Below are 91,889 nucleotides of genomic sequence, written 5' to 3'. Positions count from 1 at the left end.
TGTTTGCGCCTCAAAAGCCTGCATTTTTGCAGGTATTTTGATAAATCGGCAGGCATGCGCTCAAAAAACTGTATTTTTGCAGGTATTACGAAAAGGTGACTGACCGGTAGGTTACATGAAATCCGCTACAAAATTTTGACTGTCCGGCACCAAGCGGACGGATTTACCACACATATCGCAGAACTTGCCTACAAACGCTATTCCTGAACCTATCTCTTCAGGACAAAATAACGTAACAAATATTATGTAAACTAAATTCGTTTGGAGGCCTAATCATGAGCAATAAAATCGAAGCGATCCGTGCGGATCATCAAAATTTTCTAGATAAGACCGAGGATGAAGTGAAGGAAGTCCCCGCCACAACGAATGTCAACGAGGCGGTGGAGGCCATTACGGCGCATATTAATAAATATGACGAGCCCGAGGAGAAGGAACGGAAAAAGTAATAGCTGGTAAAGCCGATAAAGCCGGTAAAGCCATGGTAAAGCCAACGAAAGCCCCGTTAATACGGGGCTTTCGCATGATTACATATTTAACGCATTGTTGGCCATCTTTACATCGTTTGCAAGCAGCTGCTCCAAATTGTAAGACGGATAGAAGCCATGCTGGTACATAAAGTTGAACACCTTGGCATGTAACGAAATCGCGCCGAGCAGCTGTTTCTGGAACGTATCGCGAAGCTGAGGCGTAGCTGTTTCCGTGATGGCGATGGCGTAGTTTCGTACGGCAGTTTTCAGAAAACCGAGCAGAGTGGCCGCTTCCACTGCCGTCATGTCCGGCGACGTGTTGCGAGCCATGGTCGGAGCCATCGGATAAAATTTCAGCAATTCGCGTAAATTTTGCTCCAGTGCTTTGATCGTTTCGGCGTAAAGCGCTTTGAGGGCCGGTTGTTGAATGGTGGGCAGTTTCTTCTTAAAAACAGCCAGATGCGTAGATTGAAAAGCGACTAGCTCGTGAAGTTCCATCGTTTCATGCCAGGCTAAGTGTTCATGGTTCCGTGAATTATCCACAATTTCACACTCCAGGGTTAGAATTGGTTCATTATATTCGCCTGGATGAAAATGGGTAATTGTCCCTGTAGAATTTGGCGTCCTTATTTTGTGAGAGTTGGGAATGATCCACCGACGCGGAAACTGCATAGGAAACATTGGACAGTACACGCTAAAGGTGGTTTGATCACTCATATCCAAGGAGGGCATTTTGACATGCAATTGGCCGCACATGAAGCGCAAGATTTAAACGAGCTGACTTTAAGCTGTGTCAATTCCATTACGAACATGGCCTGTTTCATGAATCAGGTCCAAGATCCGGAGCTCAAGTCGATCCTGCAGCGGCATTTTCCTCTGCACATTCAAGACTATAATATGAAGGTCGAGTTTTTGAGCAAAATGGAGGGAGCTGCCGGACGACTACCGATCCCTGATTTGACGCCGGTACTGCAATCCTTTACGAGCGCGCCGACGGCCCCTGTTCCGGTGATGCCGAGAACGGAGGTTCAGCAATTTAATGACCGCGAAATCGCTACCGCCTATTTGCTGACATTGAAACGGGCAGGCCGCGAATATGCATGGGCAGCGATGGAGATGAGCCATCCGGAGATCCGCAGCTTCCTGGAGCATGCTTTTTGCATGAGTTCCCACCACGCTTACGATGTGTGGCAATGGATGGCGAAGAAGGGGTATTATCCGCTTGAGCCGGCGCCGGCTTCAACAATGGCCACTTTAAGCACGATGTATCAAAAAGTACAGGAACCTGTAGGCGCCCTTTAACTGGAAAAGCCAATACGGCGAAAGCGCAGCGGCTCGTTGATCTTCAGAAGTCGCTGCGCTCTTTTATAGTGAATGGTAACTTGTATTGTCCCTACGCTTTAACTGCTTGGATGACGGCGGATACGAGATATTCCTCCAGCTTGATGCCGGGGATCCATTCTTTGATGAAGGTTTTCGATTCGTCCTTCGGCAGGATACTAATGTTGGTGAAGCCGCTCTGGGCCAGCATTTTTTCCAATTCTGGGATGGAGGAAGCGCCGGATATGCACCCGGCATACAGGTCCTCCAGATCATTTTTGATTTCGGGAGGCAATTCCGCAGTCGTAACAACATCCGAGATGGCGAGGCGTCCGCCCGGGAGCAATACGCGGTAAGCTTCTCGAAAAACCTGTTCTTTGTCGGGCGAAAGGTTGACGACGCAGTTAGAGATGATCACATCCACGGATTGATCGGCAACCGGCAAGTGTTCAATTTCGCCTAATCGGAAATCCACATTCGCAAACCCGCCCTTAAGCGCGTTTTGGCGGGCACGGCTAACCATTTCCGGCGTCATGTCAACCCCGATGACCTTCCCCGATTCTCCGACCTGTCGCGAGGCTAGAAAACAATCAAAACCGCCGCCGCTTCCCAAATCAACGACAACTTCCCCGGGAGCCAGTTGCGCGATCGCCTGCGGATTCCCGCAACCAAGACCTAAATTGGCGCCATCGGGCACGGCATTTAATTCTTCACCGGAATAGCCCAAGCCTGCCGAGATCTCCTTGAAATCGGTGGGCGTACTGCAGCAAGCGACGGCGTTCGGTGAGCAGCAGCTTGACTCGGCAGCGTTGGGCTCGGAAGCACTTTGAACCGCGATTTGCCGATAACGTTGGCGGACATTTTGACGGATTTCGTCATGGGTTAATTCATTCATGTTTTTTCCTCCTTTAGGATGAAGTAAACTAACAGCACGCGGTACAGCAAGAATCGGTTGTTACCGGACGAAGGCGAAACCATCCGCTGATTCGGGTTTGTAAACGGCTCTTCGGGGGTTTAGGTACGATCCACTTCCAGGCTTCGCGATTAATTCTTTGAAGCTCTGACGCTTGGAGCCTCATCAACATTTCAGCGGTGTACGCTTCATTTAACACGGTCATCCCTCATTTCTTAAATTTGATGTTTGCAAATAAAAATCCCCGTGCGACAATCCGGGACTAGAGAAGTGAGTGGAACAGACCAAACGAAATGAAAGCCTTGAATAACGACTTCGCTTTGGTGTTCCCAAATCCTCCCTTGCTTAATGTTATACTTTATAAATTTGCAAAATGCAAATAAAATTTAGTCAGATTGCATAAATACATATTAGTAATTGATTATATAATTATATCCGACTAGAATTGAATGAGGAGGGGCGACTTGAAATAGAGGGGGGATATGGAGTGGATACGAATCAAACGATCGATGGGATGGCAGAAACGTTTAAATTGCTTGGCGATAAAACCAGGTTGACGATTTTGGCGTTGCTTAAGGAACGTGAGCTTTGCGTCTGCAATATTGTAGATTTGCTTCAAATGTCGCAGCCCAGCGTCAGCCAACATTTGCGAAAAATGAAGGCAGGGGGATTGGTTACGGAGGTTCGTCGCGGCAAGTGGACCTACTACTCCTTGAAACTAACGGAAATGCCGTATGTTGATGATTTGCTTGAATACCTGCCCTCGCAATCATTGAGAGTAAAACAGTTATTGGAATGCGAATCGGCATCTTCTTGTGACGATTAAATTTCAAATTACAAGGATGGTGATGAACTTGCCGGAAACACGAAGATTATCCTTTCTTGACCGGTACCTGACGGTTTGGATATTTGCCTCGATGGCCATTGGGCTTCTCCTCGGAAAGTTGATACCGAGTTTCTCGGAGTTCCTTTCTCGCATGCAGGTAGGAACCACTTCCATTCCAATCGCAATCGGTCTGATCGTCATGATGTATCCGCCGCTGGCTAAGGTGAAGTACGAAAAATTGGGCCGCGTATTCAAGGACTGGAAGGTGCTGCTGCTCTCCTTGCTGCAGAACTGGGTGATCGGACCGATTCTGATGTTCCTCCTGGCGATCTTGCTGCTTAGCGACATGCCGGAGTACATGGTGGGTTTGATCATGATCGGCCTGGCACGATGCATCGCGATGGTGCTGGTTTGGAGCGATTTGGCCAAGGGCGATCCGGAATATACCGCTGGATTGGTCGCGTTCAACTCGATTTTTCAGATATTGTTTTATTCAGTGTTTTCTTACGTGTTCATCACGATTCTCCCCGAATGGTTCGGAGTACAAGGAGCCGAAGTGAATGTATCGATGGGTGAGATCGCTCGCAGCGTATTGATTTACCTGGGAATTCCGTTTGCGGCCGGCCTGCTGTCCCGGGTGATCGGGATTCGCTGGAAAGGCAAAGAGAAATATGAACAAGGGTTTGTGCCTAAAATCGGTCCGCTAGCCCTGATCGCCTTATTGTTTACGATTGTATTGATGTTTTCCTTAAAAGCCGATCTGATCATGGCCCTGCCGTTGGATGTAGTTCGCATCGCCATTCCGATGATCATCTATTTTGTGATCATGTTCCTGTTGTCGTTCTTTCTGTCCAAAAAAGCGGGCACGACTTACCCGGTAGCCACTTCGTTGTCTTTCACGGCGGCAAGCAACAATTTCGAACTGGCCATCGCCGTGGCCATCGGCGTGTTTGGTCTTGATTCCGGCGTGGCGTTTGCGGCGGTCATCGGGCCGCTCGTGGAGGTGCCTGTTTTGATTGCGCTGGTGAATGTCGCGCTGCGTTTCAAACGGAGACATTTCGACTCTGCATCCGCTAAACCTAACTAACAAACTAAAGGAGATGTTTTAAACCTATGGATAAAAAAACGATTTATTTCTTGTGCACCGGCAATTCCTGCCGCAGTCAAATGGCCGAAGGCTGGGCGAAAACCTTTTTGACGGACGGGTGGGAGGTCTATAGCGCCGGGATTGAAGCGCATGGTTTGAATCCGAATGCGGTTAAGGCCATGGCTGAGGTGGGCATCGACATCTCGGGGCAAACCTCGGATCTCATCGATATGGAGCGACTGAACCGTGCGGATATGGTCGTCACGTTGTGCGGCGATGCCGCGGACCGCTGCCCGATGACGCCGCCTCACGTTCGCCGCGAGCACTGGGGATTTGACGATCCGGCAAAAGCGTCGGGAACGGATGAAGAGAAGTGGGCGGTGTTCCAGCGCGTCCGCGACCAAATCGGCGAGCGCATCCGGCGTTTTGCCGATGAGGAAGGGAATGAATAAGGTTTTTCATTATAATCCGGACCGGCCGTTTCGCGAGCCGCCGGATTTGTATTTGTGCTATTGGGGAAAAGAACGGTGCGCTCCGCTACATTCTTTTGGTCCGGGCATCCGCGATATTTATAAAATCCACTTTGTTCACTCGGGGCAAGGGCGTGTCAAAGTAGAGGGGAAAACCTTCGAGCTGACCGGCGGACAGGCGTTTCTCGCTTATCCCGAACGGGTGATCTTCTATCAGGCGGATCAAAACGACCCCTGGACGTATTCCTGGATCGGCTTCTGCGGGGATCAGGCAGAGGAGATTCTAGGCCGTACCCGGTTAACCCCGTCATCCCCCGTGTTTCCAATGGATACGCATATGATGCCGCAGTTCTACGAGATGCTGAACGAAGCGGAGGAAGCGGCCGCGACCCGCGATCTGCGCCTGCAAGCGTTGCTGCACGAATTTCTGACGCTGCTGGTGGAGCTGGTTCCTGCATCGGGGCTTCCGAGCCCGGCAAAGGCTCAAGTGAAAGATGCGTATATTCATCGCTGTCTTGATTTTCTGCATAGCCATTATGGCGAGGAAATTACCGTCGGCCAATTGGCCGCGATCGTCGGATTGGACCGGAAATATTTATCTTCATTGTTTAAACGAGCCACGGGGATGCCGCCGCAGCAATATTTGTTGAATTACCGAATGGAGAAAGCGTGCGGGTTGCTGCGTAAAGGCCATTACTCTATCGCCGAAGTGGCGCGTTCGGTCGGTTATCAGGATGCCCTGTTGTTCTCTAAAATGTTCAAGAAAACAGAAGGCGTCTCGCCTACCGAGTATCGTGACCGAGCCCAAAAATCAGACATCATGCCATAGGAATCATCCATGCTGATATAGGTAAGCTGTTCCTTGTGCGTTATATTGAACACATACGGACTAAAGGAGGAACAAGCATTTATGTATCAAGCAGCTGACAACAGATACGAAATGATGACATATCACCGTTCGGGACGGAGCGGGTTGAAGCTTCCGGCCATCTCGCTTGGCCTATGGCATAATTTTGGCGGGATCGATGTGCTTGAAAATGGGCGCGCCATGCTGCGCAGAGCGTTAGACTTAGGAATCACGCATTTCGACCTGGCCAACAACTATGGACCGCCGCCAGGCTCGGCGGAGGAAACGTTCGGCCGGGTGCTGCGCGAGGATCTGCGTCCCTATCGAGACGAGATGATCATCTCCACCAAAGCGGGATATTACATGTGGCCAGGGCCGTATGGGGAATGGGGTTCGAAAAAATATCTGGTGTCGAGCCTGGACCAAAGCTTGAAGCGGATGGGGCTGGAGTATGTGGATATTTTCTATCACCATCGCCCTGACCCGGACACCCCGCTGGAAGAAACGATGGCGGCGCTGGATCTGATCGTTCGCCAAGGGAAAGCTTTATATGTCGGGTTGTCCAACTATCGTCCGGAAGAGACTCGCGAGGCATCCCGGATATTGAAGCAGCTTGGCACGCCGGCGGTCATCCATCAGCCGAACTATTCCATGATGAACCGCTGGATCGAAGAGGGGCTGCAGGAGGTGTTGGAGGAAGAAGGCATCGGTTCGATCGTATTCTCTCCGTTAGAGAAAGGCATTCTGACCGATCGCTACCTGAACGGAATCGCTCCGGATTCCCGGGCTGCCGGCCCTAGCGTGTTCCTTCGTCCGGAAGACTTGAACGAAGAACGGATTGCGAAGGTCAAGCAGTTAAACGAGCTGGCGTCCGCTCGAGGACAGAAGCTTTCGCAAATGGCATTGGCCTGGGTGCTCCGAGGCGGTAGAGTGACTTCCGCGCTGATCGGCGCCAGCAAGGTGAGCCAAATCGAGGATGCGGTTGGCGCATTGGACAATCGATCGTTCACTCCGGAGGAGTTGCACAAGATCGACGAGATTTTAGGTTTTTAAGATATCCAGGCAGGCGCCGCCCGAGAGAGCCTCGGGGCGGCGCCTTTTTTTTCTACTAAATTTCCCCGCCGTATTGAGCTTTGACCTGGTTAACCAGTATAATATGTCGAGTGTACCCTTATTCGCTTATCCGGGTGTTACCAACCATATTTCCTATAGAAAAGGTGTTAAAATTCCATGAGTATTTTAAGCGTAGAACGGCTGAGTCACGGTTTTGGGGACCGGGCGATCTTTAACGACGTGTCCTTTCGTTTGCTGAAAGGCGAACATATCGGACTGGTCGGAGCCAACGGTGAAGGTAAATCAACGTTCATGAACATTATCACGGGCAAGCTGCAGCCAGATGAAGGCAAGATCGAATGGGCCAGACGCACGCGCGTCGGCTACCTCGATCAGCATGCCGTGTTGGAGAAAGGAATGACCATCCGCGACGTGCTGCGCGGGGCCTTTCAATACCTGTTCGACTTAGAACAGGAAATGAACGACATGTACGGCAAAATGGGAGACGTGTCCCCTGAAGAGCTGGAGCAGCTGCTGGAGGACGTGGGTACGATTCAGGATACGCTCACGAACCAGGATTTCTACCTGATCGACGCCAAAATTGAAGAAACGGCGCGCGGCTTGGGCTTGACGGATATCGGACTCGAAAAGGACGTTAACGACCTCAGCGGAGGGCAGCGGACGAAGGTACTGCTGGCCAAGCTCCTGCTGGAGAAGCCGGATATTCTTCTGTTGGACGAACCGACAAACTATTTGGATGAGCAGCATATCGAATGGCTGAAGCGGTATTTGCTGGAATACGAGAACGCGTTTATCCTGATTTCGCACGATATCCCGTTTCTGAACAGCGTCATTAACTTGATTTACCACATGGAAAATCAAGAACTGAACCGTTACGTCGGCGATTACGATAACTTCATGCAGGTGTACGAGGCGAAGAAGCAACAGCTGGAGTCGGCTTACAAGCGCCAGCAGCAGGAAATCGCCGATCTCAAGGACTTCGTGGCACGCAATAAGGCGAGCGTGGCGACGCGCAACATGGCGATGTCCCGCCAGAAGAAGCTCGACAAGATGGAAATCATCGAGCTGGCCAAGGAGAAGCCGAAACCGCAATTTAATTTCAAAGATGCACGAACATCCGGCAAATTGATCTTTGAGACGACGGACTTGGTGATTGGCTACGATTCGCCGTTATCCAAGCCGCTCAATCTGCGGATGGAACGCGGGCAAAAAATCGCTCTCGTCGGCGCAAACGGCATCGGGAAAACGACGCTTCTGCGCAGCATCCTGGGACAAATCCCGGCGATCTCCGGCTCGGCGCATCTCGGCGACTTACTGGAAATCGGCTATTTTGAGCAGGAAATGAAGGACGCCAACTACAATACATGCATCGAGGAAATCTGGAACGAATTCCCGTCGTTCACACAGTTTGAGGTGCGTGCCGCCTTAGCCAAATGCGGGCTGACGACCAAGCATATCGAAAGCAAGATCGCCGTGCTGAGCGGGGGCGAGAAAGCGAAAGTACGCCTGTGCAAACTGATAAACCGGGAAACGAACTTGCTCGTGCTTGACGAACCGACGAACCATTTGGACGTTGATGCCAAGGAAGAGCTGAAACGCGCACTGCAAGCCTACAAAGGCAGCATTCTGTTGATTTCCCACGAACCGGAGTTTTACCGCGACGTCGTTACGGAGACATGGAACTGCGAATCTTGGACGACGAAGATGCTCTAGACGTAATCTAGCAATCTTTGGTTGCGTCAGGTATAATTGTTTTAAATTTGAAATAGGGGTGATCCGATGGCAGTGACTTTGGGCAATATTTTTGTGAACCTTCCCGTCAAAGATTTGCAGAGAACCATGAAGTTCTTTCAAGGAGTCGGATTTGAATTTAACCCGCAATTTACCGATGAGAAAGCAGCTTGTCTGGTGATCGGAGAGAATATCTTCGCCATGCTGCTGACAGAGGAATTCTTTAAGTCGTTTACCAAGAAGGAAATCCCGGATACAGCGGGTTATTCCGAGGTCATCGTTGCCTTGTCGGCCGATAGCCGGGGCCAAGTGGACGAAATCGTGAACAAAGCGCTCGCCTCCGGCGGGAAGCCCTACAGCGATCCGGTCGACCATGGATTTATGTACACCTGGAGCTTTCAAGACCCTGACGGCCATCTGTGGGAAGTCATGTTCATGGATCCTAGCGCTGTGCCATCGGAATAATGACGTGTACTCAAGGGATCCCCAATGTCCTATGTGAATAACATAGGGCATTTTTGCATTCCTCCCTCTTCGCGAAAAGCTCCGGGGAGATCCTGTGTAACAGAGGCACGGGCGTTGGGAGATTGGGATGGGAAATCCTTGGACAAGGTGTCGATGTTCAAGACTAGGGCATTCATTGCCGCCAAATCAGTTGTTGGTTATAATAGTTGGGTAGATTATTAAGAAAGTGGGAAGAGTATGGGCCGCAAATGGAATAATATTAAAGAGAAGAAGGCTTCAAAAGACGCCAACACCAGTCGAATTTACGCGAAGTTCGGCGTCGAAATTTATGTTGCCGCCAAGAAAGGCGAGCCGGATCCGGAATCGAACCGCGCTTTGAAGGTCGTTCTGGAACGGGCAAAAACGTACAATGTACCCAAAGCGATCATTGACCGGGCCCTCGACAAGGCGAAGGGCAGTTCGGATGAAGTCTATCAAGAACTGCGTTATGAAGGCTTCGGCCCTAACGGCTCCATGGTGATTGTAGATACATTGACGAATAACGTAAACCGTACCGCACCGGAAGTACGCTCCGCGTTTAACAAGAACGGCGGGAATATGGGCGTAAGCGGATCGGTTTCTTATATGTTTGACGCAACCGCGGTCATCGGGATGGAAGGCAAAACGATCGATGAAGTGTTTGAAATCCTGATGGAAGCCGATCTTGAAGTACGTGATATCGTCGAAGAGGACGAGTCGGTCATCGTCTACGCCGAACCGGATCAATTTCATGCGGTGCAGGAAGCGCTCAAGAATGCAGGGATCACCGAGTTTACGGTTGCCGAACTGACGATGCTGGCACAAAACTATGTAACTTTACCTAATAAGGAAGCTGAAGCGCAATTCGAGAAGTTGATCGATGCGCTGGAAGACCTGGAAGACGTGCAGCAGGTGTATCACAACGTGGAATTCGCCGAGTAACCTTTTGGGGTGAGGCGATTTTAAAACGGGCTGATAAGAAGAACTCTTCTTTCAGTCCGTTTTTTGCGTCAGAGCTATCCTTGACACTGAAATCGCCCACCGACATAATATACATTATTGTTTAGGAAGCGGGTAGGAAGGGGCTTTATATGACAAGCTGGAATTTGGGAGGACTTCGAACGGAGCAGGCATTATCCCGGTTTTCGACTTATGAAATCGGGGGAGAGGCCCGGTTTGTGGGAACGCCACAATCGCAAGACCAACTGCAGGAGCTGCTGGAGATGGCGTATCGACGCGGGATAACGCCGATTTTTTTTGGCGGGGGATCCAATATGCTATTTCCCGATCGGCCCGACCCGGACGCCTTGTTTCTCACGACCCGGGAGATGGTCGATGTGAAGCTCGAGGGAGATCGTCTGTACGTTTCGGCGGGGATGCCGATGTCGATGTTGGCCGTGATCGGACATGGCCTGGGGATTGCTGATTTTGATTTTACCTTTTTGCTGCCGGGAACGGTCGGCGGAGGAATTTATATGAATGCCAAGTATTTTGACCGCCATATTAGCGATACGTTGATCCACGTTCATTATATCGATTTGCATCAGCCCGGAGGGATTCAAACCGTAACCCGCGAAGCTTGCGAATTCGGGTATAAACAGTCGGTGTTTCAACGCAATCGAAGCAACTGGCTGATTGTCGGTGCCGAATTCAAGCTAAGCTCGTCCGAAGGGGCAGTCGCTTTGCCGATGTTGCCGGAACTGGCTGACTTTCAGGAGGGGAAGCTGCCGCCTATCCGATTACCGGAGTTTGCCTCGTATTTTATCGGTTGGCTAGACAATAAGAATGGGACCGGGGCGAGGGACTCCGCGTTGGCCCCGATGCGAAGGATCGTTCAGGATCGCGTGGGTAAAATGCATTTCACCTACCCTTCCTGCGGATCGGTGTTCAAAAACAATTATTCCGTCGGCGAGCCGATCGGTAAATTGGCGGACCACCTTAATTTGAGAGGGGTCCAGCGCGGCAATGCCAGAATTTCGCCCGTTCACGGCAATGTGATTCAAAATGTAGGCGGGGCGACGGCGGCCGATGTGATCGAGTTGATCCATCATGTCCAGGAGGCTTTTGATCGACATTACGGTTTCGTTCCCGAACCGGAGGTCGTGATCATCGAAGGGAAGGCCTCTTCGCTTCGACGTTAATCGCGAAAATAACTTCAAAGCCCGTCTCCGGCAGTCGCCGGGACGGGCTTGTTTTATTCACAGACGGTTTATAATGTTACCGCAACCGGTACTGGCCGGGTACAACCCAATCTTCGGGAGATCTCGTTGGCGGCCTGCTGCACGTCCTTCACGAGTTCGACGATGCGCCCTTCCTCGAACTGGACTTCCAATCCGGCAGCGCTGAGTGCGGCGATGATTTGGCCCGTATGATCGAATATCGGAGCGCTTAGCTCCGCGGTGTAGTTCTCCAATTCAGACCGGCTGAAGCTGTAGCCGTCCTGACGGGAGCGATCCAGAATCTGACGCAGCTGCGTTTTGTCGGTGACCGTGCCGGAGGCGATCGGCTGAAGTTCGGTTGCTGCCAAGTATTCCTCACGCTCCGTCTCGGGCATAAAAGCTAAAATAATGCGAGACGACGCGCCGGCATACAAGGGGGCTTTTCGCCCGATCTTTGTGAATAGCCGTACGGGGTGATCCGTGTCCAGTTTCTCAATGTATATGCACTCGTTCCCGTCGCGCAGCACGAGATGGATGGCCTCCTGGATCTCGTCGCGCAGCTGCTGCATGACCGGCAGGGCGATATGGCGGATGTCTAACCGTTCTGCTACCAGATTTCCGTATTGAAGAAACAGCAATCCTAGCGAATAGGAACCTTCCGCATCCTTTTTTAAGAAACCCATTTCTTCCAAGGATCCGATCATACGGAGGACCGAAGTTTTGGGAATCCCCGATAGTTTGGCCATCTCGCTGATGTTCAGTTTGGGATGGTTCAGAAATAATTGAAGTAGATCCATGGACCTGACTACGGTTTTGTTCTTGTGTTTGTTGGTGTTTTGCACGTTATGCCTCCTGCATGGCCTCTAGTTCATTCTGTATTAGTATACAACGAATGGAAGAATGTTGAAAACCGACAAAACGGCCCGGAAATTAAAGCTTGATTTTTATCTAATTCCTACTATAATGATCGTATATATTGGCATTCGATTTTCGGAAATAACGATCCGAAATACGGAACAACCTCAACATTTTGAAAATTTCAAAGGAAAATTTCTTGATTTTTATGGAATTCTAACTAACAATGATTTTATGTAAAAGATTCGTAATTCGGTATTGATAGTCCGAAATTCGGATGGGAGGATGAACATGACTTACTCGCCGTCTACCGCAGAGATTCCCATCACTCCACTCGGAGATTCGGCGCTGATTGTGAAGTTTGGTGATTCGATTCAAAAGGATACCCACCTCAAAGTCAGGCAGTTGGCAGAACATCTGGATCAACACCCGTTTCCTTGGATGATCGAGGCGGTTCCGGCTTTTACGTCGGTGACCATTTACTATGACGTAGCGAAGCTGCTTACGGAAGAAGTGAAGCAGGAAGGACATGTTCTTACGGAAAGCCCGTTCCAGTTGGCTGCGGCGCTGGTGTCCGAGTTGCTTCTCACACTGCGTGACGTTAATGCATCACCAGCCAGAATCGTAGAAATTCCTGTCTGTTACGGTGGGGACTTCGGACCGGATTTAGAAACGGTAGCCTCCCGCAATGGACTCACGCCTCAAGAAGTGATCCAGATTCATACTTCAGCGGATTATCTGGTGTATATGCTTGGATTTGCCCCTGGTTTTGCTTACTTGGGAGGGATGTCCGAACGCATTGCCACACCTCGCCGGGAAACACCGCGCTTGTCTATTCCGGCTGGAACCGTCGGAATTGCCGGAGATCAGACCGGTGTCTATCCGATTGATACCCCAGGGGGCTGGCAGTTGATCGGCAAAACCCCAATCGAAATGTTCAAGCCGGAGCAAATGCCGCCGACCTTGCTGCAAGCTGGAGATATCGTTCGTTTTTACTCGATCACCCGTGAACAATTTGAAGCATGGGAGGAGTTGGAGCGATGAGCTTGCTGATCGAAAAACCCGGTTTGTTGACCACGGTTCAGGATTTGGGAAGGTTCGGCGTTCAGAAGTATGGCGTGATTGTTGGCGGAGCGATGGATGCTTTTGCCCTTCGAATTGCGAATCTGCTGGTCGGTAATGCGGAGGAAGAAGCCGGGCTTGAAATCACGCTGCTCGGCCCGGTAATCCGCTTCGAGCAAACGGCTCTGATCTCGCTCTGCGGCGGCGACTTATCGCCCAAGCTGAACGGGGTGCCCATTCCGTTGTGGAGAACGGTGTTAGCGCCTAAGGGCAGCATGTTGACGTTTGGTCCGATCCAGCTCGGCTGCCGCGCTTACCTGGCGGTAGGAGGCGGCATTGATGTTCCGGTCCGAATGAACAGCCGCTCGACCTATTTAAGGGCAGGCATCGGCGGTTATGAGGGGCGGGCACTCGTTGCGGGCGATCGGCTGACTTTAGGCGATATGACGCAACGCGGCTCCCATTTGCTTGGTTTGCTCGCCAGGGAAGCGAGCAAGGAGTACGGCGCCGTCAGCCGGTGGGCGGTATTTCCGGAAATGCTTCCGAAATATGCGGCAAACCCCATCGTTCAGCTGATCCCGGGGGAAGAATACGATTTGTTTCAAGTACAAAGCCAACAGATTTTATGGCAAGAGGAATTTGCGGTTTTACCGCAGTCCGACCGGATGGGTTACCGTTTCAAAGGCCGGGAATTGCAGATGAATCCGTCGAAAGAGATGATTTCCTCGGCCGTGACGATGGGAACCGTACAGGTACCGCCTGACGGGAACCCGATTATTTTGATGGCGGATCGCCAAACAACCGGAGGATATCCGAAGATTGCGCAAGTCGCAAGCGTGGATTTGCCGCTTCTAGCTCAAACCAACTTAGGTGCACGGGTTCGATTCCAGGAGGTGACCCTGCAAGAGGCGCAACGGCAATGGATCGAGCGGGAAAATGCGATCCAAACGTTGCGGAAGGGCTTGGATCTGTTGGAGACTTCCGAACGCAAATTCTGATCGGGCGGCTTGGACCGGCATGCATAAACAGACAGCAGGATTGGAAAATTCAGTATGGAGGAAATGAACTATGGAGAACAAGAGCCATCCAAAACTCGAAATTCGGGATTTGCGCGTGGAATACGAGTCCAAGGGCCAACGCACCGTCGCTTTGCAGGACGTACAGCTCAAGGTGGAAGACGGCGAGTTCGTATCCGTTGTCGGTCCAAGCGGCTGCGGCAAGTCGACCTTGCTGAAGGTGGTGTCCGGACTGCTTAAACCGGCAAGCGGCAGCGCCTATCTGGATGGTCAGGAAATCCAAGGCGTGCCAAGCCAGGTCGGAATGGTATTTCAAAACGATGCCTTGCTCCCCTGGAAAAGTGTCATCGACAACGTGCGTCTCCCGCTGGAGATCAAAGGGCGATCCAAAAACGAACAGTTGGACGAAGCCAACCGATTACTAAAGATGGTTGGGCTTGAAGGATTCGGCGGTTACCATCCGAAAGAATTGTCCGGCGGGATGCGCAAGCGGGTCGCCTTGGCGCGAACCTTCGCGTACGATCCCGAGATTTATCTGATGGACGAGCCGTTCGGACCGCTGGATGCCCAGACCCGGGTGAAGATCGGGGAAGAGTTCTTGCAGTTGTGGGAAAATGTCGGCAAAAGCGTGCTGTTCATCACCCATGATATCGAAGAGGCGATTGCGCTTTCCGACCGGGTGATCGTGATGACCTCCCGGCCGGGACGGATCAAAGCGGAGTTTAAAGTGAATCTGGAGCGGCCGCGCCCTTTTTACGACATCCGTTTCGATCCCCAGTTCAAGGAGCTGCAGAAAGAAATTTGGGCCCAAATGTCAGACGGGGAATAGAGAGAGGAGGAAATCATCATGGCATCAAAAACAACGACAGCCTCGGCCAGTTCTCCTTCCCCTAAGGCGGGGCGAGGGAATCGCAGCGCGGCCGTGTGGATCGGCAGATTGGTCGTATTTATCGTTCTCATCGGATTATGGGAACTGCTCTCGGGCACGGCGTTTAATTCTTTTTGGCTGAGCAAGCCGTCTTTAATCCTGAAGCGAATTATCGACATGACCGCAAATGGGGATCTATGGTTCCATATGAGCATCACGCTGCAGGAGTCCATCGTCGGCCTCGTTATCGGGATGCTTGGAGGTACGCTGCTGGGGATTTTGCTCGCGTTCAGCGGGATTTTTCAAAAGTGGGTTTATCCTTACATCATGGCATTGTACAGCTTGCCTCGGGTATCGCTGGCCCCGCTGTTCATCGTCTGGTTCGGGATCGGCATGACCTCGAAGATTCTGATGGTCGTGGCGATGGTCATTTTCGTCGCTTTTTACAATGCTTACGAAGGCGTACGCAACATCGACAAAGACCTGATGGATATGATGAGCACATTTAAAGCCAAATGGACGCACAAGCTCCGCTGGGTAGTGCTTCCATCGATTACCGTATGGATTTTGACGAGCTTGCGGCTGAATATCGGCATGGCCTTGATCGGGTCCGTCATCGCCGAACTGGTGGGCTCCAACCGGGGGCTCGGGTATTACATCACCTACTCGTCCAACATGCTGGATACAACGGGGATTTTTACAGGCCTTGTCCTCATTATGATTATCGCCGTCGTGTTAGAACAGATCATCGTGCAGGTCGAACGGCGTTTGCTGAAATACCGGTAAGGGAAGAACTCCAACTTATTTAACAAGATGAAATAAATTGGAGAAACCATAAAATTTAGAAAGAAAGTTACCATTCAAGGAGGGGAATCCCATGAAAAAAACAAAAATGCTTATGGCTACATTGCTGGTGCTGACGATCGCTTTGCTCAGCGCTTGCGGAAACAACAACACGGCCGCACCTGCGGACAATAAAGGCGCCGGCAACGCAGCGACAGGAACCAACGGCGGAGAAAACAACGCGAACCAGCCGGAAAACGTCAAGATCCGCGTGGGTCTGGTCGGCGGCGGCATGACGCCGATCATCGCGCAAATCGGCATTAACGACGGCTCCTATGAGAAAGCCGGAATTACGATCGAAAAACAAAGCTTCACGTCTGGCGCCGATATGGTGCAAGCCCTGGTAGGCGGCAGCCTGGACATTGTGTTGGGCTCTTACGAGCATGTGTTGAGACAGCAAAAGAACGGCCTAGGCGTTAAAGCTTACGGCGAAATTTACAATGGCGTCGGCTATTCGCTGGTCGTGAAGAAGGATGCTCCGTTCCAGTCGCTTGAAGATTTGAAGGGAGCGACGCTGGCCGTAACCAAGGTGGGCAGCTTGTCCGACACCGGGCTGCGCGAAGGCTTGAAAACCGCCAATATCGACGCGGACAAAGACGTGCAGATTATCAACGGCGGCAGCGGCGCTACGATGCTGGCCGCGATCGAAAGCGGCAAAGCCGCCGGCGGCATGGTTTCCGAACCGACGATTTCGCAAATGGTGGCAACAGGCAATTACCGGGTACTGTACGATCCGCCGTATGATTTTGCCGGGATTACCGTCATGGCTAAGACGGATTGGGTCGACAAAAACCAGGATGCCATGAAACGGTTCCTTCAAGTCAGCAATGAAGTGAACGAACGCGTGCAGAAGGATCCAGCAGCCGCAGTAGAAGCGATGCTGAAAGAGTTTGACCAAATTCCGGCCGACGTCATGGAGACCGCAGTGAAAAACCAGCTGGCCAAAGTACCGGCAGGACTCAAGGTGTCCGAGGAAGGCGCGAAAAACGTCTCGAAAACCCAAATCGAGGCGGGCGTGATCGAAAAAGAAATTCCGTTTGCCGATACGGTAGACCTCTCGCTGCTTCCTTAAGCCATATGAAAATCGGGTGAAATCGCGGATTGCCGTGCATTTTGCCCGATTTGTTTCACGACCGACGATCTTACAGAAAGAAGGCGATCCGCACATGGCCAAAGATTTAAGAACTTATCTCGGGCAATTAACTCAATTTGATGCAAACAGCGTGAAGCTTGTGGACACGGAGGTTGATCCGCGTTTTGGCATTACCGCGTATGCGGCGGCGCTGGCGGAAAAAGGCGATTACCCGGCCCTGTTGTTCAACAGGGTAAAAGGGGCGCAGATGGCGTGCATTTCCAACTTGTTGACCTCTTACGAACGCGTGGCACTCTACTTGGGATGTGAGGTTCAAGACATTCCGCGGGTATACGGCGAAAAGCTGCAGCAGCCGATCGAACCGGTAGTCGTAGACCGCTCTGCTGCCAAAGTTAAAGAGAACGTGATCGAAGAAGCGGACGTCGATTTGTCCAAGCTGCCGATTCCCGTGCACAACGAGATGGACGGCGGGCCGTACTTGTCGGCGGGCGTGATGATCATCCGCGATCCGGAATCCGGGCTGATCAATGCCGGGATCTATCGCCACCAAATCTTCAACGAACGCGATATGGGCGTGTGGTTCCTTGGCGCGCATCATGGCGGCTTGATCTATAAAAAGTACAAAAAGCAAGGGAAGCCGGCTCCGATCGCGATTGCGCTTGGGCATCATCCCGGATTCATCATGGGAGCCGTATCCCGGGTTCAAGGCATCGGCGGCGAATATGAAGCGGCCGGTGCGTTAATGGGCGAACCACTGGAACTGGTGCAGGCGGATACCTCCGATTTGCTCGTGCCGGCGCATGCCGAAGTCATTCTGGAAGGCGAAATTTTGCCGGATAACGATCACAGCGAAGGGCCTTTCGGCGAATGGCCGGGTCACTATCTCGGTGGAGGCTCCGTACCGACGATCCGCATCAAACGCATTACATACCGGAATCATGCGATTTTCCAGGATATCGTCGCCTCCGGACGGGAGCATTTGGTTGTGGGCGGAGTGCCGCGCTCCGGCAGCATTTATCATACGGTGAAGAAAATCGTGCCGGGCCTCAAAACGGTGAACGTTCCTTTTTATAGCCGGATGAACTGCTATTTATCGATCCAGAAGGAAAAGGACGCGGACGTGAAAAAAGCGGCATTTGCGGCGCTCAACACCGAGCCGGAGAATTTGCGCCATATCGTTGTCGTGGACGAGGACATCGACGTGTTTAACGGCGAAGAGGTCGCTTGGGCGATCGGCACGCGGTTCGATGCGGAGCGCGATCTGCTCATCATCCCGCGTTGGAACGGACCGGGCGGATTGCTGCCGACGAACTGGGAGTATAATGCCGAAGGCAAGAATACGCCGCGCATGTCCAGCGCCGTGATCGTCGATGCCACCAAACCAGCGCCGCCGGTCGTCTTCCCGAAGCGGGCCGTCGTTCCGAAGGACAAAGTGGAACTGGCCGATCTGGCTTTGCTCCGCGAGCTGAATTCGGAAGAGAAAAACAACTGGCAAATCTAAAACGCCTAAGCCTCAAACGGTCGGTAGGGATCAGGACCCTTCCATGGATCTCGAATCCCGCTGGCCGCTTGGGGCTGGCTTGTTTCATAATTAATGTGATGAATTATGCTGTGAACGAATTGCGAGAGGAGCATCAACATGAACAACGTAGTCGATTTGAACTGTGATATGGGTGAGAGCTTTGGGGCTTATAAACTTGGCAGGGACAGCGAGGTTCTGAAATTCGTGACCTCGGCCAATATCGCATGCGGGTTTCATGCCGGCGATCCGGCGACGATGCGCCAGACCGTCAAGCTGGCATTGGATCACGGGGTTGCCCTAGGGGCACATCCCGGCCTGCAGGATCTGGTCGGGTTTGGCCGCCGCGACATGGACTTGTCCCCGCAGGAGGCTTATGACATCGTCGTTTATCAGATCGGCGCGTTGTGGGGGTTCGTACGCGCGCAAGGGGCGAAGCTGCAGCATGTGAAAGCGCATGGTTCCCTCTATAACATGGCGGCACGAAATGCCGGTTTGGCTGAGGCGATCGCCGAAGCGGTCTATAAGGTAGATCCGGAGCTGATTTTGTTCGGGCTTGCCGGCAGCGAACTGATCCAAGCCGGTAAGAAAGCCGGATTGCGCACGGCCAGCGAAGTGTTCTCCGACCGGACTTACCAATCCGACGGTTCGCTGACTTCCCGCCGTTTGCCGGATGCCTTGATTACGGATGAGGATCAATCAGTGAAACAAGTCATTCGCATGGTCGCGGAAGGCAAGGTAATGTCGCAGCAAAACGTCGATGTGGCCATTCAGGCCGATACGATTTGCATCCACGGCGACGGCATTCATGCCGTAGAGTTTGCCGGCAAGATTCGCAGCTCTTTAACCGCTGCAGGAATTACGGTTCAGCCGGCAGGGATTACGCTGGAGCAACAAGCCTAAGCGCAAAGGAGGAGACAGCAGGATGGAACCAATGCATTTGCAGACCGATGTGCTGGTTGTCGGATCCGGTGCCGCCGGGTTGATGGCAGCGAGAGCGGCAGCCGATGAGGGCGCCCGCGTGATTTTGACCGACAAAAGCTTGATTAGCCGGGGCGGGGCTACGATTTTGGCCCAGATGACCGTGGCCGTCGCTTTAGGCGAAGCGGAAGAGGACAATCCGCAAATCCATTTTGAGGACACGATGAAGGGAAGCCGCGGATTGGCGGATCCGAATATTGTCCGCACCGTCGTGGAACGGGGACCCGAAGTGATCCTCGAAGCGGAAGGTTACGGCGTCAAGTGGGCCCGTACGCCGGACGGCAAACGTTCGCAGGCTTTTGCCCCGGGGCATTCCAAGGCACGTTGCGTGTACGTGGACATCTTGAATACGGGCGGCGCGACGGCGGCCGGGTTGAAGAAGGCGATCTGGAAGGACGATAACATCCAGCGCCTCAAAAACGTGATGATCACGAAAGTGGTGGTCGAAAAGGGCCGTGCGGTTGGCGCGATCGGTTTTGAGATGGAGGAGTACCGTCCGATCAGCATCGCCGCTTCGTCGGTTATTTTGGCTACGGGCGGGTTGACGGAAGTTTATGAGCGCAACAGCGCGTCCGCGAACATGACCGGCGACGGATTCGTGTTGGCAGCCGAGGCGGGAGCCGAGGTGCGCGACATGGAGATGGTGCAGTTCTTCCCGATCGCCCATCTGTTTCCGCCGCTCGTCGGCATCGATCCGATCATGTGGGATCCGTTCCGCTATAAGCTGGGCGGCCGCCTGCTGAACGGATTGAAGGAAGAATTCATGGACAAATACAACGGGGAAGTCGCCGGAAAATACACGGCCGCGCGCGACCAAACGACGCTGGCGATTTTCCGCGAGGTGGAAGCCGGCCGCGGCACGCCGCACGGCGGGGCTTATCTCGACTTCACGATGGTGCCGGAGGACAAGCTGAAGGAAGCGTTTGGCCCGGTGATCGATATTTTGCGGAATCAGGGCGTCGATTTGACCAAGGACATGGTGGAAGTGGCGCCGATGGCGCATTTCATGCTTGGCGGCGTCCGCGTGGACGAGGCGATGCGCACGCGGGTGCCAGGGCTGCTGGCCTCGGGCGAGCTGATCTATGGCATGCATGGGGCCAACCGCTTATCGGGCAATGCCATTACCGAAGCGCTAGTCACCGGCCGCATCGCGGGCGAAACCGCGGCGCGGGAGAAGCAAGGCGAACTGGACGAAGCCGCCGTGCGCCAGGCGTTCGACCGGGAGATGGAGCGCCTGACGCAATTTTGGCACCCCGTTCCGGTAGATCGGGATAACGCGTCGCTCCAAGCGTTTAAGCGCAAGCTGCAGCAGATCATGTGGAAAGGGGCAGGTCCGCTTCGCACGGAAAGCGGCTTGAAGGAGGCGTTGACGGAACTCCGGGCGCTGCGTAGCGAGCTCGACGGGATTTCGCTGGCAAAGCCGGGCAAATTTGCTTTGTCCCTATTCGAGAAACTGGAAGCCGCCAATATGCTGAAGGTCAGCGAGGCGATTGTGCTGGGGGCCTTGGAGCGCAAAGAAACGCGCGGTGCGCATGTACGGCTAGACTACGACGATACGCTGACCCAGCCGTCCAGCTACAGTTATGTCCTGAAAGAGGATGGGGAATGGGGCGTATCCGAGGTTCAACTGCCGGCCGGCGTGTAACGAAGAACGTACGAGATCAAGCGAGCCGGCATGTCGGTTACGAAAGAAGGGAGACACAAACAATGGCAACAGTTACTTTAAACGTGGTTCGCGGCGATGCCGAAAGCGGCGCTTCCCTGGAGACATTCGAGGTCCCGTTCCGGGACGGCATGAGCTTGCTGGATGCGATTTTTTGGATTCGGGAGCATAAGGATCCGTCCTTTTCGGTGCGGTATTCCTGCCGTTCCGCCAATGCCTGCAAAGAATGCTCGGCTTTCGTTGACGGCAAACCCGGTTACCTATGCAGCATTCGCGCCGTTCCGGGCAGCGAGGTCAAGATCGAGCCGTTGACCGGCCGTCCTTGGATCAAGGATTTGGCGACGGCGCTAGAGTAGGGAACGGGCAGCAAACCCCAAAGCTGGCAAGGAGTCTTGCGGCTTCATGACATAACCAATATTCACATGAAGGAGGGGCAATTATGGCCTGGCTACAGCCCCGCAGTTTAGACGAAGCGCTAGAGCTGCTTCGGGAGCGTAATCCCCGCATCGTGTGCGGGGGAACCGATTTGTTCGTGAACGCGCAGCGCAAATCGTACGAGTCGGAGCACACCGACTGGCTCGACATCCGGCGCGTGCCGGAGCTGTGTACGACCCGCCGAACCGAGGCGGGTCTCGAGATCGGCGCCGCGGTGACGGCCGCCGAAATTTGGGGCAGCGACGCGTTCGGCGTCGTGCCCGCGCTGCAACAAGCCGCCCGCATCGTCGGCGGCTGGCAGATCCAAAACCGCGCATCGCTCGGCGGCAACGTGGCGAACGCCTCCCCGGCAGCCGACATGGTCGTTCCGCTCGTGGCTTACCGAGCGGAAGTCCGGCTTGCCGGGGCGGACGGCACCCGAAGCGTGCCGATCGCGGACTTCATTTCCGGGCCGAAGGCGACCCAGCTTCGCGAGCGCGAGCTGATCGCGTCGCTGTTCATCCCGGCCCGGATGCTGGAGGTGCCGCAGGTGTTTCTGCGGCATGACCAGCGCGCGGCAACCGACATCTCGATCGTCTCCGTCGCCTTGCTGCTGCAAGGCAATGGGAGTGAGATCGAGTGGGGGACCGCCGCGGTTGGCGCGGCCGCGCCCAAGCCTTTCGCGCTGAGCGCGGAGGAAGACCAGCGCTGGAGCGGCGAACTCACCGCCGTCAAGCTGGAGGAGCTCGGCGGCCTGTACGCCCGGCGCAGCTCGCCGATCACGGACGTGCGCGCCAGCGCGGATTACCGCCGAGCTTTGGTCGGAACTTATATCAGGCGGGCCGCGAACGCTTTGCTCGCTAACGGCCTGTAACGAGGGGAAGGAGCATCAAGCATGACAGGAACCAAATTAACGGTGGCGATGTCGGAAAGCGACCGCACCTTGAAGCTGCTAGGTGGCGACAAAACGTTGACCGGCTTTGAGCTGGATGTGCAGCAGGAGTCGATCGAGGAGATTTTTGTCAAGCAAATTTCGCAGGCCGCCTATGACGTATCCGAGCTATCGCTGGCCTCTTACCTGATTGCCAAAGGCGGAGGCGATACGCGGTTAACGGCGATTCCGGCATTTCTGTCGCGGTCGTTCCGGCATAACGCGATTTATGTACGCTCGGACAGCCCGTGTACCCATCCTTCCGAGCTGAAGGGCAAACGGTTCGGTTTTCCCGAGTTTCAAATGACGGCGGCCGTATGGGTCCGGGGCATGTTCCGGCATGAATGGGGCATCGCCAATGAGGAGATGGAATGGTTTACGTTCCGTCCCGAACGGGTTCCGGTAGACATTCCGGCAAAATTGACGGAAGGCGATATTTTCGAGGCGCTGGCCGATGGCAAAGTCGATGCGATCATGACGGCCCGGCGTCCGCCGGCCAAGCTGTTCCCCGCTTCGGGCGAAGGCGGCGTGCTGCGCCGGTTGTTCCCCGATGTTTGGAACGTGGAGCGGGAGTATTATGGGCGTACGGGAATTTTTCCGATCATGCACTTGATTTCGCTGAAGGCGGAAACCGCCCGGCAGTTCCCCGAGCTGCCCAAGCAGCTGTACGAACTGATGCGGGAGATCAAAGAGGAAGGCATCACCGAGTTGCTGGAGACGATTCGCAACGCAACTTCCAATCCGTTCGTCTGGGAATCTGCCGAACAATCGGCCAAGCTGATGAACGGGGATATGTGGCCGTACGGCGTCTCCGCCAATTGGCCGCAGATCGAGACGTTCATTTCCTATCTGCAGGAGGACGGCTTGCTTGGGCGCAGCTTCACGCCGCAAGAAGTTTTCCACTCCTCCGTACAAGACACATAAGCATACGCACAAAGGAAGAAGGTGCTGCCTCATGAACGGCGGACATAACCATAACCCTAGTAGCATGACGTTAACCATAAACGGCGAGGACGTGACCTGGAACGGCGAGGCGACGGCTTCGCTGGCGGACGTGATCCGTGAAGGACAAGGCCTGACGGGGACCAAAATCGGCTGCCGGACCGGCGAATGCGGCGCTTGCACCGTACTGCTTGACGGGCAGCCGGTCGTCTCCTGTCTGGTGCCGGCCGCTTCGGCAAAAGGGCAAACGGTTGAAACGATCGAGGGCTTGGCGCGGCATCCCGAATTCCGGGAGCTGGAGCAGGCGATGCAGGAGTACGGCGGCGTGCAATGCGGCTTTTGTACTCCGGGGGTCATGATGACGACTTGGGCTTGGCTGCAAAATCCGGCCCTTTTCGGCGGCGACATTGGAGCGGCGCTGAAGAACAACCTGTGCCGGTGTACCGGATACCGCGGCATCATCGAAGCGGCGGAGCACGTTCTGGCCTCGAAAGGAGCCGTGCGATGACGACGAACCGCATGCAGCAGCCCAGCCAATCGACGGACGCCAAGGTCATGAACCCGGCCGACCCGAACAAGTCGGCTCGGCAAGTCAATCCGGCGCTAAAGCAAAAGCCGCTGGATTTGAAGTCCAAGCTGGAAGGGGAAACTCGTTACCTTCACGACATGAACTTTCCCGGGCAGTTGATTGGCGCCATCTACCGCAGTCCTTACGCGCATGCTCGGATCAAGCGGATTGACGTGGAGAAAGCCCGTCAGGTCGAAGGCGTTCATGCCGTCATTACGGCTAACGACGTGCCCAGCCATAAATACGGGCCAACCAAATTCAAAGACTGGAACATTCTCGCGAAAGACCGCGTGATCTTCATCGGCGACGAAATTGCGGCGGTGGCTGCGGAGACGAAGGAGGCGGCCGAGCAGGCATTGGCGCTGATCGAGGTGGATTTTGAACCTCTGGACGGCGTCTTTGATCCGGAGGAGGCGATGGTTTCCGGAGCGCCGCAGATCCACGAGGACGTGGAGCTGAATCGGCCGATGAAAGTGGATGTCGCCCGCGGCGACTTGGAGGAAGGGAAGAAGAAAGCATCCGTCATCAAAGGCGGGCGTTACGTATCGAACCGGATTTATCAGGGGCATTTGGAGCCGGTCGGGGCGATTGCATTTTGGTCGGAGGAGGAGGGCATTACCATTTGGGCGCCTTCCCACATCCCGTACCGGGCGCGGGAAGCGTATGCTGCCGGGTTTGGCTTACCGGAGGATAAAGTGCGGATCATCGTGCCGCCAATTGGGGGGTCTTTTGGCGCCAAATACGTCCTGAAAGTCCATGTGATTGCCGCCGCGTTGGCGATGGTCACGGGACGGCATGTGAAGATCATTTTGGACCGCCATGAGGACATGATGACGGCCCATCCCCGCGTTCCGCTGACCTTCGACATTGAGATCGGCGCAGATGCCGAAGGAAACTTCGTTTACAAGGATCTTACCGTGTACGCGGATGCCGGGGCTCGGGTGTACTGGAGCCCGAACGTGATCGCGACCGCCTGTACCCGGGCCGACAATATCTATCATTTTCGCAATGTGAAGTCGACGGGCTACTTGGTATACACCAACAATAGCCCGACCACTTGCATGCGCGGGTTCGGGAATGCGGAAATGCTGTTCGCGGTGGAAAGCGTGATTGACGAAATCGCGCTGGAGCTGGGGATGGATCCGGCCGAGCTGCGCCTCAAAAATATCGTCCACGCCGGCGATACGACGCTGCACGGCTATCGTCTCGATACATGCAGTTTGGAGGAATGCATCGAAAAGGTGAAGGAGCTGTCCGGTTGGGAGCGGAGGAACGAGCTGCCGCCTTACCGCGGCCTTGGCCTTGCGGTGGCCAACCACGTCTCGGGCTTCCGCGCGATCGATCCGCGCTTTGACGGCTCGACGGCGGTGATCCGCATCAAACCGGGCGGATTCGTCGAAGTGGAAACCGGCGAAATCGAGCTGGGCCAAGGGATGACGATGACCTACGCGCGAATCGCCAGCCGTGTGCTGGGCGTTCCGGAAGACGAGATTTTGGTGAAATCCGGCGATACCGGACGGTATCCGTTTGGCATCGGTACGCTGGCGTCCCGCAGTACGGTCATGGGCGGCAATGCCGTACAAAAGGCTGCGGAATCGCTGGTCCGCGAAATTCGGCAATTGGCCGTTCAGGCTCTTGGCGAGGGAGCTGCGTATGAGGCGGGCGTCGTGAAGCACGACGGAAAGTCCTATACGCTTAGCGATGTCGCCGATTGGTTCCGGGCTCGCCATGCCGGCGAGGAGCTTACCGTCAAGGAAACCTATGTACCGGACACCGAGCTGCCGGACGCCAGTTATTTCGGGCATCCTTCGCCGAACTATCCGTTCGCGGCGCATGTCGCCGAGGTCGAGGTCGACCCGGACACCGGCCGGACGAAAGTGGTCGGTTATTGGGCCGTACACGATTCGGGTACGATCATTCACGAAACGATGGCCAAAAGCCAGGTCCTGGGCGCCGTAGCCCAGGGTATCGGCTGGGTGACGATGGAGGATCTCATCGTGCAGGAAGGCAAAGTGCTGAACCCTTCGATGATGGACTACCGCATGCCGGGTGCCAAGGATTTGCCGGACGTCCAGGTGCATTTCGTGCAGGAAGCCGATCCGCATGGCCCGTTTGGAGCCAAGTCGCTGGGTGAGGTAGCGCTCGACCCGGTTCCGGGCGCGATCGCTAACGCGATCGCCCATGCGACAGGGCGGCGCGGGTACGTGCTGCCGCTGTCGGCGGAGCGGGTGTGGAAATCGCTGCAATCGTAAGGATCGTAAGAATCGCAAGAGTAGCAAGGATCATAAGGTTGAACCCTGTTTGAACTCGGTTGAAGGGAAATGTTGCAGAACGTACAGCAATTTAAGGCAAAAATGTGGTGTATAGGGATAAGCTGCAAAAACTGCAACAATTAGAGGTTGTTCCTCGCGTAGTAGCGGAATATGTTGCAAAAACTGCAACATTTGGGGCTTATTCCTCTCCTATTGGTAGAATATGTTGCACAAACTGCAACATTTACGCATTGAAGCCGCTTTTTCAAGCCGTAATGTTGTAGAAAATACAACATTTACGCCTTGGAGCTCCTATTACCGGCCATCATGTTGTAGAAAATGTAACATTTCTTCCATGCCGGAAGCGTGTTACGAGGAAAGATACGGACAATGAAAGAAAGACGGGAGATGACGAGAACATGGAGGAGCTCATCCGTGCGCTGGACGCATGCCAGTCGGAGAGCCGGGCTTGCGTCGTCGCAGCCATCGTCGATGTGGACGGCTCCGCCTATCGCCGGGAAGGCGCGCGCTGCCTCATCCATGCCGACGGCGAGGTGACGGGCATCCTGAGCGGCGGCTGCATCGAAGAAGACCTGCGCGAGCATGCGCAGGAGGTGCTTCGTACGCTGGAGCCCCGCAAGCTGTTATACGACTTCCGCATCGGGGAAGACGAAGTGTGGGGGATCGGCCTCGGGTGCAACGGGGCGATCACGGTGTGGCTCGAGCCGTTTGATCCGGTCCGTTCGCCGGATGCGGCGGACCGGATCATCGGCGACTTGCGGCGGCGCGTGGAAACGCGCGAGCCGTACGTGGCGGCGACGGTGATCGGTTCCTCCGATCCCGCCGCCGTGCCGCCGGGCGCGCGCCGTACGCTCGCCGCCGCGGCGGTGGAAGCCGGCCTGCTGGGCGCAGGCCGGCGGGCCGGGCTGGTGCGACACACCGAGGGCAGCACGCAGCTGGAGCTGCTGCTGGAGCGGGTCGCACCGCGCCCGGAGCTGGTCATCGTCGGCGTCGGCGACGATGCGCGCTTGCTCTGCAGCCTGGCTCGCCGGCTGCAGTGGCGGGTGACCGTCGCGTATCATGCGACGGACAAGGCGACGCGGGAGCGGTTCCCCGCAGCCGACGAGCTGCGGATTATCCCGCGTTTCGCGTTTGAACAAATCGACGTCCGGGGCAAATACGTCGTCGTCATGTCGCACAACCTGGATCTGGACCGGGAGGCGGTCCATCGGATGTTAACGCCGGAGGTGGCTTATCTCGGCTTGGTCGGCTCCCGCTACCGCTTGGAGAAAATCCTGGAGCCGAAGCAGACAGAGGGCGAGCCGAACGGCGGGATCGACCCCAAGCTGCTGGGGAAGCTGTATTCTCCGGTAGGTCTGGACATCGGCGCGGAAACCCCTGAGGAGATCGCGATGAGCATCTTGGCGGAAATGACCGCCGTCAAGAACGGCCGCAGCGGCGGTTTCCTGCGTGATCGAAAAGCGCCAATCGGCGGGGGAGGTAGCGGGAACGATTTGTCGTCACCACGATCTTTGATTCTGGACGAGCCCTTATTCCCGGAGTCCTGCCGTGTCTGAGCACGCAGTAGGCAGAAGGGACGTATGGGCGCTGGTTCTAGCCGGCGGCGCTTCCCGGCGGATGGGCGAACCTAAGCTGCTGTTGCCGGCGCCGCGCGGAAATCTGCTCCATCAAACGGTGCACCAAGCTTTGGAAGCCGGGAATGTGCGGGTAGCGGTGATTGCCGCCGAAGGCGGTCCGCTACGGCGCGAGCAGGTCGAAGGCCTGACGGTGGAATGGCTGACGACGGCGCAGGCCGACCGGGGACTTGGCGCTTCGCTGGCGGCCGGGGTTCGGCAGTTGGAAGAGCGTCATTTGCCGGCGGCGATTCAGGTTCTGCTGGGGGATCAGCCGGAAATCTCGCCGGAGGCCGTCCGGCAAACGGCAGAAGCCTTCGCCCAAACCGGTGCTGAGATCGTTCAAACGCGCTATGACGATCGTCCGGCGCATCCCGTGTTGTTCGCGGCGCAGCTGTTCCCCGAATTGATGGCTCTGGACGGCGATGCCGGTGCCAAGGAGCTGCTGCAGCAATACAAGGACCAGATCCTTGAGGTGAAGATCCCCGGTCCGGCACCGCGGGATATCGACACCCCGGAGGATTATGAACGGTTTCGTCTGTCGGTTTTTCCTAAAAGTTGACTTCTCCGTGGAGTCAAGATATCCTTAGGGCATCCAAGCATGAGGGGGACGGGACATGCCGCTGAATTATCGAATCGATCCGGAACGGGTTCGGATCCGCGAGACGACGAATGACGATGACGTGGAATTCGAATTGACTTTCCTGCAGGACGAACCGCTGTTATCGAAGATGCGGGAAGTACAGAAACGGTTCGAGGACAATGACGTGTATACCGATGTTTTGTTTTATTTGAATCAGGATCAGGAGCGTCAGTATCGAATCATCGTGCGCAAAGACTTCTACACGGATTTCCTGCTCGCGTTATTGAAATTTCGAATCCTGGAAGGGCTCGAATGGGCGGAATAACCAGGCCTTGAAGATTACGAACATACGAAAAAAATCCGTACTGGCGTTAAGAACACCCGGTACGGATTTTTGTTTGCGATCCCGGTTTAATACGAGGATCTAACTTGCTCGCGCCGCAGCGCGCGTCTTGCGAACCAGAACCGCCAGCCGGTCAAAATCGCGGCAACCAGACAGATGGAAGCCGACGTCATAAACACCACATGCATGCCGGACAGAAACAGATCGGGACGATCCGGCACCAATCCGGTTACCCGGCGGCCGGCCCGGCTGCTCATGACGCTGAACAAGGTGGTAGTCGCCACCGTAATCCCGACGACCATCCCGATATTGCGCACGAGCGAGTTGATGCTTCCGGCGATGCCGAGCTGGGTTTTCGGAATCTTCGACATCACCAGCGAGTTGTTCGGCGATTGGAACAAACCGCTACCGAGGCCAAGCATGGCGATCCACACGCCGACCAGCGCGATGGGGCTGCTATCGTGCAGACGGGCCAACCCGATCTGCGCGATGACCATCACGATCAGTCCGGCAAACGTCAGCAGCTCGGAGCCGATCTTATCGGACAACGCGCCGCTGAGCGGCGCCACGATGACCATGACGATCGGGAACAGCATCATCAGAAACCCGGCGTGGGAAGGCGAGAGATTCAAGATGCTTTGCGTATAAAATGGCGCGATGATATTAAAGCAGAAGTTGGCGACAAACACCAAGAAACCGGTCAGGATGCTCAAACTGAACAACGGGTTGCGGAACAAGGTAAGCTGAAGCATCGGGGCCTCGTTGCGTTTCTCGACCCATAGAAACACCAGGAACACGATGGCCGCCAGCACGAGCGCGCCAACGATTCGAACGTCCCGGTAGCCGATCTGCTGACCCAGCAGCAGGCCCGAGAACAACGCCAAGATAAAAACCGGAAACAGCAGGCTGCCCACTCGGTCGATCTTCACCTTGAGTTTGGTGCGGTCCGCCGGAAGCATCCTCCAGCCGATGCCGATCGCTATCAGGCCAACGGGCAGGTTGACCCAGAAAATATACTCCCAGCCTAAGGCGGAAACGATCACCCCGCCCAAGCTCGGGCCTGCGATACTGCCCAGGGAGACGAAGGTGCCGATGAGCCCAAGCGCTTTACCCCGCTCGCCGGCCGGGAAGATGTCGGTCACGATCCCTTGGCTGTTGGCCATCGTCATCGAAGCGCCAAGCGCTTGCAGCAGGCGCGAGCCGACGAGCAGAGGCAGGCTGAAGCTGAAGCCGCACAGCAAGGAACCTACGGTAAAGATCACCATTCCCCATTTAAAAACCTTGATTTTGCCAACGATGTCCCCGAGCTTACCGAAGAAGAGGATGGCCGCGCAGATCATCATCAAATATGCGGTAACGACCCATTCCGCCTGGGCTACGCTCAGCTTCATCTCTTTAGAGATCACGGGCAAGGCAATGTTGACGATACTGCCGTCCAGCGTCGACATGAACGTAAACAAATTCAGGACGATCAGGATTAACCAACGTTTGCGCTGAATGTCCGGATCGTCCTGGTAGGAAGTCATGCGTTGGTCCGATCTTTGGGAATTCATAGGATAACACCTCTCTTTTCTCCATCCAAATCCAATTTGTTGCATCCGCAACTAAATGAAGCATCCCCAGTGTACTGCAATTTAGTTGCGACTGCAACAGATATCGGGTAAAATTTGCGTAAACCAGAAATCGCAAAGAGGTGCAAGGGGATGAACAACCCTTCCGTAAGCAAATTAATCGCCTATATTCAACGGATCAACCAGAAGGAGTTGGCCGCGCTGCTGAAGCCGTACGGAATCGGAGGCGGAGGAAACCACAGCTATTTATTGGCGATCCTGAAGACGCCGGGATTAAACCAGGACCAATTGACGAACATGATCAAGTTCGACAAAGCCACCACGGCCCGCTGCGTCAAGCAGTTGGAGGAGGCCGGCTTCATCGAGCGCCGGGTGGACGAGCATGACCGCAGATCGATCCTATTGTATCCTACGGATAAAGGCCGGGCCTTCGAGCCGACGTTACGGCGGATTTTAGCCGATTTTAACCGCCAGTTGACGGCCGTTTTAAGCGAAGCGGAGAAACGACAGCTCGAGGGACTTCTTGCCAGGGTATATGAAAGTAAGCAGCATGGCGATTAGGATTGCCTTCCTTCTCTATGGTTTCTCAGCGTACGACCCTTTATTTATTTTTTCCGAAAGCAGGTGATTCGAATGGAATTGCAGATTCGGGCAGGACGCCCCGAAGATTTGGATGAGATCATGGAATTGATCGGGCGTTGCATCCAAGTCATGCGGCAGGGCGGCAGCGATCAATGGAACGACGACTATCCAAACCGCAAGGTGTTGGAGGAAGATTTGCGGGGAGGCGTGCTGTTTGCCGCTGAATTGAAGGGGGAATTGGCCGCCATCGTCGTTTTGGACGAACATCAAGACGAGGAGTATGAGACGATCGTTTGGAGAGATACCGAAGGGCCTTGTTTGCTGATGCACCGGCTGGCCGTTGACCCGAGTCAACAAGGGCGGGGCATCGCCCGCCGGATGGTCGGTTTTGCCGAGACTTATGCCCGTCAGCAGGGGTACCGAAGCCTTCGGCTCGACACCTACGCAAGAAACGCTGCCGCCTTGAAGTTATATCGCGGGCTGGGTTATGAACAGCGGGGAGAGGTGCGTTTTCCCGGCCGACTCGACGTTTTTCCCGTATTCGAGAAGATTCTCGAAGCGGAGTGATCGAACTAGGATTGGCCCTCTATTGCCCGCGAAACGAGCGTTGATGAAATGACGTGATATCGCGAAATAACGACCGGCCGTCATCCGATAAGGCGAATTGGTCATTTAGCGGAAGATATAAGGCACGGTACGGCTCGGGGACCCAGATATATTGATGTACATAGGATGTGGCTTTGAATCCGCAATCGATCCAAAAGCGAAGCCGGTCCCGGTTTGTCTCCGTGTCCTCTGCTTCCGCCTCGATCACGATGGCCTCGGCTTGGTGTTCCTGCACGGCATAGTCGCGGATTTGGGAGAAGAAAAAGTGGCCGAGACCGCGCCCCCTTTGATCTTGGCGAACCGCCATATAATCAAGAATCAACCGCTTGTGGCCATGCCCGCCGCTGATGCCGGTGACGGCCATCGCCATCGCTTCGCCTTCTTGAAGTCCCGCATGCAAGCTGGCGACTCTCCGTTCCAGCATGCTCCGCAGCACTTTCTCCGGTTTGGCTCCGTGTTGAAACGCTTCCCGGTAGATGGGTCCCAGTTGATCCCACCAAGCTTTATCCCATTCCGTTAAGGTTGTGAACGTCCATTGCATGTCATGCCCTCCGTTTGTGGTCCAATCTCCTTCTATATTAACCGAATTTCCCTCTTTCAGGACATATGTCCTTTCCAAACGGCAGAAGATATCCTTTAATAAGGTATTGACATAAAGGATCGAAGTATCCGATAACGAGGAGAGAGAATATGAGGGGTTTGTTGTTTGCGTTCTTGGCCGGGGCGTTCATCACCCTGCAGGGGGTAGCCAATACCCGGATCAGCGCGGATATCGGGACATGGCCGGCGGCGGCGTTGACCCAGTTCACCGGCTTTGCTGCGGCGCTGGTCATTTGGATGTTCGTTCGAGACGGAGGGCTTTGGGATTTGCGGCGCGTTCGTCCGTTGTATATCAGCGGCGGGGCCTTGGCGGCGATCATTATTTTTAGCAACGTCACGGCGATCCAGCAGGTTGGAGTGACCTTGACGATTTCAGCGGTGTTGATCGCCCAATTGTGCATTACTTTTTTCATTGATAGTCTAGGATGGTTCGGGGTGCCGAAGCAAAAAATGCGGCTGCCGCAATTTATCGGTATCGGTTTAATGATCGCGGGGGTCGTGATCCTCAAGTTTTAGCAGAATGAGCAAGAAGGGCCCCTCTGTCAGGAAGGAGAACGGATATGAAAGAAGTAGCGGACCGGGCCTTGTTGGCCGATTATATCGAATCGTATGGTCTTCGGAAGGTGTTTCCCAAAGCGCTGCTGCCTTATCTGACGCTATACGGATATGACCAGGGGGAACTGATTTGCACGCAAGGGGAACCTTCGCATTCGATGTACGTGCTCGTCCGGGGGAAAATCAAAATTTATAACACGTCTCCGGAAGGCCGTACGCTGGTCATCTCCTTCAAAAACCCGTTGGAAGTCGTCGGGGATGTCGAATACATCCGGGACGGGGATATTATCAATACGGTCGAGGCGGTGTCGCCGGTCCAGATGATCGGCGTGGAGTACCGCTGGCTGCGGAAGTATTGCGCCGATCATTCCCCGCTGCTGCATTTTCTGCTGGACATCATTACGAAGAAGTTCTACATGAAATCCAGCTCTATGAGCTTTAATCTACTGTATCCGGTTGAGATCCGGCTAGCGAGTTATCTGTTGTCCGTCTCTTATGACGAAGCCGATGCCCTGTTTCTTGGGAAGCTGGGTACGGCCGATTTGGCCGATGCGGCGAATTTGATCGGAACCAGCTATCGGCATTTGAACCGGGTGCTGCAGAAATTTGCGACGTCAGGCTTGATCGAGCGAAGCCGGGAGGGCATCACGGTAAAAGACCGGGAAGCTCTCCGCAGCTTGGTCAGCCGGAATATTTACGAATAGGGGGCATGAACCGTGTTATTGGGAATCTTGTTTGCACTGACCGCCGGAGCGTTGGTCGGGATGCAAAACGTGTTTAATACGAAGGTGAATGAGCAGACGGGGAACTGGACGACAACGATGCTGGTGCTGGGCCTAGGGTTTGCCGCTTCCTTCGCGATCGGTTTGGCGATCGAAGGCGGAGGGATGTTTACGTCTCTGCGCGGGATGCAGACGTGGTTTTGGTTCAGCGGTTTGATCGGGGTGGGCGTCGTCACTTGCATGGTACAGGGGGTAAAGCTGCTGGGGCCAACCTACGCCGTAGCCATCGTCATGACTTCGGAGCTTGGTTTCGCCTTGTTGTTTGATGCTCTGGGCTGGCTCGGCTTACAGAAGGTGCCGTTTACGCTTCATCAACTGATCGGCGTGCTGGTCATTGTCGGCGGTATTTTCGTGTTTAAGTTGGGCGGGGGACGCGAGAGCGAGGAAAGCTCCGTTCGGAAGAGGGAAGCCTTGAATTAAGGGAATGAAGTGAGGAGGCGCTAGATATGGAAGGAAACATCGATAAAATCGCCTGGATTTGCCTGCGGGACGGGCGCATGTTAAACGTGCGTTCCAAGGGGAAGGAACTGTTTTATGTCCCGGGCGGCAAGAGAGATCCGGGCGAGTCCGATCGCGAAACCCTGCTGCGGGAAGTTCAAGAGGAGTTGTCCGTTACCGTCAAGCCGGATACGATCAAATATTTTGCGACGTTCGAAGCTCAAGCCGACGGCAAACCGGAGGGCGTGCTCGTTCGAATGACCTGCTATTTTGCCGATGTTGAAGGCGAACTTCATCCGGCCTCCGAAATCGAGGAAATGGCGTGGCTCAGCTACGCGGAACGCGAGCGCACGTCGCTGATCAGCCGGATGATTTTCGACCAGCTGCATGAGATGAATGTGCTGTGACGGAAGGAAGGGCTACCGATGATCATTAGACCTTTGCAAGCGAAAGACAACGCGGCGATTGAAGCCGTGATCCGCGATTGCCTGATCGAGTTCGGCGGGAACCGGGAAGGGCTGGCTTGGCAGGACGACAGCCTTAGCGCGCTGTCCCGCTATTATGAACCGGAAGGAAGAGCCTATTGGGTCGTGGAGCAGGACGGCCGGGTGCTTGGAGGTGCGGGGATTGCCCCGTTTGCCGATTCCGGTGAAGTGTGCGAGCTGCAGAAAATGTATCTGCGGGCCGAAATCCGCGGGACAGGCATTGCGGCCCGTTTGCTGGAGACCTGCTTGGATTTCGCCACGCGTCATTACGAGCAATGTTATCTGGAGACGCTGCAGACGATGGAGGCGGCAAACCGTTTTTACCAAAAACACGGCTTCCGGAAACTGCAAGCGCCGCTGGCCGGCTCGGAGCATTTCGCCTGCGATGCTTGGTATATTAAGGTTCTATTAAGGAGTTAGAACGGCATCCGCCGATTAATTTGGAGACGAAAAAATCTATTGATTTACTTTCGGGTTGTAAGTATAATGATTACAACGAAAGGGGTTCAAATGATGCAAATCAGCAGCCGGTTCACGATAGCCGTACATATGTTAGCGTTGATTCAGGTTCGCACCAACCATCTGACGTCCGAACAAATCGCCGACAGCGTCAATACGAATCCCGTGATTATTCGGCAGATCAGCAGAGCGCTCAAGAAATCCGGGCTGATCGATGTCAGACGCGGTACGGGCGGCGCTTATCTAACCCGAGAAGCGGGAGACATCACGCTATACGATGTATATCAGGCGGTAGAAGCGGTAGGCAAAGGAAAGCTGTTTCATGCGCACGAGAACCCCAATCCCAACTGCTGGGTAGGCGCCAACATCAATCAAGTACTCGATTTGATTTTGTCCAAAGCGCAAGCCGCTATGGAAACGATCCTAAAGGAGATTTCCATCCAGGAGATAACCGAGCTGATCGCTCAAAAAAAGAATGCTTCCTCGGAGGCATAATTTTTTGGAGTCGTTGTAATGAAAGGTGTTACAACGAAACGGCGATTGATGATGCGTGTTGATAAGAATGAGAGGATTACCTCTATTCTAGTTGTAATGATAATCATTACAACGCTACCTAAGTAAAAGAATATCTGTCTAAAGGAGCGAATGAATATGACAAAACCCAATATCGAAACGGAGATCCATGAGCTGGAGTGGCGGCCGGGGATTCATTCTTACGTGCAGCTTATCCCTAACATTGAATTTTCCAAGGTTGAAGGCACTTCGTTGACGTTAAATTTACTGGTGCTTCGCGATCCCATGGACGCATTGTTTCATCGGGAGGGGAACAAGGAAACTTATCCGCTGATCATTTATTTGCAAGGCTGCGGCTGGGGCTGGTCGAAGCAGGATACATTCGCCTTCCTTCCACAATTGGCGGCGTTCGCCAAACGAGGCTACGTCGTGGCTAGCGTGGAGTATCGGGGCAGCGGTACCGCTGTTTTCCCGGCACAGATTCAGGATGTCAAGGCGGCCGTGCGTTATCTGAAGGCCCATGCCAGCGACTTCAACATCGATCCGCAGCGGATCGGAGTTTGGGGGGATTCCTCGGGAGGGCACTTGGCGCTTATGCTGGGATTGACGGAGGAAGTAGAGGAATTTACCGGAGCAAGGGAGCACCGGGAACAATCCAGCCGTGTGCAGGCCATCGTGGATTGGTTTGGCCCAACCGACTTTTTAACGATGAGCCAATATCCGTCCGTCTTCGATCACGACTCGCCTCATTCGCCGGAATCCAAATTGGTGGGGGGCGCGATTCAGGAGCATAAGGAGCTGGCCAGACGAGCGAGCCCGATGAGCTATGCAGCGTCCGCTTCCAAAGTTCCGCCCATCCTGATCATGCATGGGGATACGGATGATGTAGTGCCTTACGAGCAAAGCCTCGAATTCTATAAAGCGATGAGGGAGGCGGGACATCAGGTATCCCTATGCAAAATCAAGGGCGCCGGGCATTTCGGGTTTACGCAATCCCATACACTTGATGTGGTGCACGCTTTCTTCGATGAGCATTTGCAACAAATGCGGAAATAAAGCAGCCTCTGCTTGCTGCGCGTCAGCGATTGAAGAGCATTGCCAATGAATTTGGCAATGCTCTTTTTAATAATGCAGGAAGGGATGCGCCGGGAAAAACCTTATGGATTTTATCTTTCGCAACGGCAGTTCGCAGTAGTTAGCTCTTCATTTAGGGTGCTCGCGGCTAACCTAAGGGAATTCCCTGATGGGAAGCGGAAGCGTACCGTTCCATAATGGAATCAGAAGCTCGAATACCATTGATTCCCCGTCAAAGGCATTCATTTGAGCGATGAAGGAGTGAACGCTTCCGTGAAACGAAGATCAGGACTTAGCTTTTTTAAGAAACCGGAGACGATTTCGGGAAATTGGACGAAAATCGAAGAGAAAAGCCGGGAATGGGAGAATATGTACCGCGGCCGCTGGTCGCACGATAAAGTGGTGCGGACGACGCATGGCGTGAACTGCACGGGTTCCTGCAGTTGGAAAGTCTTTGTGAAGAACGGCATCATCACCTGGGAAAACCAACAAATCGATTATCCGTCCTGCGGGCCGGACATGCCGGAGTTCGAACCCCGGGGTTGCCCGCGGGGGGCGTCGTTCTCGTGGTATGAATACAGCCCTTTACGGGTGAAATACCCTTATATGCGCGGCCGGCTGCTGCGCCTGTGGCGCGAGGCGATGACCAAACATCACGGTAATCCCCTGGAGGCCTGGGCCAGTATCGTGGAGAACCCGGAAGCGGCGCAATCGTATAAGCAGGCGCGCGGCAAAGGCGGCCATGTGCGCGTCACCTGGGAAGAAGCTACGCAGCTAATCTCCGCGCAATTGCTTTATACCATTAAGAAATACGGGCCGGACCGGATTGCCGGGTTTACCCCGATTCCGGCCATGTCGATGATCAGCTACGCTTCGGGCGCGCGGTTCATCTCCTTGCTAGGCGGCGAGATGCTCAGTTTCTACGATTGGTACGCCGACCTGCCGCCGGCTTCGCCGCAAATTTGGGGCGAACAAACCGATGTGCCGGAGTCATCCGATTGGTACAACGCTGGATACCTGATCATGTGGGGCTCCAACGTTCCGCTGACGCGGACGCCGGATGCTCATTTCATGACCGAGGTTCGCTATAAAGGGACGAAGGTGGTGTCCGTAGCGCCGGACCATGCGGAGAACGTGAAATTTGCCGACAACTGGCTGGCTCCGCATCCGGGGACGGATGCCGCGGTGGCTCAAGCGATGACGCATGTCATCCTGGACGAATTTTATGTACAGCGCCAGGAACCGATGTTCTTGAACTACGCCAAACAATACACGGACATGCCGTTCCTGATTTTGCTGGATCCGCACGAAGGCAGCTATAAAGCCGGCCGGTTCTTGCGGGCAAGCGATTTGGGGCAAGCATCGGAGCATGCCGAATGGAAGCCGGTTATTTATGACGAAGCGGCCGGAGAACTGGTCGTACCGAACGGAACGATGGGCCAACGGTGGGAGAAGGACGTCAAGTGGAACCTGATCCTCGATCGAGAAGACGGAAGCCGGATCGAGCCGGCTTTGTCGGTCGAGCCGCACGGCGGGGAATGGACAGAGATTGTATTCCCTTACTTTGACGCTGACGGCAACGGTACGTTTACCCGGTCGATTCCGGCCAAAACCGTAACTTTGGCCGACGGATCAACCCGTTTGGCCGCAACGGTTCACGATTTGATGCTTAGCCAATACGGAGTAACCCGTCCGGGCAGCACCCATACATCCAAAGGGTATGATGACGCAGAGTCGCATTACACTCCAGCTTGGCAAGAGCGAATCACCGGTGTCAAAGCGTCGCTCGTGGTGCAAATCGCTCGCGAGTTTGCGCAGAACGCACTGGACACAGGCGGTCGTTCAATGATCATTATGGGCGCCGGGATCAACCACTGGTTCAACAGCGATACGATCTACCGCTCGATCCTGAACTTGGTGATGCTGACGGCTTCGCAGGGGGTTAACGGCGGCGGTTGGGCTCACTACGTCGGACAAGAGAAATGCCGGCCGATCGAAGGCTGGTCGACCATCGCTTTCGCCCGCGACTGGCAAGCGCCGGCGCGGCTGCAAAACGCGACTTCGTTCTTCTATTTTGCCACCGACCAATGGAAATACGAGGAGATGAGCGCGGAATCGTTGAAATCGCCAACCGGCGGGGATATCCCGTACCGTCATCCGGCGGATTACAATGTACTGGCAGCTCGACTGGGCTGGCTGCCATCGTATCCGCAGTTCAACAAGAGCAGCCTAGCCTTCGCCGAAGAAGCGGCTGCTCAGGGCAAGACGGACAACGCCGAGATCATCCAGCACGCATACGAGCAAGTGATCTCCGGTGATGCGAAGTTCGCTGTGGAGGATCCGGATGCGCCGGAGAACTTCCCGCGTTCGCTGTTCGTCTGGCGCTCGAATCTGATCTCCAGCTCTGCCAAAGGGCAAGAGTTCTTCATGAAGCATTTGCTGGGCACGCATAACGGGTTGTTGTCCAACCCGAACGAAGAGGAAAAGCCGGAAGAAATCGTCTGGCGCGATGAGGTGGAAGGCAAGCTGGATCTGCTTGTAGCGCTCGATTTCCGGATGACGGCGACACCGATGTATGCCGATATCGTTCTCCCGGCGGCAACCTGGTACGAGAAGGTGGATATCTCCTCTACCGACATGCACCCGTTCGTGCATCCGTTCAACCCGGCGATCGATCCGTTGTGGGAGTCGCGCACCGACTGGGATATCTACCGGACGCTCGCCAGCGTCCTGTCCGAGATGGCCAAGGAGCATATGCCGGGCGTATACAAAGACCTGGTCACCTCGCCGCTTGGACATGATTCCATGGCGGAAATCGCTCAGCCGTATGGGGAAGTAAAGGATTGGAAGCGCGGGGAAACGAAGCCGGTCCTCGGCAAAACGATGCCCGGCTTTACCGTGGTCGAACGCGATTATACGAAGATCTACGACAAATACATTACGCTTGGACCGAACCTGGAAACCGGCAAGGTTGGCGCACATGGAGTCTCGTTCTCCGTCAAGGAAGAGTATGAGGATTTGAAGAAGATCAATGGCTCTTATATCGATGACACGATCAAAAACGGCCGACCGAAGCTGCGTACGGCGAGACAAGCGGCCAATGCAGTATTGCATTTGTCTTCGGCTACGAATGGGAAAGTGTCCCAACGCGCCTGGGAATCCGCGGAACAGGATACGGGCGTAGAATTAAAGGATATTTCCGCCGACCGAGCTGCCGAACGGATCACGTTCGCGAACATTACCGCGCAGCCGCGGGAGGTCATTCCGACGCCGGTATTTAGCGGCTCGAACAAATCGGGACGCCGGTATTCGCCGTTTACGACCAACATCGAACGGTTAGTGCCGTTCCGGACGTTAACCGGACGCCAGCATTTTTATCTGGATCACCAAATCTTCCTGCAGTTCGGGGAGGCGCTGCCAGTCTACAAACCGACATTGCCGCCGATGGTGTTTGGTCCGCGAGACAAGCAGGTTGAGGGTGGCAAAGATGCGCTGGTATTGCGTTATTTAACGCCGCACGGCAAGTGGAACATCCACAGCACGTACCAGGATAATCTGCACATGTTGACCTTGTTCCGGGGCGGTCCAACCGTGTGGATCAGCAACGAGGATGCGGAAGCGCACCAAATTAACGATAACGACTGGCTGGAGGTCTATAACCGTAACGGCGTCGTAACGGCCAGAGCGGTGGTCAGCCACCGGATGCCGAGGGGTACGATGTTTATGTACCATGCCCAGGATAAACACATTAACGTACCGGGTTCGGAAATCACGGGAGAGCGAGGCGGCAGCCATAATGCTCCGACGCGAATTCACTTGAAGCCGACGCAACTCGTCGGGGGTTATGCCCAACTCAGTTACGGCTTCAACTACTACGGACCGATCGGCAACCAGCGTGATGTCTACGTTGCCGTGCGCAAACTGAAGGAGGTCGACTGGCTTGAAGATTAAAGCGCAAATCGCCATGGTGCTCAACTTGGACAAATGCATCGGCTGCCACACTTGCAGCGTGACCTGTAAGAGCACCTGGACGAACCGGGAAGGCGCCGAATATATGTGGTTCAACAACGTCGAAACGAAACCGGGCATCGGTTACCCGAAACGGTGGGAGGACCAGGAGCATTACAAGGGCGGCTGGACGCTGCGTAACGGCAAGCTGGAGCTGAAGTCCGGCAGCAAGCTGTCGAAGATTGCTCTCGGCAAAATTTTCTATAACCCGGACATGCCGGAAATGAAAGATTATTACGAACCCTGGACGTATGATTACGAGAAGCTGACGAATTCGGGGGAGAAGAAGCATCAACCCGTTGCCCGGCCCAAATCGGCCGTCACCGGCGACAAGATGGACCTGGACTGGGGGCCGAACTGGGAAGACGATCTGGCCGGCGGCCACATTACCGGACCCAAGGATCCGAACATCGAGAAGATCGAAGAGGAAATCAAATTCAATTTCGAGCAGTCGTTTATGATGTACTTGCCCCGGTTATGCGAGCATTGCTTGAATCCAAGCTGCGTGGCCTCCTGTCCATCCGGCGCGATCTACAAGCGCGATGAGGACGGAATTGTCCTTGTCGACCAAGAGGCTTGCCGCGGCTGGCGTTACTGTATGACGGGTTGCCCTTACAAGAAGGTCTACTTCAATTGGAAGACGAACAAAGCCGAAAAATGTACGTTCTGCTTCCCGAGAATCGAAGCGGGACTTCCAACGGTGTGCTCCGAGACATGTACCGGCCGGATTCGCTACCTTGGCGTATTGTTATATGACGCAGATCGGGTGCAAGAAGCGGCTTCGACGCCGGACGAGAAGGATTTGTACGAAGCGCAACTTGGCTTATTCCTCGATCCGCATGATCCGAAAGTGATTGAGCAAGCCCGCAAAGACGGCTTGTCCGAGGAATGGATCGAAGCGGCTCAAAACTCGCCGGTTTATAAACTGGCGATCGAATACAAGCTGGCATTCCCGCTTCATCCGGAATACCGCACGCTGCCGATGGTCTGGTATGTACCGCCGCTCAGCCCGATCATGAGCCATTTTGAAGGCAAGGATTCGATTCAGAATCCGGACCTGATCTTCCCGGCAATTGAAGAAATGAGAACGCCGGTTCAGTATCTGGCCAATCTCCTGACCGCAGGAGATACTTCGACCGTCAAAATAGCCCTGCAACGTATGGCGATGATGCGTCAATACCAACGTGCGCAATTCTCCAAAAAGCCGTTTGACGAAAAACGCTTGGCCCGCGTGGGACTGACCGCTCAGCAGATCGAAGAAATGTACCGCTTGCTGGCCATTGCGAAATACGAGGACCGCTTTGTGATCCCGACTTCGCATAAGGAAGGATACATGGATCCGTACCGGGCCCAAGGCACCGAAGGTTTCGGTATGGATTGCGACGGCTGCGGCCCGGCAACTCCAATTCCGGCTAATAACGGAAAGAGTGGCCGGGATCTGTACGAACAAAACTTCTACGGGGGGATCTGGCGTGATTGATCTGGCGAAACTGGATGAACATCGCGAGTTGTTCGGCTTTTTTGCCGGACAGCTCGTCTACCCCGATAAGGAGACGTTCGCATTGATTCGTGAGAGCGGGGAAGAGGTGCTGCCATCGACGGTGATAGAGCCGGTAACGAAATATCGGGAGCAAATGCTTGCGCTCAGCATGGAAGAGATCGAGGAGCTTTACGTGGATACGTTTGATTTTGAAAAGTCGTCAACGCTGTACATGACTTTTTTTAAATACGAGGATTCCAAAGATCGCGGTCAGTTGCTTACCTCACTCAAAGCGGTTTACGAAATGTTCGGCATGGAAATGATCGACCGGGAATTGCCGGATTTCCTGCCGCTGATGCTGGAATTCTTGTCTGCAGCGGAGTGGCTGGGACATCCGCATAGCGAGACAGGGATGTTTACGGTGTTAACGATTCTGGAGGATGGCACGTACCAGTTGATGAAATCGCTGGAGAAGAAGGGGAACCCTTATTATGAGCTCATCAAGGCCCTCCGGGAAACGTTTAAGTTGTGCTTGTCACAGGAGGTGAAGGTTCATGAGTCTGTTTGAGCAATTTCTATGGGTCATTTTCCCGTATTTATGCGTGGCTACGTTCGTGGTAGGGCATATTTTCCGCTACCGCTACGACCAGTTTAATTGGACGGCCAAATCCAGCGAATTTATCGAGAAAAAACGGTTGATGCTAGGCAGCATGTTGTTCCACATCGGAATTATCCCGGTCATCATGGGTCATGTGGCGGGATTGGGCATTCCGAAGGAGTGGATGGCTGCTCTTGGCGTCAACGAGCATATGTATCATCTCGGTGCCATGTATGGCGGAGGATTGTTCGGCGTGATTACATTTGCCGGGATGCTGATCTTAACGATGCGCCGGTTGACCATGAAAAACGTGCGCCGCCTAAGCTCCGCCTCAGACATGATCGTGAACGGATTGCTGCTGTTCATCGTATTTATGGGGATGTTCTCCACGCTGGTCACGAATAATGTGCAGCCGGATTTTGATTATCGGGAGACGATTTCCATCTGGTTCCGCAATCTGCTTATCTTCCGGCCGGAAGCCTCATATATGGCAGAGGTGCCGATTTCGTTTCAAATCCACATTTTGGCGGGGTTTCTGATCTTTGCCTTGTGGCCGTTTACTCGTCTCGTCCATGTCTGGAGCGTGCCCTTGAATTATGCCCGGAGAAGCTATATCCTTTATAGGAAGAATCGCTCGCATACTGCGGGACGTTAAGGATTTTGAAGTTTAGGGAGACGAATACATGAATCCAACCTCCAGTTGCTACCAGGTACTCATCGATCAATTAAGAGAACAGATGGGGTATGACTTCGTGTCGCTGGCTTTTGCCGAGTCGGCCGTTAATGATTTCGTCCTTACCTGGAAGTATGCCTCGGGCAACTTGAACAATCGATATAAACGCATCGTCCTCCAGTCAGGTAAAGGGATTGCCGGTATCGTATTCAAAACCGGCAGTCCCATGCTGGTTGCAAATGTCGCCGACGGGCTCAAACCCCAAGAAATGTACAATTACCCGATTTTAATTTCGGAACGGTTAACCAGCTTGGCGGCGATCCCCTTGTATTTGACGGATCGGGTTGAAGGTGTGCTCTTGGCCGGTTATCGTGGAGAGAAGCGGATGTCGCACGAAGAGTTACGCCGGTTGTATGAATGGCTTCAAGGCAGGTTTGGCGATTTTGAAATCAAGGAGCTGAACCCATGAATCCTTCATCCTTGAATATACCGATCGAGCTGCTTCAAAAACAATTTGAACACAGCTCCGATGCCATCATTTTCTTTGATGCCGGCCATCGGGTCATGGCGATGAATTCCCGGGCCGAACGTCTTCTGGACCGCCGAGTGCTGGAGGAACCAGCCGGACCGGACAGCAATTCGTTTTGCTTCTCTTGCCGGGGCTACACCAGTGAAGAAGAACCGATGTCTTGTCTAAATTGCTATCTATCCAATACGGAGAAGGATTTCAGCTCCTTCCAGCTATATCTTGAGACGAAAACCAAAGGCGTGGTGCCGTTCTCCGCCAGCTTTCAAACCGTAGATGCGGCGGAGGGTATCCGGGTGCTTACTCTCCGCGACTTGACGAATCAACTTATGACGCAGCAGTTGCTCAATCAGAACACCATGATGAAGAGCGTCATTAAGGCCCAGGAAGACGAGCGCAAGCGGATCTCCCGTGAGCTGCACGACAGCGTAGCTCAAGAGTTGATTAGCTCGTTGGTGGATCTGCGCGTGCTCAAATATTTGAACGTACAAGAAGAAGCGCTGCAAAAAATCCAGCAAACCGAAGCCTCGCTCACCCGGTTGCTGGAGCAAATCCGCAACCTGTCGGTGGAGCTGCGTCCAGCTTCTCTGGATGATCTCGGCCTTGACGCAGCCTTCCGTTCTCATTTCAAATGGATTGAGAAAAACTATGGCGTGCTGGTACGATTTGTTGCGGAGCTCGGGGGTCAGCGATTTAACAGTGAAGTGGAAACGGTCGTTTATCGAGTATGCCAGGAATCGGTACTTAATGCCTTGAAATATGCCGATATTGACGAGATTAACGTGCGTCTGTTTGCCTCGACGCATTTGCTGGAGCTCATTGTTTCCGATCAGAGGAACGGATTCGACGTGAATACGAACGATCCGAAGGGAACCGGACTTGGTATCTATGGGATGAAAGAGCGAGCCGAGCTCGTAGGCGGTGAAATCTCCATTAACTCTAAACGGGGGGAAGGCACAACGGTCCATTTGCGAGTTCCGTTCGGAGCGTTCTCTCTTTAGACGGCCATAGCGCCCAGTAGGTAGGGTTAACTTTCGAGGGCAAGGGGGAAGGTTCTGTGAAGGTAGTAATCGCGGATGATCACGCCGTCGTCCGGAGCGGGTTTGCAATGATCATTAATTTTCAAGAGGATATGGAAGTCGTGGCGACAGCTGCGGACGGGATTGAAGCCTACAAAATGGTGGCTAAACACCGCCCAGACATTTTGCTGATGGATCTCAGCATGCCTCCGGGAGAAAGCGGCTTGATTGCAACGGCTAAAATCCACGAGGATTTTCCCGAGACCCATATCATTATCCTGACGATGCACGATGACGAGGAGTATCTATTTCATGTGCTTAAGAAAGGCGCGCGCGGGTATGTTCTGAAGAATTCTCCGGATGAACAGCTCGTTTCGGCCATTCGCATGGTGCATCAAGGCGGGGTCTATATCCATCCGAAGCTGGCTTCTTCCCTTGTCCGTGAATTCGTAAGCCATGATCAGCAAGCGGATGAGAGCAATCCCTACCAGCTGCTGTCCACCCGCGAGATCGAGATCCTGCCGCTTGTCGCTAAAGGGTATGGCAATAAAGAGATTGCCGAAATGCTGCATATTTCCGTGAAAACGGTAGAGGCGCATAAAGCCAAAATCATGGAAAAGCTCAATTTGAAATCAAGACCTGAACTGGTGGAATACGCCATTAAGAAAAAGCTGCTGGATTTTTAACGGAGGCTGGGAACATGGAACAAGGAACACTGCTGAGCGAATTGCCTGCCATGCGTATTTTGGAGAACGAGCATCGGTATTTGGCGAGTTTAATGGACGAATGGCATGCCATCGTGCTGGACTTCCAAAACGATCGTTACACCGTGGACCGGGCGAAGCCGCAATTCGACCGTCTGCGTAAGCTGTTGAATGATTTTAAAGCGCCTTTGCGCAGGCATTTTCATAAAGAAGAGACTTATTTTTTCCCGCGATTGGGGAAGCATATAGGGTATGACCAAGGCCCGATCGTATCGATCGAACAGGAACACGAGGAAATCTTCGCTTACATCGACCATTTCCTCCATTATGCGGGCGGCGAGTTTTCGCTGGAGGAAATGAAGGCCTTGTCCCGGGATGCGGGCGAAGCATTTGAAATACTGACCGTGCATTTCGTCAAAGAAGAAACCGTATTGTTTCCGATGACCGGGCAGGTCATGAAACCGGCAGAACAAGAGCAGTTGAATAAGGAGCTTTACACCCTGATTGTTGAATAGTTTCCCATTCAATGAGCAGCCCATAAACATCAAACGGTGCTTATGGGCTTTTTTGTGTCCAAATCGGCCGAGTAGGGAGTTTCCCGGAACAATCAGGGGAAAACCCTATTCAGACCGCCGAACCGGATCGGCTAAAATACGGGTGGGGAAATCGATGGTCATTCAGAAGTCATTTTGGAAAAGGTGATCGATATTGATGAAAAAAGTTCAATTGCCGCTGCAAACGTTAAATCTGATTGTGGGCTTTGCCGTTTGGGTCATTATCTCGTCCCTCGTATCTTTTATGGGCGAGGATATCCAGATCCCGGCCGATAAGGTCGCGATCATTACGGCGATCCCTGTCGTATTGGGCTCGGTCCTGCGTATACCGCTTGGGTATTACGCCAATATCTTTGGGGCGCGAATCGTTTTCTTGATCAGCTTTATCTTGCTGCTGTTTCCGGTGTATTATATCAGCGAAGCGAACTCCTACGTGGATCTGATCATCGGCGGATTGTTTCTTGGCATCGGCGGGGCCGTGTTTTCCGTGGGCGTCACCTCATTGCCGAAATATTATCCGAAGGAGCGTCACGGTTTGGTTAACGGCGTGTATGGTCTCGGGAATCTCGGGACCGCGGTCACTTCGTTCTCCGCGCCGGTCGTTGCGACGCAAATCGGCTGGTCGGCGACCGTTAAGCTGTATTTGATTCTTCTGCTGGTTTTTGCGGCGCTGAATCTCTTCTTCGGCGACCGTAAAGAGCCGAAAGTGAAAACCGCTTTGATGGAACAAATCAAGGGCGTGTACAAAAATGAAAAGCTCTGGTTGTTCTCGCTGCTGTATTTTATTACGTTCGGATCGTTTGTCGCATTCACCGTTTATTTGCCGAATTTTCTGGTGACGAACTTTGAGCTGACCAAGGTGGATGCGGGAATGCGCACGGCCGGATTCATCGCTCTGGCGACGTTTATGCGCCCGGTCGGCGGTTGGCTGGCGGACCGGTTCAACGCCTTGATGTTATTGATCGTTGTCTTTTCGGGCTTCACGTTGGCGGCGATCGTATTGGCTTTCTCTCCGACGTTTACTTTGTATACGATCGGTTGTTTGGTGATCGCGATGGTTGCCGGGGCCGGTAACGGGGTCATCTTCAAGCTGGTCCCGCAGTATTTCAACAAGCAGGCGGGGATCGTAAACGGCATCGTATCGATGATGGGAGGCTTGGGCGGATTCTTCCCGCCGCTGCTGCTGTCCTATATCCACTCGGTGACCGGTCAATATTCCATCGGGTTTATGCTGTTGTCGCAGGTGGCCCTGGCCAGCTTGATTCTCGTGCTCTGGATGATCTATTCCGACAAGCTGAGCTTGTCCTCGGAAGTATTCAACACGACGGCGCAGGGAATTCTGGTGACGGATCCCAAAGGAACCATTGTAGCGGTGAACCCGGCGTTTACCGCGGTGACGGGATTCGGCGAAGAGGAGGCAGTCGGGCAGAAGCCCAATATTCTGCGAACGGATCGACAAGCCCCCGATTTCTATGTGCGCATGTGGAAGAGCATTAAAGAAACCGGCATGTGGCAGGGTGAAATATGGAACAAGCGCAAAAACGGAGAAATCTATTTGCAGTGGCTGAACATCAGCGCCGTAAGGGACGAAACGGGAGAAGATATCCGCTACGTCGGGACGTTCTCCGAGCTTCCGGAAGGAAAAACGAAAAATTAAGAAGCGTCACGTTCTACTAGCTTAAAGGGGAGGGGAGAAGCATGCCGGTTGGTCCATCATTACGGCAACGACACGCTCATCAGGCTATTCACGCCGGAGGTTTAGCAGGAGCCCGTTCGAAGACGGAGGAAGTCGAAAGTTTGTACGCAAGCGGGAACCTGGAGTTGGCAGATCAGGCAACGGCAGAATTGCTGGAATACTGGGAGTCGCGAATTCTGAGTCACGCGGATGCGGAAGAGGACGGTTTTTATCAGGAAGTTGCCGAGAAGAATCCGAATCTGGAGGAAACGGTTCTGCAATTGAAACGGGATCATGAGCTCATGAGAATCATGGTGAAGAACGTCCACCAAATGCGGGAGACTGGTGGATTCAGTAAGGACATTCTGCATAAGCTGTATGCTTTGCTGGAGATCAATGCAATTCATAGCCAAGAGGAGGAACGGTTGTTGTTCTGACTCGGAAAAAAGATAAAGCGATTAAACAGCAGGACTGTTTAATCGCTTTTTTCATGAGGACTAAATGACATAAATGCACTCTTCGGACGCCTTCTGGCGGATGCCGAACTCGAACGTGTCTTGACGGAGCCCCCGCCGCATCGTTTCGAGCGACAGAATGTCCTGCGGCTGGATATTGCCCAAATGGACGCCGGCGCCGAACTTCCGCAGCAGCAGCACTTGCTGGTGCTTCAGCGGAGCTTCCCACATCAGCCTTGTCGTATCGGGGACAAATTTGAGGATATTGTCCAATATATCCTGGCGGCATTCGCCCTGCTCATCGAAAATGCCGACGCCCATTCCGGATTCGCGCGCTTCCACGGTCATCAGCTCGGCACCGGCTTCGAGATCGGCTTCCTGGGTCTCCGCCAAATGCGTGGCATCGATCAACGAACCGGATAATTTCTTGCCAAATTCGGTGACGACGCGCAGGCCTCGGCTTTTGCCTTCCTGGATCAATTCCGTGCGGCGCTTGCGAGGCAGTTCGATCGTGCCGTCGGACACCTCGATGCCGTTAAAGCCCAGCCGGCAAATGGTGTTGAAGAAGTCCGAGACAACATCCTGTTGAACCGCCGTTTCCAGCAGCGTTCCGCCTGGCATGACCATAATGCCTTGCTGCTTGGCAAGGTTGATCTTGTACATCAACAGCTCCGTGCTGTAGAGCGGGGCCGTGCCGAAACCGAATTTGATGCAATTTACGTAACCCGCGGCCAGTTCAATAAAATCCATGAAGGCGGTCCGCCCGAGTCCTTTATCGATCACCATCGTTAGGCCGGGCCCGGTAACCTGCAGCTCCGGCAAGCTTCCTTCCGGCTCGATGCTCTGACGTAGTCCGCTCGGATCAAATAACTCGGCAGGCCATACGGAACGTAAGGTACTCTTCATACTGGAATCTCCTCGTTTCCTTATTAACTTATCGTTTCACCGATGACATAGGCATCATATGCGAATCCATCGCGGCCGGTGCCCAATAATTAACAAATTATGGTGAAGGATCAGTTGATTTGGCGAGGAGGCTTGATTAGGAAAAAGACCAGCCCCAACGTGACCAAAGACAAGCAGGACACGGTGATAAACACGACGCGGTCGGAAATGTCCATCATCCACCCGAATAGGGGCGGTCCAAAAGCGACGCCTAAAAAACGCAGGCTGTTGTACAGCGAGGTGATCATGCCGCGTTCGCTTTTTTGCACCGATCCGGTGACTATCGTATTTAAGCAAGGCAGTAGCAAGCCGGTTCCGACGCTGCTGACCGTCAGCAAACCGATAAAGACATAGATGTTCTTAAAGAAGAAGATCGTCGCGGCCAGGGCCAGCGTCATCATCACCAGTCCGATGTTCATCAACCAACGCATCAGCAGGCCTTTTTTCTTGATCAAGCTTCCCGTCGTATAGGAAGTGATGACCATGCCGAGCAGGGGGATCGCCAGAACCGCGCCCTTAAGAACGCCGTCGATATGGTAGGGAGCCTCTTCCAAAGTATTGGACAAGTAAAACAGAACCCCGAATAAAATGAAAAGTCCCAATGAACCGGCGAAAAAGGAGGTGATCAGCCAGCTTCCTTTTTCACGGAAGATTTGGCCGATTTTATGAATGTACGACTTAAGCGGCTGTTTTTCGCCGTGCTTGGATTCCTTGATCAGAAACAGGACGGCCAGCAGCGATAAAGCGCAAAACACGGGGAACGCGAAAAAGGAAGCATACCAAACAATCAGCACCAGCAAGGACCCGATGATCGGGCTTAGCACTTTGCCGACGCCGTTTGACGCTTCGATCAATCCCAGAGCTTTACTTTCCGTTCCACCTTTGTATAAATCGCCAACCAGTGCCATCGCTATCGGCGCCGTTCCCGCCGCTGCCATGCCTTGAATGGCCCGGGCCGTAATAATGACGGCATAGGAGTTCCAAATGGCGCCAAACCCGGCCAAGATCCCGGCACCTCCGTAGACGATCAACGCAGGGATAATGATTTTCTTCCGCCCAAACCGGTCGGATAGGTAACCGATCACCGGGATGAACACGCCTGCCGCCAAAGAGAAAATCGAAATGATCAAGCTGCTTTGAAATTTACTGATTTCCAGCTGCCTTTGCATTTCCGGAAGCACTGGCACCAGCATCGAATTGCCGAACACAAGCACGATGGGGATCGTAGCAATGGCAATAAACTCCCATATCCGCCCTTTAGAACCGCTTTTCTCCGAGGTTTCCGCTTTTGGCTCGGACCGTTCGTCCGATTCCTCCTCAGGCAAGGAAATGTCACTCTGGAAGGTAATCTGCAGCCTTTTCCGCGTTTTGGTGTTATTCATCGGTTTAGCTCCTCAATGTTGAATTCGGAACACAAAGAATACGTTCATTATCTGTCAATAGGAAACCGGGTATTCATCCATTTGCACGGGCTCCTACCCATCGGGCATAAGCTGGTAATGTTCAAAGCAGAAGGGTAGGGGAAACATGATCCAAATCGTACAGGGGAATAACCACCGGCTGGCGGATGCGGAGATCCATGTGGTGATCGATGTGATCCGTGCGTTTACGGTGGCACATTACGCTTTTATTCAGGGAGCGCAAAGGATTATTTTGGCCGGTTCGCTGGAAGAGGCATTCCGTTTTAAACGGGATCATCCGGATCATTTGTTGGCGGGAGAAATCAAAGGCTTGCCCATTCCGGGCTTTGATTTGGACAATTCGCCTGCTCGGATTACGCAAGCTAACCTGGCCGGGAAAACGCTGATCCAAAAAACAACCAACGGCGTGGAAGCCACTTTGAATTCCTTAAATGCCAAGCAGGTTTTCGTTACGGGGTTTTCCAATGCGGCCACAACGGCAAGCTGGATCAAAAGCCGGATCCCTAGCGCCAGCCCCGAACCTAGGTTGCATCTGGTCGCCTCGCATCCGACGGGCGACGATGATCTGGCCTGCGCGGAATATATTGCCGGGATATTACGAGGAGACGGAAGTCCCACAGCGGCGCAAACCTTAGAGCGAATACGCGGGTCGGAAGCAGCGGCTAAGTTTTTCGATCCAGGACAACCGGCGTTTTTGCCTGAAGATATGGAGTTTTGCTTAAGGGAACGGTCTACCGGCTTTGTGATGAAGGTGGTTACCCGCGGCGGGATTCCGGTCATTGAGCGGGAAGAGGTAAACTAAGGGAGAATCGCCGCGGATTCTCCCTTTGTGTTTTCTACTCCGGTTTTTTGACTAGCAGCGGCGGTGGAACGAGCCAGCCTTTGTCTTTGCTCATGCGCAAAATTCTTAAAGCCAGTGCGGTTTTGGTCGCATGGTATTTAGCGAACAACGCACCGATGTCTTCCCGGATCGACAACCCCATCGCTCCGCTGCAGCCGGTCAAGGATGCGGCAGTGTCCATGGCAATCTTCGCCCCGATTTCCGCATCGGCAAATCTGGCGCCCGGCGGGATATCCTCCAGTTTCGCTTCCGGCCGTTCCGGTAGCATCGGGGATGGAAGGATCCCGTTATCCGTTAACAGCTTGTCCAGTTCTTTGATTTCCAGTTTCGCCTGATCCATCAAATCCTTCAGAATCTCCTTCAAATCCTTGTCGCCGGCATGGTACGTAAACAGCTGATAGCAGGACAAAATCATTTTGGCCGCCATCGAGCTTTCCCATATCGTAAATATTTCGCCGTAATGCAACGGCTCATGCTTCGGATTGCCGTCCAACACACCCATGAAGAAATCTCCTTTGCTTTGTCAATTTGCTTGCCGTCCGTATTATGTCTCCCATTCTTGGGTTGTATGTTGAAATTGTTTGTGTTCTTGAGGCACTTTTACAGAAACAGATTTGTTATATAGTGTAGAAAGAGCATGGAGGTGTTCGAAACGGAACGGGAACTAGAACGAGATGCAAATCACATTGAAACGGTGATTGTCCGTGTTCAACATGGGGACAGGGAACGGTTTGCGTTGATCGTGGATCATTTCCAGCAGCAGATCTTTCGTTATTGCTGCCGACTACTTGGTAATCGTTACGATGCGGAGGATGCGGTTCAGGATATTTTTGTGAAGGCTTACCGCTCCATTCACAGCTACAAGCCACAAGTCAGTTTCTCCGCGTGGCTGTACCGGATCGCGATGAACCATTGTTATAACCTTCTTCGGAAAGAACGTCTGCATCGCCAATGGCTAAGGCTGTTCAAGCCGGACCTGACCACAGCAAGTGTAGAGCAGGAGATCGTAGGGCAGTTATACAGTTACCCGATTGAACAAGCTTTGAAGCAATTAACGCCGGAGGAAAGAAACATGGTGGTTCTGCGCGTAATGGAGCAGCGTTCTTTTGCTGAAATCAGTGAAATCTTGTTGGTCAGCCCTAATGCGTTACATAAACGAATGAAGCGAATTCAACGTAAGCTCCAAACGGCTTTGACCCTGAAACAGGAGAAGGAGGAAATGGGATGTCACGAGACGGAGAACGTAATGAATTCGAAAGCTTGATCCAAGCCGCAAGCCGAATAGACGCGCTTCCGCAAATCGAGGTAACACAGCGGGTTATGCAACGGATTCGGGGAGAGAAGCCGGGCCGAAAACGGTTAGTCTGGAGGCTTCTGAGTCCAACGGGGGCAGTTGCCGGGCTGCTCACGCTAATGCTGATTTCCGTCACCGCATATGCCACCTCGGAGTTTATTCAAATCCGAAATGCGGCGGGAAAAGTCAAAGTTCAGTATGCGGCACCGGAACGTCAAACGGAACCTGTGTCGAACAATAACTTCGAGCAGCAAGCACTGAAGAAGGCAGAGCCTGGGGAGCTTATCGCTTACTATGTGAAAGACGCCTCGAGAGTGGAGGCATTAGATACAGCCCGTTTGCAGTTCGCTTATAAAGAAAAGCGTTGGACATCGTATTCGGCGTTTCTGAACGAAATAAAACGAACAGGTGTACCACATTTGCCGGAAACCGTTGCCGGTTATCCGCTCGAGTATGGGACGGTTTCACCTCATTATCCAACCTCTCAGCAACTGAATACGTCCCCCTTTTATCAAAGGGTCTTGGGTGAGCTTAGAACAGAAGCAGAGAAAGCAAAGGAGCAGCGGGTGTTTAGCCGAGCTGTTCCATGGACAGAGGCGGCTTTCGTCTATGGCGTGTATACTTCGGGCACGGCCCATATCGGCTTAAGTGCGAACCTATTGCATGGGGGGGATATGACCGTATTCCAGGAGCCTGAGAATCGTACGGAATCGGTCCAGGTGGAAAATCGAACGGTGATATACAACGAGGTAGATCGGAAAGAAGTGAGCTATCACTACCTTAGTTGGTACAATGAGGAGCAGGACGCTTATTATATGTTAACCACCTATGGTGGACATGAGCTTTCGAAGGAAGAGTTGCTCCGTCTTGCCGGAGAATTGATTCGAAAGGGATTGTAGGATCGTAACTTTCTTCAAGTTTCGCCGTCTATACTTAGTAGATTGAGGTGAAGGAGAAAGGAGAAACCAGAATGAAGTTAGGCAACATTCGGCTACGTCCGGCGGTTTACGGCGTATTGGCGACGACTCTGGCTTGGGTCATGACCGCGAATTCGGTTGCTGCCGCAGAGGTGGAGTTTTACCACGCCTATACGAACCCGGAAACGAAAGAAGCATACTATAACGCCTATTTAACGGCGGATGACGGCAAATCGGAACGGAAGGTCGTCTCCCGGACCGAGGACGGGACTTGGTATGTGCTTCCCGATACGGTCAGCGAGTTGTGGGGAGACGAAATGAGTCCCTTTGTGCGGGTATGGACAGAGGGATTAACGCCTCCGCCTTTCGGCGAAGTCTACCTGGATACGGCCGGGGACCGGTTGGTGGGAAAGACGGGATATCAAAACTCGCCAAGCGGGAAGTTCGGGGTTCGGAAGGTGATCTATTTTGAGGGATCTTCCAAGCGAGTCGCCTTGTTCCTGAAAAATAATCAGAACGGCGTCATTCGCCAAGCTTCTGACGGCGGGGAATGGCCCGTAACCTATTGGCTTCCCGACGGCTCTTTGCTGACGGAGCGATACAGCGAAACGGCGAAGCAGAACGAAATCGTCCGCGTGAACCCCGATACGTTGGAAACCCATCGTTTGCTGCTGGCTTCCTTGCTGGGTTATGACGAACAGCGGGGAGAACTATTACTGGCCTATAACGAGCCTACCCGGCAGGCGCATTTATACGATGTTCGTTCTCGGAAGGTCCGGGGCGTAACCGATCAAGAAGTTGAAGCTTTTTATGACCGAATACAAGGTTCGTCCGCGACGAAAGCACCGGAAGTTCCGGACGATTTGGAAGCCGATCAGTTGCCGGTCAAAAAGCTGGAATACGTTCAAGAAGGGGAGGCTAATTTGACGCTAAACGGCGCGAAAATTGCTTTGCCGTTCGTCTTCTTTGGTCTCGACCGGGAGTTGTATATTCCAGTTCGCCCCGTCTCCGAAAGTTTGGGTTGGGAAGTTGAGCGGAGTTCAGGGAGCGATATGAAATCCTATCGTTATACCGTTTCAACGGGGGCCCAGTCCATTCAACTTGACCGCACGAACTCGAAGGTGATTGGGGATCGGCTATATCTGCATGCCAAGGCTCTGACCCAACTGGTTTCCGACTGGGGGATCGAATGGGTCCCCGTCAAATAACCGGTATCCGCGATTAACGGTGAATCGTATATTGATTTGCTTTACTGAAACTGTGAATCCGTTCAACCTCACCGGGGCTTAGCTCGGGAATGTCGGCCGCGGCCAGATTCTGCAGCAGCTGTTCGCGAGTGCGGGCTCCGGGTATTGCCACGGCCACCGCCGGATGGGCCAGCGAGTAGCGAATCGCCAGCTGCGTTAGGCTGCGTCCCGGGGTTTCCAGCTCCTGCAGCTTCCGGCGAAGCTCAAGTAGCTCGTCCAACTCGTAATCCAGCACGCCTTTGACCGGTTCGCGGTTCGCCGCCAACGCTCCGCTGGCTAACGGCCCCCGGGCGATGACGCCGATCCGGTGCTCCTGAATGAGAGGCAACACGGATTCTTCACCGCGCCGGTCCACGATGCTGTATTGGTTCATGACGCTGACGATCGAAGATCGGGAGACGTACTCGCGTATCACGTTCGGACGAATGGAGGAAATTCCGTACTCGCGAATGACGCCTTCTTTCTTTAACTGTTCAAACGCTTCAATCGTGTCGTCGATCGGATCCTCGATCGTCCCGCCGTGCAGTTGATACAAATCGATATAATCCGTGCCAAGCCGGCTCAGGCTGTCTTTGACCGCCGACAGGATATACGCCTTGGACGCATCCCAACTCCAGCCGTCTTGGCCGGGAATCCGGCGGTTGCCGACTTTGGTCGCTACAATGACGCGATCCCGGCGTCCCTTGATCGCCTTGCCGACGATTGCTTCATTGGTTCCGGCATCGTATAAATCGGCGGTATCGAGAAAGTTGACCCCTCGGTCCAGCGCCTCGTGGATCAAAGTGATTGCATCCGACTCATCCGTCCCCAACGACATGCAACCAAGACCGATTTCGCTGACCATCAGGTCGGAGGAGCCCAATCGGTTCATTTTCATCCTGATGTCCCCCTTATCATGAGTAGTAGTCATTCTATTATATGAAAAAAGCCCGTTCTTTCACAAATTCACTTGTGATTCACGGCTCCCAAAAACGCGGGACTTTCCATTATCCCGGAAGGCCCCGCGTTATTATTCTTTTTGAGAACATTTACATATACAAGCTGGCCAGCAAGATCCCCAAGCTTTCCTCGTAGATCTCGTCGAATTGGGAGAGCGGCAACGGGTTGACGCCGGTTCCCAGCTCGATCGTAAATCCCGGACGCCGGAAGTCATAGATGAACCAATCCTTATATCCGGCATAACTTTCGACGTTCCGGATCGCCTCGTAACCGCTGACCCGGGCAAACTCGTTCGCGATCGTTTCGGCATATGCCGGCTCGCGGTTCTCAAAGCCCCAATAGATGACTTCGCCTTGGGTGTGAAACGCCAGAACATGATCGAAATCGCTTTGCCGGGTCAGGTCAGCCATGGCGATCGCTTCAGGTTCGGTCAGCGGGGCGGTGCCCGGATAATCCCGGGGACCGCGTTCCACCGGATTTCGGGCCACCTCGCGTTCCCATAACGCCGGGAATTGGTCGTTCAAGTCAACGCCATTGATGTTGGCTTTCCACCCTTGGAAATCGGTGTTTCCGCCGTTGTAAGACAGCACGTTGCTGCGGTAAGGTTCCTGGGTCGGCAATCCGTGGATCACGAGGTCCACGCCGTCTAGGTTTACCATCGGCACCATAGAGAAAGTAGCCCCTTCGTAATAAGGCCACATCTGCAGGCCGCGAATCGTGCCGCTATTCGTGAGCGCAAGCAGATACTGGTTCAGGAATTTGATCAGTACCGGCGTCGTGATCCATTCATTCGCATGAAAAGATCCGTTGACATGCACTCGCTTGCTTCCTTTTCCGATACGTAACTCGGGGATGGGCTTATTCATCACCGTATTCCCGATATTCCGGTAGGCTATAAACGGATAGATATCCATCAACCGGTTCAAATCTTCCCGCAATGCAGCCGAATCGTACGGTTTACGGATGTCGACCACGAACCAGGTGACCCGAAGCGGAAGCTGCAACCGCTGACCAACCGCAAGCTGATTCGGATTCACCGATTGGTTCAGCAGCAAGATCACATCCATCGGAACCCCGCGGTCCCTGGACAACTTCCAAATGGAGTCCCCGGCTTTGACCTGATATTCGCTGGACAAAAAACCGGGGATGTGGATGGTCTGGCCCGCGCTAAGGCTCTCCGCTTGAATGCCCGGGTTGGAATCCACGATCAACTGCAGCGGCAGTTGAAAGATCTGGCCGTAATACCATAAGGTATCCCCCGAACGCACTTGTATTCGCATAACATATCCCTCCTGCACATTTTTGCCTTATCACAGCCTATGTAGGAGGAAGCGCGCTCCATGCCAAAATGAATGAACCCTTCACAACGTCCATGCTTTCAGGTAGAATTTAGAAAGTTAATTGTTAACCCGAAATTTTAAAATAGGTTAACAATAACTTTTTTATCCTGTAAAGCCAATAAAGCATAGAAAGCGGGGATGATGGATGAACCAACGCAAAACGGAAGGACAGAGCTGGGATATTCTTGCCGATAAAGCCCTGAGCGGAGCGGTTTTATCTTTGGAGGAGGGGCTGTCCGTTTTACGTGCCGACGATGATCAATTGCTGCCGCTGATGGAGGCGGCTTACAGAATCAGACGGCATTACTATGGGAACAAAGTCAAGCTGAACATGATCATTAATGCCAAAAGCGGACTATGTCCCGAGGATTGCGGCTACTGTTCGCAATCCTTGGTCTCGACGGCTTCCATTCCTAAATATCCGCTGCTCGACAAGGATACCTTGGTCGCCGGGGCCCGCGAAGCCTTGCAGCGGAAAGCGGGAACGTATTGCATCGTGGCTTCCGGCAAGGGGCCAACCGACAAGGAGCTGGAGCAGGTAACGGAAGCGGTCGCCGAAATCCGCGCGACGATGCCGCTAAAGATATGCGCCTGTCTCGGCATTCTTCGGGATGAGCAGGCACGGAAGCTGAGCGAAGCCGGAGTTCACCGCTATAACCACAATGTGAATACAAGCCGAGCGAACTATCCGTCGATCACGACGACCCACACTTACGACCAACGCGTGGCGACGGTGGAAACCGCCAAAGCGCATGGGATGTCTCCATGCTCCGGCGTGATCATCGGCATGGGCGAATCGGATGAAGAAATCGTAGAGATGGCTTTGGCGCTGCGTGAACTGGATGCCGATTCGGTTCCGGTCAATTTCCTGAATGCCATCCCGGGCACGCCGCTCGAACGGGCGGGGCGGGTAACGGCACTTCAAGCGCTTAGGGTGTTGGCTCTATTCCGCTTTATCTGTCCATCGAAGGAAATTCGCGTAGCCGGCGGCCGCGAGGTCAGCCTCCGCACGCTGCAGCCGCTATCCTTATATGCGGCGAACTCGATCTTCGTGGGCGACTACATGACGACGGAGGGGCAAGACGTCTCCTTGGACCACCAAATGATCGAGGACCTCGGCTTCGAGATCGAACGAACGGCGATTTAACGGAAGGATAGCACAACGTCCCGTTTTCCATTACACTGGATGAAGTAGAGAATCCAATAAACGTGGTGATCCGTTTGTTTCAAATCATGTTAATCGAAGACGATCCGTCTTTGTTTCAGGAAATTCGGGAACGTCTGCTGCAATGGTCCTACGGGGTGCATGGCGTACAGGATTTCGGCAACGTGCTGGAGGAGTTTTCGGCCATTCGTCCGGACCTGGTTCTGATCGATATCCAGTTACCCAAGTTCGACGGGTTTCATTGGTGCCGGCAAATCCGCGCCCATTCCAACGTACCGATCATATTCTTGTCTTCGCGCGACCATCCGACCGACATGGTGATGTCCATGCAGCTAGGCGCGGATGATTTTGTGCAGAAGCCGTTCCATTTCGAGGTGCTCATTGCCAAAATCCAGGCGACCCTTCGCCGGGTATATAACTATAATACCGAACGCGTGGAGCTGAGAACGTGGCGCGGAGCGACGATCGAATATGGACGCAACGCCGTCACGGCAGAGCGGGGAACGATCGAATTAACGAAAAACGAGATGCTCATCCTCAAGCTGTTAGTGGAGCAAAAGAACCGCATCGTCAGCCGCGAGGAGCTGATCCGCAGCTTATGGGACAACGAGCATTTCGTCAGCGACAATACCTTGACGGTAAACGTCAATCGGCTGCGCAAAAAGCTGGAGGACCTCGGGCTTGACGCTTATATCGAGACGAAGGTCGGACAAGGGTATATGGCAACCGAAGAGGTCCAGACGTTATGATCCGTAACTATTTGCGCGAGCGCCTGAGCTGGATCCTGCTCGTGATCGCCCTGCAGCTACTGCTCCTCTTCGTCGCCGCGATCGATCGGGCGATTCCGTTCATGCCGATGCTGTATATCGTTTTCTTATCGTTGTTGCTGTTCGGGGCTTTTCTCTTGATCCGTTATTCGAAGGAAACCCGGTTTTATCAAAGCCTGGCCGCCTGGGACGACACGTACGATTTGAGCGTGATCGCTGCGCCGGAAAGCCCGTTTGAAGGAGTCGTCATGAACCGGCTAAGCGAGCAAACGGACAAGTTCCGAAAGGAAACGTCGCAGCTCGTTGCCCAACTGGAAGAGGAGAAGGACGATCTGATGTCCTGGATCCACGAGGTCAAAACGCCGCTCACCGCCATGCGGCTGATGATCGACCGGATGGGCGACGAGCCGCTGAAAGAGCAACTGCGGGTGGAGTGGCTGCGCATTCATCTGCTGCTGGACCGCCAACTGCACCAGAAGCGCATCCCCTTCATCGAAAACGATCTGTACATCGAACAGGTGAAGCTGGAGCCGCTGCTGTTTCAAGAGATTCGCGAGCTGCGAGCATGGTGCTTGCTAAAGGGCATCGGCTTCGATGTCAATCTGCCCGTTCAGGAGGTGCTCACGGATGCGAAATGGTTGGCGTTCATCGTTCGGCAGCTCTTGACCAATGCGGTGAAATATAGCGAAGCCTCCGATATCCGCGTGGAATCGGGAATTTCGCCGGAGGGACATGCCTGGCTCGGCGTCTCTGACGGAGGGCGGGGGATCGACGCCAAGGACCTGCCGCGCATCTTTGATAAAGGGTTCACCTCCACAAGGAACCATGAGGATCCTGCGGCCACCGGAATGGGGTTATACTTGGCGAAGAAAGCGGCAGATTCCCTCGCGATTCGAATGGGCGTCGAATCGAAGCCCGGCGAGGGCACTGCTTTTACTTTGCATTTTCCAAGAAGCAATGCATACATTCATACGCTGGGCATGTGACAACAATGTCACATGCCCGTTTGCTTTGTTCGGCGAATCGCAGGAAACGCCATCCCGGGTAAGGTAAGATAAGGGCAGGACAAAGGAGTGATCAATCATGGCGATACTCGAAGCCAGCAAAATCCATAAAAGCTATGGCAACAAATTCAATCGTCAGGAAGTATTGAAGGGAATCGACCTGAACGTGGAGAAAGGCGAATTCGTCAGCATCATGGGAGCATCCGGCTCCGGCAAGACGACCTTGCTCAACGTGCTTTCTTCGATCGACAAGGTCAGCCTTGGCAGCATTAAAATCGAAGGCAAAGAGTTTACGGGGCTGAAGGAGAAAGAACTGGCCGAATTCCGCAAATCTCATCTCGGCTTTATTTTTCAGGAATACAATTTGCTGGATACGTTAACAGTCAAAGAAAACGTTCTGCTGCCGCTCTCGATCAAAAACGTCTCCCGCAAGGAGGCTGACCATAAGTTCCAGGCAATCGCCACCGAGCTTGGCATCTACGACATCAAGGACAAGTACCCGAACGAAATTTCGGGCGGTCAAAAACAGCGGACCTCGGCCGCCCGGGCGTTCATTCACGATCCGAGCATCATTTTTGCCGATGAACCCACGGGCGCGCTCGACTCGAAATCGGCTTCCGATCTGCTGAATAAGCTGAACGAGCTGAACCGCAAAATCGCGGCCACGATCATTATGGTTACCCACGATCCGGTGGCGGCGAGCTACACCAGCCGCGTCGTATTCATCAAGGACGGGCAAATTTATTCTCAGTTGAATAAAGGCGACGAGCCAAGGCAGGCGTTCTTCAACGATATCATTAAGGCGCAGGGCGTATTAGGCGGGGTGCAGGAATGAGCTTGACCCATCTGATATACCGCAACTTGAAGAAAAACCTGAAAAATTACTATTTGTACGTGTTCGCCTTGATCTTCAGCGTTGCGCTTTATTTCGCATTCGTCACCTTGCAATACGACCCGGCGCTGGATGAAATGAAAGGCTCCGTCAAAGGAGCTGCCGGATTAGCCGCCGCTTCGGTGCTGCTCGTCGCGATCGTGGCCATCTTCTTGCTTTATGCCAATACCATCTTCATTAAGCGGCGAAGCAAGGAGATCGGACTTTTTCAATTAATCGGGTTAACGAAAGGGAAGATCTTTGGCATCCTTAGCAGCGAAAACCTGATCCTTTATTTCGGCTCCATGCTGATCGGCATGTTCGTCGGGTTTTCCTGCTCCCGGCTGCTGCTCATGATTTTGTTTCAGATCATCGGCGTGGATGCCGAGGCAACGCTGCGATTCTCTTCGCAGGCACTGGTGCAGACCGTCGTCGTCTTTGCGGCGATCTACCTGCTCATCATGCTGATGAACTATACGTTCATCAAGCGTCAAAGCATCCTGTCCTTGTTCCGGGTGACATCCACTACGGAAAATGCCTATCGCAAGATGCCGTTATCCGAAATTGTCATCGGTATTCTGGGAATCGGGCTGATCCTCTACGGTTACCGGATTTCGGCGGATTTGTTCAGCGGCGAGTACACCGAAATGCGGGAGCTGTTTCTCGCGATGATCCTGATTTTAGGGTCGGTGATCATCGGGACATACTTGTTTTATAAAGGATCGGTCAGTTTTATGTTCAACCTGGTGCGCAAAGCGAAGGGCGGATATCTGTCGTTGAATGAGGTATTGTCCCTTTCCTCGATCATGTTCCGCATGAAATCGAACGCGCTGTTGCTGACGATCATCACGACGGTGTCGGCGCTGGCGATCGGCTTGTTGTCGCTAAGCTACATCTCTTATTATTCGACGGAGAAATCAGCCGAGCAAACCGTGCCGAATCATTTCACGATGTTAGACCCTGCCGACGTGGACGCTTTCGAACAGGCTTTGAAGACAGCCGGGATCGATACGAGCAAAACTCAACGCAGGGTGCTTATCGCTGAAGCTGACGTTTCTCAAGTCTTCGGTACCGTCCTGGAGGGGCAAAAAGGTTCCAAGGACGTCACGCTTGCCGTCGTTGACGAACAAGAAGTCAAAGGCGTCGAACTGGATTCAGAGGAAGCCTTATTCGCCGGATCGAGCAATGCCGTGGAGCAGTTCGTGGGGTTACGGTCGAAAGGGGACATCACTTTGAAGGGAAGGTCGGAATCCATCCCGGTTACCGTGATCGATACGAACAAGGATGCAATCGTTTCGCTGCATTTTTCCTCCGGCTTGCCGTCAGTGATCCTCGATCATGCCGTCTTCGAACGGTTGATGCAGGACGCCAATCCGGAACTCCAGAGCCCAATCCCGGTATACTATGGGATCGATGTGAACAATCCCGATTTGCTGAAGCAGGCGAATCAGATCTATCAGGACATGGGCTTCGAAGAGCGGTCAGGGGCGAGGTCCCAATATCAGATCATTATGGATCAGAAGAGCAATATGGGGTTAATCATGTTTATCGTCGGCTTTCTGGGATTGACCTTCCTCATCACTTCGGGCTGCATTCTGTACTTCAAGCAAATGGGCGAAGGAGAAGAGGAGAAACCGAGCTACACCATCTTGCGGAAGCTGGGATTTACGCCGGGCAACCTGCTCCGGGGCATTCAATTCAAGCAGGTGTTCAACTTCGGCATTCCGCTGGCCGTTGGCTTGTCGCATAGTTATTTTGCCGTCCGATCCGGCTGGTTCTTGTTCGGTACGGAGCTCTGGACGCCGATGATCCTGGTGATGCTGATCTATACGGCACTTTATTCAATCTTTGGGTTGTTGTCGGTCCTGTTCTATAAGCGGGTCATCAAGGAATCGTTGTAAAGCAAGGATCACCTAGGCAGAAACAAGGCGGGATCGTCTATTGGGGACGATCCCGCCTTGTTTTTGGGTTAAGGTTTCTTAGGAAGACCGTTGGCTTCCCGTATAAGCGCGAAGTAGGAATCGGCCAACACAACTTCATATTCCGTTCCCAGCGCTTCCGTGATGGCTACAACATCCGACGGTTTCATGCTCCAAGCGTTGATCCCAACGGAGATAAACATCGGCGAGTTCCCATCCCAAGAAGCTTTCGCATCATTCAAAATGTTGATTCCATCTTTGACGGTGGTCGTGCCTTTGAAATAAGAAACCGGTAAATTGCCGTTGACGATTTCTACGTAATTTGGGCTCCCGCCTCCAAGGAACAGGCCAGGCACTTTTAATTCCTTCACATAGGCTTCCGCTTTGGAACCGGCGAGAGGAACGTCTCGGTTATCTTCACGGTTGATTACAAAAGGATACGACATGCCGGATTTCTTCAAATAGGGGTAGGAATCCCTCAAGAATTGGTCAAAGCTCTCCTCCGGCCAAACCTGCGGACTGAAATACCCGGCTCCTGACGGTCCGGCCACCAGCAGATCGTTTTCCGTAGCGGTGGACCGGTAATAGTCCAAGATCGCAGGGGCTGCATCAACGAGGAGCGGGCTGGCCGTCCAGTTCATCGGCACTTGGCCGCGGGCAGGATCATTCCACAGATTGCGCATATGATTTTGATCGTATTGCAGATTATCGCCCTCGCCAAACGTGAAGGTCACATAGATCTTGTTGTTCAGCTTCGGGGTTACCGGTTTGTTGGGCTTTGCCGGTTTAGCTTTTGTCCCCGCCATTACCGTCATATTATGGAACCAGTCGGAAGGCAAGACGTAAACGCCATAGCGAGAGGTCAGGTCAACCCCAGCGATTTCGCCTTCAACATCATTATCAAACCAACCCAAATACGGTGTTCCTGGTTCTACATCCGCTAAGATTCGTTCGAACAACGCCCTTTGTTCAGGCACTCCGCTGGAGAGCCAGAACACCATCGCTTTGTTGGCTACCGCGTAATCGCGGAGGTAGCCGAAAGGCTCCTTTTGCTCCGAGGAGAGCGGTTGAACGCTGCTGGCAGAGACCTTGAATTGGTTCCACATTTCGACGGTCACGGTTAATTGCTGAGTGCCTGCCGGCGGGTTGAACTTGTATACGAAGTAGTTGCCATTGTCGGCAAAACGGTGATCGGCGCCCGGTAGAAATTTGGAGCCCTGCCGGTCATACAGATACGTTTCCTCTTCCGGCGTTCCGGTTTCGAAGCGAAGGATCTCCTCGCCGTCTGCGGAAACGCTGATTTCATGAACCGCTGGTCCCCAGCCGTCTTGCGTGAACGCATCCTGGAACCGCAGATAGACGGCATCTCCTCCTAGAAACTCGGACAAATCAAGGTCATACGTTCTCCGGTTGCTTGCATCGCGAATTTGCTCCGGTTCGGTGAGAATCGTCCGGAAGGAATCGAAGTTATCCGGAGGAAGCGGGATGGATGTATTCGGGCTGAGGCCGACCAGCATCCGCTTCGTCGTTTGACTCCATAAATGCTCATACTGCCAAGTGTAGGCATCCATCCGGTCTTGGAATTTCCCTTGCAGATCCTCGATCACGCGCAAGCGATAAGGCGCTGCAGCCAGCTCTTCGGCCAGTTCGGGACTTGCTACGACGGCGTCCTTCAAACCGGCAAGCGTCGTTGCCACATTGATCGAGTCGGGGACGGCCGGATCATAGACGATCACGCCCTGGACCTCCCGGGCATAAGCCTTGACGATGTCCATCGCGTTATCATGAACGCGATAAGGGACGTGAAGATCGTTGATCCAGGGATCTTGCTCGTTTTGCTGCACGTAAATTCTCGGCTCTTTGCGGTTGACGATGCCTTGAAGCGTCGTCAGCAGAATTTTGATGTCGCCCGACGCGTCATACACTTGAGCCACATCCAAACGCTTGGCTTTGGCGAAGGTAGGGAGCTCCTGATCCTTCGGCCAAACGATGCCGCTTTTGCGGTTTAGATCAGCTTGATTGGAAGTTTCAGCGGATGCTCCTAACGGCAGAGCCAACGTACAAACCAGAGCTAAACAGAACATGATCCATTTGCGAAACATAAATCGTCACCTCTCTTAATGGGAATAGGGTAGCTGAGATTTCGTTAAGATCGATGATCCACCTCCTGGCGCGGTTGGGTTGGATTGAAAAGGCTTACATGATATATTTAATATATGCTATTGTATATTTCAATACCTTCGACAAAACTTTGCAGAGAACGATCGGAAGTTTCAGTTTTTTCCATACTTTCGACTTTATCCTGCATCGGAGAGAACTAAACCAAAAAGAGAATTGTTGCACATTAATATATAGCAAATATATCATATGTTGGGCATGCTGAATGAAAACCCACGATGCAGGAGACGCTATTCAGCGTAAAGGGGGAATCGACCATGCCAAATCACGACCAAGAACCTATCGAAACGGATGGAGATCCGCGCACGATTTACGAAGATACGACCCCGCATACACGGTCTGGATTTATGCCGGAGCAACCGGATATAACCGCATATGCTTCCGACAACGGGGAATCGGAAGAGGATCAAACGCGATCCTGACCGGGATAGGCCTCTCTCCAAAGTGAAGGGAGGCCTGTTTTGCCGTGTTGGCTTTGTAAGGTGCCTAATCGTATGGATAAAGGAAGGAGAACCTATGGGCTTACCATTTCCGAAAGGATTTCTATGGGGCGGTTCCGTGGCCGCCAATCAGCTGGAAGGTGCGTATCAGGAGGACGGCAAAGGGGTGTCCATCCAGGACGTTCTGCCGCACGGCGTAAAAACGCCGCCGACGGACGCGCCTACCGACGACAATTTGAGATTGGTCGGAATTGATTTTTACCACCGATACCAAGAGGATATCAAGCTGTTTGCCGAAATGGGTTTTAAAACCTTTCGTACCTCGATCGCCTGGTCGCGGATCTTCCCGAAGGGGGACGAAGCCGTGCCGAACGAGAAAGGGCTGCAATTTTACGATCGCCTGTTTGACGAATGCCTGAAATATGGGATCGAACCGATGGTGACGCTCTCCCATTATGAAACACCGCTGCATTTGGCGAAAAAATATAACGGGTGGGCGAATCGCAAGCTGGTCGATTTTTATGCCCATTTCGCCAGAACGGTGTTTACGCGTTACAAAAATAAAGTGAAATATTGGTTGACCTTTAACGAGATCAATTCCATCCTGGAGCATCCGTTTATGAGCGGGGGCATCGTGACGCCGAAGGAGGAGCTGAGCCTGCAGGATCTGTACCAAGCCATCCATCATGAGCTGGTGGCGAGTGCATCGGCCGTGAAAATCGGGCATGAAATCAACCCCGATTTCAAGATCGGCTGCATGGTGCTGAGCTTGCCGACTTATCCCTTAACGCCGCATCCCGACAATGTAATCCAAGCGATGCATACCGATCATCAAAATACTTTTTTCCTCGAGGTTCATGCGCGCGGCCGGTATCCCGGGTATATGAAACGTTATTTTGAGGAAAACGGCATTCATCTCCGCTGGGAGCCGGGGGACGAGCAGATGCTCGCGCATACGGTCGATTTCATCTCCTTCAGCTATTATATGAGTATTTGCGAGACCGCCAATCCGGAGAATCGGCCCAAAAGCGAGGGGAATTTGTTCGGGGGCGTGTCCAACCCGCATCTTCCTTCCAGCGAATGGGGCTGGCAAATCGATCCCCAAGGTCTTCGTTACATCTTGAACCTGTTTCACGACCGATATCAAAAACCGTTGTTTATTGTCGAAAACGGCCTGGGTGCGGCGGATCAACTCATGACGAACGATAAGGGAGAACTGACGGTCGAGGATGATTACCGGATCGACTACTTGCGGGCGCATCTTCTTCAGGTGGCGGAAGCGATTGCCGACGGAGTCGAGGTCTGGGGTTATCTCGTTTGGGGCTGCATCGATCTGGTCAGCAACTCCACCGCCGAAATGAAGAAACGGTACGGATTGATTTACGTGGATCGGCAGGACGACGGCACTGGAACGCTTGCGAGATATCGGAAAAAATCGTTCCACTGGTATCGGAAAGTGATAGGCACCAACGGTCAAAGCCTCTATGAAGGTGAAGGGCCATAGGCGAATTGCTGCGATTTCAATCACAGCTTCGTTCTCAAATGCTGGAAAATTTGATATACTTGGGATGTTCTGTGCTACTAATTTCGGGCAGGTGAGTTTTATGAAACCGATTACAGTGTACGACATCGCCAAGGAAGCCAATGTCTCCGTCGCTACGGTCTCCCGCGTCCTTAACAATACGGCTCCCGTAAAGAAAGAGACCCGGGAACGCATTAATGAACTGATCAGCAAATACCAGTTTCAGCCAAATGCGCTGGCGCGAAGTTTGTCAAAAAAAGAAACGGGTATGATCGGCATTATTCTCCCGGATATTACAAACCCTTTTTTTCCGGAAGTGTTGTCCGGGTTTGATCTGGAAGCGCGCAAAAGAGGGTATACTTATTTTCTTTGCGACACCGTATCGGCCAGTGTAGACAGCGCGGAGCAATATATCCGGGAATCGCAGTATTTAAATGCGCTCGCAGAGAAACAGGTGGACGGGATCGTCATGATGGGGGGAAGGGTCGATTTAGCCAAACCCGACGCTCCGTTGATCGAAGAGGTGGCCGAGATTGGCAAAAGGCTGCCCGTTCTCCTTGTCAATGGCCGGCTTCCCAAATCGGGACTGAACCGCGTGGCCGTAGATGAGCGCCATGGCGCGGAGTTGGCGGCTCAGCATTTGATTGAGCTCGGGCACCGCGACATCGCGATCGTTGGCGGCTTCCGGCATATGTCGAACACCGTGCAGCGGACGTCCGCTTTCATGAAGAAGGTGGAGCAGTCTGGCTTTGAGGTGCGAAAAGAGTGGGTGCTCCATGGAGGATTTTCCGTTTCCAGCGGCACGGCGTTTATGAATCGATTGCTGGAGTTGCCCAAGCGGCCAACCGCCGTATTCTGCTTGAACGACCTGGTAGCGATCGGCGTTTTGAAAGCAGCCGTCAAAGCCGGATTACGCGTCCCCGAGGATCTATCAATTATCGGTTATGATGATATCCCTTTTGCGTCCAACAGTATTCCGGAGCTCACGACCGTGTCGCTGCGTACTCATGAACTCGGGCGAACGGCGGGAGAAGTGCTGCACCAAATGATCACGAGGTCCAAGGTGAACAAGACGACCTTGCTGAAGCCTGAACTGGTCATTCGCGAGTCTACCGCGGCTCTTAACAAGAGTTAGGAGCTACGGCCCGCTTGTGGTAAAAAAAGGATTGACAACATAAATCTTGCTAAGCTAGAATAACTGCGAAAGCCCTTACATTTCACTCGTAGTAGATATTCTTCTTCTTCACATCCTCCTAATTGCAGCTAACTTTACTTCTTTCACCATCGACTCCGAAGACAAGCATGGATTCCGAGCACCTGGCGAGACAACCAAAATGTTTTTTTGCCCCATAGTGAAACCCGTTTCATTCAGCTTTTTGTCGAGCAAAATGTAACGGGTTTCATGAAATGGGATTCATTAAAATTAAATATTACAGACGCTAGGAGTGGTCCGCTATGAGTATGCGTATCGAATCCGAATCCGTGGTAAGTCAATCCGGCCAAGCGGTCAGCATTCATGACGAAAGCGTGATCCTGCTTTGCGCCTCGCTTTTTTATTTCCGGATTCCTCCTGAATTATGGCAGGAGCGGCTGGAACAGGTCAGGGAAGCAGGCTACAACTGCATCGATGTCTACTTTCCGTGGAATTTTCATGAGCCCCATGAGGGAATATGGGATTTCACCGGGATGCGGGATGCGGATACGTTCCTGCGTCTCGCCGGCGAAGCGGGATTATGGGTGGTCGCCCGCCCGGGGCCTTATATTTGTTCCGAATGGGACGGAGGTGCATTGCCGTCGTATCTGTATGCCAAAGAACCGGCCATGCGGATCAGGGACAATGACCCGGTGTTTTTGCAGCATGTGGCCAGGTGGTACGCGCAGATCCTGCCGATTCTCGGGCGCCATGAGGCAACGCGCGGAGGCAGCGTTATCTTCGTTCAGCTCGATAACGAGCTTGATTTCTATGACTGCTCCGACCCGGCAGGATATATGGCGGCGCTGCGGGACATGGCATCGGCGCATGGAATATCCGTCCCGCTCATCGCTTGCGCCGGTCAAGGCGGCTTGCTGCAGGCGTCCGGATTAACGCAAGGCGTTGTGCCGACCTGCAATTTTTATCCGGATGACCGGGATCCCCAGTTTGAAAGCAAAGTCCTGCATTATCGCGAAGTGCTTCGCGGGATGGGGGTTCCGCTGCTCGTCACCGAGACGAACCGGAGTCACTACCTGCTGCGCAGATTGCTATCCGCCGGTGCCAAGCTGCTGGGTCCTTATCTGCAGGTGTCGGGGACGAACTTCGGGTTCACCAATGCGACCAATAACTGGGGGAGGCCGCTGGCTTTCTTGACCTCGGATTATGATTTCGGAGGCATGATTTCCCCCGAAGGCCATCTCCGCGACGAAGCACGGGAGGCGAAGCTCCTCGCCAGGTTAATTCGTGCCTATGGCCGCGCGATTGCGGAAGCCGAGCCGGATTCCGGGGGCTCCTGGTCCGTGGAAGGAGATACGGAGGGGGTATTCGGTCCATATGCGCTGCGTTTAGAGGGCGGCGGGGAGCTGATTTTTGTAACGAACGGAGAAGACCGCCCCAAGTCAATCGGCCTGCTAAGGGATCCAGGAACCCGGGTTTCCTTATCCGGAACCTGGACTCTGGCCGCCTCACGATCCTTGGCTTTGCCGGCGGATGTGCCGTTGTCGCTCTGGGGGATGCCTGGACGGTTGATATCCTCCACGGCAGAGCTCTATATGGTGGAACAACACAAGGAAGGGGCCGTACTGGCGTTTCACATGGAGGGGGACGCCGGAGAGATTGCCCTTGCCGTCGAAGCGGCGCTCGAGCCGATAGCGGAAGGCATGCAGGTGGTCAATCGCGAGGGGCAATTCCAATTGCGACTATCTGGGGCAGAGACGGCGTTTTGCCGGTTTCCACTGAAGGATGGGCGACAGTTCACGGTCATCGTGACGACTCGATTGAAAGCGCTTCTTACCGAAGCGATTCACCTGGACGGCACCATGACTGTTTCCACTCTCCAACCGGCATCGCACGGTTCCGACCCTTTGCCGGCTCCAGCTTGGCAGTTTGGGACGAGGGAGGGATGGCGGCCGCCGATCCAGGCGGTGTCGGTACGAACGTCAGGGGCGAAGGCTGAGTTTCTCGAACGGCTTGGCGTTTACCGCGGATACGCCTGGTATGAAGCCAAGGCCAACCGGATCGACGCCGATCGTCAGCTGCAAGGATTTCTTGTGCGCCAGGCGAGCGATGTCGTTTCGCTGTATGCCGACGGTATCTACCTTGGAACCTGGACCCCCGGAGGAGCCAGCGTGTTTGTTCCGGTGGAAGGACCCGGGGCGGAGAGGATGGAGAGGATTCAGGCGCGCGTGGAGATATGGGGGCACAGCAACTTCGACGACATCCGGCTTCCCGCGCTTCGCTTGCCTTCCCTGAAAGGAATGGAAGGCATCGTGGCAATTACCGCGATTCACGACATCACAGCGAACTGGCGCGTGAATCCGGACGTCGGACACTCGCCGGATGGCGTCGACGCCAACGCCGCCGACGTGCTGTGGCCGGTGGTTGGTTTCGGGAGCTGGTTAACCTCGGACCATCCATCCCAACACCTCTTCCGCAGATCGTATATACCTGGGGATCGAGGGAATGCTTGGACCCTGCATTTTCCGAAATTGCAAGGCCATGCACGGCTTTGGGTGAACGGAGCCGACGCCGGTCCCATCCATCCGATGAATCCCTTTTCGATTTGACGCCATATGCCACACCTGGCCAAGAGCTGCGGCTGGAGGTCTACCTTCAGCGCACGATGGGGCAGCCCGCCGGACAAGTGCTGGTCTATGAAGGCATCGAGGCATCGGAGTTCTCGATCGCTGCCGCGGAGGAAGCGCAGCTAAAGGCTGAGGCAGACCAAGCGGCTGCATCCGCCGCCCCAAAGGAATTGCCGGTAAAACTGGGTTCAGGAGAGGTAGGCTGGTTGTTCGCTCATATTCCTAACTCCGCTCAAGGCAAAGGATGGAGAGTGCGTGCCGCAGGCTCAGGTTTAAAGCTAACGGTGTTCATGGATGAGCGGATCGTTGGCCGGCTGTGGTTGCCCGGCGGCGCGGGAAGGCCAACGATGACCGGCGGCAGCGCGGACTCGTTTTATATGCCGGGACCCTGGTTTCATGACGGGCAGGCACAGCTGTCGATTTTTCTCGAAGCGGTGGATGAACCGACTCCGGGCAACTTGGATAGGCTTGAATTTATTTCCGTATAGAAGGGAGGAGGCCTATGGAAATCACGACGCCAACGAAGGTACGCAAGCAGCCGCAGCTGAAACCAATCCGTCATGGGCGCTTGAGACGATTTTGGAACAACAAGACGCTGCTGTTGATGTGTTTGCCGGCCATCATTTTCTTTATCATATTCGCTTATCTTCCGATGCCCGGCTTATATCTGGCATTCATCAAGTACAACTACACGGATGGCATCTTCAAAAGTCCGTTCGTCGGGTTTGATAACTTTCGATTTCTGGTGATGACGGGAGATTTGTGGCGGCTGACGTTTAATACGGTGGTTTATAATCTGGCCTTTATCCTGCTCGGGAACGTGCTGCAAATCGTCGTCGCCGTGTTCCTAAATGAAATTCGCCTCAAATGGTTCAAGAAGCTGACCCAAACCTTGATGTTTTTGCCGCATTTCATCTCGGCGGTCCTGATCGGCTTAATCGCTTATAATGTGCTGAGCTATGACTACGGTTTGCTCAACAGTATCCTCAACTCGCTTGGGTTCGATCCGGTAAAGACGTATTCGAACGCCGGGATCTGGCCGTTTATCATCGTGCTGACGTATCTATGGCAATCGACGGGTTATGGATCCATCGTGTATTTCGCCGCGATCATGGGTCTCGACAACGAGATTATCGAAGCTGCGGAAATTGATGGGGCAGGCGCGTTCCAACGAATCCGCTATATTGTCCTCCCCTGGCTTAAGCCAACTTTTATCATCCTGCTTCTGTTTTCGCTGGGCGGTATTTTGCGCGGGAATTTCGGGCTGTTCTTCAACCTGGTTGGAGCAAACAACACCGCCCTGTATGCGACGACGGATATCATCGAAACGTACGTGTTCCGCGCCCTTATGACCAACTTCAATTTCTCGATCGGCAGCGCCGTCAGCCTGTATCAATCGGTTTTCGGATTTATCGTCGTCATGACCGCCAACTGGCTGGTCAAAAAGGTCTCGCCTGACAACTCACTTTTTTAGGAGGTGCAAGGTATGGATGACGCTTATGAAGCACGGAGCATCCGCACGGATCTAGGCGGCATCATCGTCAAAATCGTAGGCTACCTGTTTATCGGCTTCTTTTCCTTATGCTGTTTGCTGCCTTTCCTGCTTGTCCTTGGCACATCCTTTACGTCGGAATCGGCGATCAAACGGTTTGGCTTCAACTTCTGGCCCCGGGAGTTCAGCACCTTTTCCTACAAAATCGTCTTCGAAAACCCCGATCTCATCATCGGCTCCTATCTCGTGACGATCGGCATCACGGTCTGCGGTACCGCGCTGGGGTTGTTCCTGGTGGCCATGACCGGGTATGCGCTGCAGCGGCCTGACTTTGCCTACCGGAACCGGATTTCCTTCTTCATTTACTTTACGACGCTGTTCACCGGCGGGCTGGTTCCGTTCTACCTGCTTGTGACGCAGTATTTGAGCCTGAAGGACAATTACCTGGCCGTTTTACTGCCCGGCTTGCTGAGCCCGTTCCTCATTATTATGATGAAAAGTTTCGTCCGGTCCATCCCCCATGCGATCACCGAATCGGCCAAAATCGACGGGGCCGGCGATTTCACCATCTTCATCCGCCTGATCCTGCCCATGACAACGCCGGCTCTAGCCACGATCGGCTTGTTCATCGCGCTGGGTTATTGGAACGAATGGTACAACTCGATGTTGTTCTTATCGCCGGATATGAAGTACCGCCCGCTGCAGCTGTTCCTGTATAACGTCATCACCAGCGCGGACTTCATCCGCAATTCGGCGGCCGCTTCGAACGTGGAGCTGCGGGATGTCCCGCTTGAGTCGATGAAGATGGCGACGGCCATCGTCGCGACGGGACCGGTGATTTTGTTCTACCCGTTTGTGCAGCGCTATTTCATCAAAGGGATTACGGTGGGCGCTGTTAAAGGCTAGGCATCAAAATTTGATATAGAAGTGGGAGGTTTGAGCGAATGGTTCGATGGAAGAAGGCATCAATTTGGATGATGGTGAGCCTGCTGGTGCTGTTGCTCGCATCCTGCGGGGGCGGCCAAAGCAACAACAAAAACAATGGGGCTGCCGGCGATACGGCGAACAATGGGGGGAACTCGGCAAACACCGGTCAGCAGACGGACACCGGGGTGGATACGTCCAAGTTCGTGAAGATTAGCTATCTCGTGCTTGGGGATAAGCCGAAGAATGGCCAATTCGAGAAGGTACTCGCGGAAGTCAACAAAATCATGAAGGAAAAAATCAACGCCGAACTGGAATGGAAATGGATCGAATGGGCGGATTGGCAGACCAAATACAATCTGGCGTTAGCCTCCGGCGAACCGATTGATCTGATCACGATCGGAACTGATTGGCTGGACACCTGGGGGAATGCGCAGCGCGGCGCCTTCATGAATTTGGATGATCTTCTGCCGAAATACGCGCCGGAAACGTGGAACTCCATCCCGAAGGAGGATTGGGATGAGAGCAAATATAACGGCAAAATCGTCCTGATTCCGGAGAATGACTATACGCAGTGGGTCAATCATGGCTTCTTCTACCGCGGCGATTGGGCGAAGGAAGCCGGGATTACCGAACCGATTAAGGATTGGGAGGGAATTGAGAAATACCTGAAGTACCTTAAGGACAACAAGCCGGACGTGATTCCGTGGGACGCGGCGTCCGGGGCTCAAACCTGGGGCGGATTCGTGCAATCCTATACGGATGAGCTGGAGCTTCCGATCTCTACCGGCTTCATGCCCGTATTTACGGCGAAGTCGTTTGAGGAGAAATTCACCGCGACCAGTCCGGTATTCGAGGACGTTTTCCTGAAGTATGCCACTATGATGAAAAGCTGGGCGGATCAAGGCTTCTGGCGCGAAGACGCCCTGAATAACAAGAACAACAACCGCGATGCCCTGAAAGCCGGCTTGTCGGGACTCGACCAGCACCATACGCAGACGTTCTCGGGTCTTCGCGTAGAGATGGATAAAGCGCAGCCCGGTTCGGAGCTGCAAATGTTCCCGTTCTCCCGGACGCGCGGCACGAACCTGATGGAGCTGTCGATCACGCACGGCGGCACGTCCCTCGGCGCCCACAGCAAGAACCCGGAACGCGCGCTGATGGCTTATGAGTTGATCCGCAACAATGAGGAAATCTATCATTTGATTAACTATGGGATTGAAGGCGTGCAATATGTCATTAAGGACGGGAAACGTGCGCGTCCGGAAGGTTACGACGACGCGAGAGACAATTTTTATGCCGATTTCTGGGGCGGCCGGGTCGACAAGTTTGAAATCCCAAGCGAAACGACCTGGGATCAGATCGAAGAAACGTTGTATGCCGAATACGATAAGATCAAAAAACCTTACGTTTATGGACAATTCGTCTTCGATAAAACGCCGGTGGAAGCCGAATTGACGGCCGTTTCCCAGGTAACCGGCGAACTTGGGCCGGCCATCGTGATGGGGAAAGCCGGAGATCCGGCGCAGGCGGTGGAGGAGTTCCGCAGCAAACTGAAGCAGGCTGGTTACGATAAGGTGTTGGCGGAGTTGCAAAAACAGCTGGACGCTTATAAGGCTCAGTTGGGCGAATAAGGTATCGCTAGGAAAAGGGAACGGGCTCGCCCATCGGCGGGTCCGTTATTTTTGGGAGACGGACCCCAACCGAAAGCGCTGAATACCCAGGTTTTGTTCCCCGGCCGAGCCCCCGGCATGGTATGATCGTTATGGAGGGACTGCCATGCACGATACAAACGTAAATGCATTATTGCTATTATCGAAAATCACTTTGCCCGGAAAAATCCAGGCGTTCGTGCCGCGTCCCCGGCTAATTGACCGGCTCAACGAGGGACTGGGATGCAGGGCAACCTTTATCTCGGCTCCGGCCGGATATGGGAAAACGACCTTGATCAGCGAATGGGCCAATCAACTGAACCGCCCCGTGGCTTGGCTGTCGCTGGATGAAAAAGATAATGATTTGATCCGTTTTTGGCACTATGTCACGGCCGCGATCGAGCGGTCGACGGGACGTTTATCCGACGCGTTTTATGCGTCGTTTGCTGCACTGAGTCCCGGCCAATCCGAACCGATGGTCATCGCTTTACTGAATGAGCTTAACAACTTGCCTCAGCCGCATGCCTTGATCCTGGACGATTGGCATGCAATTCAAGATCCGGACATCTTGTTCTCCGTCGCCTTGATGCTGGAATATCTGCCTCAACAGATACATATCACCTTCGCCACCCGGCATGATAACGACTTTATCAAAGCCCGGTGGATCAGCCGAGGGTGGGTATACCAAATTCATGACGTTCATATGCGGTTTGATTTGCCGGAAACGGGAGATTTTTTTCGTCTGACCACGCAAAAGGAATTGAATCACGACCAGCTTGAACACGTCCTGATGCAAACCGAAGGCTGGGTGACGGGACTAAAACTCATCGCTTTATCCTGGCGGAATGCCCATGGACCTAGCGCGCTTAAGCTGCCGTCTCCGGAACGCAGCGGGGTGGAGGATTATCTGTTCCAGGAAGTGTTCGACGCACTGGACGAGCCCATCCGGCAATTTCTGCTTGATGTCTCCGTGTTGCAGCGTTTGCACCGCTCTCTCTGCCAAGCGGTTGCCGGAGAAGACGGGGCGGAAATGCTCGATGAGCTTGTCCGGCTGAACCTGTTTTTGCTCCCCCTGGATGACGCTCGTCAGTGGTACCAGTTCCATCGTTTGTTCGGCGATTTCTTGCGCAAGGAGGGGGAGCAGCGGCGTCCCGGGAAAGCCGCAGAACTTCTGCGCAAGGCGGCGGAATGGTGCGAATCGAGGGAGTTGCTGGAGGAGGCGGTGGATTATTACTTAGCCGGAGCTTGGTACGGAGAAGCCATCCGACTTCTGGAGCAGATGAGGAGCGTCCTCATTCGCCGGGAGTTTTCAACGATGAAATCTTGGCTGTCGGCCATTCCCGAAGACTTGTTGTTGCTCCATCCGTATCTTTACTTCTCCTACACGCATTCTTTGTTATGGTCGCAGGACGTAGATCTCGCGGAAACGTATCTGCGCCGAGCGGAGCAGCACTACGAGGCGACCGGCAGCAGCTGGGAACCGGAGGAGAAAAATCGCTATTTGGGTTATCTGTATTACGTCAGGAATTTCAAAGCAACTCAATATGAAATGGATATGGTGAAGGGGTTGAAATATATTCAGCTTTCCTTGCAGTATAGTCCGCAGGGGACGGATCTGATCTTCGCCTCCCCATTAATGCCGCTGTTGCCTTCCGTATTCCGTTCTTATAACGGGAAGCGAGGTCTGCATTTGCCGCGCGGGTTAGCCGATGGTTTCTTCTCAAACATGATCGATTTCATGGGGAGGATGGGTTTGCAGGATTCGGTGGTCGTCTGCTATGGGGAACTGCTGTATGAACGCAATGAGCTGGAACAGGCGGAAATTTATTTGAAGCAGGGGTTGCAGGGACAAAGCCAAGCGCATTATCAACCGGAGAAAGTATACGTCCCCGCCTCGTTATTCCTCTCCCGAATCCATCAGGCCAGGCGCGAGGCGGAACAGGCCGAGGGCTGGATCGATGATGCGTTCCGGCGAGCCGTAGCCGATGGGGCCGAGGAGGCTCTGATCCTGTTAGAGACGGAGCGGGCGGCGATGCGCCTGCGTCAGGGAGATTTAAGCCAGGCGAAGGAATGGCAGGAGCGTTATGGCCTTTCGGCGGAAGACCCGGTGTCGGTACACCAGTTGTTCCCGTATACGTTCCTGGTTCGGGTGTTGATCGAAACGGGGCGGCTAGACGAAGCGTGGCGGTTGTCCGAAAGGTTGCTGTCCATCGCCATAAGGGGCCACCGGCCAATGGATGCGCTGGATCTCGAAACGCTGCAGGCGATCATTTTGCAACTGGCGGGCAAACCGCAGGAAGCGCTGCTCAAATTGGAGTCTGCGCTTAAGTTGGCGAAACCCGACGATTACATCCGGGTGTTCACGGACAAAGGCCAACGCGTGTCCGAGTTGCTTGCCGATTACGTCGAGCAGCGGCAAAAAGGGAACCTGCGCGACGACGACGCCCCGCCGCTCGAGTATGTGCGCAGAGTATGGTCCAGCTTTGATCGGCAATCGAAGGGAGCCGCGTCAACTTCGAAGGGGTTAGAGACGTTGCTCACGCCGCGAGAACTCACGATCTACCGCTGCATGGAGGAAGGGCTGGATAATCCGTCGATAATAGAGGCCTTAGGCATCGGCATGGGGACGCTTAAAGCACATATTAACCGGATTTACGGCAAGCTGCAGGTGAAAAATCGCATAGAAGCCATCAAACGAGGGAAAGAAATCGAGGGCTGAACCGGCGTGGGCGTAAAAGCCCACGTTCGGCTCAGCCTCTTTTTTTGGAGGAAAGGACGGGGATCAATTTTTCAGGAGATTGATATGATCCAGGTCCGTGCTGCTATTAAATACGAATTCTAGCTTGAAGTCGCCGCGGAGATAGGTCAGTTTGGTTTGCTTCGCTTTCCCGTTTTTGATCGTGCTGGCCGCGTCCGGCGCAAACCAGTATTGCATCAGCATTTTCATGGTGATGCCGCCGATATTGGTTTGGCGTTCCACGTTAGTACCAAAATAGCGCATCTCTTGAATCGTGCCTTTCGCATAGGAAAAAGCATAACCCGGATTGCCCATGTTTGCGCTGTACAAATCAAATGCCAAGCTTCCTTTGCCTGCGATGGAAGGCTCACCGATCAGCTTGATGACGTCCTTCTTGCTGCTTTTGCCGACTGTCAAGCCGGCGACGGTTCCGGGGAACTGTCCCTTTAGAGCCGGCTTATAGAAGCTGTTTAAGGTATCTAAAGCATGCGCTGAGGCTTCCTTCTGGACCTGGGCAGCCGTAGGCTTCGTCGACTGCGCCGTGACGATGCTGCTTGATGTGGCCCAAGTGGCGGCACCAAGAATTCCTGCTGCGAGGAGAGCCATAACGGCCTTACTGCTGATGAGTTTTCGGTTCATATTCAAGCTCCTTCTCTATCCTATGAAATGGGTGGGGTGGTGACGACGATGATCCACATTCCATATGATAGGGGAAACCGCAGAAGAACAAGTGTCGATTTCGTAAAATAGAAATTTCAATTTCGCAAGAAAATGGATTTACATTTTTCAAAATGAGGCATATACTAATGCTATAAAGTTGCACTAAGGAAACTTTAATGGATATAGACAACTTTGGATCGTGCAAGGGAGGGATCGTCATGATGGAACAAAGTGTTGCACATCAAACTACTCAAGTCACTTCTATAGGAATGGATCACAAATCGTCCGCGCATGCCGCTCTGGACGGCCGAACGAAAGGTCTGAAACGACTGCTGCCGTTTCTGGGTCCGGCGTTTATCGCTGCGGTTGCCTATATCGACCCCGGTAATTTTGCGACGAATATTACCGCCGGGTCCAAATACGGGTATCTTCTGTTATGGGTGATCTTCGCCTCGAATCTGATGGCGGTGCTGATTCAATCGTTATCGGCCAAACTGGGCATCGCCACCGGCAAAAACTTGCCCGAGGTTGCTCATGACCGATTTCCGAAAGGCGTATCGATCTTCTTGTGGATTCAGAGCGAACTGGTCATTATCGCGACGGACTTGGCCGAATTTATCGGGGCAGCTTTAGGACTTTATCTACTCTTTGACATTCCGATGCTGCCGGCTGCTGTGATCACAGCAATAGGTTCTTTTGCGATCTTGGAGCTACAGCGGAGGGGATACCGTGCGTTGGAGGCTGGAATCGCAGCGATGGTGCTGATCGTTGTGCTGGCCTTCGCCTTTCAGGTGATTGCGGCGAATCCGGATTACGGCGCGGTTGGCGCCGGATTGGTTACCCCGCGTTTCGACGGGGTCGATAGCGTGTTGCTGGCTGCCGGCATTTTGGGTGCGACGGTAATGCCTCACGCGATCTATTTGCACTCTTCATTGACGCAAAACCGCATCGTCGGCCGAAATGAAGAGGAGAAGAAGAAGATTTTCAAGCTCGAATTTATCGATATCCTGCTGGCCATGTTGATTGCCGGTGCGGTGAATATGGCGATGGTGGTCGTATCTGCGGGGTTGCTCTTCAAAAACGGTTTGGTGGTCGAGGATTTAGACGTCGCCTTCCAACAATTTGGAACGATTGCCGGACCGGTCACCGCCGTCTCCTTCGGGCTTGGCCTTCTGATTGCCGGCCTGTCGAGTTCTTCGGTAGGTACGATGGCAGGGGACGTCGTCATGCAGGGCTTCATCAACAAACGGATCAACCTGTATGTCCGGCGGGCCATCACCACCATTCCGCCGCTGGCGATCATCGTTTCGGGCGTGAATCCGACGAATGCGCTGGTGATGAGTCAAGTGGTTCTGTCGTTCGGGATTGCATTTGCCTTGATTCCCTTGATTTTGTTCACTTCGAACCGTAACATCATGGGCGGGCTGGTCAATCATCGGATGACCACAACCCTGGGATGGATGATCTCCGCTTTGGTCGTTAGTTTGAATCTGTTTCTGATCGTTCAAATGTTGTTTTGACTTTGGACCATCCAGATCGATAAGAGGACTTTCATTCCGCGTTGAAGCGGGGATGAAGGTCCTTTTTAATAAACATGACATGCTGTAAACTAGATCAAACTTCTCGTAAGCCTTACGTTCGCTCCAAACCAGAGCATTGTTCTGCGAGCTGCTTGTCCTGGGCATGGAGGGATGTAAGAGCTATTTTCGAATGGACAAGCTATGGATAAAAAAAGAACAGTCCCGTGGGCTGTTCTCTTTCGCTGCTACTCCCTTAGAAGCAAGTAAACGAGGAAATCCGATTCAAATCGATGCCGAAATACCCCCAGAAGAAACCAAACCATCGGAACCCTGCAATCGAATTCCGCCCGACGAATACCGGGAAGAACCAGAATTGTTCCCCATTATTCAGCCAAACGTAGGTGTTGCGGAAGAGGCAGCGTCTGATCCCGCCGGGATCGACGGCGAAGGTGCCGGCCTGCATTTGCGGTACGAATTGAGGTGGTGGGGTCGTCGGCGGTTGAACCCCTCCCGGTGCTCCCCCTGGAAATCCTCCCGGAAATCCTCCTGGGCCACCTCCTGGAAACCCTGGACCTCCCGGCACGCCTGGTCCGCCTGGAAATCCCGGAAACCCTCCGCCCGGTCCCGGTGTTGGAAAAAATCCCATATGTGATCGCTCCTTTTTCATGAATAGGCATTATCATCATATGCATTCGCGGAGAGGGCGGTTGGGCGAATGTCCCTACATAACCCACGATTGTTCGGGTTTCCTAGTTATCGGATGTAGGTAAGCGGCAGCTAGCCCCTCAGGAGCCGGATTTTTTCGGTTGGGCGAAAAAGTACTTCATCATTGGCGGCGTAACGATCGTCGTTATCAGCACGACGAGCACGATCACGGCAAACATCTCGGCTTGAAGCAGGCCGGCATCTTGGCCTATCGCGGCGATGATTAGGGCCACCTCGCCACGCGAGACCATAGCCGATCCGATGCCTAAAGCCCTGCGCCAGCCGAAACCGGCCAAGCGTGCCCCGTAAGCCGAACCCATGAGTTTGGTAGCGATGGCCAAAATGCTTAATCCTGCAATCAACGGGATTTGAGAGCCCAATCCGGCAAAATCTACCTTGACGCCGATCGTGGTAAAGAAGACAGGGACGAAAACGGCATAACCGATCGTCTCAATTTTCTCGGTTACTTCATGTTTGTACGGAGTCAGGCTAAGGGCAACGCCTGCGATATAAGCGCCAATTATGGCTGCAACGCCGGCGTACTCGGCCATGTAGGCAAACAGGAAGCAGATGATCAACCCTGCGGAAATGACCGATTCGGAGACTCGAAGCGGCGAAAACTTGCGCATAACCCAAGGAACGACCTTCCAACTCAAAACGATGGCAACCGCAAAAAACAAAAATTTCTTCAAAATGACCATTCCCAAGTTGACGTCTCCACCCGCAAAACTCATGACGAAGGCCAACAAGATAATGACCAAGACGTCATCGATGACGGCCGCCCCAAGTATCGTGGTGCCTTCTCTGGATTTCAACTGGCCCATTTCCTTTAAAGCCTGTACAGAAATACTGACACTCGTTGCTGAGAGGAGCAACCCGAGGAAAATCGCTTCAAATAGGGGCATGCCCATCAGTACAGCGGCCCAATAGCCAAATCCGAAGGGGAGGGCGATGCCCGCGAGACCAACGTACGTTGAAGCTTTCCCCGTTCTTTTAAACTCATCGACGTCCGTTTCAAGTCCTGCCAGGAACATGAGCAAGATCACGCCGATTTGGCTGATCTCCTCCAGGATATCGGTTTCGTTAATCCAACCCAGAAGGGCTGGCCCCAGGACGATCCCGATCAACAGTTTGCCCAGAACGGCCGGTTGTTTTAATCTAACACTCAGGTCACCCGCTAATTTGGACGCAATCAAAATAATGGCCAGTTCTAAAATCAACATCTTATCATCCTCCGCTTACGTTAATTTGCGAAAAATACCAAAATAAATACAAAAAGAACCTGCGACCAAGGCGGCATTATACCTTAAACGGCATAGTGCTCCCCTTGGTGACAGGCTCCTCCGGGCACAACATATCAAATTTGAATCAATAAAATTATTATATCAATCCCATCCACCAGGCGCCAGTTTTTTGTTTGCTTAAAGGACGGCCTCCGGCGGCTGAGTCTTCCCGTTGATGCCAATCAGCCGGAAAACTCTTGTTTTGTATTCATTCAACTCCTCGCAGCAGTCGTACATGCGATTCGCGATCGTTTTTCCATTGCCGAAGAAGAAACGCTCAAACTGGTTTTGTCTGCCGCCGAATGCGCCGCCGCCCAGCTCCCAAGCCAGCCTGAAGAGAGCGATACGATCTTTGGCGGGGCTTGATAACCCCTGCAAATAGACCTCGAGATACGTTTGGTTCTCCGAGTTAAAATCAGCCTCAAACGGATTCATGATCAACTGGCTTGCACTTATCGAGCGGATCGTTCGCATGACTTCCTCATGCAGGTCGGGAAACTGGATTCCCGCCGCGGTCAACGGAGCCAACGCCGGAACGTAGTGACCCAAAGGGGTGCTCGAACCTCCGGCTTCGGCTGCGAGCCGCAACGCCTTCAAGTTCTCCAGCACTGCCATCACTTTGACGATTTGAGCAACGAATGAGGGCTCGGATTCCGAATTCTGTTCTTCGGCCAACGCCTGCAGGAGACCCAGCAAAAATTCGGTCTTTGCGATATATCGGGTGATGATGTGGTGGCCCGCGTAAGCATGGAAATGCCCTTCCTGAAACAATCGGTCGCAGAGATGCTCATCCCCGTAATAAAAAATCCGCTCCCGCGGAACGAGGACTCGATCGAAAATCACCATCGTGTCCATCTCCTCATACCTGCTGGAGAGCGGATGGTCATAACCCGAATCGCGCGCATGGCTCTCCCGGCAAATAAACGTCATTCCTTCCAGGTCATTAGGCACCGCAAAAGCAAATGCGCTGGGATTCACCTGCCCTTCTCCCAACATAAAGGACGGCGTGGGGAGGACGAGGATTTCTTCGCAGGTTGGTCCTTGGGTGGCCATGAGGAAAGCGCCGCTTACGACAAGGCCCTCGGGACGGACCTCGATCACCTTGGCGACAAAGGATTCTTTGCTATCCGCGGGTCCGGACATTTTGCTGGCCATGGGCTGGACGAAGGCATGCGATAACGTGATGTCGTTCTCGCGGCAGTATTCGTAATACGCGCGTAGATTCCGGGCATGTTCCGGCGAGATTTCCTCCAGTACGGGGGAGGCGGTATAAAACGACATCAAAGCAGTGTTCATATAGTCGGGAGAGCGGCCGAGAAAACCATGATGTTGATTGGCCCAGATCTCGGACATCTTCCTTCTGCGGATGAGGTCGTCGGGATTCGTCGGCGGCAAGTAAGAAAGGCCAACAGGCTCCCCGGTTGAAGGCGACGCATAGGTCATGATGTCTCGCAGGCGATCGTCACACTGCTTATCGTACATGGCGGCCTGCGTCCGGATCAGGCCTCGAAAGGCGGGGTGCTCGGATAACGGAACGTTCACGCGTTCGCCGTTGTACCACAGCCGGATGCCCTTGCGGTCGATCCGTTCGATGTACTGCTTTCCGTTTTTGATGGGCATGGGTCTTCCTTGTCCCCTTTGCGTGTAATGATTGCAGCTTTTATATATAGTGCAGGAACGTAGGGGAATGTGCTTCGTAAAAAAACAGGACCTTGCGGAATGGGCAAGATCCTGTTTCTGTTCGCTTGACGTATTATAACCGGTGAAAATGTGGTTTCCGATTCGAAGTTTTTGCGGACGCGACCAGATCCATTGGCTCGTGGCCGTGTTGGGATTGAAATAATATAGCGCGCCGTACGACGGATCCCAACCTCTGACCGCATCGAGAGCAGCTTGGTATGCCGTGCTGTCCGGCGTGAGCCAGATTTGCCCGTCATCGACCGCCGTGAAAGCGCCGGCTTGAAACACGACGCCGTTAATCGTATTAGGGAATAACGACGATTGAATCCGGTTCATGACGACCGCCCCAACCGCCACCTGCCCCGTATAGGGTTCGCCCCGCGCTTCGCTATAGATCACTCGGGCCAACAGGTCCATTTCGCTTTGATTTAGCGAATATTTTCTGAGCGCCGCCCAAGTCTGGGTTCCCGTTGCTCCATCGACATGGAGCCCGTAACGCGACTGGAACGTACGCACGGCTTGTTGCGTTTTCGTCCCGTAATAACCGGTGAGCTGATCATTGAAGATGCCCAGCGCCTTCAGCCGGTATTGCAAGTCCCAGACATCTCCGCTCGCGGAGCCCAGCTTGAGCGTCCCGGAGGCTGCCTGCGTCGGCGTCGTTCCGCCAAAAAGGCCGATCACGAGCGACGTTGCCACGAGTAAAAGGAATCCTCGGAATTTGTTCATTTCGGGTGGCCTCCTTTCCCTACAACATTGTAGGGGAGACCGGGGAGCGGGACAACCCACAAGTTTTGGCATTCAGCGGGAAAAACGGGGAGGCGGAGACACAAAATCTCCCCCTCAACCGGGAGGGGAATAGGTCTTTAACTAACTGGAGCTATGTCTTCTGGATTTGTAATAGCCGGAGCCCATATGGCCATGGCGGTGCTTGTAATCGGAGGAAGAACCTCCCATCATCGGCCGTGCGTACCCGTGACTGCTGCTGTAGCGCTTTCCATAATGCTTGGCTGAGCTGCTGTAATGCCTTCGATGGCTATGCGATGCGGAATGAAGCAACTTATTGATGATTCTTCTCAACATGTCATAAACCTACCTTTCTGATTTGAAATGCTTACCTTCTATTGTATTCGTTGTGGGACACAAAAGAAACGGGACGATCAACGGATGGGGACAAAAACGCTCGCAAGGCCGCTATTGCATCCGAGGCATCCGCATAGGGTTCCCGCACTTGAAGCAGGCGTTCGATGATTTCAGTCAGACAGGGAGGGAGTGCTAACTCCTCCTGCCAGCATTGGTTCTCGGCGTTCATGGTGGAAAGGGGCGATTCAAAGGTCGAGTAGAGCAAGAACAGCATAAAATGGCCCACATCCATCAGATCGGATTGCGGCTCCGCGGGGCTAGATAAACGGGAAGCTTCGAGAGACGCCGCGGTTTTACGAGGGTATGCCCGAACTGGTGGAATCGGGAAGGGAGGCTCCCCAACAGCCCGGGCCAATCCAAAATCGATCATGCTTAATTCACCCTCATACATCAGAATGTTGGGAATACGCAAATCAAGGTGGACGATCCTTTGCTGGTGGATGTACCGAACCAACTCGAGCAACTGCAGGGTGATTCGCGCGCAGTCCGCTTCGCTAAATCTCCATCCTTGTTCGAAGATCAAGTCCTCCAGCGTTTCCCCTTCTAAAACGGACATGACCAAATAAGCCTGACGGCCTATCGTCATCATTTCTTTATATGCAGGGATTCGAGGGTGGTCCAAGGACTTTAATATACGGGCTTCCCTCTCAAGCAGTTGCCGGGCCAACGAGCCTTTGCTGGGTCTGGCTTGCTTGACGGCAACAAGACGGCCGTCCGTCTGATCGATACCGAGGTAGGTCAACCCGTAACTGCCCTCACCCATCAAGGATTTGATTAGATATCGCTGCCCGAGCAACGTGTTCGGCTCCGCCCGATAATCCCGCCACGCCGCCCGGAAGGTTCCGAAGAACTTAAAGAACCGCATGTTCCGCACCCCTCCTCCAGGTTTTCCTAGACTTTAGTCCAGTCTGACTATAGACCATTGCCGTTTTTGGTTCGCTGTAGTTTATACTATTATAAAGGATAATGAACTTGGAAGAAGATGAAGATAAGCCGAGGGATGCAAGGATGACGATAATGAATGCAAACACGGAACTGGCGGACAGGTGGTATCAACGGGCGGAGAGCAAAGCGGCGCATTATTTGGCAGCGTTGCAGGATCAAATCCGCTCGAAGAGCTACGTGTCCATGCTGCTCGATGATTTGAATTGGTGGAAAAGAAAGCACCTTCCGCATCGGACGTTGCTCCCGTTATGGCGCCGCGGCGCCAAACCGCCCGATTCGTCCGAAGATTCGCGTTATCTCGCATGGCTGGCCCGTACGGGAAAATTGGACAATTATTTGGATCGGAGCGTCTCCTATATGTATCTGCGGGATCTGGGCCAGAATTTGTCCGATCCGCGAACTCGCACGAAGATTCAACGCCTGGTAAACGAGATGAAGCAGCATATCGTTCACCTCGTCGAAGCACCAAACGCAGCTCCTACGGCGGATTTGTTAAGCCCCGCTTCGGTATATCGATGGGCCCAACGCGAGGGCGTGGAGGAAGCCGCGATTTGGGTCCTGGGGCGGTTAAAGGGGATTGCCTCTCATCTCCCTTCGGAGATGAACGCCGAGGAGGCTGAGCGGAAGCTGATCAAAATTATTTTCGGCGTCGTCATGCACGTCATGGATGAGATGGATGGGGAGGCAGGCTCCGCGGAACGGTCTCGCCGGCTGGGAGAGGCGTTGAAACTGGGGTATTATTACGGACTCACCTATCCGTTTATCGATGATCTGCTGGATTCCGGTGCGTTGAATGCCGAGGAGCAAGCGCAATATACGCGAATGATCCGTATGACGATCCGAACGGGCATCGTGCCCGAGCTCGGGGAGTGGACGGGAAGACATCAAGAGTTGGTCCGGTTTATTCATGCCGAGCTCCGGGAAGCGTATGAATTTATTCGCGGTTATCAGAATCAGGATACGCAGGACGTTTTTTTTGAGCAATCGTACGTATTTTTTGAATCCCAGGACGCCGACCGCTGCAAAACGCTGGGTCATGCGCATTATTCCAACGAAGAATTGTACCTGCCGATCATCTTGAAATCGGCGTCTTCACGGCTCATTGTTCGTTCCGTGATTTCCGCTCCGCGGGATGAAGGTTTTGACCAGAGCGTTTTTCATTACGGCCTGTACAATCAGCTTGCCGACGACTTTGCAGACATGGCCGACGACCGGGAGGCAGGAGCGGTCACGCCTTATACCTATTATTTGACTCACCGGCACGAGCGGCCCGATCTCATCAACCCGTTTGAATTATACTGGGCCGTCATTTCCCACTTGATCCACCACGTCTATCGCTCAGAGCCGCTAACCCGTGAGATCATTCTGGCCCGTGCCGTCAATGGACTCAAACGCTATCGAAGACGTGTCGGTGCGGAGCGATTCGACGAGCTTATGGCGATGTTTTCGGTAGGGAATCCGAAGCTCGAAAGGCTGATTCAGCAACTTGTCCGTCAAGCGGTGGATGTGGATTTCTACGACAAATGGCTGCGCGATCAGTTACTGGCTACGATGAGAAGAAACCGGCAAGAGAAAGAAGAGTTTGTCCGACTCGTTAAAACGGCCCGGAAGCACGTGAACGCGTTATTGCCTATTTCAGGCGAAGCAAAGCCTTCGGCAGCGGTCGACCTGCTGGTCGATACGGCGAATTACAGTCTGGAAGGAAGCGGGAAGCGGCTCCGCCCGATTTTGGCCTGGGTGATGGGGGTTCAAGAGTATGGATTGGACCCAACCGCCTTATCGCCGCTGTTCCGGGCGCTGGAATACATGCATACGGCCTCCCTGATCTTCGACGATCTGCCTTCCCAGGACAACTCCGCAACCCGCCGAGGCCGGCCGACCCTGCATGAAGTGCATAGCAGCGCCATCGCGGAGCTGACCGGTATCTTCCTTATCCAGAAGGCGGTCGAAGAGCAGGCTTCCTTGAAAGGATTCGATAGCCGGTCGGTACTCGCCTTGCTGCAATACTTATCCCGAAAGGCCGGGGAGATTTGCATGGGGCAGGCGATGGATTTGAACGGGAAAGGCAAAGCGTTAACCGTAGAGGAACTCGACCGGGTTTGCTTCTACAAAACGGGGATCGCGTTTGAAGCCTGTTTGGTGGCACCGGCTATATTGGCTCGGGTCCCGGAGACGGAAATCGAGATTCTGAAAAAAATCGCCTATCACACGGGCATCGCCTTCCAAATCAAAGATGATCTGCTGGATGGGGAAGGGGAATCGCATTTATTGGGCAAACCTGCCGGGAAGGACATCGAGAACGACAGCTCGACTTATGTGACGGTACTGGGGCCGGTTGCAGCGAGCAAGGCGATGTGGGAACATTATTGCCTGGCGATGGAAACGCTCAACGAACTCCCGCGAATCCCCGTCTTTCTTAAACATTTGCTCGATTACATCATCAACCGGGAGAACTGATCGAATCATGATCCATGGGTTTGTAACCGTGCGGGTTGATCTCAAAAAAGGACTATGTTAGAATACAACTATCTTAAATGAGGGAGTTGAAACGGATGGATATTTCTTGCTAAGGATATGGAACCTAAATGCGAACTTGATTCGCAAGGTTTATTCTTATGCAAGAAAGTTACTCCATCTTTTCACTCCAATCGTATAGACTGATCCGTCCCCCGCCTGCGGGTTGGATTCGTTTTATATTTTTGGGCTGTAAGAAAGGTAACTTTCTTGCAGCCCATTTTTTTATGCAGGAGGGATGTTGTTCATGTCATTAATTAATGTGAACCATCTGACGTTTGCCTATGAGGGCAGTTACGATAACATCTTCGAGAATGTGAGCTTTCAAATCGATACCGATTGGAAGCTCGGCTTTACGGGAAGGAACGGGCGGGGAAAGACGACCTTTCTGAATCTGCTGTTAGGCAAACACGATTACAGCGGCCAAATTTCTGCGGATGTGAGCTTTGATTATTTTCCCTTTGATGTCAAGCATAAGGAATACAATACGCTGGATGTCGTGGAGGAAATTTATCCGGACTATGTCCAGTGGGAGATCATGCGGGAGCTTTCCTTACTGCAGGTGTCCGACGATGTGTTATATCGACCCTTCGATTCCCTCTCGAACGGGGAACAAACGAAAGTGATGCTTGCGGCGTTGTTCCTGAAGGAAAACAGCTTCCTCCTGATCGATGAACCGACCAACCATTTGGATATGGAGGCGCGGGAACTCGTCGGCGATTACTTAAAGCGCAAAAGCGGGTTTATCCTGGTGTCTCATGATCGCGCCTTTTTGGATCGCTGCGTAGACCACATCTTGTCCATCAACAAGACGAACATCGAGATTCAGAGGGGCAACTTCTCCGATTGGTGGGAGAATAAAGAGCGCCAGGACAACTACGAGCTGGCCGAGAACGAAAGGCTGCGGAAGGACGTCAAACGCTTGTCGGAAGCGGCGAAGCGGACGAGCAACTGGTCGCATGAAGTGGAGAAGACCAAAAACGGCACTCGCAATTCCGGCTCGAAAGTCGATAAGGGCTACATTGGCCATAAAGCGGCCAAGATGATGCAGCGCTCCAAATCGATCGAGCAAAGACAGCAAAGCGCAATCGAGGAAAAGTCAAAGCTCCTCAAAAACATCGAAACCTCGGAAAGCTTAAAAATCGCGCAGCTCCCTTACCACAAAACGCAGCTTGCCGAATTGGACCATCTCTCGATTTATTACGGCGAGAAGCAGGTGTGTCACGATATCCACTTTTCGATCGATCGGGGGGACCGGATCGTGCTGATGGGACGCAACGGCTCCGGCAAATCAAGCATCCTGAAATTGTTATGCGGGGAGGACATCCGCTATACAGGCGCGTTACGTCAAGGAAGCCAGTTGAAAATTTCCTATGTCTCGCAGGAGACGTCGTGGTTGCAAGGGAATTTAACCGACTTTGCCAGAGCGCACGAACTTGACGAGAGCCTGTTTAAGGCGATTTTGCGGAAGTTGGATTTTTCCCGATTGCAGTTTGAGAAGGATATGGCGGATTACAGCGGCGGCCAAAAGAAGAAGGTGCTGATCGCCAAAAGTCTCTGCGAAAAAGCGCATTTGCTGGTTTGGGACGAACCGCTGAATTTCATCGACGTCATTTCCCGCATGCAAATCGAAGATTTGCTGCTGGCCTACGAGCCCACGATTTTATTCGTTGAGCATGACCGCGAATTTTGCGAACGGATCGCGACCAAACAGGTACAGCTGTAAACGAAAGACAAGTGTCAAACAACTCAAGGAGGATTCAAATCATGAATGACCTAATGGAAGTCGTAGATGATTTAGCGAACCTGTCAATAAACCTGACTCTTGACACGGTTCGAATCAATACCACACGGAGACCGGAGCTTTGTCCGGCGATTTACAGGGACACCTAGCGGTGAGGGAGCGTTCAAGGCAACGTTTCGTCTCGTGTCAAATGTGAGATCGCTTGGGTCGAGGTAACGCCAATAAAGCACCGGCAAGACATTGGGGTGCTTTTTGGCGTTTTTTTCTCCGGTTCAAAGGAGAAAATGACAATGAAGCCAATTTCCAGATACATGAGAATCGGGCAGCTGTTAAAAAGCCTGAAACAACCCGATTATCGATACCGGCAAATTACGGATGCGATCTTTAAGCATAAAATCGCTCGATTCGAGCAAATGACCATGTTGCCGAAGCCGTTGCGCGAAGCTTTGGAGAGGGAGCTGGGAGAGCATATCCCCGGCATCACGCCGATCCTGGAGAAGAGCTCGAGGCAAGTCCACAAAGTTCTATTTTCGATCGACGCCGGAGAACGCATAGAGGCGGTTCGATTAAGTTACCGACACGGATGGGAGTCGTATTGCATCTCTTCGCAGTGCGGGTGCGGATTCGGCTGCCGGTTTTGCGCCACGGGAACGATGGGGTTAAGGAGAAACCTGACGGCGGATGAAATCACCGATCAACTGTTGGAATTCCACATGCGCGGATATCCCTTGGACAGCGTATCTTTCATGGGGATGGGGGAAGCGCTGGCTAATCCGCAGCTGTTTGAGGCGCTCCATTTGCTGACCGACCCGCAGCTCTTCGGGTTAGGCCACCGCAGAATCACCGTTTCGACGATCGGCATTCTGCCGGGAATCCAAAGGTTGGGGGACGAGTTCCCGCAAGTGAACCTAACGTTCTCGCTGCACTCGCCGTTCGACGAGCAGCGCAGCCAGCTGATGCCGATTAACGACCGTTATCCGCTACAGGAGGTGCTGCCCGCACTTGACCGCCATATTCAAAAAACGGGCAGAAAAGTGTATATCGCCTACATTCTGCTTCGTGGGATCAACGATTCTCCGGAACATGCGGAGGCGTTGGCAGCCTTGTTACGGGGACGAGGGGAATGGGAGCACCTCTATCACGTCAACTTGATTCCTTACAATTCAACGGATGCCACGGCCCAACGTTATGAATCATCTGATCGAGCCCGCGTGAACCGGTTTGCCCAAATCCTGAAATCCAAAGGGATTCACTTGACAGTTCGGACCCAATTCGGCGGCGATATCGACGCAGCCTGCGGGCAGCTTTATGCAGCGGAGCAATAAGCGGAATATAAAAACAAGGCAATCCGCTTTCGCGGTTGCCTTGTTTTATTCGTAAGGCGACAATCAAACCATTTTCGATGGACGCATTTGGGAGGATGGGGCATATACATATACATAAGTTATCCGGAAAGGGGTGGGCCCCATGCGATTTACGGTGCAGTATATCCCTCTTAACAAGCTTAAACCCGGAATATCCGTTCAACTTACACAACGAATCAAGGAACTTCGAAAAGCCGCGCAGGATTGCATGCATCTGATGATTGTCCGTAAGAGCCGAAAGGACGGAGGTTATGTGATCGTCAGCGGCAGTCACCATTACGATTTTTTAAGGAAACACACAAAAAAAGCGGTTGCTCCCTGCCTAGTTGATGAAAGCAAAGCTTCAGACCGCTTGAATTCGTTGATGCACCGCTTGCGAAAACCAAACCTCCCATATGAAGCGCCGCGGATTCAACGGGAAAGGACTTCGGCAAGCAGTTGGTCGATCATCCGCAAGTTTATGCGGCAAGAACCTCGTTTCAAGCAACTGTCCCGTTCGCAGCAGATCAAAGTCCTCCGGCTTGCGTTGCAATACCGTAAAACCACCATCTCCTCGATGAAAGCAAAGGTGGACGGTTACCTGAAGTCCCAAAAGACGGGATAACCCTAGAAAATCTAAAACGCGCGGGTTTCAGCGCGTT

Annotated in this window: 85 protein-coding genes; 69 read left to right on the top strand and 16 right to left on the bottom strand. The window is 53.4% G+C overall.

What is annotated here, in order from left to right:
- The first annotated feature begins 275 nt into the window (after nt 1-275).
- Nucleotides 276-446 carry a hypothetical protein gene (locus MJ257_RS08070; protein ID WP_240268754.1) on the top strand — a complete coding sequence of 57 codons (171 nt, stop codon included), beginning with the start codon at nt 276-278 and terminating at the stop codon, nt 444-446.
- A gap of 78 nt (nt 447-524) precedes the next feature.
- Here the strand turns inward: MJ257_RS08070 and MJ257_RS08065 are convergent, their stop codons facing one another.
- Nucleotides 525-965, bottom strand: coding sequence for a spore coat protein (locus tag MJ257_RS08065; protein ID WP_240268760.1), 441 nt, complete (start codon nt 963-965; stop codon nt 525-527).
- A 240-nt stretch (nt 966-1,205) separates the two neighbouring features.
- Between MJ257_RS08065 and MJ257_RS08060 the strand changes: the two genes are divergently transcribed.
- Entirely contained in the window at nt 1,206-1,769 is a 564-nt protein-coding gene (locus MJ257_RS08060; RefSeq protein ID WP_240268753.1) for a spore coat protein, read from the top strand.
- A gap of 91 nt (nt 1,770-1,860) precedes the next feature.
- Here MJ257_RS08060 and MJ257_RS08055 read toward each other — a convergent pair whose 3' ends face one another.
- On the bottom strand, nt 1,861-2,682 hold the full coding sequence (locus tag MJ257_RS08055; RefSeq protein WP_240268752.1) for an arsenite methyltransferase: 822 nt from the start codon (nt 2,680-2,682) through the stop codon (nt 1,861-1,863).
- Between the two features lie 532 nt (nt 2,683-3,214).
- Here MJ257_RS08055 and MJ257_RS08050 point away from each other — a divergent pair.
- The 9 genes from MJ257_RS08050 to MJ257_RS08010 all read left to right on the top strand — a co-directional run bounded on the left by MJ257_RS08050 (nt 3,215) and on the right by MJ257_RS08010 (nt 11,359).
- On the top strand, nt 3,215-3,526 hold the full coding sequence (locus tag MJ257_RS08050; RefSeq protein WP_240268759.1) for an ArsR/SmtB family transcription factor: 312 nt from the start codon (nt 3,215-3,217) through the stop codon (nt 3,524-3,526).
- Nucleotides 3,527-3,548: 22 nt separating this feature from the next.
- Entirely contained in the window at nt 3,549-4,613 is a 1,065-nt protein-coding gene (gene arsB, locus MJ257_RS08045; RefSeq protein ID WP_270407404.1) for an ACR3 family arsenite efflux transporter, read from the top strand.
- A gap of 26 nt (nt 4,614-4,639) precedes the next feature.
- Entirely contained in the window at nt 4,640-5,065 is a 426-nt protein-coding gene (gene arsC, locus MJ257_RS08040) for an arsenate reductase (thioredoxin) (RefSeq protein ID WP_240268751.1), read from the top strand.
- The gene (locus tag MJ257_RS08035) at nt 5,058-5,912 is read left to right on the top strand and encodes an AraC family transcriptional regulator (RefSeq protein WP_240268750.1); all 855 of its coding nucleotides are present in this window, start codon (nt 5,058-5,060) and stop codon (nt 5,910-5,912) included. The genes arsC and MJ257_RS08035 overlap by 8 nt, the downstream gene beginning before the upstream one ends.
- Before the next feature lie 81 nt (nt 5,913-5,993).
- On the top strand, nt 5,994-6,983 hold the full coding sequence (locus tag MJ257_RS08030; protein ID WP_240268749.1) for an aldo/keto reductase: 990 nt from the start codon (nt 5,994-5,996) through the stop codon (nt 6,981-6,983).
- Nucleotides 6,984-7,160: 177 nt separating this feature from the next.
- Nucleotides 7,161-8,717: an ABC-F family ATP-binding cassette domain-containing protein gene (locus tag MJ257_RS08025; protein ID WP_240268748.1), complete on the top strand. Its 1,557-nt coding sequence runs from the start codon at nt 7,161-7,163 to the stop codon at nt 8,715-8,717.
- A gap of 66 nt (nt 8,718-8,783) precedes the next feature.
- Entirely contained in the window at nt 8,784-9,200 is a 417-nt protein-coding gene (locus tag MJ257_RS08020; RefSeq protein WP_240268747.1) for a VOC family protein, read from the top strand.
- A 237-nt stretch (nt 9,201-9,437) separates the two neighbouring features.
- Nucleotides 9,438-10,160: a YebC/PmpR family DNA-binding transcriptional regulator gene (locus MJ257_RS08015; RefSeq protein ID WP_240268746.1), complete on the top strand. Its 723-nt coding sequence runs from the start codon at nt 9,438-9,440 to the stop codon at nt 10,158-10,160.
- A 149-nt stretch (nt 10,161-10,309) separates the two neighbouring features.
- Complete coding sequence (locus tag MJ257_RS08010) at nt 10,310-11,359, top strand: UDP-N-acetylmuramate dehydrogenase (RefSeq protein WP_240268745.1); 1,050 nt, start codon at nt 10,310-10,312, stop codon at nt 11,357-11,359.
- Between the two features lie 68 nt (nt 11,360-11,427).
- Here MJ257_RS08010 and MJ257_RS08005 read toward each other — a convergent pair whose 3' ends face one another.
- Nucleotides 11,428-12,219: an IclR family transcriptional regulator gene (locus tag MJ257_RS08005; protein ID WP_240268744.1), complete on the bottom strand. Its 792-nt coding sequence runs from the start codon at nt 12,217-12,219 to the stop codon at nt 11,428-11,430.
- Nucleotides 12,220-12,517: 298 nt separating this feature from the next.
- Here MJ257_RS08005 and pxpB point away from each other — a divergent pair, with 298 nt between their 5' ends.
- From pxpB to MJ257_RS07925, 16 genes are all read left to right on the top strand, one after another.
- On the top strand, nt 12,518-13,276 hold the full coding sequence (gene pxpB, locus MJ257_RS08000; protein WP_240268743.1) for a 5-oxoprolinase subunit PxpB: 759 nt from the start codon (nt 12,518-12,520) through the stop codon (nt 13,274-13,276).
- Nucleotides 13,273-14,292, top strand: coding sequence for a 5-oxoprolinase subunit C family protein (locus MJ257_RS07995; protein WP_240268742.1), 1,020 nt, complete (start codon nt 13,273-13,275; stop codon nt 14,290-14,292). The genes pxpB and MJ257_RS07995 overlap by 4 nt, the downstream gene beginning before the upstream one ends.
- A 70-nt stretch (nt 14,293-14,362) precedes the next feature.
- Nucleotides 14,363-15,139: an ABC transporter ATP-binding protein gene (locus MJ257_RS07990; protein WP_240268741.1), complete on the top strand. Its 777-nt coding sequence runs from the start codon at nt 14,363-14,365 to the stop codon at nt 15,137-15,139.
- A gap of 18 nt (nt 15,140-15,157) precedes the next feature.
- Entirely contained in the window at nt 15,158-15,964 is an 807-nt protein-coding gene (locus MJ257_RS07985; protein WP_240268740.1) for an ABC transporter permease, read from the top strand.
- 91 nt (nt 15,965-16,055) lie between these two features.
- Nucleotides 16,056-17,093 (top strand): ABC transporter substrate-binding protein, encoded by a 1,038-nt coding sequence (locus tag MJ257_RS07980; protein ID WP_240268739.1) that lies wholly within the window; start codon nt 16,056-16,058, stop codon nt 17,091-17,093.
- Between the two features lie 94 nt (nt 17,094-17,187).
- Nucleotides 17,188-18,615, top strand: a complete 1,428-nt coding sequence (locus MJ257_RS07975) for a UbiD family decarboxylase (RefSeq protein ID WP_240268738.1) — start codon at nt 17,188-17,190, stop codon at nt 18,613-18,615.
- Between the two features lie 138 nt (nt 18,616-18,753).
- Entirely contained in the window at nt 18,754-19,536 is a 783-nt protein-coding gene (locus tag MJ257_RS07970) for a LamB/YcsF family protein (RefSeq protein ID WP_240268737.1), read from the top strand.
- 22 nt (nt 19,537-19,558) lie between these two features.
- Complete coding sequence (locus tag MJ257_RS07965; RefSeq protein ID WP_240268736.1) at nt 19,559-21,259, top strand: FAD-binding protein; 1,701 nt, start codon at nt 19,559-19,561, stop codon at nt 21,257-21,259.
- Nucleotides 21,260-21,321: 62 nt separating this feature from the next.
- Nucleotides 21,322-21,633 (top strand): 2Fe-2S iron-sulfur cluster-binding protein, encoded by a 312-nt coding sequence (locus MJ257_RS07960; protein ID WP_240268735.1) that lies wholly within the window; start codon nt 21,322-21,324, stop codon nt 21,631-21,633.
- 83 nt (nt 21,634-21,716) lie between these two features.
- The gene (locus MJ257_RS07955; RefSeq protein WP_240268734.1) at nt 21,717-22,565 is read left to right on the top strand and encodes an FAD binding domain-containing protein; all 849 of its coding nucleotides are present in this window, start codon (nt 21,717-21,719) and stop codon (nt 22,563-22,565) included.
- A 21-nt stretch (nt 22,566-22,586) separates the two neighbouring features.
- The gene (locus MJ257_RS07950) at nt 22,587-23,546 is read left to right on the top strand and encodes a type 2 periplasmic-binding domain-containing protein (RefSeq protein WP_240268733.1); all 960 of its coding nucleotides are present in this window, start codon (nt 22,587-22,589) and stop codon (nt 23,544-23,546) included.
- A gap of 64 nt (nt 23,547-23,610) precedes the next feature.
- Entirely contained in the window at nt 23,611-24,072 is a 462-nt protein-coding gene (locus MJ257_RS07945; protein WP_240268732.1) for a (2Fe-2S)-binding protein, read from the top strand.
- Nucleotides 24,069-26,384: a xanthine dehydrogenase family protein molybdopterin-binding subunit gene (locus MJ257_RS07940; protein WP_240268731.1), complete on the top strand. Its 2,316-nt coding sequence runs from the start codon at nt 24,069-24,071 to the stop codon at nt 26,382-26,384. The genes MJ257_RS07945 and MJ257_RS07940 overlap by 4 nt, the downstream gene beginning before the upstream one ends.
- Nucleotides 26,385-26,803: 419 nt before the next feature.
- Nucleotides 26,804-27,961 (top strand): XdhC family protein, encoded by a 1,158-nt coding sequence (locus MJ257_RS07935; protein ID WP_240268730.1) that lies wholly within the window; start codon nt 26,804-26,806, stop codon nt 27,959-27,961.
- A complete protein-coding gene (locus MJ257_RS07930; RefSeq protein ID WP_240268729.1) occupies nt 27,954-28,580 on the top strand; it encodes a nucleotidyltransferase family protein in 627 nt (208 codons plus the stop codon). Before MJ257_RS07935 ends, MJ257_RS07930 begins: the two co-directional genes overlap by 8 nt.
- 55 nt (nt 28,581-28,635) lie before the next feature.
- Nucleotides 28,636-28,926: a hypothetical protein gene (locus tag MJ257_RS07925; protein WP_240268728.1), complete on the top strand. Its 291-nt coding sequence runs from the start codon at nt 28,636-28,638 to the stop codon at nt 28,924-28,926.
- Nucleotides 28,927-29,012: 86 nt separating this feature from the next.
- Here the strand turns inward: MJ257_RS07925 and MJ257_RS07920 are convergent, their stop codons facing one another.
- Nucleotides 29,013-30,497, bottom strand: coding sequence for an MFS transporter (locus MJ257_RS07920; RefSeq protein ID WP_240268727.1), 1,485 nt, complete (start codon nt 30,495-30,497; stop codon nt 29,013-29,015).
- Between the two features lie 150 nt (nt 30,498-30,647).
- Here MJ257_RS07920 and MJ257_RS07915 point away from each other — a divergent pair, with 150 nt between their 5' ends.
- Entirely contained in the window at nt 30,648-31,076 is a 429-nt protein-coding gene (locus MJ257_RS07915) for a MarR family winged helix-turn-helix transcriptional regulator (protein WP_240268726.1), read from the top strand.
- A 72-nt stretch (nt 31,077-31,148) separates the two neighbouring features.
- The gene (locus MJ257_RS07910; protein ID WP_240268725.1) at nt 31,149-31,664 is read left to right on the top strand and encodes a GNAT family N-acetyltransferase; all 516 of its coding nucleotides are present in this window, start codon (nt 31,149-31,151) and stop codon (nt 31,662-31,664) included.
- A gap of 19 nt (nt 31,665-31,683) precedes the next feature.
- On the opposite strand, the gene MJ257_RS07905 is transcribed toward MJ257_RS07910, so the two are convergent.
- A complete protein-coding gene (locus tag MJ257_RS07905; RefSeq protein WP_240268724.1) occupies nt 31,684-32,244 on the bottom strand; it encodes a GNAT family N-acetyltransferase in 561 nt (186 codons plus the stop codon).
- Between the two features lie 149 nt (nt 32,245-32,393).
- On the opposite strand from MJ257_RS07905, the gene MJ257_RS07900 reads away from it, so the two are divergent.
- The 17 genes from MJ257_RS07900 (at nt 32,394) to MJ257_RS07820 (ending at nt 48,283) form a co-directional block, all read left to right on the top strand.
- Nucleotides 32,394-32,819, top strand: a complete 426-nt coding sequence (locus tag MJ257_RS07900; protein ID WP_240268723.1) for a DMT family transporter — start codon at nt 32,394-32,396, stop codon at nt 32,817-32,819.
- A gap of 44 nt (nt 32,820-32,863) precedes the next feature.
- Nucleotides 32,864-33,562, top strand: coding sequence for a Crp/Fnr family transcriptional regulator (locus MJ257_RS07895; protein WP_240268722.1), 699 nt, complete (start codon nt 32,864-32,866; stop codon nt 33,560-33,562).
- Between the two features lie 12 nt (nt 33,563-33,574).
- Nucleotides 33,575-34,060 carry a DMT family transporter gene (locus tag MJ257_RS07890; protein WP_240268721.1) on the top strand — a complete coding sequence of 162 codons (486 nt, stop codon included), beginning with the start codon at nt 33,575-33,577 and terminating at the stop codon, nt 34,058-34,060.
- Nucleotides 34,061-34,086: 26 nt separating this feature from the next.
- Nucleotides 34,087-34,485: an NUDIX hydrolase gene (locus MJ257_RS07885; protein WP_240268720.1), complete on the top strand. Its 399-nt coding sequence runs from the start codon at nt 34,087-34,089 to the stop codon at nt 34,483-34,485.
- A gap of 18 nt (nt 34,486-34,503) precedes the next feature.
- The gene (locus MJ257_RS07880; protein WP_240268719.1) at nt 34,504-34,983 is read left to right on the top strand and encodes a GNAT family N-acetyltransferase; all 480 of its coding nucleotides are present in this window, start codon (nt 34,504-34,506) and stop codon (nt 34,981-34,983) included.
- A 93-nt stretch (nt 34,984-35,076) separates the two neighbouring features.
- A complete protein-coding gene (locus MJ257_RS07875; RefSeq protein ID WP_240268757.1) occupies nt 35,077-35,517 on the top strand; it encodes an Rrf2 family transcriptional regulator in 441 nt (146 codons plus the stop codon).
- 156 nt (nt 35,518-35,673) lie between these two features.
- Nucleotides 35,674-36,591, top strand: coding sequence for an alpha/beta hydrolase (locus tag MJ257_RS07870; RefSeq protein ID WP_240268718.1), 918 nt, complete (start codon nt 35,674-35,676; stop codon nt 36,589-36,591).
- Nucleotides 36,592-36,882: 291 nt separating this feature from the next.
- On the top strand, nt 36,883-40,560 hold the full coding sequence (locus tag MJ257_RS07865; RefSeq protein WP_240268717.1) for a nitrate reductase subunit alpha: 3,678 nt from the start codon (nt 36,883-36,885) through the stop codon (nt 40,558-40,560).
- Nucleotides 40,550-42,097 carry a nitrate reductase subunit beta gene (gene narH / locus MJ257_RS07860; protein ID WP_240268716.1) on the top strand — a complete coding sequence of 516 codons (1,548 nt, stop codon included), beginning with the start codon at nt 40,550-40,552 and terminating at the stop codon, nt 42,095-42,097. The genes MJ257_RS07865 and narH overlap by 11 nt, the downstream gene beginning before the upstream one ends.
- A complete protein-coding gene (gene narJ / locus MJ257_RS07855; RefSeq protein ID WP_240268715.1) occupies nt 42,090-42,665 on the top strand; it encodes a nitrate reductase molybdenum cofactor assembly chaperone in 576 nt (191 codons plus the stop codon). Before narH ends, narJ begins: the two co-directional genes overlap by 8 nt.
- A complete protein-coding gene (narI, locus tag MJ257_RS07850) occupies nt 42,652-43,350 on the top strand; it encodes a respiratory nitrate reductase subunit gamma (protein ID WP_240268714.1) in 699 nt (232 codons plus the stop codon). Before narJ ends, narI begins: the two co-directional genes overlap by 14 nt.
- 28 nt (nt 43,351-43,378) lie before the next feature.
- Nucleotides 43,379-43,837, top strand: coding sequence for a GAF domain-containing protein (locus tag MJ257_RS07845; protein WP_240268713.1), 459 nt, complete (start codon nt 43,379-43,381; stop codon nt 43,835-43,837).
- Nucleotides 43,834-44,895, top strand: a complete 1,062-nt coding sequence (locus tag MJ257_RS07840) for a sensor histidine kinase (RefSeq protein WP_240268712.1) — start codon at nt 43,834-43,836, stop codon at nt 44,893-44,895. Before MJ257_RS07845 ends, MJ257_RS07840 begins: the two co-directional genes overlap by 4 nt.
- Before the next feature lie 56 nt (nt 44,896-44,951).
- Nucleotides 44,952-45,599, top strand: coding sequence for a response regulator (locus MJ257_RS07835; RefSeq protein WP_240268711.1), 648 nt, complete (start codon nt 44,952-44,954; stop codon nt 45,597-45,599).
- 14 nt (nt 45,600-45,613) lie between these two features.
- Entirely contained in the window at nt 45,614-46,132 is a 519-nt protein-coding gene (locus MJ257_RS07830; RefSeq protein WP_240268710.1) for a hemerythrin domain-containing protein, read from the top strand.
- Nucleotides 46,133-46,325: 193 nt separating this feature from the next.
- Complete coding sequence (locus MJ257_RS07825) at nt 46,326-47,828, top strand: nitrate/nitrite transporter (protein WP_240268709.1); 1,503 nt, start codon at nt 46,326-46,328, stop codon at nt 47,826-47,828.
- Nucleotides 47,829-47,992: 164 nt separating this feature from the next.
- Nucleotides 47,993-48,283, top strand: coding sequence for a hemerythrin domain-containing protein (locus tag MJ257_RS07820; protein ID WP_308193170.1), 291 nt, complete (start codon nt 47,993-47,995; stop codon nt 48,281-48,283).
- 60 nt (nt 48,284-48,343) lie between these two features.
- Here MJ257_RS07820 and comA read toward each other — a convergent pair whose 3' ends face one another.
- Together comA and MJ257_RS07810 are read right to left on the bottom strand one after the other, a co-directional pair.
- Entirely contained in the window at nt 48,344-49,207 is an 864-nt protein-coding gene (comA, locus tag MJ257_RS07815) for a phosphosulfolactate synthase (protein WP_240268707.1), read from the bottom strand.
- Nucleotides 49,208-49,317: 110 nt separating this feature from the next.
- Nucleotides 49,318-50,628 (bottom strand): MFS transporter, encoded by a 1,311-nt coding sequence (locus tag MJ257_RS07810; RefSeq protein WP_240268706.1) that lies wholly within the window; start codon nt 50,626-50,628, stop codon nt 49,318-49,320.
- A gap of 145 nt (nt 50,629-50,773) precedes the next feature.
- Between MJ257_RS07810 and MJ257_RS07805 the strand changes: the two genes are divergently transcribed.
- Nucleotides 50,774-51,469: a 2-phosphosulfolactate phosphatase gene (locus MJ257_RS07805; RefSeq protein ID WP_240268705.1), complete on the top strand. Its 696-nt coding sequence runs from the start codon at nt 50,774-50,776 to the stop codon at nt 51,467-51,469.
- Between the two features lie 34 nt (nt 51,470-51,503).
- Here the strand turns inward: MJ257_RS07805 and MJ257_RS07800 are convergent, their stop codons facing one another.
- Nucleotides 51,504-52,010, bottom strand: a complete 507-nt coding sequence (locus MJ257_RS07800) for a DUF3231 family protein (protein WP_240268704.1) — start codon at nt 52,008-52,010, stop codon at nt 51,504-51,506.
- Between the two features lie 192 nt (nt 52,011-52,202).
- Here MJ257_RS07800 and MJ257_RS07795 point away from each other — a divergent pair, with 192 nt between their 5' ends.
- From MJ257_RS07795 to MJ257_RS07785, 3 genes are all read left to right on the top strand, one after another.
- Nucleotides 52,203-52,772, top strand: a complete 570-nt coding sequence (locus MJ257_RS07795) for an RNA polymerase sigma factor (RefSeq protein WP_240268703.1) — start codon at nt 52,203-52,205, stop codon at nt 52,770-52,772.
- Between the two features lie 149 nt (nt 52,773-52,921).
- The gene (locus tag MJ257_RS07790; RefSeq protein ID WP_240268702.1) at nt 52,922-53,701 is read left to right on the top strand and encodes a hypothetical protein; all 780 of its coding nucleotides are present in this window, start codon (nt 52,922-52,924) and stop codon (nt 53,699-53,701) included.
- A gap of 71 nt (nt 53,702-53,772) precedes the next feature.
- Nucleotides 53,773-54,927 (top strand): hypothetical protein, encoded by a 1,155-nt coding sequence (locus tag MJ257_RS07785; RefSeq protein ID WP_240268701.1) that lies wholly within the window; start codon nt 53,773-53,775, stop codon nt 54,925-54,927.
- 13 nt (nt 54,928-54,940) lie between these two features.
- On the opposite strand, the gene MJ257_RS07780 is transcribed toward MJ257_RS07785, so the two are convergent.
- Together MJ257_RS07780 and MJ257_RS07775 are read right to left on the bottom strand one after the other, a co-directional pair.
- Complete coding sequence (locus MJ257_RS07780; RefSeq protein WP_240268700.1) at nt 54,941-55,843, bottom strand: aldo/keto reductase; 903 nt, start codon at nt 55,841-55,843, stop codon at nt 54,941-54,943.
- A gap of 151 nt (nt 55,844-55,994) precedes the next feature.
- Nucleotides 55,995-57,185 (bottom strand): M14 family metallopeptidase, encoded by a 1,191-nt coding sequence (locus MJ257_RS07775; protein ID WP_240268699.1) that lies wholly within the window; start codon nt 57,183-57,185, stop codon nt 55,995-55,997.
- A 205-nt stretch (nt 57,186-57,390) separates the two neighbouring features.
- Here MJ257_RS07775 and bioB point away from each other — a divergent pair, with 205 nt between their 5' ends.
- The 5 genes from bioB (at nt 57,391) to MJ257_RS07750 (ending at nt 62,953) form a co-directional block, all read left to right on the top strand.
- Entirely contained in the window at nt 57,391-58,392 is a 1,002-nt protein-coding gene (gene bioB, locus MJ257_RS07770) for a biotin synthase BioB (protein ID WP_240268698.1), read from the top strand.
- A 74-nt stretch (nt 58,393-58,466) separates the two neighbouring features.
- Nucleotides 58,467-59,159 carry a response regulator transcription factor gene (locus tag MJ257_RS07765; RefSeq protein WP_240268756.1) on the top strand — a complete coding sequence of 231 codons (693 nt, stop codon included), beginning with the start codon at nt 58,467-58,469 and terminating at the stop codon, nt 59,157-59,159.
- Nucleotides 59,156-60,163: a sensor histidine kinase gene (locus MJ257_RS07760; protein WP_240268697.1), complete on the top strand. Its 1,008-nt coding sequence runs from the start codon at nt 59,156-59,158 to the stop codon at nt 60,161-60,163. The genes MJ257_RS07765 and MJ257_RS07760 overlap by 4 nt, the downstream gene beginning before the upstream one ends.
- 97 nt (nt 60,164-60,260) lie before the next feature.
- On the top strand, nt 60,261-61,016 hold the full coding sequence (locus tag MJ257_RS07755; RefSeq protein WP_240268696.1) for an ABC transporter ATP-binding protein: 756 nt from the start codon (nt 60,261-60,263) through the stop codon (nt 61,014-61,016).
- Entirely contained in the window at nt 61,013-62,953 is a 1,941-nt protein-coding gene (locus MJ257_RS07750) for an FtsX-like permease family protein (protein ID WP_240268695.1), read from the top strand. Before MJ257_RS07755 ends, MJ257_RS07750 begins: the two co-directional genes overlap by 4 nt.
- 68 nt (nt 62,954-63,021) lie before the next feature.
- On the opposite strand, the gene MJ257_RS07745 is transcribed toward MJ257_RS07750, so the two are convergent.
- Nucleotides 63,022-65,055 (bottom strand): GxGYxYP domain-containing protein, encoded by a 2,034-nt coding sequence (locus MJ257_RS07745; RefSeq protein ID WP_240268694.1) that lies wholly within the window; start codon nt 65,053-65,055, stop codon nt 63,022-63,024.
- A 351-nt stretch (nt 65,056-65,406) separates the two neighbouring features.
- On the opposite strand from MJ257_RS07745, the gene MJ257_RS07740 reads away from it, so the two are divergent.
- The 9 genes from MJ257_RS07740 to MJ257_RS07700 all read left to right on the top strand — a co-directional run bounded on the left by MJ257_RS07740 (nt 65,407) and on the right by MJ257_RS07700 (nt 77,675).
- Nucleotides 65,407-65,571, top strand: a complete 165-nt coding sequence (locus MJ257_RS07740; RefSeq protein WP_240268693.1) for a hypothetical protein — start codon at nt 65,407-65,409, stop codon at nt 65,569-65,571.
- A gap of 94 nt (nt 65,572-65,665) precedes the next feature.
- Nucleotides 65,666-67,093, top strand: a complete 1,428-nt coding sequence (locus MJ257_RS07735; protein ID WP_240268692.1) for a glycoside hydrolase family 1 protein — start codon at nt 65,666-65,668, stop codon at nt 67,091-67,093.
- A 100-nt stretch (nt 67,094-67,193) separates the two neighbouring features.
- Nucleotides 67,194-68,246 carry a LacI family DNA-binding transcriptional regulator gene (locus MJ257_RS07730; RefSeq protein WP_240268691.1) on the top strand — a complete coding sequence of 351 codons (1,053 nt, stop codon included), beginning with the start codon at nt 67,194-67,196 and terminating at the stop codon, nt 68,244-68,246.
- A 320-nt stretch (nt 68,247-68,566) separates the two neighbouring features.
- Nucleotides 68,567-70,870: a beta-galactosidase gene (locus MJ257_RS07725; protein ID WP_240268690.1), complete on the top strand. Its 2,304-nt coding sequence runs from the start codon at nt 68,567-68,569 to the stop codon at nt 70,868-70,870.
- Nucleotides 70,867-71,376 (top strand): hypothetical protein, encoded by a 510-nt coding sequence (locus MJ257_RS07720; protein WP_240268689.1) that lies wholly within the window; start codon nt 70,867-70,869, stop codon nt 71,374-71,376. The genes MJ257_RS07725 and MJ257_RS07720 overlap by 4 nt, the downstream gene beginning before the upstream one ends.
- Before the next feature lie 14 nt (nt 71,377-71,390).
- Nucleotides 71,391-72,362 carry an ABC transporter permease gene (locus tag MJ257_RS07715; RefSeq protein ID WP_240268688.1) on the top strand — a complete coding sequence of 324 codons (972 nt, stop codon included), beginning with the start codon at nt 71,391-71,393 and terminating at the stop codon, nt 72,360-72,362.
- 12 nt (nt 72,363-72,374) lie between these two features.
- Nucleotides 72,375-73,286, top strand: a complete 912-nt coding sequence (locus tag MJ257_RS07710; RefSeq protein WP_059040514.1) for a carbohydrate ABC transporter permease — start codon at nt 72,375-72,377, stop codon at nt 73,284-73,286.
- 38 nt (nt 73,287-73,324) lie between these two features.
- A complete protein-coding gene (locus MJ257_RS07705) occupies nt 73,325-74,938 on the top strand; it encodes a DUF3502 domain-containing protein (protein WP_240268687.1) in 1,614 nt (537 codons plus the stop codon).
- 145 nt (nt 74,939-75,083) lie between these two features.
- A complete protein-coding gene (locus tag MJ257_RS07700; RefSeq protein WP_240268686.1) occupies nt 75,084-77,675 on the top strand; it encodes a winged helix-turn-helix domain-containing protein in 2,592 nt (863 codons plus the stop codon).
- Between the two features lie 63 nt (nt 77,676-77,738).
- Here the strand turns inward: MJ257_RS07700 and MJ257_RS07695 are convergent, their stop codons facing one another.
- Nucleotides 77,739-78,332: a YjgB family protein gene (locus tag MJ257_RS07695; RefSeq protein ID WP_240268685.1), complete on the bottom strand. Its 594-nt coding sequence runs from the start codon at nt 78,330-78,332 to the stop codon at nt 77,739-77,741.
- Nucleotides 78,333-78,622: 290 nt separating this feature from the next.
- Here MJ257_RS07695 and MJ257_RS07690 point away from each other — a divergent pair, with 290 nt between their 5' ends.
- Nucleotides 78,623-79,873, top strand: coding sequence for an Nramp family divalent metal transporter (locus MJ257_RS07690; protein ID WP_240268755.1), 1,251 nt, complete (start codon nt 78,623-78,625; stop codon nt 79,871-79,873).
- 253 nt (nt 79,874-80,126) lie between these two features.
- Here MJ257_RS07690 and MJ257_RS07685 read toward each other — a convergent pair whose 3' ends face one another.
- From MJ257_RS07685 to MJ257_RS07670, 4 genes are all read right to left on the bottom strand, one after another.
- Nucleotides 80,127-80,519 carry a collagen-like protein gene (locus MJ257_RS07685; RefSeq protein WP_240268684.1) on the bottom strand — a complete coding sequence of 131 codons (393 nt, stop codon included), beginning with the start codon at nt 80,517-80,519 and terminating at the stop codon, nt 80,127-80,129.
- Between the two features lie 139 nt (nt 80,520-80,658).
- Nucleotides 80,659-81,801 (bottom strand): cation:proton antiporter, encoded by a 1,143-nt coding sequence (locus MJ257_RS07680; protein WP_240268683.1) that lies wholly within the window; start codon nt 81,799-81,801, stop codon nt 80,659-80,661.
- A 198-nt stretch (nt 81,802-81,999) separates the two neighbouring features.
- Nucleotides 82,000-84,267 carry a spore cortex-lytic enzyme gene (gene sleB / locus MJ257_RS07675; protein WP_240268682.1) on the bottom strand — a complete coding sequence of 756 codons (2,268 nt, stop codon included), beginning with the start codon at nt 84,265-84,267 and terminating at the stop codon, nt 82,000-82,002.
- A gap of 385 nt (nt 84,268-84,652) precedes the next feature.
- The gene (locus tag MJ257_RS07670) at nt 84,653-85,546 is read right to left on the bottom strand and encodes a serine/threonine protein kinase (protein ID WP_240268681.1); all 894 of its coding nucleotides are present in this window, start codon (nt 85,544-85,546) and stop codon (nt 84,653-84,655) included.
- 143 nt (nt 85,547-85,689) lie between these two features.
- Between MJ257_RS07670 and MJ257_RS07665 the strand changes: the two genes are divergently transcribed.
- The 4 genes from MJ257_RS07665 to MJ257_RS07650 all read left to right on the top strand — a co-directional run bounded on the left by MJ257_RS07665 (nt 85,690) and on the right by MJ257_RS07650 (nt 91,852).
- Nucleotides 85,690-88,083, top strand: coding sequence for a polyprenyl synthetase family protein (locus MJ257_RS07665; RefSeq protein WP_372489755.1), 2,394 nt, complete (start codon nt 85,690-85,692; stop codon nt 88,081-88,083).
- 304 nt (nt 88,084-88,387) lie between these two features.
- Complete coding sequence (locus tag MJ257_RS07660; RefSeq protein WP_240268679.1) at nt 88,388-89,866, top strand: Lsa family ABC-F type ribosomal protection protein; 1,479 nt, start codon at nt 88,388-88,390, stop codon at nt 89,864-89,866.
- 308 nt (nt 89,867-90,174) lie between these two features.
- Nucleotides 90,175-91,209, top strand: a complete 1,035-nt coding sequence (locus MJ257_RS07655; RefSeq protein WP_240268678.1) for a Cfr family 23S rRNA (adenine(2503)-C(8))-methyltransferase — start codon at nt 90,175-90,177, stop codon at nt 91,207-91,209.
- Nucleotides 91,210-91,351: 142 nt separating this feature from the next.
- The gene (locus MJ257_RS07650; protein WP_240268677.1) at nt 91,352-91,852 is read left to right on the top strand and encodes a hypothetical protein; all 501 of its coding nucleotides are present in this window, start codon (nt 91,352-91,354) and stop codon (nt 91,850-91,852) included.
- Nucleotides 91,853-91,889 lie beyond the last annotated feature (37 nt).

It is taken from the genome of Paenibacillus timonensis (assembly GCF_022427145.1).
Classification (GTDB): Bacteria; Bacillota; Bacilli; order Paenibacillales; family Paenibacillaceae; genus Fontibacillus; species Fontibacillus timonensis.
Note: the sequence above shows the minus strand (reverse complement) of the source record. Positions and strands in the feature narration are given on the sequence as shown.

Bases quoted from the DNA above. Each gene is read 5' to 3' on its own strand.
- MJ257_RS08030 (WP_240268749.1), top strand. From the start codon at position 5,994: ATGTATCAAGCAGCTGACAACAGATACGAAATGATGACATATCACCGT.
- MJ257_RS07880 (WP_240268719.1), top strand. From the start codon at position 34,504: ATGATCATTAGACCTTTGCAAGCGAAAGACAACGCGGCGATTGAAGCC.
- MJ257_RS07650 (WP_240268677.1), top strand. From the start codon at position 91,352: ATGCGATTTACGGTGCAGTATATCCCTCTTAACAAGCTTAAACCCGGA.
- MJ257_RS07990 (WP_240268741.1), top strand. From the start codon at position 14,363: ATGGAGAACAAGAGCCATCCAAAACTCGAAATTCGGGATTTGCGCGTG.
- MJ257_RS07870 (WP_240268718.1), top strand. From the start codon at position 35,674: ATGACAAAACCCAATATCGAAACGGAGATCCATGAGCTGGAGTGGCGG.
- MJ257_RS07950 (WP_240268733.1), top strand. From the start codon at position 22,587: ATGACAGGAACCAAATTAACGGTGGCGATGTCGGAAAGCGACCGCACC.
- MJ257_RS07925 (WP_240268728.1), top strand. From the start codon at position 28,636: ATGCCGCTGAATTATCGAATCGATCCGGAACGGGTTCGGATCCGCGAG.
- MJ257_RS07830 (WP_240268710.1), top strand. From the start codon at position 45,614: ATGGAACAAGGAACACTGCTGAGCGAATTGCCTGCCATGCGTATTTTG.
- MJ257_RS07710 (WP_059040514.1), top strand. From the start codon at position 72,375: ATGGATGACGCTTATGAAGCACGGAGCATCCGCACGGATCTAGGCGGC.
- MJ257_RS07840 (WP_240268712.1), top strand. From the start codon at position 43,834: ATGAATCCTTCATCCTTGAATATACCGATCGAGCTGCTTCAAAAACAA.
- MJ257_RS07760 (WP_240268697.1), top strand. From the start codon at position 59,156: ATGATCCGTAACTATTTGCGCGAGCGCCTGAGCTGGATCCTGCTCGTG.
- MJ257_RS07735 (WP_240268692.1), top strand. From the start codon at position 65,666: ATGGGCTTACCATTTCCGAAAGGATTTCTATGGGGCGGTTCCGTGGCC.
- MJ257_RS07920 (WP_240268727.1), bottom strand. From the start codon at position 30,497: ATGAATTCCCAAAGATCGGACCAACGCATGACTTCCTACCAGGACGAT.
- MJ257_RS07900 (WP_240268723.1), top strand. From the start codon at position 32,394: ATGAGGGGTTTGTTGTTTGCGTTCTTGGCCGGGGCGTTCATCACCCTG.
- MJ257_RS07690 (WP_240268755.1), top strand. From the start codon at position 78,623: ATGGATCACAAATCGTCCGCGCATGCCGCTCTGGACGGCCGAACGAAA.
- MJ257_RS07960 (WP_240268735.1), top strand. From the start codon at position 21,322: ATGGCAACAGTTACTTTAAACGTGGTTCGCGGCGATGCCGAAAGCGGC.
- MJ257_RS07660 (WP_240268679.1), top strand. From the start codon at position 88,388: ATGTCATTAATTAATGTGAACCATCTGACGTTTGCCTATGAGGGCAGT.
- MJ257_RS07940 (WP_240268731.1), top strand. From the start codon at position 24,069: ATGACGACGAACCGCATGCAGCAGCCCAGCCAATCGACGGACGCCAAG.
- MJ257_RS07965 (WP_240268736.1), top strand. From the start codon at position 19,559: ATGGAACCAATGCATTTGCAGACCGATGTGCTGGTTGTCGGATCCGGT.
- MJ257_RS07955 (WP_240268734.1), top strand. From the start codon at position 21,717: ATGGCCTGGCTACAGCCCCGCAGTTTAGACGAAGCGCTAGAGCTGCTT.
- MJ257_RS08015 (WP_240268746.1), top strand. From the start codon at position 9,438: ATGGGCCGCAAATGGAATAATATTAAAGAGAAGAAGGCTTCAAAAGAC.
- narI (WP_240268714.1), top strand. From the start codon at position 42,652: ATGAGTCTGTTTGAGCAATTTCTATGGGTCATTTTCCCGTATTTATGC.
- arsC (WP_240268751.1), top strand. From the start codon at position 4,640: ATGGATAAAAAAACGATTTATTTCTTGTGCACCGGCAATTCCTGCCGC.
- comA (WP_240268707.1), bottom strand. From the start codon at position 49,207: ATGAAGAGTACCTTACGTTCCGTATGGCCTGCCGAGTTATTTGATCCG.
- MJ257_RS07995 (WP_240268742.1), top strand. From the start codon at position 13,273: ATGAGCTTGCTGATCGAAAAACCCGGTTTGTTGACCACGGTTCAGGAT.
- MJ257_RS07655 (WP_240268678.1), top strand. From the start codon at position 90,175: ATGAAGCCAATTTCCAGATACATGAGAATCGGGCAGCTGTTAAAAAGC.
- MJ257_RS08070 (WP_240268754.1), top strand. From the start codon at position 276: ATGAGCAATAAAATCGAAGCGATCCGTGCGGATCATCAAAATTTTCTA.
- MJ257_RS07805 (WP_240268705.1), top strand. From the start codon at position 50,774: ATGATCCAAATCGTACAGGGGAATAACCACCGGCTGGCGGATGCGGAG.
- MJ257_RS07970 (WP_240268737.1), top strand. From the start codon at position 18,754: ATGAACAACGTAGTCGATTTGAACTGTGATATGGGTGAGAGCTTTGGG.
- MJ257_RS07665 (WP_372489755.1), top strand. From the start codon at position 85,690: ATGACGATAATGAATGCAAACACGGAACTGGCGGACAGGTGGTATCAA.
- MJ257_RS07875 (WP_240268757.1), top strand. From the start codon at position 35,077: ATGCAAATCAGCAGCCGGTTCACGATAGCCGTACATATGTTAGCGTTG.
- MJ257_RS07695 (WP_240268685.1), bottom strand. From the start codon at position 78,332: ATGAACCGAAAACTCATCAGCAGTAAGGCCGTTATGGCTCTCCTCGCA.
- MJ257_RS07945 (WP_240268732.1), top strand. From the start codon at position 23,611: ATGACGTTAACCATAAACGGCGAGGACGTGACCTGGAACGGCGAGGCG.
- MJ257_RS07895 (WP_240268722.1), top strand. From the start codon at position 32,864: ATGAAAGAAGTAGCGGACCGGGCCTTGTTGGCCGATTATATCGAATCG.
- bioB (WP_240268698.1), top strand. From the start codon at position 57,391: ATGAACCAACGCAAAACGGAAGGACAGAGCTGGGATATTCTTGCCGAT.
- MJ257_RS07800 (WP_240268704.1), bottom strand. From the start codon at position 52,010: ATGGGTGTGTTGGACGGCAATCCGAAGCATGAGCCGTTGCATTACGGC.
- MJ257_RS07775 (WP_240268699.1), bottom strand. From the start codon at position 57,185: ATGCGAATACAAGTGCGTTCGGGGGATACCTTATGGTATTACGGCCAG.
- MJ257_RS07705 (WP_240268687.1), top strand. From the start codon at position 73,325: ATGGTTCGATGGAAGAAGGCATCAATTTGGATGATGGTGAGCCTGCTG.
- MJ257_RS08050 (WP_240268759.1), top strand. From the start codon at position 3,215: ATGGCAGAAACGTTTAAATTGCTTGGCGATAAAACCAGGTTGACGATT.
- sleB (WP_240268682.1), bottom strand. From the start codon at position 84,267: ATGAACAAATTCCGAGGATTCCTTTTACTCGTGGCAACGTCGCTCGTG.
- MJ257_RS07985 (WP_240268740.1), top strand. From the start codon at position 15,158: ATGGCATCAAAAACAACGACAGCCTCGGCCAGTTCTCCTTCCCCTAAG.
- MJ257_RS08035 (WP_240268750.1), top strand. From the start codon at position 5,058: ATGAATAAGGTTTTTCATTATAATCCGGACCGGCCGTTTCGCGAGCCG.
- MJ257_RS08065 (WP_240268760.1), bottom strand. From the start codon at position 965: ATGGAACTTCACGAGCTAGTCGCTTTTCAATCTACGCATCTGGCTGTT.
- MJ257_RS07885 (WP_240268720.1), top strand. From the start codon at position 34,087: ATGGAAGGAAACATCGATAAAATCGCCTGGATTTGCCTGCGGGACGGG.
- MJ257_RS07750 (WP_240268695.1), top strand. From the start codon at position 61,013: ATGAGCTTGACCCATCTGATATACCGCAACTTGAAGAAAAACCTGAAA.
- MJ257_RS08025 (WP_240268748.1), top strand. From the start codon at position 7,161: ATGAGTATTTTAAGCGTAGAACGGCTGAGTCACGGTTTTGGGGACCGG.
- MJ257_RS08060 (WP_240268753.1), top strand. From the start codon at position 1,206: ATGCAATTGGCCGCACATGAAGCGCAAGATTTAAACGAGCTGACTTTA.
- MJ257_RS07755 (WP_240268696.1), top strand. From the start codon at position 60,261: ATGGCGATACTCGAAGCCAGCAAAATCCATAAAAGCTATGGCAACAAA.
- MJ257_RS07905 (WP_240268724.1), bottom strand. From the start codon at position 32,244: ATGCAATGGACGTTCACAACCTTAACGGAATGGGATAAAGCTTGGTGG.
- MJ257_RS07975 (WP_240268738.1), top strand. From the start codon at position 17,188: ATGGCCAAAGATTTAAGAACTTATCTCGGGCAATTAACTCAATTTGAT.
- MJ257_RS08055 (WP_240268752.1), bottom strand. From the start codon at position 2,682: ATGAATGAATTAACCCATGACGAAATCCGTCAAAATGTCCGCCAACGT.
- pxpB (WP_240268743.1), top strand. From the start codon at position 12,518: ATGAACATGACTTACTCGCCGTCTACCGCAGAGATTCCCATCACTCCA.
- MJ257_RS07700 (WP_240268686.1), top strand. From the start codon at position 75,084: ATGCACGATACAAACGTAAATGCATTATTGCTATTATCGAAAATCACT.
- MJ257_RS07740 (WP_240268693.1), top strand. From the start codon at position 65,407: ATGCCAAATCACGACCAAGAACCTATCGAAACGGATGGAGATCCGCGC.
- MJ257_RS07910 (WP_240268725.1), top strand. From the start codon at position 31,149: ATGGAATTGCAGATTCGGGCAGGACGCCCCGAAGATTTGGATGAGATC.
- MJ257_RS07685 (WP_240268684.1), bottom strand. From the start codon at position 80,519: ATGGGATTTTTTCCAACACCGGGACCGGGCGGAGGGTTTCCGGGATTT.
- MJ257_RS07670 (WP_240268681.1), bottom strand. From the start codon at position 85,546: ATGCGGTTCTTTAAGTTCTTCGGAACCTTCCGGGCGGCGTGGCGGGAT.
- MJ257_RS08010 (WP_240268745.1), top strand. From the start codon at position 10,310: ATGACAAGCTGGAATTTGGGAGGACTTCGAACGGAGCAGGCATTATCC.
- MJ257_RS07715 (WP_240268688.1), top strand. From the start codon at position 71,391: ATGGAAATCACGACGCCAACGAAGGTACGCAAGCAGCCGCAGCTGAAA.
- MJ257_RS07810 (WP_240268706.1), bottom strand. From the start codon at position 50,628: ATGAATAACACCAAAACGCGGAAAAGGCTGCAGATTACCTTCCAGAGT.
- MJ257_RS08020 (WP_240268747.1), top strand. From the start codon at position 8,784: ATGGCAGTGACTTTGGGCAATATTTTTGTGAACCTTCCCGTCAAAGAT.
- MJ257_RS07935 (WP_240268730.1), top strand. From the start codon at position 26,804: ATGGAGGAGCTCATCCGTGCGCTGGACGCATGCCAGTCGGAGAGCCGG.
- MJ257_RS07845 (WP_240268713.1), top strand. From the start codon at position 43,379: ATGAATCCAACCTCCAGTTGCTACCAGGTACTCATCGATCAATTAAGA.
- MJ257_RS07725 (WP_240268690.1), top strand. From the start codon at position 68,567: ATGAGTATGCGTATCGAATCCGAATCCGTGGTAAGTCAATCCGGCCAA.
- MJ257_RS07980 (WP_240268739.1), top strand. From the start codon at position 16,056: ATGAAAAAAACAAAAATGCTTATGGCTACATTGCTGGTGCTGACGATC.
- MJ257_RS07915 (WP_240268726.1), top strand. From the start codon at position 30,648: ATGAACAACCCTTCCGTAAGCAAATTAATCGCCTATATTCAACGGATC.
- MJ257_RS07790 (WP_240268702.1), top strand. From the start codon at position 52,922: ATGCTGATTTCCGTCACCGCATATGCCACCTCGGAGTTTATTCAAATC.
- arsB (WP_270407404.1), top strand. From the start codon at position 3,549: ATGAACTTGCCGGAAACACGAAGATTATCCTTTCTTGACCGGTACCTG.
- MJ257_RS07730 (WP_240268691.1), top strand. From the start codon at position 67,194: ATGAAACCGATTACAGTGTACGACATCGCCAAGGAAGCCAATGTCTCC.
- MJ257_RS07785 (WP_240268701.1), top strand. From the start codon at position 53,773: ATGAAGTTAGGCAACATTCGGCTACGTCCGGCGGTTTACGGCGTATTG.
- MJ257_RS07680 (WP_240268683.1), bottom strand. From the start codon at position 81,801: ATGTTGATTTTAGAACTGGCCATTATTTTGATTGCGTCCAAATTAGCG.
- MJ257_RS07745 (WP_240268694.1), bottom strand. From the start codon at position 65,055: ATGTTCTGTTTAGCTCTGGTTTGTACGTTGGCTCTGCCGTTAGGAGCA.
- MJ257_RS07780 (WP_240268700.1), bottom strand. From the start codon at position 55,843: ATGAAAATGAACCGATTGGGCTCCTCCGACCTGATGGTCAGCGAAATC.